The following is a 112,139-nucleotide window of genomic DNA, read 5'->3' as shown; positions in this document are numbered from 1 at the left end:
GGCAACAAGGACGGCAGCATCCCGGCCTGGACCGGTGGCTACACCACCGCCGTCCCCGGCTTCAAGAACGGTGGCCGCCGGGGCGACCCGTTCGCGAATGAGAAGCCGCTGTACAGCATCACCGCCGACAACCTGGCGCAGCACGCCGACAAGCTGAGCGACGGCACGCAGGCGATGTTCAAGAAGTACCCCAAGACCTTCCGCGTCGACGTCTACAAGACCCACCGCACCGCTGCGGCGCCGCAATGGGTCTACGACAACACGCTCAAGAACGCCACCAGCGCCAAGATCGAAGGCGGGGTCGTCACCGGCGCCTTCGGTGGCATTCCGTTCCCGATCCCCAAGACCGGTGAAGAGGTGATCGCGAACCACATGCTGCGCTGGCGCGGCGAGGCCTGGCAGGCCGACTTCGAGGGCTACCTGACCACCGCCAATGGGCAGAGGGTGCTGACGGTGAAAGCCACTGGCGACTTTCAGATGCCCTACTACGCCGAGAACGAGCGCGACAAGTTCCAGGGGGACTACTGGCTGACCCGCATTGTCAATTCGGGCCCTCCGGTGCGCGCGGGCGAGGCGATCACGGGGCGAGAGAACCTGGACCCGTCGCGGACGTCCGCCTGGGTGTACCTGACCGGCCAACGCCGCGTGCGCAAGCTGCCCAACGCCTGCTGCGACACCCCCACGCCAGCGACCAGTGGCGTGATGAGCTTTGACGAGATCGATGTCTTTGGCGGTCGCACAGACCGCTTTGACTGGAAGCTGGTGGGCAAGCAGGAGATGCTGATCCCCTACAACACCAACCGCCTGCACACCCCCAAGAATGTCGGCGACGTGTTGCTGGCCAACCACCTCAACCCCGATCACGTGCGCTGGGAATTGCACCGCGTCTACGTGGTCGAGGCCACGCTGAAAGCCGGGCAGCGCCACCAGGCGCCCAAGAGCCGCTACTACGTGGACGAGGACACCTGGGTGGCTGTGCTGGGCGACCGCTGGGACGCCAACGGGCAGCTCTGGAAGACGCTGTGGTCCCACCCTGTCGCCATGCCGGATCTGCCGGCCACCACGCCTCAGCAGCAGTTCGGCTTCAACGACCTGATCTCGGGCGCCTGGTATGCCAACGGCGTGGTCAACGAGCGCAACCAGCACTACAAGATCGTGCCGCGCCGCCCGGACAGCTTCTTCACCCCCGACGCCATGGCCGGCGACGGCGTGCGCTGAGCGGGTCGCACCATGCGTCTGTCACTTCTCCTGGCCGTGGTGTGCGCGGCAGCCGGCGCGGGCCCCGCGCTGGCCCGCTCGCCGGTGGTCGATGCGCTGCAACGTCCTGCCCTGGTGGTGAAGGCGCCGCAGCGGGCCGTGCTGCTCGCGGCGGCCCAGGCCGGTGCGCGCCTCGTGGCGGTGGGCGAGCGCGGCATCGTGGCCCTGAGCGACGACCGCAGCGCCACCTGGCGCCAGGCGCCCAGCCCGGTGAGCGTGACACTGACCATGGTGCGTTTCGCCGACGACCAACACGGCGTGGCCGTGGGGCACGGTGGCACGGTGCTGACCACCGAAGACGCGGGTGCCAGCTGGCGTCTGCGCCTCGATGGCCGGCGCCTGGCCGAACTGGCCAAGGCTGCCGCCACCACACCCGAGGCCCAGCGGGACGCCGAACGGCTGCTCGCCGACGGACCCGACAAGCCCTTCCTCGACGTGCTGCAGTGGGACGCCAAGCGCCTGCTCGCGGTGGGCGCCTATGGGCTCGCCTTCTACAGCGACGACGGCGGCGAGCGCTGGACGCCTTGGATGGACCGTCTGCCCAACCCCAGGGCTCTGCACTGGTACGTGGCGCGGCGCGCGGGCAACACCTTGCTGCTGGCCGGCGAGCAGGGCCTGCTGGCCCGTTCGCTCGACGGCGGCCAGAGCTTTCAAACGATGAACTCACCTTACAAAGGCAGCTGGTTCGCTGGTGAGATCCGCCCCGACGGGCAGACCGTGCTGGCCGGGCTGCGCGGCAACGTGTGGCGATCCACCGATGGCGGTGCTCAGTGGACACAGCTGGCCTCGCCGGTGCCGGCCACCATCACCGCCATGGCGGTCGACGCCGAGGGCGGGCTGCTGCTGGCCAGCCAGGCCGGCGTGGTGCTGCGCCTGCAGGGCGATGCCCTGGTGCCGCTGAAGGCGCCCCCGGCGCCCATGCCCTCGGCCCTGCTGCCGCTGCAGGGCGGCCCGCTGCTCACGCTCGGTGTGGCCGGTGTGGTTCCGGTCGACGCAGGAGCGCGCCAATGAACGCATCCGCATTCGATCCCCGCTCGGGTTCGCTGGTCGAGCGCGCGCTGTTCAACCACCGCGCCGTCGTGGTGCTGCTGTGCGCGCTGGTCACGCTGCTGCTGGGCTGGCAGGCCACGCGCCTGCAGCTCAACGCCAGCTTTGAAAAGACCATTCCGACCAGCCACCCCTACATCCAGAACTTCCTGGCGCACCAGAGCGAGCTGAGTGGCCTGGGCAACGCGGTGCGCATCGCCGTGGCGAAACCCGAAGGGAGCATCTACGACGCGAAATACCTCGACACCCTGCGGCGCCTGTCCGACGAAGTGTTCCTGCTGCCCGGTGTGGACCGGTCGCGCATGAAATCGCTGTGGACACCGAGCACGCGCTGGGTCGGCGTGACCGAAGACGGCCTGGAAGGCGGGCCGGTGATCCCCGATGGCTTCGACGACTCGCCAGCCAAGCTGCAGCAGCTCGCCGCCAACGTGGCGCGCTCGGGCGAGATCGGCCAGACCGTGGCGCGCGATGCGAAGTCTTCGGTGATCTTCTTGCCGCTGCTCGCCAAGGACGCCGAGGGCCAGGCCATCGACTACGCCCGGCTCTCCAACGAGCTCGACGCGCTGCGCACCAAGTACGAGGCCGAAGGCGTCACGGTGCACATCACCGGCTTCGCCAAGATCGTGGGCGACCTGATCGACGGCGTGAAGGCGGTGCTGGTGTTCTTCGCCATCGCCGTGGCCATCGCCACCGCCATGGTGTTCTGGTACACGCGCTGCGTGCGCTCCACGCTGCTGGTGGTGCTGGCCTCGCTGATCGCGGTGGTCTGGCAGCTGGGCCTGCTGCCGCTGCTGGGTTACGCGCTGGACCCGTACTCCATCCTCGTGCCCTTCCTGGTGTTCGCCATCGGCATGAGCCACGGCGCACAGAAGATGAACGGCATCATGCAGGACGTGGGCCGCGGCGTGGACCAGCTGGTGGCCGCGCGCTTCACCTTCCGCCGCCTGTTCCTGGCCGGGCTCACGGCCCTCCTGGCCGACGCGGTGGGTTTTGCGGTGCTGCTGGTGATCGACATCCAGGTCATCCGCGAGCTGGCCATTGCAGCGTCCATCGGCGTGGCGGTGCTGATCTTCACCAACCTGATCCTGCTGCCGATTCTGCTGAGCTACACCGGCGTGAGCGCGAGTGCCGCGGCGCGCAGCCTGCGGTCGGAACAGGCCGACGCGGCGGGCGCGGACAAGCACCCGATGTGGGCCTTTCTCGACCGCTTCACCCGGCGCCCCTGGGCCACGGGGGCCGTGGTGGCCGGGCTGTTGATGGGGCTGGGCGGCTTCGCGGCCAGCACGCAGCTCCAGATCGGCGACCTGGACCCGGGCGCGCCCGAGCTGCGCGCCGACAGCCGCTACAACCGCGACGTGGCCTTCATGAACGCGGCCTACGGCGCCGGCAGCGACGTGCTGGCCGTGATGGTCAAGACGCCCGAAGGCCAGTGCTCGGCCTACGACACGCTCAACAAGGTCGACACGCTGGAATGGGAGCTGCGCCAGATCGACGGCGTGGAAAGCACCAACACGCTGGCGCTGCTGAACCGCCGCGTGCTCTCCGGCCTGAACGAAGGCAACCCGCGCTGGTACGAGTTCCTGCCCAACCAGGACATGCTCAACACCGTGACCGCCAGCGCGCCGCGCGGCCTCTACAACGACGCCTGCGGCCTGCTGACCATCTACGTCTTCTTGCGCGACCACAAGGCCGACACGCTCTCCCGCGTGGTGGACCACGTCGAGGCCTTCGCCCGGATCAACAACACCGCCGACACACAGTTCCTGCTGGCCGCCGGTTCGGCCGGCATCGAGGCCGCGACCAACATCGTGGTGAAGGACGCCTGGCGCACCATGCTGCTCATGGTCTACGGCGCCGTGGTGCTGCTGTGCTTCGTCACCTTCCGCTCCTGGCGCGCGGTGGTCGTGGCGGTGCTGCCGCTGGTGGTGACCTCGTTCCTGGCCGAGGCGCTGATGGTGGCGCTGGGCATGGGCGTGAAGGTGGCCACGCTGCCGGTGATCGCGCTGGGTGTGGGCATCGGCGTGGACTACGCGCTCTACATCCTGTCCATCACCCTGGCCCAGCTGCGCGAAGGCAAGAGCCTGTCCGAGGCCTATTACCGCGCCCTGCTGTTCACCGGCAAGGTGGTGATGCTGACCGGCGTCACGCTGGCCGTGGGCGTGATCACCTGGGTCGCCAGCCCGATCAAGTTCCAGGCCGACATGGGCCTGCTGCTGGCCTTCATGTTCCTCTGGAACATGCTCGGCGCCCTCGTGCTGCTGCCCGCGCTCGCGCACTTCCTGCTGCCGGCATCGTTGTTCCGCGTCGCCGCATCGTCGGTCCAGCCCCCAGCCAGCGCGGGTGCGGCAGCGCCGGTCGGCTTGCGGGCAGGGGCGCGTTGAACCCCAAAAGCAATCATGGAGAACCTCTTGAACAACCCCTCCGCACATACAAGCCCTGCGCCCCGACGCCGCGTGGCCGTCATTGGCGCGGGCCCGGGCGGCCTGTCGACTGCGCTGGCGTTTCACCGCGCCGGCCATGACGTCCGGCTGTTCGAGCGCCAGGACGCCGTGCGTCCCATCGGCGGTGCGGTGCTGCTGTCCCTGCCGGTGCTGTCCATCCTGCGCGACATGGGGGTGGACATCCATCGGCTGGGCGCCTACGCGGTCACCGAGTTTCGCAACCACCGGGGCAGGCTGCGCACGCGCCTGCCGTTCAACAAGAAGGCCGAAGCACGCGCCGGTATTCCGGGATGGCACTACGGCATGCTGCGTTCTGCAGCGCTGGAGCGCATGCTGGACGTGATCCCTCCCGAGCTGATCCAGCCCAACAAGCGGTTCCTGCGTTACGAGGAGTCGGCCCAGGCGGTCACGGTTCACTTCGAGGACGGCAGCCAATGGGAGGCCGATCTGCTGGTCGGCGCCGACGGCATCCGTTCGCAGGTCGCACAGCAGACGTTTGGAGACCTTGGCCTGTTCCACTGCGGCATCCAGGTCTGGCTGGCCTGGTGCCATTGCGAGAACATGCCCCCCGACGTTGGGTGGATCTCGCATTCGCGCACCGTGCAGGCCAGCTTTTTCCCGATCCTGCACGAGGGAAAGCCCGCAGTCGAATGGTGGGTTGTGGAGCCCTGGAACGAGGGCCAGACACCGCCCAGCGACACCAAGGCCCATCTGCTCAAGCACCTGGACGGCTGGGCCGATCCGCTGCCACGGCTGGCGGCCGCCACCGATTTCGAGCGCAACTGCTTTCGCTGGGAGATCTACAACCGCCCGGCCCTGAAAAGCTGGTCGCGTGGTCGCGTGTCCTTCGTTGGGGATGCTGTGCATCCGGTGTCGCCGTATGCCGCCTATGGCATGGGCATGGCCATCGAGGATGGCTGGTGGCTCGCCAAGTGCCTCGAAGGGGTGGATCTGGCCGAGCCCGCGGCGCTCGCCAAGGGTCTGGCGAGCTACGACCGCCAGCGCGTGGCCTTCACCAACAAGAACGCTGCGATGGCGCGCTACATGGGCTACCTGTTTCACCGCACGCCCTGGCCGTTGACGGTGCTGCGCGACGTGGTGTTCGACCACACGGGATTTCTGGAAAAGGCCCTGACCGAGCAGTACCTCAAGGACGCGGAGCTGCAGATGGAATCCCTTCCCATTCAAACACCGTCCCTCCTGAGGGCCTCGATATGAACCACGCCTGGTTGTACCGTTTCCTGTTGTCCCCCTCCCTGGTCATGTGCGTGGTGTCCACCGCCCTCGCCGCAGAGTCGCCCGACGCCGTGTTCGACCGCTACGTCGCCGCCGTGCACGCGGGCGACATGGCAACGGTGCGCGCCCTGATCGCGCCCGACGTCGAGCGCTCCGACTACGTCGGGTGCCGCCCGGAGATGGACAACCCGGCGTGCCTGGCGCACTACGTCGAGACCACCGTCGTGCAGCCGAAGGCGCGGTTCACCGTCCTGCGCCGCCAGCTCGATGGCGACACCGTCAGCGCCAGGCTGGAGGTGCGCAGCCCCTGGCATTCCAAGGCCGGCATCGAGCGCATCGTGGGCACCGACATCGTGCGCGTGCGCAACGGCCTGATCCACGGCTTCCGCTTTGTGCCCGACTTCGGCGACGAGTCCACCGCCATCTTCTTCGGCTCGCTGGGCATCGGCCCGCGCGCCGCCAAAACCCCTTCCAAGTGAGCACCATGTTCAAGTACTTTCCCACCAACTACGTCTGGAACCTCTCGGTCGATCTCGCGATCGAGATGGGCGCGCGCATCGGCGAGATCGAGCAGATGTGTGCCCCCTTGCAGGAGGCCGCCAAGGCGCCCGACGCTGCGGGCACCGCGGCCTTCCGCGAGACCTGGGTGAGCATGGCCGACCGGCTCTGCGGCCTGGCCGAAGAGGACGAGGCCAAGGGCCGTTTGTTGTCCGCTGGCGAAAAATACCGCCGCGCGGCCAGCTACCTGATCACCGCCGAGCGCCTGCAGGCGCACAACGCACCCGGCCGCATGGCGATCTACCGCCGCGAACTCGACCTGTTCCTCAAAGGTTCCCAGCTGATGGGCGACCCGGTCCAGCGGGTCGAGATCCCGTATGAGGGTCAGCACCTCTCGGCCCTCTACACCCCCGCTGACAACCTCCAGCCCGGCGAACGCGCTCCGGTCCTGGTGCAGCTCAACGGCCTCGATTCGACCAAGGAGATGAAGCACCTGGTCGGCCTGCCGCTGTGGCTGGCCAAGCGCGGCATCTCGTCGCTGGTGGTGGACCAGCCCGGCACCGGCGAGGCGCTGCGCCTGCAGGGACTGACCGCGCGCTTCGACACCGAACACTGGGCCAGCCGCGTGGTCGACTGGCTGGAGCAGCACCCCGCCGTGGACCCCAAGCGCATCGGCTGCGAAGGCGTGTCGCTGGGCGGCTACTACTGCCCACGCGCCGTGGCCATGGAGCCGCGTTTTGCCTGCGGCGTGGCCTGGGGCGCCAACCACGACTGGCGCGACGTGCAGAAGCGCCGGCTGGAGAAAGAGGGCGACTTCCCGGTGCCGCATTACTGGGCCCACGTGTGCTGGGTCTGGGGCGCCAAGGACGTCGACGACTTCATGCGCATCGCCGAAGACGTGCACCTGGACGGCGTGGTCGAGAAGATCAAGGTGCCGTTCCTGGTGACGCACGGTGAGAAGGACTCGCAGATCCCGCTGAAGTGGGCGCACCGCACCTATGAGCAACTGGTCAACAGCCCCAGGCGCGAACTCAAGGTTTTCACCGAGCGCGAAGGTGGCGCGCAACACGCCAGTTTCGACAACAGCATCAACGCCGGCCACTACATCGCCGACTGGGTGGCCGAAGCCCTGGGTGGCCGCACGGCCTGCAACACGGTATGAACCATCACACAGCAAGAAGGGAAACCCACATGAACATCATCGGACTCGACGCCCTGGTCTTTGGCGTGGACGATCTCGCCGCCTGCCGCCAGTACCTCATCGACTACGGCCTGCGCGATGCTGGCCACGGCCGCTTCGAAGCCCTCGACGGCACAGCCGTGGTCATCCGCGCCAAGGACGACCCGACCCTGCCGCCCAGCCTGGGCACCGCCAGCCTGCTGCGCGAAACCGTCTACGGCGTGGCCGATGAGGCCACGCTGCAGGCGATCGCCACCGAGCTGTCGCGCGACCGCGCGGTGACGCACGAGGACGGTGTGGTGCGCTCGCACGACGACATGGGCTTTGCGCTGGCCTTTCAGGTCAGCGTGCGCCGCCCGCTGGACCTGCCCGCCGAAACCGTGAACGCGCCGGGGGCACCGGTGCAGCGGCCGGCCAACGCCGTCGGCGTGGACCCCAACGCGCCGGCCCTGCCGCGCACGCTGTCGCACGTGGTCTATTTCGTGCCGGACGTGGCCCAGGCGGAAGCGTTCTACGTCAAGCGCCTGGGCTTCGTCTGCACCGATCGCTTCACCGGCGTCGGCCCCTTCCTGCGCCCCGCCGGTACGCTGGAACACCACACCTTCTTCATGATCCAGACCCCGCCCTTCATGAAAGGCTGCGAACACTTCACCTTTCACATGGGCGGCCCCACCGAGCTGATGCTGGCCGGCGCGCGTTTCGTCGAGAAGGGTTACCAGAGCTTCTGGGGGCCGGGGCGCCACAAGTTCGGCAGCAACTGGTTCTGGTACTTCAACTCGCCGCTGGGCTGCCACATCGAGTACGACGCCGACATGGATCTGCACGACGACAGCTGGGCCGAACGCGAAGTGCCCATGAGCGCCGACGCCTCGCAGCTGTTCCTGTTCCAGCACCGCGAAAACTGGGCGCCGTCGGGCCCGCCGCCTGGTGTTGGCAAGCCCGCAGTCGGCGCGGAGCACTGAGGCGATGGCCACCATGCGGCTGTGCCACCTGAGCGAGCTGCCCGAGGGCGCGGCGCGGGGCTTTGACCCGCAGCGCAGCGGGCAGGACTCGCTGTTCATCGTGCGCCAGGGCGAACGGCTGTTCGCCTGGGCCGACCGCTGCCCGCACCACGGCACGCCCATGGCCTGGCGCAAGGACGCCTACCTCAACGCCACGGGCGACCGCATCGTCTGTGGCGCGCACGGTGCGCAATTTGCCATCGACACCGGACTGTGCACACTGGGTCCCTGTCTGGGGGATTCGCTCACGCCGGCCCCTTTGCTGATTCACAACAACGGCGAGGTGCACCTCGCCCACAACCCCCGTCAGGAGACAACAACATGAACCCCTCGCGCATCCTCATCATCGGCGGCGGCTTTTCCGGCATGTCGGCCGCCATCCAGTTGCGCCGGCAAGGCCATGAGGTCGACCTCGTCGAGATCGATCCTGGCTGGCGCAGCTACGGCGCCGGCATCAGCCTGGGCGGCGCGACCCTGCGCGCCTTTCGCACGCTCGGCATCCTGGAAGCCTTCCTGGAGCAGGGCAGCGCCACCGACGGCGTGCACCTGTGCCTGCCCCACGGCCCCAAGGTGGCCGAGCTGCCCACGCCGCGCATCGCCGGGGCCGATGTGCCCGGTGGCGGTGGCATCATGCGGCCGGTGCTGGCGCGCATCCTGGCTGAGGCCACGCGGGCCTCGGGCGCGAACGTGTTTCTGGGTTGCAGCTTCACCACCATCGATCAGGACGCCGACGGTGTGGACGTCGGCTTCACCGACGGCCAGCGGCGCCGCTACGACCTGGTGATCGGTGCCGATGGCCTGTATTCGAAAGTGCGCGAGACCCTGTTCCCGCAGGCGCCCCAGCCGCGGTACAGCGGGCAGGCCGTGTGGCGCGCCGTGCTGCCGCGCCCGCCCGAAATCGAAACCGCCACCATGTGGATGGGCCCGCGCATCAAACCCGGTGTGAACCCGGTGTCGAAGACGGAGATGTACCTCTTCGTCACCGAGCCGCGCCCCACCAACGACCACGTCGACCCCGCCAGCTTCGCCGAGCACCTGCGCGGCCTGCTGGCCGACTTCCCCGCGCCCGTGCTGCAGGCCATTCGCGAGCAGATCGGCCCCGACTCGCAGATCGTCTACCGCCCGCTCGAAGGCCTGCTGATGCCGCGCCCCTGGTTCAGCGGCCGCGTGGTGCTGATCGGCGACACGGTGCACGCCACCACGCCCCACCTGGCCTCGGGCGCCTGCATCGGCATCGAAGACGCGCTGGTGCTGGCCGAAGAGCTGGGCCGGGCAGCCGAGGTGGGCGAGGCCCTGGCCGCGTTCGAGGCCCGGCGCTGGGAGCGCTGCCGCATGGTGGTGCAGAACTCGGCCCGCCTGGGCGAGATCGAGGTCGCTGGCGGCGACAAGGAAGAACACGCCCGCATCATGCGCGAGTCGCTGATGGCGCTGGCGCAACCCATCTGACCAGGAGATGCCATGAACCCCCGTTCCACAAGCACGTTCGGCCATGTGGCCCTGATCGTGGCGCACTGTGCCGGCATGGTCGATCTGGTGGCGCTGCCGGTCTGGGTCGGCACACTCATCCAGCACTACCAGCTCGACCCGCAGCAGGCCGGCGGCCTGGCCACGCTGTTCCTGATCGGCGCGGTGGTCTCCAGCGTCTTCCTGGCCTCGCGTTTCCAGCGCGTGAAGGGGCGTTGGGTGGCGGCCGGCGGTTATGCGCTGGCGGCCGCCTGCTTCGGCACGCTGTCGCAGCCGCAGGACACCACCACCATGGCGGTATTGCACGCGGTCGGTGGCCTGGCCGCCGGGGCCGCGCTGAGCGTCACCCACGGCACCATCGCGCGCAGTGTCAACCCACACCTGAAGTTCGCCATCGTGGGCATCGGCCTGGGGGTGTTCGCGGTGCTGTTCCTCGGCGCCTCACCCAAGGTGATCGAGGCGGCCGGTGGCTTCGTGCTGTTCGCCATCTTTGGTGCGGTGATGCTGCTGGCTTCGTTGGTCTGCGCGGCAGGCTTTCCCGAGCCCGAGCGCGAGGCCACGGCGGTGGACGCACCGGTCGCGCACATTCCCCGCGCGGTCTGGTTCGGCATCGTGGGCATCAGCGCCATGGCCCTGGTGCAGTCGATGACCTTCAGTTTCCTGGAGCGTGTCGGGTCGGACCGTGGCTACAGCCTGACCCTGATCACGGGCGTGCTGGTGGTGTTGGGCATGGTGAACCTGCTGCCCGCGGCGCTGGCCGCGATGCTGGAAAAACGCTGGCATGCGCGCCGCGTGCTGCTGGCCGGCCCGGTGATCCAGGCGCTGCTGGCGGCGGTGATCATGAACGCGCCCAGCTTCTACGCCTACGCCGCATCGGCCTCGGTGTTCGCCGCCGTGATGATCTTCACCCACACCTTCGCCTTCGGCCTGATGGCGCGGCTCGAACCCAGTGGGCGCGCGATGGCCGCCACGCCCGCGATGTTGATGGTCGGCGCGGCCATCGGGCCGGTGCTGGGGGGCACGCTGGTGAAGTCGGCCGGCTACGGCAGCCTGGGTCTGGCGGCGGTGTTGATTGGTGGTCTGGCCGTCTATTGCATGTCCCGCCTGCCGGGGCAGGCACCTGCGGTCCTGACCCGGGCTCCCGCATGAAGCCGCAACGCCGTTTCGTCGACCTCTCCATCTACCTGGAGAACGACGTGCTGTCGGACCCGCCGCCGCTGGCGCCGAAGATCACCTACCAGAAGCACGCCGACACGTTGCCCGAGTTCATGGCCATGATCCCGGGCACCCAGCCCGAGGACTACCCCGATGGCGAGGCCGCGGCCGCCGAGTGGGTGACGCTCACCACACACAACGGCACCCACCTCGATGCGCCCTGGCACTTCCATTCCACGCAAGACGCGAAGAACGGCGGCAGCCGGCCTTCGATCACCATCGACCAAGTGCCGCTCGAATGGTGCTTCCAGCCGGGTGTGAAGCTGGACTTCCGGCACTTCCCGGACGGCTACGTGGCCACCGCCGCCGACGTCGAGGCCGAGTTGCAGCGCATCGGCCACACGCTGGAGCCGCTGGACATCGTGGTGGTCAACACCCGCGCCGGCAGCCGCTACGGCCACAGCGACTACCTGGGCGCCGGCTGCGGCATGGGCTACGAGGCCACCATGTACCTGCTGGAGCGCGGCGTGCGCCTGACCGGCACCGACGCCTGGAGCTGGGACGCGCCGTTCTCGTACACCGCCCAGCGCGTGGCCGAGACCGGCAACAAGGCCCTGATCTGGGAAGGCCACAAGGCGGGCCGCGACATCGGCTACTGCCACCTGGAGAAGCTGCACAACCTTGAAGCCTTGCCGGCCACGGGTTTCACCATCAGCTGTTTTCCACACAAGATCCGCGGCGCCTCGGCCGGCTGGACGCGTGCGGTCGCCATCTTTGAGGACGGAACCCCATGAGCTTTCCCCCGATCCACCGCGTCGTCACCGGCCACGATGCCGACGGCAAGGCCATCGTCGCGAGCAGCGGCCCGCTGCCCACCGTGGTCGAGATCGCCGCGATCCCGGGCACGGTGTTCCACGAGGTCTGGAGCACCGCCGCCACCCCGACCCCGGTGGACAACGGCGCCGACCCGACGTTGGGCCCGCTGATGCTGCCGCCGCCCCAGCAAGGCACCCGCATGCGCTTCGTCGACATCCCGCCCGACACGGCCGAGTTCCTGGCCCAGGGCGCCGGGAAGATGAAGGACGCCTTCAGCCAGATCGGCGACGAGAAAGCTTCGACCGTGAAGGCCCATTCGCCGCACCCGCTGATGCACCGCACCGAGAGCGTGGACTACGGCGTCGTGATCGAGGGCGAATTGACCCTGGTGCTCGACGACAGCGAAGTGCAGCTCAGGCCCGGCAGCGTGGTCGTGCAGCGCGGCAGCAACCACGCCTGGGCCAACCGCTCGGGCAAGCCCTGCCGCATGCTGTTCGTGTTGGTCGATGGCGCCTACGAGCCGTCGCTGGCCGCTGCGCTGGCCACGCGCTGACAGCCCCCTCCATTCCCGGAAACACCCCCCATGAAGTTCGCCACCCTCAAAGACGGCTCGCTGGACGGCCGCCTCGTCCTGGTCTCGCGCGACGGGCAGCGCGCCGTGCGCGCCGGTGCCGTCGCACCCAGCCTGATCGAAGCCCTGCGGCGCTGGGAACAAGTCCAGCTGCCGCTGTCCGATCTGTCCGAGTCGCTCAACGCCGGCAGCGCGCCCGGCGCTTTCGACTTCGACCCGACCGCCTGTGCGGCACCCTTGCCGCGTGGCCCGCAGTGGCTCGACGCCTCGGCCTTCCTGAACCACGGCCGCCTGATGGAGCAGGCCTTCAACACGCCGCCCATCCCGCTGTTCGACAGCGTGCCGGTGATGTACCAGGGCGCCAGCGACGACTTCCTCGGGCCGATCGACGACGTGCCTTTGCCCAGCGAGGCCGACGGCATCGACTTCGAGGGCGAGTTCGGCGTGGTCACCGGGCCGGTGCCCATGGGTGTGTCGCCCGAAGCGGCGCTGGCCTGTGTGCGCCTGGTGGTGCAGATCAACGACTGGAGCCTGCGCGCGCTGGGCCCGCACGAAATGAAAGCCGGCTTCGGCTTCCTGCAGGCCAAGCCCTCCACCGCCTTTGCGCCGGTGGCCGTCACGCCCGACGAACTGGGCGGCGCCTGGTGCGACGGCCGGGTGCAGATGCGGCTGCAGGTGCAATGGAACGGCGAGCGTTTTGGCGAGCCGCACGGCGGCGAGATGAATTTCCACTTCGGCCAGCTCATCGCCCACGCGGCGCGCACACGGCGGCTCACGGCCGGCAGCATCGTCGGCTCGGGCACGGTCTCCAACGTGTCGCGCGCGGCGGGTTCGGCCTGCATCGCCGAGCGGCGCGTGATCGAGAAGATCGACCAGGGCGAGATCCGCACCGGCTTCATGCGCTTCGGCGACCGCGTGCGCATGCAGGCCCGCTTCGACGGTGGTGGGGACGGACCGTTTGGCGTGATCGACCAGCGCGTGGTCGCGATGGTCGCCGCTGCCCACCCCGCCTGAGCGGATGGGGACGCCATGCACGTGCTGATCACCGGCGCGGCCGGTTTCCTGGGGCGCGCTCTGGCGCAGCGCCTGGTGCCGGGCAGCCCGTTGGGCGGGCGCACCGTCGGCCAGCTCACGCTGATGGACCAGGCCTTCGCGCGCGCGGCGGGCGAGGGCGTGCGCCAGCTGGCGCTCGACATGGGTGACGCGACGGCGTTGCGTGCGGCGCTGGCCGAGCGGCCGCCCATCGACCTGCTGTTCCACCTCGCCAGCATTCCCGGTGGCACGGCCGAACAGCACCACGAGCTGGCGCGCCGCGTCAACCTGGACGCCACCCAGACCCTGCTGGAACAGGGGCGGCAGCAGGTGGTGCGGGGCGGGGCGGCCCCGGTGTTCGTGTTCGCCAGCTCCATCGCCGTCTTCGGCACCCTGCCCGCCGAGGTGGACGACGACACGCCCGCGCGGCCACAGCTGAGCTACGGGGCGCACAAACTGGTGGGCGAGGTGCTGATCAACGACTTCAGCCGCCGCGGCTGGGTGGACGGGCGCGCCCTGCGCATCCCCGGCGTGCTGGCCCGCCCACCCGAACGCACCGGACAACTCTCGGCCTTCCTGAGCGACCTGATCCGCGAGCTGGCAGCGGACCGTCCCTTCGTCTGTCCCACCTCGCCCGGGGCCACCACCTGGGCCTCCTCGTTGCCTTGCGTGGTGGAACAGCTGCTGCACGCCGCCCGCTTCGACCCGGCCCTGACCGGCGGCGAGCGCGTGCTGACCCTGCCCACGCTGCGTTTTGCCATGGCCGAACTGGCGCAGGCGGTCGGCCGCGTGCACGGCACGCCCGCGGACGATCTCGTGCGCTGGGCGCCCGATGCCCGCATCGAGGCCCTGTTCGGCCGCTTTCCCCCGCTGCGCACGGCCCGCGCGGATGCCGCGGGCTTCCGCCGCGATGCCGACCTGGAGGCGCTGGTGCGTGGAGCGCTGGTTTCGGCCTGATCCTCAGTCCGGCAGCACGGCGGTGACCTCGATCTCCACCTGGGCCCGGGCCTCCACCAGGGCCGCGACCTGCACGCAGGTCATGGCCGGGAAGTGTTTGCCCATTACCTCGCGGTACACGCCGCCGAGTTCGCGCAGCCGTGCGTTGTATTCGACCCGGTCCACGATGTACCAGGTCATGCGCACCATGTGCTCGGGGCCGGCGCCGGCGCAGGCCAGCACCTCGCGGATGTTGAGCAGGGTCTGGCGGGTCTGTGCGATGAAGTCGTCGCTCTCGAACTGCTGGGCGCCGTTCCAGCCGATCTGGCCACCGACGAAGACCATCGTGCCGCGCGCGGCGACGCCGTTGGCGTAACCCTTGGGGGCGGCCCAGCCGGGAGGTTGCAGGTGTTTCATGTGAGAGCCGTCATTCAAAGATAAAAGCAAGGGTGATGGACGCTGCCAGCCAACTCGCGAGCGCCACAGCCCAACCCAGGGACACCGAGGGTCCGGCTCCGCCGGCCCCAGGTGTCGCCCCCCTCCAAGCCGAAGGCGCCAGAGAGGGGGGTGGCGCCGTGAGGCGACGCGGGGGGTGTCATGTACTGGCCTGCTGGCGCAGCGCGAAGCGCTGCAGCTTGCCGGTTTCGGTGCGCGGCAGCTTGTCCACGAAGACCACGTCGCGCGGGTACTTGTAGGGCGCCAGGGTGTGTTTCACGTGGTCCTGCAGGGCCTTGACCTGGGCGGCGTCGGCGGCCTCGCCGGGCTTGAGCACCACGTAGGCCACGATGACCATGCCGCGTTCGTCGTCCGGGCGGCCGACCACGCCGCATTCGGCCACCGCCGGGTGCAGCAGCAGCGAGGCTTCCACCTCCGGGCCGGCCACGTTGTAGCCGGCGGTGATGATCATGTCGTCGGTGCGCGCCTGGTAGAAGAAGTAGCCATCGGCGTCCTGGCTGAAGGCGTCGCCGGGGAAGTTCCAGCCGTCCTTCACGTACTGCGCCTGGCGCGCGTCGTCCAGGTATTTGCAGCCGGTGGGGCCGGCCACGGCGAGCCGCCCGACCTGGCCCGGCGGCAGTTCCTGCCCGTTCTCGTCCACGATCTTCGCCCGGTAGCCGGGTACCACCTGGCCGATCGCACCGCGGCGCACCGCCTCGGGCGGCGAGGAGATGAAGATGTGGAACATCTCGGTGGCGCCGATGCCGTCGAGCATCTCCAGCCCGCTGGCCTCTTTCCAGAGCTGGCGGGTGGCGTCGGGCAGGCCCTCGCCCGCGCTCACGCTGATGCGCAGTTTCCCGACGCCGTGCTGCTTGGCGAACGCGGCCATCTGGCGGTAGAAGGTGGGCGCGGTGTAGCAGATGGTGGCGCCCACCTGGCCAATGAGCTTGACCATGGCTTCGGGCGTGTAGGGAATGCTCGGGAAATACACCGAGGCCCCTGCCCACATGGGGAACACCAGCAGGCCGCCCAGGCCGAAAGTGAAGGCCAGCGGGGGCGAGCCCATCACGATGTCGTCCGGCGTGGCGCGCAGCACGTGGCGCGGCCAGGTCTCGCAGGCGGCGAGCACGTCGCGGTGGGTGTGCACGGCGGCCTTCGGGCGGCCGGTGGTGCCCGAGGTGAAGGCCAGCAGGGCGATGTCGTCGGCGCTGGTGGGGCAGGGCGTGGCCTGGTCGCTGGCGTGTTTGGCGAGTGCTTCGAGCGAGTCGGTGATCACCACAGCCGCGTCGCCGGTGTTGAACAGCCGCAGCGGCAGCCTTGCCGTTTCCGGACGCTGTGCCAGGGCCGCCTTGAGTTCGTCCTGCAGCTTCACGTCGCACAGCGCGGCGGAGGGGAGGGCTTTGTCGATGACGGCCTTGAGCTCGGTGGCGCGCAGCAACGGCATGGTGGCCACCGCGATCAGACCGCTTTGCACCACGGCCAGCCAGGCCAGCGCCATGGCGATGGAGTTGCCGCCGCGCAGCAGCACCCGGTTGCCGGGCACCAGACCCATGTCGCGCGTGAGCACGTTGGCGATACGGTTGACCTCGGCCCGGGCCTGCGCGTAGCTCAGCGTGCGCTCGTCGCTGCGCAGGAACGGCCGGTCGGCGTGGCCGCGGGTCACCGCGCGATCGAACAGCGCCTGCACCACGTTGAGCTGCGCGGGGATCTGTTGCAGCTCAGGCAGCTCGTGGCGCAGCTCGGGCCACTGTTCGGGTGGCGGCAAGCGGTCGTGGACGAACCGATCAAGTTGAGCGGATGGCATGGGGAACTCCTTCTCTCTCAGTCTGCATGGACGACCGGCGCGACATGCCCAAACCCGGGAATGCCACGGAACCGGCTTTGCCGGGCCGTAGGCATTGCCCCCTTGAGGGGGTCGCGCGCAGCGCGGCGGGGGTGTTTCATCTCAAAGCCTGTTTGCCAAGGATCAGCAGCTGCACCTCGCTCGCACCCTCGTAAATGCGCAGCGAGCGGATGTCGCGGTACAGGTGTTCGATGGGCTGGCCCACCTGCACGCCGCGCCCGCCGAACATCTGCAGCGCCATGTCGATCACGCGCTGCGCGTTTTCGGTGGCGGTGAGTTTGGCGCTGGCCGCGGCGGCCGTGTAGGCCGGTGTGCCCGCGCCGTGGGTGCTGCTGCGGTCGCGCATCCAGGCGGCGCGGTAGGTGAGCATGGCCGCGGCGTCGATCAGGGCGCTCATCTCGCCCAGCCGGGCCTGGGTGAGCTGGAAATCGGCCAGGGTCTGGCCGAACATCTTGCGCGTCTTGGCGTGGGCCACGGCCTCGGCGAAGGCGCGGCGCGCCATGCCCAGCGCGGCGGCGGCCACCGAGGCGCGGAAGATGTCCAGCGTCTGCATGGCCAGCTTGAAACCGCCGTTGACGCTGCCCACCAGGGCATCGCTGCCGATGTGGCAGTCGGTGAACGTGAGCGTGGCCAGCGGGTGCGGCGCCATCACCTGGATGTGCGCGCTGCTGTCCAGGCCCGGGGCGTCGGCGTTGACGACGAAGGCGCTGATGCCGCGTGCGCCGGCGTCCGGCTCGGTCTTGGCGAACACCACGTAGAAGTCGGCCATGCCGCCGTTGCTGATCCAGGTCTTCTGGCCGTTCAGCGTCCAGCCGGTGGGCGTTGGGGTGGCGCGCAGCGCCATCGCCGCCACGTCCGAGCCGGCCTCGGGCTCGCTCAGCGCAAAGGCCGCGATCTGGTCGCCGCGGGCCACGGCCGGCAGGCGGTGCGCCTGCTGTGCGGCTGTGCCCGCAAGCGTGATGGCGCCGCTGCCCAGGCCCTGCATGGCGAAGGCGAAGTCGGCCAGCGGGGAGTGGTAGGCCAGGGTCTCGCGCAGGATCACCAGCGCGCGCGAGTCCAGCCCGGGCAGGGCGCCGCCGTGGTCCTCGGGCACGCAGTAGCGCAGCCAGCCGGCGGCGCCCAGGCGTCGCACCCAGTCTTTGCAGGCGGCGCGGTCGTCGGACTCGTCCACCCGTTGTTCGCGCGCCCAGGCCACGAGGCCGTTGGCCAGCGCGCGGTGCGCGTCGTCGAAGAAGGGCAGTTCGAGGTGCGCGGTCGGCGCCAGCGCGCCGTGCGGGTGGGGGTGCTCGAAGGCGACCATTCAGGACTCCCGCCGGGCCGTCCCAAGGGAGGCCAGCGCCCCCTTGGGGGGCAGTGAATACACGAAGTGATGAGCGTGGGGGCACATGGTTCAATCCCCTTCAAAGGCTGGGCGCTGCTTGGCCGCAAACGCCTCGTACGCGCGCCGGAAGTCCTGCGTCTGCATGCAGATGGCCTGGGCCTGGGCTTCGGCTTCGATGGCCTGGTCCAGCGTCATGGCCCATTCCTGGTGCAGCATGGTCTTGGTCATGCCGTGCGCGAAGGTGGGGCCTTGCGCGAGCTGGGCCGCGAGCTTGTGGGCCGCGGGCAGCAGCGCGGCGCTCTCGTGTAGCGCGTTGAAGAAGCCCCAGGCCTGCCCTTCGGCGGCGCTCATGGCTCGGCCGGTGAACAGCAGTTCGCTCGCGCGGCCCTGGCCGATCATGCGCGGCAGCAGGGCGCAGGCGCCCATGTCGGCACCGGCCAGGCCGACGCGGGTGAACAGGAAGGCCACGGTGGCGGCGGGTGTGCCCAGGCGCAGGTCCGAGGCCAGCGCCATCATGGCGCCGGCCCCCGCGCACACGCCGTCCAGCGCGGCCACGATGGGCTGCGGGCAGGCGCGCATGGCGCTGACCAGCGCGCCCGTCATGCGGGTGAAGGCCAGCAGCTCGGGCATGCTCATCTTCGTGAGCGGGCCGATGATCTCGTGCACGTCGCCGCCGGAGCAGAAGTTGTCGCCCGCGCCGGTGAGCACCACGGCCTTGATGTCGGTGGCGCGCTGCAGGGCCAGGAACCAGTCGCGCAGCTCGGCGTAGGAATCAAACGTCAGCGGGTTCTTGCGCTCGGGCCGGTTGAGCGTGACGGTGGCCACGCCGTCGGAAACGCTGAGGGCAAAGTGCTTGGGCGGGTTGCCGGCCATGGCGGCGTACTGGCCGCGCATGGGGTTGTGGTCGGGGATGGGGTGTTTCATGGTCTTTACTCGCTGGTTTCATCCACGCGTTGATTGATGTCGAGCTGGTGTTGTTTGACCTTGCCCAGCAGCTTGTGCAACTGATCGAGATCGCGTGGGCTCAGGCCCTCGAAAGCCTCCACGATCCACTGCTCGTGCTGCGTGGCCATGTGCTCGAACGCACTGCGCCCCTCGGGCGTGAGCCGCACCAGGAAGGCGCGGCGGTCGCCTTCGACGCCGACGCGCTCCACCAGGCCCTCGGCCACCAGCTGGTCGGTGATGCCGGTGACGTTGCCGCCCGTGACCATGAGCCGGTGCGACAGCTCCTTCATCTTCAGGCCCTCGGGGTGGCGCTCCAGCTGGGCCATGAGGTCGAAGCGCGGCAGCGTGGTGTCGAACTGCTCACGCAGCCCGGCGCGCACGCGCTTTTCGATCAGTTGCGAACAGGTCAGCAGCCGCAACCACAGGCGCAGCGACTGCGCGTGTTCGCTGTGGGCGCGGGCTTCGAGGTCGAGCGGAATGTTCATGCGGTTTCCTCGGGGGCGGCCTGGGCCACGGGGTTGGCCGCCTGCAGGCTTTGCTGGCGCGCGATCTCACGGTAGAGCTGGTCGCGCCCGCTTTCGTAGGGGCGCGGCCATTCGATGGCGCGGGTCTGCAGCTTGGCCGCTTCGTGCAGCGTCCAGGCCGGGTCGGCCAGGTGGGCCCGGGCCACGGCGCAGAGGTCGGCGCGGCCGGCGCCGATGATGCTGTTGGCGTGGTCGGCCTCGGTGATGGCGCCCACGGCCATGGTCAGGATGCCGGCCTCGTTGCGCACGCGGTCGGCGAACGGCGTCTGGTACATGCGGCCGTAGACCGGCTTGGCCTGGCGCGTGGTCTGGCCCGAGGACACGTCGATCACGTCGCAGCCGGCGGCCTTGAACAGCCGCGCGATGGCCACGGCGTCGTCGGGCGTATTGCCTCCGGGCGCCCAGTCGTGTGCCGAGATGCGCACGCTCATGGGTTTGTCGGCGGGCCACGCGGCGCGCACGGCGCTGAACACTTCGAGTGGGTAGCGGCAGCGGTTGTCCAGCGAGCCGCCGTAGTCGTCGGTGCGCTGGTTGGTGAGCGGGCAGATGAAGGCCGAGAGCAGGTAGCCGTGCGCGCAGTGCAGCTCGAGCCAGTCGAAACCCACGGCGGCGGCGCGCCGGGTGGACTCGACGAAGGCCGCCGTCATGGCGTCCATGTCGGCGCGGGTCATGGCGCGCGGCACCTGGTTCTGTGGCCCGTAGGGCAGGGCGCTGGCCGAGAGCAGCGGCCAGTTGGGCGAGCTGTCGGGCCGCCCGCCGGGCGAGGGCAGCGGCTCGTCGATCTGATCCCAGCCGAGTTGCGTGGAGCCCTTGGGGCCGCTGTGGCCGAGCTGCAGGCCGATCCTGGCGCTGCTGCGGGTGTGCACGAAATCGACGATGCGGCGCAGCGCGGCCTCCTGCGCGTCGTTCCACAGGCCGGTGCAGCCCGGGGTGATGCGGCCTTCGGGCGTGGGGCTGGTCATCTCCACCATCACCAGCGCCGCACCGCCCAGGGCGCGCGCGCCCAGATGCACCAGGTGGTAGTCGCCCGCCACACCGTCGGTGGCGCTGTACTGCGCCATGGGCGAGACGACGATGCGGTTCTTCAGCGTGAGGCCGCGCACGGTCAGCGGCAGCAGCATGGGTGGTGTGGGGTGCCGTGCCGCGCGATCCGGCGCCGGGCCGCCCCAAGCCGGATCAGCCCCCGGGACCGGCAAGGACAGGGTCCCTTCCCCGTCCTGGGGCAGCGACCCGCGCAGCGGCGGAGCGTGGGGGTTATGAGCCTCCAGCCAGGCCTCGTAACCTTCGAGCCACTGCGGGTCGCGCAGGCGCAGGTTTTCGTGGCTGATGCGCTGGCTTCGGGTGAGCAGCGAGTAGGCGAACTGCTGAATGTCCATGCCGGTGTAGCGGTCCACGTTCTCGAACCACTCGGTGGAGTTGCGCGCCGCGTTCTGGATCTTCAGCACCTCCACGCTGCGGCGCGCTTCGTAGCCCCGCAGCACCTCGGCCATGTCGGCGTTGGCGTGGCGCGTGAATTCGTCGGCCAGGTCGATCGCGTCTTCCAGCGCGAGCTTGGTGCCGCTGCCGATGGAGAAGTGGGCCGTGTGGGCCGCGTCGCCCATCAGAACGATGGGCGTGAGCTTGCCTGAGATGTCTTGCCAATGCACCCATGTGTTGCAGATCACACGCGGGAAGCGGATCCAGTTGGCCGAGCCGCGCAGGTGTTTGGCGTTGCTGATGAGCGCGTTGCCATCGAGGTATTTCGCGAACAGCTTTTCGCAAAAGGCCACGCCGTCTTCCTGGCTCATCTGTTCGATGCCGTGGGCCTGCCACACGTCCTCCGGGGTCTCGACGATGAAGGTCGAGGTCTCGCCATCGAACTTGTAGGCGTGCGCCTGGAACCAGCCGTGTTCGGTCTGTTCGAAGGCGAAGGTGAAGGCGTCAAAGGTCTTCTGGGTGCCGAGCCAGACGAAGCGGCACTTGCGGGTGTCGATGTCGGGCTGGTAGGTGGCCTCGTAGCGCGTGCGAATGCGGCTGTTCAGGCCGTCGCTGGCGATCACCAGGTCGGCGTTGTACTGTGCGGCAAGCGCCTGGTCGTCGGTCACGTCGGTCTCGAACACCAGGTCCACGCCCAGCGCCAGGCAGCGCTCCTGCAGGATGTTGAGCAGGCGCTTGCGACCGATGCCGATGAAGCCGTGGCCGCTGGAGCGCACGCGCCCGCCCTTGTAGAAGACCTCGATGTCGTCCCAGTGGTTGAAGGCGTCGGCCATCTGCCGGGCCGATTCCGGGTCGGCCACTTTCAGGTTCTGCAGCGTCTGGTCGGAGAACACCACGCCCCAGCCGAAGGTGTCGAACGGTCGGTTGCGCTCGACCACCGTGACGGTGAGCGAAGGGTCGCGCCGCTTCATGAGCAGGGCGAAATACAGGCCCGCGGGGCCACCACCGATGCACAGGATGCGCCGCAGCGCGGGAATGGAGGTGTTCATGCCTAATTAGTTTAGACATGAAATATATCGCGCCAACCGGGAAAACCCGTAGTCCGTTGCCCGGCGGTTTCGCTACAACCGAGGTGTGAGCACCGGCACCGGGACCCCGCGCACGGGCTGGTGGTTCTACCGGATGCGGCGGCGGGGGTTTGGTGGAGAATGGGTTCACTGACACCAAGGAGAGCATCATGTCCCTGTACCGATTCAAATCCCGGGAAACCGGCGACCTGGTGATGCTGCAGCCGCACGGCAAGCGCATGCTCGAAATCCTGGGCAAGGACCCGGGCAATCCGGGCATCGTGTCGCCCGAGCAGATGTCGGGGGCCGTGCAGGCGCTGCGCGACGCCGTGGCGCACGAAGAGGCCGAACACAAACGCCTGATCGAAGAGGCCGCGGCCCGGGGCGAGCCGCCCCCCGAATTCGACCCGGTGAGCCTGCGCATGCGCAGCGCGCCTTTCATCGAGATGCTGCAGCGCTGCGAGAAGGCGGGTGTCGAGGTGGTGTGGGGCGTCTGAGCGCCGGCACACCGGCCGAGTTCAACCCCCGTGTGAACCGCTCAAAGCAATGCAGCCCGCGTCGGCGGGCTGCAATTCGGTGATGGAATCGACCACCCGGATCGGGATCATGTCGCCCCTCGCCTCACCGGCGCGCGGGCCTTGACCCAGTGGATGCCGTGGAACCGGCTCCGCCGGGCCACTGGCATCGTCCCCTTGAGGGGACGGCGCAGAGCGCCGCAGGGGTGGGTCGCGTTCAGTCCGCGAACTGGCCGGCCGCCTCGATGGCGGTCTTGAGCTTGGTGATCTCACCGGCCACGTAGGCCTTGTGACCGGCCGGGGTCACCCGGTTGTCGTTCACCACCATGGCGCCCAGCGCTTCCTGGCGCTTGATGAACTCGGGGTCCTTCAGCGCGACGATCAGGGCGTCGTTGAGCTTCTTGGTCACGTCGGCCGGCGTGCCCTTGGGGGCGTACATGGCGTGCCAGATGGTCAGGTTGAAGCCCTTCAGGCCCATTTCCTGCAGCGAGGGGTAGTCCTTGAGCAGCTTGTGGTTGGACAGCGGCTTGGCCGTGGTCACGGCGAAGGCCTTGACGCGGCCGGCTTCGATCTGGCTGGTGGTGTTGGTGGTCTGGTCGCACATCACGTCCACCTGGCCGCCGATCAGGTCGTTCATGGCCGGGCCCGTGCCACGGTAGGCGATGGTGGTCATGGACTTGTCCAGCTTCACGGCCGATTGCCACATCAGCCCGCACAGGTGCGAAGCGGAACCGAGGCCGGCGTGCGCCAGGTTGAGCTTGCCGCCGTTGGCGCGGATGTAGTTCTCGAAGTCGCGGTAGGTCTTGGCCGGCAGCTTGGGCGCGCCCAGCAGGGTCATGGGCACGTCGTTGATCATGCCCAGGTATTCGAAATCTTCCAGCGGCTTGAACTGCTGCTTGCGGTACAGGCTGGTGGTGGCGGCCATGCCGATGTGCCAAACGAGCAGGGTGTGGCCGTCGGGCGTGGCGCGCGCGACCTTGGTGGCGCCGATGGTGCCGCCGGCACCGGCGGCGTTTTCCACCACCACGGTGGCGCCGCCCAGGGGCTTGCGCATGGCTTCGGCGAGCTGGCGGGCGACCAGATCGGTGGGACCGCCGGCAGCGAAGGGCACCACCAGGGTGATGGGCTTGCTGGGGAAGTCCTGGGCGAAGGCGCCCGACGAGACGGCAGCGGTCAAGGCAAAGGCCAGGATCTTGTTCATGCAAATGCTCCTATGGGTTGAATATTCGACGCTGAATCGTAGTCCCTGGGCGCGGGGCAGAAATCGCGGGAAGTACGTATCCAGCACTCGGGGGAAACCCTGTGTTTGAGCGATGTCATGGCCGGTCAGGCGGACTACCGATAACTGCGCGCGTCCTCGATCACCTTGCCGTCGTTGGGCAGGCTGCCCGGGCTCACCAACTGGATCTCGCCGCGCAGCTTGGTGACGTCGCGCACCACCGCTTCCAGCTGCTCCCGCAGACCGTCGGTGCTGTCCGTGGTCTCGACCAGCAGGCTCATCCGGTCGTTGGCCATTTCGCCGCTGACCACCAGCCGGGCTTTGCCCACCTGGGGGAAACGACGCACGATCTCGGCCACCTGCGAAGGGTGCACGAACATGCCCTTGATCTTGGTGGTCTGGTCGGCGCGCCCCATCCAGCCCTTGATGCGCGGCGCGGTGCGCCCGGTGGGGCAGGTGCCGCTCAAGATGGCGGACAGGTCGCCGGTGCCGAAGCGGATCAGCGGGTAGGCCGGGTTCAGGCTGGTGACCACGAGCTCGCCCACCTCGCCCTCGGGCACCGGGTCGCCCGTGCCCGGGCGCACGATCTCGACGATCACACCCTCTTCGAGCACCAGGCCCTGGCGCGCGCTGGTCTCGTAGGCCACCAGGCCGAGGTCGGCGGTGGCGTAGGTCTGGTACACGTCCACACCCTGTTCCTTGAACCAGGCCGTCAGGCTCGGCGGGCAGGCCTCGCCACCGACCGAGGCCTTGTTCAGGCTGCGGATGTCGGCGCCGCTCTCGGCCGCTTTCTCCAGCAGGATGCGCAGGAAGCTGGGCGTGCCGGTGTAGCCGTCGGGCTTGAGCGCCAGCATGGCGTCGAGCTGCTGTTCGGTCTGGCCGGTGCCGGCCGGGAACACGGTGCAGCCCACCGCGTGCGCGCCCGACTCCAGGATGAAGGCGCCGGGCGTCATGTGGTAGCTGAAGCTGTTGTGCACCAGATCGCCCGCGCGAAAGCCGGCGGCAAACAGGGCGCGGCCGGCGCGCCAGTAGTCCTTGGTGGCGCCTTCGGGTTCGTAGATCGGGCCCGGCGAGGCGAACACCCGCGGCATCGCGGGGCCACGCAGCAGGGTCGAAAACCCCCCAAAGGCGTCGCCGCCCGCGGCGCGCGATGCCTTTTGCATGTCCAGCAGTTCGTGCTTGCGGGTCACCGGCAGGCGCGCAAGCGCTTCCCGGCTGTTCACGCCGGCCGCGTCCACCCCCTTCAGCAGCTCGGCAAACGCGGCGCTGTTCGCCTGCGCATGCGCGACCTGCACCGGCAGCGCCGCCATCTGCGCCGCCTCACGCTCGTCGGGGGAGCGGGTTTCCAGAGCATCGAAGAATTTGGACATGGCAGTAGCGACAAAAGTTGGAGGGAGGTGTCTTCAATCGAGAACGCGGTGGAACCGGCTTCGCCGGGCCACTCGCGTTGCCCCCTTGAGGGGGTGACGCCGAAGGCGGCGCGGGGGTGCTCGCTACGCGAGCCACCTTTTTCTGCGCTTGTAGCTCTTCACATCCTTGAACGACTTGCGCTCGCCGCCGCCCATACCGAGGTAGAACTCTTTCACGTCTTCGTTGTTGCGCAGATCCGAGGCCAGACCATCCATCACGATGCGGCCCGATTCCATGATGTAGCCGTAGTCGGCGTAGCGCAGCGCCATGTTGGTGTTCTGCTCGGCCAGCAGGAAGGTGACCTTCTCTTTGGTGTTGAGGTCCTTCACGATCTCGAACACCTCTTCCACGATCTGCGGCGCCAGGCCCATCGAGGGCTCGTCGAGCAGCATCACGCTGGGGTTGGTCATGAGCGCGCGGCCGATGGCGCACATCTGCTGCTCGCCGCCCGAGGTGTAGGCCGCCTGCGATGTGCGGCGCGTCTTCAGGCGCGGGAAGTAGTTGTAGACCTTCTCCAGGTTCGCAGCGATCTCGCCCTTGTCGGTGCGGGTGTAGGAGCCGATGAGCAGGTTTTCCTCGATGGTCAGGTGGGCAAAACAATGCCGCCCCTCCATCACCTGCACCACGCCGCGGTTCACCAGATCGGCCGGCGTGAGGTTTTCGATGCGGTCGCCGCGCAGCTCGATGCTGCCTTTGGTGACCTCGCCACGCTCGGCCTTGAGCAGGTTGGAGATGGCGCGCAGCGTGGTCGTCTTGCCCGCGCCGTTGCCACCCAGCACGGCGGCGATCTTGCCTTCGGGCACGTTGAGCGAAACGCCTTTCAACACCAGGATCACATGGTTGTAGATGACCTCGATGCCGTTGACGTTGAGAACGATGTTGGGAGTGGTGCTCATGGTGTGTTCCTCGTGAACCATTCACAAGACGCGGCGTGCCGGTCTTGTGGATGGCGGCTGGCGAACCAGCCGCGATCACTTTTCAACCTATCCGCCGCGAGTGAGGTGACCCATCCGAGGATGCCGCCGGGCCGGCTTTGCCGGACGGCTGGCATCGCCCCCTTGAGGGGGTCGCGCGAAGCGCGGCGGGGGTGGGTCAATTCATGCGGCGGGGGTGGGCTTAGCTCTGGCAGTCTTGACCAGTGCGTCGGGTCAGCTTCTTCTCGGCGGCGTACTTGTCGGCCGCGGCCTTGACCATGGGCTTGATGATCTGTTCATCGGCCTGGTACCAGTCGCTGCTGAACGCCCACTTGCTGCCGTCCCAGGTGTGGATGCGGGCCCAGGCCGCACCCATGTGGTCCTGGCAGCTGGTGGAGATCGGGCGCATCACGCCCTTGAAGCCCAGCGCGTCGAGCTTGGCCTGCGTGAGGTTGAGGTTTTCATAGCCCCAGCGCGCCTGTTCGCCCGTCATCACCTTGCCCTTGCCATACTTCTCCTGCGCAGCACGAACACCCTCCACCGCGAACATCGCGCTCATGAGACCACGCATGTAGAGCACCTGGCCCACTTCTTCCTTGGGCCCCGTGCCCTCGCCCTTGGCGTGCACCTTGTCCAGGATCTCCTTGACCACGGCCGAGCCGGTTTCGGTTCCGTGCTGCATGGTGATGGCGTTGTAGCCCTTGGCGCCCGCGCCCACGTCCTTCACGTCGGGCTCGGCGCCGGCCCACCACACGCCGTACATCTTCTCGCGCGGGTAGCCGGTGGCCTGCGCTTCCTTCAGCGCGGTGGAGTTCATCACACCCCAGCCCCAGTTGAGCACGTAGTCGGGGCGGTTCTGGCGGATCTGCAGCCAGGTGGCCTTCTGTTCCACACCGGGGTGGGTCACGGGCAGCAGGCTCAGCGAAAAGCCGTGCATGGCGGCGCGTTCCTGCAGCAATGGGATCGGCTCCTTGCCGTAGGGGCTGTCGTGGTAGACCAGCGCGATCTTCTTGCCCTTGAGCTTGTCGTAGCCGCCTTCCTTCTTGGCGATGTGCTGGATCAGCACATCGGCCGCCACCCAGTAGGTGCCGGCAATCGGGAAGTTCCACTTGAACACGCCGCCGTCGGCCGACTCGCTGCGGCCATAGCCGGCGGTGATCAGCGGGATCTTGTCGCTCGGGGCCTTTTCGGTCAGGGCAAAGGTGATGCCGGTGGACAGCGGCTGGAACACCGTGGCGCCGCCGTTCTTGCCCTTCAGGCGCTCGTAGCATTCCACGCCGCGGTCGGTGGCGTAGCCGGTTTCGCACTCCTCGAACGAGACCTTCACCCCGTTGACGCCGCCGCGCGCGTTGGTGAGCTTGAGGTAGTCGGCGTAGCCGTTGGCGAAGGGCACGCCGTTGGGCGCGTAGGCGCCGGTGCGGTACACCAGTGAGGGAAAGAACTGCTCCTTGGCCTGGGCCATGGCAGCCGTCGGGACCACGGCACCCGACAGGGCGGCACAGGCCAGTGACACGGAGAGAACCAGATTACGCATTTTCATCACTTGTCTCCTATAGGAACGTTCAAACACACACACGCAAGAAACCATTGAAACGCAGCAATACCGTCCGGTCGGCCCTGCCAGCAACTTGCCGGGTGAGGGGATGTCCTCCCAGCACACCGCAGAACCGGCTTTGCCGGGCTGCAGGTGTGGTCCCCCTTCCAGGGGGAAGACGCGAAGCGGCGCAGGGGGTCGTCATATTCAGTGCGGGAAGGGCCAGAGGCGAAGTTTCTGTTTGCCGATGCTCCAGAGCTTGGCCAGCCCGTGCGGCTCCACGATCAGGAACCACACGATCAGGGCGCCGAACACCATGAACTCCGTGTGGGACACGGCGGCGGTGGAAATCTCCACGCCGAGCAGCGCGCCCAGGGCGGGCAGGAACTGGTTCAAGAAAATGGGCAGCACCACGATGAAGGCCGCGCCGAAGAAGCTGCCCATGATGGAACCCATGCCGCCGATGATCACCATGAAGAGCAGCTGGAACGAGCGGTCGATGGAGAAGGCCGCAGGCTCCCACGAACCCAGGTGCACGAAGCCCCACAGGCCGCCGGCCACGCCCACGATGAACGAGCTGACCGCGAAGGCGCTGAGCTTGGCGTACATGGGGCGGATGCCGATCACCGCGGCGGCCACGTCCATGTCGCGGATCGCCATCCACTCGCGGCCGATGGCCGAGCGCACCAGGTTTTTCGCCAGCAGTGCGAACACCACCAGGAATGCCAGGCAGAACAGGTACTTCTGCAGCGGCGTTTCGATGGACAGGCCGAACACCTGCAGGTTGGACACCGAGACCGAGCCCGAGGCGTTGTTGTTGGTGAACCAGCCGATGCGCAGGAACGCCCAGTCGCAGAAGAACTGCGCCGCCAGCGTGGCCACCGCGAGGTACAGCCCCTTCACCCGCAGGCTGGGGATGCCGAAGAACATGCCCACCAGCGTGGCGAAGAAACCGCCCGAGAGCAGGGCGATGATCAGTGGCATGCCCTCGATGCGGATGTAGGTGTTGTAGGCCATGTAGGCGCCCACCGCCATGAAGGCACCCGAGCCCAGCGAGATCTGCCCGCAGTAGCCCACCAGGATGTTCACGCCCAGCGCGGCCAGCGCCAGGATCAGGAACGGGATCAGGATGGCGCGGAACAGGTACTCGTCGGCCAGCATCGGCACGCCGATGAAGGCGAAGGCGATCAGCACGAGGATGGCCCAGCGGTCCTGCGCGATCGGGAAGATCTGCTGGTCGGCGCGGTAGGAGGTCTTGAATTGACCGTTTTCACGATAGAACATGGTGCGAGCCCTTTCTTTGTTTTCGTTGTGCGGTCACACGCGGTCAATAATTTTTTCGCCGAACAAGCCTTGCGGCCGGAACAGCAGGAACACCAGCGCCAGCACGTACGCAAACCAGATCTCGATGCCGCCGCCCACGTAGGGGCCGAGGTAGACCTCGGAGAGCTTCTCGCCCACGCCGATGATCAGGCCGCCGATGATGGCGCCGGGTACCGAGGTGAGGCCGCCCAGGATGATCACGGGCAGGGCGCGCAGCGCCACCGTGGTCAGCGAAAACTGCACACCCAGCTTGGAGCCCCAGATGATCCCGGCCACCAGCGCGGTGATGCCGGCCACGAACCACACGATCACCCAGATGCGGTTGAGCGGGATGCCGATGGACTGCGCCGCCTGGTGGTCGTCGGCCACCGCGCGCAGGGCGCGGCCGGTGCCGGTCTTCTGGAAGAACAGCGAGAGCACGGCCACCAGCAGCGCGGCCACGCAGGCGGCGTACACGTCTTCCAGGTTGACCAGCACGCCGCCTTCGAAGGTGCCCTCGAACAGGAACACCGGGTCCTTGGGCATGCCCACGTCGATCTGGTAGATGTCCGAGCCGAAGAGCGTCTGGCCCAGGCCGTCGATGAAGTAGGTGATGCCCAGCGTGGCCATGAGCAGGGTCACGCCCTCCTGGTTCACCAGATGGCGCAACACCAGGCGCTCGATCAGCCAGGCCAGCGCGAACATGAGCACCGCCGCCAGCGCGAAGGCCAGCACGTTGCCGATCAACTTGCTCTCCAGGCCCAGCCATTGCGGGATCCAGGCGGAGAAGCGGGCCATGGCCAGCGCCGCGAACAGCACCATCGCGCCTTGGGCGAAGTTGAACACGCCCGAGGCCTTGAAGATCAGCACGAAGCCCAGCGCCACCAGCGAATACAGCATGCCGGCCATGAGGCCGCCGAGCAAAGTTTCAAGAAAAAAAGCCATGACTTATCTCTCCCCCGTTGCTTGCTCGCTGCGCGTAGCCGCATCCCCCCTCAAGGGGGCGGCGCTGGCAGCCCGGCAGAGCCGGTTCTGCGGCGCCCTGGGTTGGCGCTCCTTCACATGGACTGGTGTGTTGTTCTGATACATGGTCTGTCCCATCAATGTGATGTGCCGAGGTACGCGCTGATGACTTCTTCGTTGTTGCGCACCTCGTCGGGTGTGCCGTCACCGATCTTCTTGCCGTAGTCCAGCACCACCACACGGTCGGAGATGTCCATCACCACGCCCATGTCGTGCTCGATCAGCACGATGGTGGTGCCGAACTCGTCGTTCACGTCCAGGATGAAGCGGCTCATGTCCTGCTTCTCTTCCAGGTTCATGCCGGCCATGGGTTCGTCCAGCAGCAGCACCTGCGGCTCCATCGCCAGCGCGCGGCCCAGGTCCACGCGCTTTTGCAGGCCGTAGGGCAACTGGCCCACGGGTGTCTTGCGGTGTGCCTGGATTTCCAGGAAGTCGATGATGTGTTCGACGAACTCGCGGTGCTGCTCTTCTTCGCGCTGGGCCGGCCCCAGGCGCAGCGCCTGCAGGAAGAGGTTGCTCTTGATGCGCAGGTTGCGCCCGGTCATGATGTTGTCGATCACGCTCATGCCCTTGAACAGCGCCAGGTTCTGGAAGGTGCGGGCGATGCCCATCTCGGCGACCTGGCGGCTGTTCATGTGCTTGAAGGTCTGGCCGCGAAAGCTGATGCTGCCGTCCTGCGGCTGGTACACGCCGTTGATGCAGTTGAGCATGGAGCTCTTGCCCGCGCCGTTGGGGCCGATGATGGCGCGCACCTCGTGCTCCTTCACGTTGAAGGAGATGTCGGTGAGGGCCTTCACGCCGCCGAAGCGCAGGCTGATGTTTTGCACGTCGAGGATGACGTCGCCAATCTTTTTGGTCATGCCGCAGCTTTCACGGGTGCAAAGGTCCTGGCGTCGTCCACCTTCAGCGTGGCGCTCACGCTGCCGGTGCGGCCGTCTTCGAACTTCACCTGGGTTTCAATGAACTGCTCGGTCTTGCCGCTGTACAGGGCATCGACCAGCACGCTGTATTTGTCGGCGATGAAGCCGCGGCGGACCTTGTTGGTGCGCGTGAGTTCGCCGTCGTCGGCGTCCAGTTCCTTGTGCAGCACCAGGAAGCGGCTGATCTGGCTGCCGGCCAGCAGCTCGTCGCGGCTCAGGTCGGCGTTGACCTTCTCCACGCACTCGCGGATCAGCTCGTAGACCTCGGGCTTCTGCGCCAGGTCGGTGTAGCCGGCGTAGGGCAGGTTGCGGCGCTCGGCCCAGTTGCCCACGGCCTCGAAGTCGATGTTGATCATCGCGCAGACCTTCTCGCGCTGGTCGCCGTAGGCCACGGCTTCCTTGATGTGCGAGAAGAACTTGAGCTTGTTCTCCACGTACTTGGGCGCGAACATGGCGCCGTCGTTGGCACCGCCCTTGATGCGGCCCACGTCTTTCACGCGGTCGATGATCTTCAGGTGGCCCGAGGCGTCGATGAAGCCCGCGTCGCTGGTGTGGTACCAGCCGTCGGCCGTCAACACCTCGGCCGTGGCCTCGGGGTTCTTGTAGTAGCCCTTGAGCAGGCCGGGCGATTTCACCAGGATCTCGCCGGTCTCGCTCAGCTTGATCTCCACGCCCTCGCAGGGAACGCCCACGGTGTCGGCGCGCGCTTCGTTGTCGGGCTGCAGGCAGACGAACACGGCCGTCTCGGTCGAGCCGTAGAGCTGCTTGAGGTTGATGCCGATGGAGCGGTAGAAACTGAACAGATCGGGCCCGATGGCCTCGCCCGCGGTATAGGCCACACGCACGCGGGAGAGCCCCAGGCTGTTGCGCAGCGGGCCATAGACGAACACATTGCCCAGCGCGTACTTGATCGAGTCCAGCAGGCCCACCGGCTTGCCGTCAAGCTTGTCCGGGCCGACGCGTCGCGCCACGTCCATGAAGCCGTGGAACATCTTGCGCTTGATCGCGCCCGCGTCTTCCATGCGGATCATCACCGTGGTGAGCAGGCCCTCGAACACGCGCGGCGGCGCGAAGTAATAGGTGGGCCCGACTTCCTTCAGGTCGATGGTGACGGTGGCGCCCGACTCCGGGCAGTTCACCACGTAGCCGGCCACCAGCCACTGCGCGTAGCTGAAGATGTTCTGCCCGATCCAGGCGGGCGGCAGGTAGGCCAGCACCTCGTCGTTTTCGGTCAGCTTGTCAAAGCGCGCGCCCACGGCCGCGCGGTCGATCAGCGTGTTGTGCGTGTGCACCACGCCCTTGGGGTTGCCGGTGGTGCCGCTGGTGAAGAACATCGCGGCCACGTCGTCGGGCTGGGCCATGTCCACCTGCTGCTGGAACAGCTGGGTGTGGATCTTCGCGAAGGCCTGGCCAGCGCCGATCAGTTCTTCCAGCGCGCCCAGGCCGGGTTGGTCGTAGTTGCGCAGGCCGCGCGGGTCGTCGTAGTAGATGTGCAAGAGCTGCGGGCAGCGGTCGCGGATTTCGAGCATCTTGTCCACCTGCTCCTGGTCTTCCACCACCGCGAAACGCACCTCGGCGTTGTTGATCGGGAACACGCATTCGGCGCCCACCGCGTCCTGGTACAGCGGCACGGGAATGGCGCCCAGCGACTGCGCGGCCAGCATGGTGGCGTACAGGCGGGGCCGGTTGGCGCCGATCACCACCATGTGTTCACCGCGCTGCAGGCCGGCCTGGTGCAGGCCGCAGGCGATCGCCTCGACCAGCTGCGCCATGGCGGCCCAGGTGGTGGTCTGCCAGATGCCGTATTCCTTTTCACGCATCGCCGCCGCGCCCGGGCGGCGTTTCGCGTGGTCCAGCAAGAGCCGGGGGAAAGTGTTTTGCATTGCCGAAGTCTCCTGAGTCCGAGGGTCGTGGCAGACCGCTTCCGGGGTCTGTGGGCACCCCAGGTTTGAATCATTCTGGGCGCGATGTTAGGCAGATGTTTGACGTTGTGTTGTCGGTACGACGACAATTGAAGGGTCTGCCCTCCTAGGACTTTCCCTAGGGAAGTCCCACAAAAACCGCCTCCCGAAGGGCATGCATGCTGTTTTTCCTCTCTCTGCTGTTGACGGTCTGGGTCTCGCTGCGCTGGGCCTCGTGCTTCGCCCGTTCACCGGCCGACGGCTATTGGATCTTTGTCGCCAGCGTGATGCTGCAGGTCGGTGCGATCACCAGCCTGACTTCATTGGTTCACCAGTTGACCCCGTCGATGTGGGTGCTGGTTCAGGTGCTCGTTGGCGCCGTCACGGTGCTGTTGACGGGCGGTCCGCGCCGGCCAACGGGGATGGCGTGGAGCCGGTGGTATTCAAGACTCGCAGCGTTCGTGTCGGGGCTCTCGCTCTGGGGGGGCTTGGCGCTGAGTGCCATCTGCGGTATGTTGCTGGTGTCGATGGTGGTGCAGGTGGCGACCCCCCTTCAGGGTTACGACGAGAGGATGTACCACGCCTCACGGGTCATCTACTGGATTCAGCACCAGACGGTCTTTCCCTTTGACACGCACAACATCCGGCAAACGATCGTTCCTTTCGGAAGTGAACTGTTCTTCTTGTGGCCGGTGCTGCTGACGAAAACCGAGGCAGTGGGCCGTCTGGTCTTCTGGTTGGCGCTCCCGTTGGCATCGGTCGGCCAGTACGTTCTCTTGCGCGCGCTGAAGCTGAGCCAGACGGTGGCCCTGGTCGGTGTGCTGATCCTGATCTCGACCCCTCTCATTGCGTCCAGTACGGTGGGACTCAAGCCGGAAATCTGGTCCATCGTTGCCTTGCTGGGGCTTGCCTATTGGGCCGTTTCCATTGGCGCGGGAGCTGAGGAGGCAAAGGCGAAATTTTTCTTTCTGGGGGTGTTCGCGGTCCTGAGCATCAACGTCAGGTCCTTTCCCCTGTCGCTGCTTCCCAGCCTGTTGCTGATCGTGTGGTGGGCGCCCGGTCCGTTTTCTTTCGCCACGCGATTGAAATCCTTCGGGGCCGGTCTTGCGGGCGCGGGTCTTTTGAGTTCGCTGCTCATTCCACTGGCATTCAACACCGCTCTCTACCACCACCCGCTGGGGCCGGGGGAGGTTCGGCGCATCATCCAGGCCGATGTCTCGCCCAGGGTGATGTACACGCACGCCGTCCGCTTTGCATCCTTGCTGTGGGAGCTGCCCGACGTGCCTGCTTCGGCAGAGACGCGAAACCACTTCAGTGGCGCCGCCAACCGATTCATCTCGGCCATGGGCGCTGGCGCGCCCTTGGCCGACGAAAACGATCGCCCCTGGCCCGGCCGGTTCGCGTATTCATTGCCGGAGCATTCCACCCGGTTTTCGCTGTGGGGGCTGCTGTGGATTCCCGTGCTGTTGATGGCGATGTGGCTCGTGGTCCGCAATGTGGTGACCACCTGGCCCCGGGTGAGGCTGACGGCTGTTTCGGCACAAACGCTGTTGGCCATTCCATTGCTGGGAGCCATCCTCTTCGGCGCGCGGTGGATGGTTCAGTCCGAGGTGCCGGGGCGGTTTCTCGTGGGGCCCTATGCCTTGGCGTTGCCCATGGGCATCGCACTGATCGCTCCGTACCTCTCCAGCAGGAGAAAGCTCGCGCAGCTGCTCATCGCGGGGGTGGTCGCGTATGGCGTGTACCAGCCTATCCGGGGGCGGGCTGACGCTGCTGTGCAGGCCATCGCCGTGCCTGCTTCGGAACGGGTGGTCAACGAACCCTTTGACGAAGTGGTGGGTGCGCTCATGCCACCCGGCTCTCGTGTGCTTTTTGTCGGGCATCAGCACGCCCGCGACTATCCGCTCTTCCTGCCCGAAGCCCGCTATGCCAACGCCGTGATCCCCTGGGGCACAGGGTCTTTCGATCCGGCAAGAATGCGCCGGTTGATCGCATCGGAGAAGGTGAGCCACGTGCTGATCCAGGACGACAAGCGGGTGGTGTTCAAGTGGTTTCCCGCCCTCGATACCCGCGAAATGGTGACGTGGCTGACCGCGCAAGCAGGGCTGAAGGCCGTCCATCTCAAGACACCCCACATGCGACTGTTTGAGGTGAGTGGCGCCGCGGCAATGGATGAGCGGCCGTTCAGTACCACGGAAGCCCCGCCCGCTGCGCCCTTGATCAAAGTCGACGACACCCTCAAAACCCAGGTGGGCATCGATCCGACCCTGCTGGAGACAGCTTGGCCGGTCGAGAACCCAGGGGGCAGCGAGGGCGGATACCTGTGGATGGGGCAGGGGTCTGCCGAAGGCCTGGGGTTCGCGCTGTGGTCGCGGCAGGATCGCGACGTGGACTTCCGGTTCCAGGTGTCCCCCGGCCCCGGGCTGGACGCGCCCGGCAGGAGGGTCATGGTGCTCCACGACGGCATACCCGTTGGGGACGAGCACCGCTTCCAGGGCGAGGCGGCCATCGTGTTGCGCACCCGTCTCCATGCGGGGCGAAACCTCATCGACCTCTTTGCCGTGGATGCCGCCACGATCGGTCCGCTGCCCAATGGCGACCCCAGGGGCCTGGTGGTCGGTCTTCACGAGGTTCGCATCGAAGCGGTGCCCGTGGCCGCGGTGGACGACATTCGCCCCGATTCGCCGGGCCAGGTCGGCGAAAACGCCCGCAGCACTGGGAGCGATGACCTGGCCCGCAGCGCACGCCAGGCGGTGGGCCTGATCAACCGCCGGCAGCAGGCCGATGGCTATTGGCTCACCTCGCACACCAGCGAGGCGCAGTTTGACGAGCCGACGGAGGAAATGAACACCTACGTCACGTCGATGATGGTCGACCTGCTGGGATCCAGGCGTGACCCCGTGGGGCTTGGCGGAGGCCTGGAGCGGGCCCGCACCCATCTGCGCAGCCAGATCGAAGCCGGCGGACTCGTTCGATACCACGGCCGGCCAGGCACCCGTGCCATGGCCGCGCACGGGCTGTGCACGATCACGCCCGATGCCGACGACACCGCACTGGTCTGGCGGATCGCCCCCGGTGCCGATGCGTTGCGATCGCCGGCCTTGGAGACGCTGCGGCGGTACCGCACGGCCGAAGGCCTGTACAAGACCTGGCTGGGGCAGCGGCGTGAGTACCAATGCATCGACCCCGGTGCCAACCCGAATCCCACCGACGTGGGCATCCAGATGCATGTGCTCATGTGGCTGGCCCAGGCCGACCCACCGGCGGCCCGTGCGCTCTGCACGGCGCTTCGCCAAACCATCGACCAGGACCGCCTCTGGGTCTACTACGACAGGGCGCCGCTGGTGCCCGTCATGCGCCAGGCCGACCTGAAAGCCGCGGGCTGCGAGGTGCCACTGCCGCCATCGCGTTCACAAACGACCGTGGAAGGACAGGCGATCTGGTTGGCTGCGAGCCAGATGCTGCAGCAGCTGGAGGGCGGCCGGGACCACGCGCCCACCTCGGCGCAGGTGGTCCATCTGCTGCAAGCACTGTCGAGGGATGGCTTTGCGCCGGTGAGGCAGAACCCGCCCTTGCTGTACCACAACGATCTCACGGCCTCGGTGCGAAGGTTCTATTGGTCGGAAGACGTGGGCCATGCCCTCTGGTTGAGGCTGTATCTGGACAGCGTGCGTCTCGGCCTTCTGGCGGCCCCCGACAACGACAGCGACAAAGACCGTGTCGCCGACGGTGGTCGAATCCTTCGGAAATCACCATGACGGATCGTCCCAAAGGCGCCCGGTGGCTGCTGCGTCTGTTGTCGTGCATCCGGTTCGACGAGGTCCTGGTTCTTCAGGGCACGCCCCTGCTGGGCGCGGTGTTTGCGATGAACCACCTCACGATGCAGAGCGCCGCGGCGCTGTTGCTGCTGGCGGTGGGAAACGCCTTTCTGGTGGCCCACGTCTTTTTGCTCAACGATTGGGCCGGCATCCACCAGGATCTCCGTGATCCCGCCCGATCGGCCGGCGTGTTCCTGAACCGCGGCGTTCGGCGCCAAGAGATCGCGGCTTTGCTGCTGATCCTGCTGCTGCTGAGCCTGGTGGCTTTCGGCCAGCTGGGTCCGGCGACGCTGGGCATCGGTCTGATGATCGCCGTCGCGAGTGCCCTCTACTCCGTCCCGCATGTGTACATGAAGGGTGTCCCGCTGGCCAGCTCACTGCTGCATCTGGTCAGTGGGGTGCTGCACTTCTTGCTGGGCTATTCGGTGTTTCAAAGTCCCGACGTCCATGGCTTGCAGATTGGGCTGTTCTTTGCCGTGATCTTCGGCGCGGGGCACCTGACACAGGAGGTTCGCGATTGCGAGGCCGACCAGGCCAACGGCATTCAAACCAATGCAGTGACATTCGGCAAGAGGCGGAGCTTCATCGCCGGTTTCGTGCTCTTCACGTTCGCCGACGCCCTGTTGATCGTGCTGGCCATGGGCGGAGCCGTGCCGCAAGAGCTGGCCTTTTTCGTCGCCGCGCTCTACCCGTTGCATTTCCATTGGACGCTGCGGGCGATGCGTGAGGGCCTGCCGTTCGAGAGCGTGCGCCGGCTGCAGATACGGTACCGCGCCTTGTATGCGGGCATTGGCGCCGTCATGATCGTTTCCGTGCTTTTGACGTGAAACCGCCGACATTGAAACCACGAGTGACAGGATCCCTGCCATGGCTCCACTGACCCCCCTGCGCCCCGGCTCCGCGTTGCGCGAACGCGCCCGCCCACCCACCGCCCAGGAGCTGGCGGAAATCCCCTGGCTGCACAGCCTCACCGCGAGCGAGAGCGAGCGCGCGCGTGCTGCGCTGGTGGTCAGCGAAGTGCTGGCCGGCGAATACATCTGCCGCATCGGGCGGCCCGTCACCTACTGGTTTGGTCTGGTCGATGGCCTGCTCAAGATGAGCAACGACGACTCCATGGGGCCGGTCATCACCTTCACCGGCGTGGCGCCCGGCGGCTGGTTCGGCGAAGGCACCGTGCTCAAGCACGAGCACTACCGCTACAACATCCAGGCGCTGCGCAAGAGCCGTGTGGCCGGCCTGCCGGTGGACACCTTCGACTGGCTGCTCGACCACTCGCTCGGCTTCAACCGCTTCGTCATGCACCAGCTCAACGAACGGCTGGGTCAGTTCATCGCCGCGCGCGAGATCGACCGCATCAACAACCCCGACCTGCGCGTGGCGCGCAACCTCGCCGCCCTGTTCCACCCGCTGCTTTCGCCCAACGTGGGCGACATCCTGCGCATCACCCAGCAGGAGCTGGCCTACCTGGTGGGGCTGTCGCGCCAGCGGGTGAACGAGGCGCTGTCCACGCTGTCGGACAAAGGCTGGATACGGGTGGAATACGGCGGCCTGCGCGTGCTCGATCTGCCAGCGCTGCGCAGCGGCGAGTTATGAGGCTCTGTGCCTCGGTTCTCCGTGGCGCCGCGGGCCACCCGCATCGGGGTGTTTCCTCATCAGCGGATGAAGCGCCCGTTGCGCCCCACCAGTGTCAGTTCCACGAAACGCGAGGCGTTGCGTTCGGGCGTGCTGGCGTTGATCTCGAAGCCACCCAGGTCCCACTTCTTGAGGTTCCAGGTCGCGTCGATGAAGGCCGCGCGCGTGGGGTTGCGCCCGGCGCGCGCCAGGGCCTCGGCGAACACGCGGGCGTTGATGTAGCCCTCCAGCGCCAGGTGCGAGGGCTCCGCCGAAGCGCCCGATGCTTTCCAGTCGGCCTGGAAGTCGCGCACCACCGGCATGACCGCATTGGTGGGCAGGGGCACCACCTGCGAGATCGCCATGCCCGTGGCGTCGGCGCCCAGCGCCTTCACGGTGGCGGATGAGCCCATCACCGACAGCGCATACAGCGTCACGCCGCGCTGGAGCGCTCGGAAGGCCTTGACGAACTCCAGCGTGGGCTTGCCCGCCAGGCCGATCACGATGGCATCCAGGTTGCCCTGCGCGAGCTTGTCGGCGGCGGCGCCCGCGTCCGAGGCGTTGTTCTCCACCGTGACGGAAATGGCCTCGGGCAACTGGAGCTGGCCCATGGACTGCCTGGCGGCGTTGAACACCTCTTTGCCGAACGCATTGTTCTGGTAGACGACACCCAGGCGCCGGATGCCGATGGTGGACAGGTGCTGCACCAGCTTCTCGGTCTCGTCGGCATAGCTGGCGCGGATGTTGAACACGTTGCGGGCGGTTTTCACGCGGCTGAGCTGCGCGCCCGTGAACGGTGCGAAGAAGGGAATGCCGCTGTCGATCACCTTGGGCAGCATGGCCTCGATCATGGGCGTGCCCATGCAGTTGAACAGGGCGAAGGTGTCGCGCTCGGCCAGGAAACGATCCACGTTGGCCAGGGCCTTGGGCGTGTCGTAGGCGTCGTCCTGCGTGACCAGTTCGATGGCGCGGCCGTGCACGCCGCCGCGCGCATTGAGGGCCCCGAACGCGGCCTTGGCGCCCAAGTGCATGGCCGAGCCCAGATCGCCCAGCGGACCGGTGAGCGCGATGGACTGCGCGATCCTGAGCGCGCCTTCCTGTGCCTGGGCGTGGCCGATGCCCAACCAGGGCAGGCCGACGGCGGCGGCCAGGAGCTGGCGCCGGGCGATGCGGGATGGGGGGTGTTGCATGTTGTCTCCTCGATGGCTGGAGGCCGTGGGGCCCAGGGAGGCCGCATCATCCCGTATTAATTGGCGTTATTTTGTCGTTCTGACGACAATTTGAGTCGTGGTATTCCCGCATTCGCGCTCGGCTCGCCGCCTGGCGCCGAGCCTGCGGACACCGGAGTCAATCTGGGATGATCCCCCCATGACCACCGACAAAAAGCCCAGCACGCTCAAGCTCAACCCGGGCGCTGCGAAGAAGACCCCGGCCGACCCCTTCGCGCCGCGCCGCGCGCCCGTGCGCCCGCCCGGCCCGGCCCGTGCCAAATCGGTTTCCGCCTCCGCGCCCAAGCCGCCGCGTGAGCCCTCGCCGGGCTTCGGCGCCAAGCGCGCCGGCACCGAAAGCGAGCGCAACGAGCGCCCGCGCTATGGCGCAGACCGCCCGGGCAGCGACCGGCCCGCTGGCCCGCGCCCCACCGGCGACCGCCCGCGTTCCGGCCCAGCCGCCGGCCCGCGCGGCGACGACCGCGGCTGGAGCGAGCGCCCGGCCCCGCGCCGCACCGACCCGCGCGACCCACAACCCCATGGGGCGGGAGACCGTCCGCAGCGCGGCCCGTCCGCTGCACCGCGCTTGCCGCAGCCCCACCGGCCCGATCTCGCCCGCGTCGGCAACGTGCGCGGCGAGATCCGCCTCAACAAGCGCATGGCCGACCTCGGCCTGTGTTCGCGCCGCGAGGCCGACGAATGGATCGCGCGCGGCTGGGTGCTGGTCAACGGCGAACCCGCCGTCATGGGCATGCCCGTGGCGCCCGACGCCCAGGTGGAGGTGCTGCCCCAGGCGCGCCACCAGCAGGCCGGGCAGGTCACCATCCTGCTGCACAAGCCCATGGGTTACGTGAGCGGCCAGCCCGAAGACGGCCACGAAGCCGCCGCCACGCTGATCGGCGCGCCCAGCCAGTGGCGGGGCGACGCCCGCCACCCGGCCGATGGCCGCCGCTTCGCCCCCGAACACACGCGCGGCCTCGCGCCCTGCGGCCGGCTCGACATCGACTCGGTCGGCCTGCTCGTGCTCACGCAAGACGGCCGCATCGCGCGCCAGCTCATCGGCGAGAGCAGCGGCATCGAAAAGGAATACCTCGTGCGCGTGCACTACGCACCCAACGGCCCGCAAGGCGCAGGCGTGGTCACGCAGAACGTGCAGGCCGTCTTCCCGGCCGACAAGCTGGCCCTGCTGCGCCACGGCCTGAGCCTGGACGAGCAGCCATTGAAGCCTGCGCAGGTCGACTGGATGAACCCCGAGCAATTGCGGTTCATATTGAAGGAAGGCAAGAAGCGCCAGATCCGCCGCATGTGCGAACAGGTGGGTCTGCACGTGGTGGGATTGAAGCGCATCCGCATCGGCAACGTGGTGCTGGGCAATCTGCCGGTGGGGCAGTGGCGGTATCTGGGGGCGGGGGAGGGTTTTTGAGCGCTTTCAAACAATGGCTCCGATTCGATCAAGGTACTTGACTCATCTGACGACCACCGGCGACTTCATCGTTCATCCAAAGAATGCCACCACGCCACCGCATCTTTGTCCGCTCCCACGCCATCCAGCAAGCCCAACGCAAACTGGAGGCTGAGTCCTACCCTCGTTTGCAGATGACCTTGATCGCGACATTGACAGGTGCTTTCGGGTTGCTCTCGTCTTTCCTGCTGTTGCGTCAAGGCGTGGAGAGCATGGCCATTCGATATCCGACGGCGGTACTGTCGGCCTACGTCATGTTTCTGTTCCTGATCTGGTTGTGGCTCAGGACCAATCGTGATGACTACGTCGATGTCCCGGACTTTTCGTCTCCGTCTGGTTCGGGCTCGGGATGCGGCAGTGGTGCGGAGTCCGCCGCACCGATCCGAAGTGGAAGCGGTGGCGATTTTGGCGGTGGCGGTGCGAATGCCAGCTTTGATGGAGCCGGCTCCTCGGTGGACGACGGCCCAGGTCTGGGGTCGGAGATGGGCGATGCGGCCGGGGCCATCGCGGAAGCCGACGAGCTGGCGATTCCGCTGCTGGCGGTTGTGATGGCGGTGGGGCTGGCCTTCGCCTCGCTGTACGTGATCTACATTGCGCCGACGCTGCTGGCCGAGGTACTGGTGGACGGTGCGCTGTCGTATGCCTTGTACCGCTACGTTCGTGGGGACGATTCAGAACACTGGTTGCCCACAGCTGTGCGGCGCACGGTGCTTCCATTCCTCGCCACCGCGATTTTCCTGGCAGCTGCGGGAGCGGGCATGGCAGCTTACGCGCCGGGCGCGCGTTCTATTGGCGAGGTGGCGCGAAGCGGGGCTTCCGCGCCATAGGCTTGCAGGCGACGCTAGGCGTGCTCAACGTCATCGATAGCGTGGACCAGTCGGTGCGGCGGCCTGGGTTCACACATGCGCAGAAGCCATAAGTTGTAGTTTCGGCATTGTGTAACAAGGCCGGCAGGAGGATACTGCGACTGTAAAAAAATGAAACGGTGTGCGTCAGCGCCGCCCAGGTGAGGACCCGAGCTTTTTCCAGGTGGATGCCGACCCAACCGTACCGAGGAGACCGATCGTGCTTGAGATGAAGGCACTCCTGCTCGTGAAGGGCCTCGCCAAGAATGACAAACGAATGATCGAACGCCTGGCGCGTGGTACCGACGGTTTGTCCGGCCCGGGGGTGTCCAGACGTGGTGCGCGCGCGGCGGTTGCGGTCGTTTTGACGCCGGGCTTGTGGTTGTGGCCGCTGCCGGATGCCATGGCGAACAGTGCTGTCGGGCTTGCATCGGCGGGGAACCCGGCGATGGACGTGGCCGGCATGGACATCGGGGACCTGGTCAACGTCAGGGTTTCCCCCTTCGAGGTTTCCACGCATCTGGACCAGGGCTACCGGGCCTCGAATTCGGTGTCCGGTTCGCGTTTCGACGCGCCGATCCGGGACCTGCCGTTCGCCATCCAGGCGTTCACCGAGTCCTTCATCCAGGACCAGAATCCGCAAAACCTCTTCGACATCGCGCGCTATTCGCCGGGCGTGACGTACCGCAGCAACGACTTCAACGAGGGCAACGCCAACCTCGCCATCCGCGGCTTCGCCGTCAGTGCCACGCCCGGCAATGTTCAGGTGTTGCGCGACGGCTTCCACGGTCCTTCGATCTTCGACTTCACCAACATCTCGCGCGTGGAAGTGGTCAAGGGCCCATCCTCGTTTCTCTACGGGCAAGTGGCTCCCGGCGGCATCGTCAACGTCATCACCAAGACCCCGCAGCCGACGTTCGCCGCCACCGCCGATGCGCGCTACGGCTCCTATGGCCAGTACCGATTCGATGCCGACGTGACCGGGCCGGCGTCGAAAACGCTTTTCTACCGGATTGCGGCTTCCCACGACCAGGACATGCACTACTGGAAGCCCTACGACGCCCATTCCCGGAACATCTCGCCCTCCCTGCTCTGGCAGCCCAACGACCGCGTCAGCGTATCGGTCAAGTACGAGCACTTCCTCAAGGTCGAGAGCCCGCAGGTCATGCAGAAGCCCGGCTACAACACCCAGGCCGGCATCGTGCCGACCGCCGCCGACCCCAACCGTTCCGGCGTCGACGTGCCCGGCCTGCCGGACAACTGGAACAGCATGTCCAACGCGGACCAGCGCCGCAGCGAAACCAACGGCCTGAGCACATGGATCGATGTCAAGGCCAACGATCACTGGAACCTGCGCGCGGGCTACGCCCGCCAGTCCTACGAGGTTGATGCGCTGTTCTCCGGCAACCTCGGCATGGCCAACAACGCCACCCTCATGCAGGGTCGCCGCGTCAGGTTCCAGACGTACACCAACCTTGACGACACCTACGAGGCCCAGGCCGTCGGCAAATACACCTTCGGCGACACCAGCCTGCGCCTGCTGGTCGGCACGCAGTACAGCCGCCGCCGTTTCGACAACCGGGCCGCGCAGGCGCCCAACGACCCGGCGCTCGGCAGCGATCCCACCGCGTCGCCGCTGCCGCTCTGGGACTTGAGCAATCCCGCCACCTGGAACCGCGATGGCGCGATTCCACTCTCCGCGCTGACGGCAAACGCGACCGACACGACCACCGACTATGTCGACAAGTCGGTCCATGGCGGTTCGACCTTCGGTTTCTTCGGCGACCGTCTGCTCGTGCTCGCGGGCTGGCGCAAGACCGCCACGGAAAGCCAACTGGTCAACCACCTGACGGGTCTGTCCCAGGCCAAGATCACCGCCAGCGCGGTCACGCCCCAGTACGGCGTGCTGTACAAGTTCACCCCCGGGCTCTCCGCATTCGCCTCCTACGCCGAATCCTTCGTTCCCGGCACGCAAATCCTGCGCAACCCCGACGGAACGAGTCGAGCGGCCGAACCCACCCGGGGGCGCGGCCACGACATCGGTCTCAAGGCCGACCTGTTGGACGGCCGACTCTCCGGCACGCTGACGTTCTTCGACATCCGCAACAAGAACATCGTCAACGATCTGGCCGTCACGGATGCACAAGGCAACGTGGCCATCTACAACGTGCAAAGCGGCGAACAGCGTTCGCGCGGTTTCGAGCTGGACACGACGGCGGCACTGACCGACAACTGGCAGCTGTATGTCTCCTACAGCCGCATGAACGCCCGCATCACCGAATTCAGCGGCCACGACGCCGCCATCCTCGCCCAGGACCCGGCGACGCTCGACGCCTCCGGGCTGGCGAACTACAAGAACGTGCTGCGCTTCCACAACGCGCCCTTGCAGATGAGCGCGCCCCACCTCGCCAACCTCTGGACGCGCTACAACTTCACACAGAGCGGACTGCAGGGGCTCTACGTCGTCGGCGGCGCCAACTTCGTGCGCGACCAGACCCTCCTGCCCGACGGGCCGGCGTCGGCACGCCAGACCTACACGCTCATCAACGCCGGCATCGGTTATGGGTGGCAATCCAACGGCCGGCGGATGAGCATTGATCTCATGGGCAAAAACCTCACCAACGAGAAGTACCGGCCTTCGCAGAGCACGCGCGGACGCCCTCGGGAGTTCCAGCTCACCTACGTGGCCAGGTTCTGATGCCGACCAAATCCATGAGAACCGTTCTCAAACTGTGGGTCATCGCACTGCTGTGGATGCTGCATCTGCCGGGCCTGGTCGCCAGCCAGGAACTGGCGCTGGCCAACCCGAACCGGGTCAAGGCCGCGTTCCTGCGCAATTTCGCCCATTACGTCGGTTGGCCGGCCGATGCGTTTCCCAACAGCAGCACGCCCTGGCACATCTGCGTTCTGGGGCCGGACCCTTTTGGCGACATTCTGGAAACGAGCTTGAAGGGGCGCACGGAGCAGGGGCGCTCATTCGAGGTCTTCCGCGCCGAGACGCTGGACCAATTGCCGTCGTGCCAGATGGTTTTTCTCGCCTACAAAGACGATGCCCGGCGCCGTGCCGTGCTCGACAAGTTGAAGAACAAGCCGGTGCTGACCGTCGGCGACGCGCCGGAATTCCTGCGCGAAGGGGGAACCATCCGTTTTGAGGTCGATGACCGGGTGCGCCTGAGCATCAACCTGGACCAGGCCCGGATCGCGGCGCTGACCATCCAGACCCGCATGCTGGAGGTCTCCAGCGAGGTGCTCGACAACGGCGTGGTCCGGCGGATGAGGTAGCCCATGTTCGGCCACCTGAGCATCCACAAGCGACTTACGCTGGTCCTCTGGGGAACGGCCCTGTTGGCGTTCGTCGCGGCGGGCGCCGGGTTGCTGCTCTACCAGGCCCTGACCCTGGAGTCTCGCGCCCGGCAGATCATGGAGCCCTATGCGCAAATGGTCGCTGTCGGCACCGACGCGGCCGTGGCCTTCGCCGACCCCGTTCGGGCGCAGGAGATTCTCGACACCCTGCGAACGAACCCACAGATCCGGGAGGCGGAAATCGTCCTGGACGACGGGCGCCGCCTGGCCGGCTTCAGCAGCGCGCCGGACGCCATGCTGCGGTCGCTGCCAGACAAGCCGGACGGCATCTACCTCGGCTCCGATGCCGCGCAACTGCTGCAAGGTCTGCCGAAAGGAGGGCGCCTGCGCATCAGCATGGGGCTGGAGCAACTCAGCGAGCAGACGCATCAGGCCATGTGGATCTTTGGCGCCGGCATGCTCGTGCTGCTGGCCGCCACGCTGGTCCAGATGGCGGTGCTGCGCCGAACGATTGTGCGGCCCATCGCTTCGCTGACCGAAGCGACCGAACGGGTTCGCGCCGGGGCGGACTACACGCACCGCATCCCGGTCTCCGGTGCCGACGAGCTGGCCCGGCTTGGCCAGAGCTTCAACGCCATGCTCGATGGCATCCAGCAGCGGGAAGACGACCTGCGCCGGCTGGCGGCCTTCCAGCGCGCGATTCTGGCCAACGCGGCCTACGGCATCATCTCGGTCACGCCCGAGGGAACCGTCACCAGCTTCAACCCGGCCGCCGAGCGCCTGCTGGGTTACACCGCCGACGAGGTCGCTGGAAAACACACGCCCGCGCTCTGGCACGACCCCCAAGAGGTGGCGCAGCATGCCCGGTACCTGTCCTCGGAACTGGGCGAGACGATCGCGCCGGGATTCGAGGCGTTCGCGGCCCGCCCGCGCCACGGCCTGCCCGAGGAAAGGGAATGGACCGTCACCCGCAAGGACGGGGCCCGCGTACCGGCGAATCTGTCCGTCACCGCCTTGCGGGACGATGGCGGCGGCATCACTGGATTCGTGGGTTTGATCTACGACCTCACCGAGCGCAAACAGGTGGAAGCAGAAATCCACCAGCTCAACCTGGAACTTGAACAGCGCGTCGCCGAACGCACCGCCCAGCTGACCGAGGCCAACAAGGAGCTGGAAGCCTTCGCCTACTCCGTTTCGCACGATCTGCGTTCGCCGCTGCGGCACATCGACGGATTTCTCGGCCTGCTCAAGGAGGAACTGGCCGCCACACTCGATGCGCAGAGCCAGCACTACATGGACACCATCTCCCGGGCGGTCAAACGCATGGGGACGTTGATCGACGACCTGCTGTCCTTCTCGCGCATGGGCCGCCAGGAAATGACCAAGGGGCCGGTCGATCTGGGCGCCCTCGTGAAGGACGTCATCCACGAGTTCGAGCCGGAGGCCAAGGACCGGACCATCCACTGGCGCATCGGGGAGCTGCCGGTGGTCGTCGGCGACCGCGCCATGCTGCGGGTCGTGCTGGCCAATCTGATTTCAAACGCCCTGAAATTCACCCAGACGCGCGAGCAGACGGCCATCGAGATCGGTTGTCTGCCCGACCAGTCCGGTCACGAGAACGAAACGGTCGTCTTTGTGCGCGACAACGGCGTCGGCTTCGACATGCGGTACGCCAACAAACTGTTCGGCGTCTTCGAACGCCTGCACAGCTTCAAGGAATTCGAAGGCACGGGGATCGGCCTGGCCAACGTGCACCGCGTCGTTTCCCGAAACGGCGGCACGACCTGGGCCGAAGGCAAGGTGGACGTCGGCGCGACCTTCTTCTTCTCGCTCCCGCGGGAAAAACCGGCGGCGGCACCGATCGCGCCGAGCAAGGCGGCCGTGTCACAACCCTGTCCCACGCGCGAGGGCCTGATGGCACCCGTCGAAAGCGAGACCAGATGACCGCTCTCACCCCACCCGACACCCCCAAACGCGCCGTGCTGCGCCACATCCGCCCGTCCGACCTGAAGGCCGCGGTGCAGCTGGCCGCGCAGGCGGCGCAGGGCGTGATCAACATGGCCGAGGGGGTGCACCAGTCGGTGCGCCATCGCCTGGGCTTGGCCAGCGGGGCGGAGCCAGAGCAGACCGGGGGGGTGACCGGGCGCGTGTACCAGGGCGTGCGCGGTGCGACGCGGTTGGTGGGCCACGCCACCGACGCGTTGTTGGGCGCGCTGCTGCCGCTGCTGGACGACCCGGCCACGCACCCCGAGGCCTCGCCCCAGCGCGAGGCGGTGCTGGCGGCGTTGAATGGGGTGCTGGGCGACAGGTTGCAGGCCGCGCACAACCCGCTGGCCTGGCTCATGGCGCTGCGCCGGGGCGGCGAGACGCTGGCGCTGGACCCGCCAGCGGCGCTGGCGGCGCAGCTCGGCACCCACGCGAACCCGCACCTCGTGCTGCTGATCCACGGCCTGTGCATGAACGACACGCAGTGGCGCCGCGCCGGGCACGACCACGGTGAACATCTGGCTCAGGCGCTGGGCTGCACCCCGGTTTACCTGCGCTACAACAGCGGTCTGCACACCTCGGTCAACGGGCGCGAACTGGCGCTGATGCTGGAGCAACTGGTGGCGGCCTGGCCGGTGCCGCTGCAGCGCATCACCCTCCTGGGCCACAGCATGGGGGGGCTGGTGGCGCGGTCCGCGGTGCAGGTGGCGCGCAGGGCGGGCCTGCACTGGCCGGGGCTGTTGCGTGAGCTGGTGTTCCTGGGCACGCCGCACCACGGCGCGCCGCTGGAGCGCGCGGGCCATGGGGTGGACCTGCTGCTGGCCGCCACGCCGTTCACCGCGCCCTTTGCCCGGCTGGGCAAATTGCGCAGCGCCGGCATTACCGATCTGCGGCACGGCCACGTGCAGGACGCCGACTGGCAGGGGCGCGACCGCTTTGCTTCGCCGGAGGACCACCGCCTTGTGTTGCCACTGCCCGAAGGCGTGGCCTGCTTCGCCGTGGCGGCGACCCTGGCCGGCCAGCGTGGGCTGCTCGCGGACCGGCTGACCGGCGACGGGCTGGTGCCCTTGCGCAGCGCGCTGGGCCAGCACGACGATCCGGCGCGCCGGCTGGTGTTTGCGAAGGACAGCCAGCGCATCGTCTACCGCACCGGCCACCTGGATCTGCTTTCCAGCCCAGTGGTGGCGCAGCAGCTCCTGCACTGGCTGGTACCCACGGTCTGAGAGGCTGAGTTTTTCCGGCGAAGTTGGCACGGGACTGGCTTTGGTGTGTGCATGGACCAGAGTCATCAAACGTCAGTGCAACGGGATCAGCAACTGTTCGAGGATTTGGTGCAGCCCTGCACCGAGATCGATGCGGCAACGGCAGGCCGTGCAGCAGACCTGAGCGCGCCGGCCCGCGTGCAGCAGGCCAGTCGATTGCAGGTGGGTTTGTCACGTGTTGAAAGATCGGCCGCTGGGCTCGTCCTCGTCGGGGCGTGACAACATTTCCCACTCGCGTGCCCAGGTGCCGTATGAACGCCTGGAGTTGGCCAAGTTTCTGAACTATCCTCCCCAGACATGATCAAGGTCGCCCTGCTGTTGATGTCTGCCTGCCTGTTGGTCGGCTGTGCGTCTTACGACCCCCTCGTCGCGCGTGACCTGGAACCGGGTCGCCTACCGCCGCCCGACGTCACGCTCAGCATTGCCGGCCTGGGCCCCTGCACCGACAACCCGGACCGCCGCCTGCACCTGAAAGCGGGCGAGCCGGTCACCGTGCTGGTCCACGGCTGTTTCGGATCTTCGGGCCAGTTCCGCGCGCTGGCACAGGTGCTGGCCTTCCAGGGCCAGCAATCGGCCTGCTTCACCTACGACGACCGCGCGGCGCTCGACGACAGCGCGGGTGCCCTGCTCAGCGCCGCCACGCAACTCGGCGCGCTGTCAGGCGGCCCACCCGTCACCATCGTCGGTCACAGCCAGGGCGCACTGATCGCGCGCAGAGCGCTGACCGATGCACTGGAGCCGGCACCGTCATTGCCAGCCCCCCAGGCTGTGAACTGGCGGCTGGTGACCATCTCCGGTCCGTTCTCCGGCATCGACGCGGCCAGCACCTGTGGCAAGAACTGGCTCTACCCTCTGACGCTGGGCCTGTTGCCGCTAAGCTGCCACATCTTCACCGGCCCAAAGTGGAAAGACATCACGTTTTCGTCAGACTTCATCACCGAGCCCGGCCAGCTGCTGGCGGGGGTCAACTACCTGAAGATAGACACCGATGAAGAGGGCACTTGCCGCCGAGAAGCCGATGGCCGTTGCCTGGAAAGCGATGATATTTTTTCGTTGACCGAGCAACGCAATGCACGGGTCGAAACCGGCGCCGCAGTGGACCGCGTGCAGGTGCAGGCCGGCCATGTGGAGATCGTGGGCGACAAGCTGCAGGCGCCGACCAAGCTGATCACGGTGCTGCAAGACAAGGGGGTGCTACGCCCCCTGGCCGCCAGCCGCCGGGCTGCGTTTGAGCGGATGTTGGCGGTGGCGTATGGCCTGCAGTCGGACGCCTTGCGCAGGCCGGCGGTCTCCCGTTGACACTCTGTGGGCAAAGCATGGGCTGCCGCGCCGCACCGATCCATTCGTTGTTGACCTGAACCACGGGCTTGCTGCGCATCGGAATTTCAATCCCCTTGGACCCGGCCAGGCACGGCCGGGGAACAATCTGCCGTAGGCTGAGAGTTTTTCCCGGCGAAGTTGGCACGGGACTGGCTTTGGTGTGTGCATGGACCAGAGTCGTCAAACGTCAGTGCAACGGGATCAGCAACTGTTAGGCGCGCGGCTCGGCCCCCGGGCGCCGGCAGATCGACGCAGTGGCGGACAAGACCTGTATGCGCTGGCGCTAGAAAAGCGAAAACTCCTCAGCCTCTGAGCGCTGGCCGGGTGGGGGCGGGCTGAAAAGCCCGGCGCCCGAGCCCGCCGCCTCAGAACGTGACCACCACCTTGCCGAAGGCGCCACGGGCCAGGTGGTCCAGCGCGGCGGGCAGATCGCTGGCCACGTAGCTGGCGGCGATGGTGGGCGTGAGCCTGTTCACGTCGATGGCGCGCACCAGGTCTTCCAGGGCCCGGCGGTGCCCCACGCCGATGCCCTGCAGCACGGCCTTCTGGCGGATGACGGGGTAGGCCGATGTGGAGATCCGGTCGCCGTCGAGCACGCCGATGACCGACAGCCGCCCGCCCGGCGCCAGGGCCTGCAGCGAGCGTTCCATGTTGGCACCGCCCACCAGCTCCAGCACGTGGTCGGCGCCGTGGCCCTGGGTCAGCGCGTGCAGCTCGGCCACCCAGTCGGCATCGCGCGCCAGCGCGTGCGTGGCGCCCATCGCCAGCACCTGCGCGCGCTTGGCCGGGTCGCCCGAGACCACCACCGTGCGCGCCCCGTGCAGTCGCGCCAGTTGCAGGCCGAACAGCGCGACACCGCCGGTGCCGTGGATCAGCACGGTCTGGCCAGCGCGCAGTGCGCCCTGTTCGATCAGCGCAAACCAGGCCGTCAGCGCCGCGCAGGGCAGGGTGCTGGCCTGGGCGGGGCTCAGGGTGGCGGGCGCGGCCGCGACCCATTGGGCGTCGAGCAGCACGTGCGTGGCCAGCATGCCCGGGCCGGGGCCGCCCAGCGGGAAGACCTCGGGCGTGGGCCTGCCGTCGAGCCAGCCCGCATAAAAAGTGCTGATCACTTCGTCGCCCGCTTGCCAGCGCGTGACGCCGTCGCCCACGGCCAGCACGCGGCCGGCCATGTCGGAGCCCGGTGTCCAGGGGGCGGTGAAGGGCGTGCCCATGCCGTTGTCGATCATCAGCAGATCGCGGTAGTTGAGCGACGCGGCGGCCACCCGCACCAGGATCTGGCCCGGCCCGGGGGTGGGCATGGGCGCTTCGACGCAGCTGAGGTGCTGGCGGCCGTAGGCGCCGAGTTGCCAGCGGGAAAGGGTGGGGGGTGCATCGGTCATGGCTGTGATTTCGGAGGGAGGGTTGGAGAGAGCGACCGATGCTATTGGTTCCTTGGTTGATCGTGTGGTGGATAATTTTCAACATACTGGTGATCTGGAGTCGTCAATGAGCGAGCGTTTTCGGGGGGTGGAGGAGTTCGTTGCGGCGGTGGAGGGCGGCAGCTTTGCCCAGGCGGCGCAGCGCCTGCACATCACCCGTTCGGCGGTGGCCAAGAGCATTGCGTTGATGGAATCGCGCCTGGGCGTGCGGCTGTTCCACCGCACCACGCGCAGCCAGAGCCTGACCGACGAAGGCGCCGCCTGCTACGAACGCTGCCGCCGCGCGCTGCAGGAACTGGAGGCCGCGCGGCAGGAGATCGACGCGGGCCGGCTGGTGCCCACCGGGCGGGTGCGCGTGTCCCTGCCCGACGTGGTGGGGCGCCGCTGCGTGGTGCCTTTGCTGCTGGAGCTGGCGCAGCAGCACCCCGAGCTGGTGCTGGAGGTGTCGCTGAACGACCGGCGCGTCGATCTGGTGGAAGACGGGGTGGACGTGGCGCTGCGCAGCGGCGCGCTGCCCGACAGCGCGGTGCTGTCGGCGCGCCCGGTGGGCCACCAGTGGATGGGGCTGTACGCCGCGCCGGCCTACCTGACGGCCCGGGGCCGGCCCGTAGGCCTGGCCGACCTGCGCGCCCACCAGGCGGCGCACCGCTTCATCGTCTATGGCCGTGCCGGGGCCTCCGGCCTGTGGCGGTTCGGCCAGGGCGAGCGGCCCGAAGACACCCTGCCCATTCCCGCGCCGGCGCTGGTGTTTGACAGCATCGAAGCCATGAGCGCCGCGGCCGTGGCCGGGCTGGGCCTGGTGCGGCTGCCGAAGTGGCTGGTGGCGCCGGCCGTGGCCGCCGGGGAGTTGGTGCCGGTGTTCGACGAGCCGGTGCCGTTCGGCTTCCCCATGCACCTGCTGTGGCCGCACAGCCGGCGCCTGCCCCTGAAGACCCGGGTGGTGCTGGACCTGCTCGGGCAACGGCTGCCCGGTCTGTTGGCGGCCTCTTGAAACCGCGCCGGCCACCCCGGAGATTTCAGAATGTCCGGGTCAGTACACCAGCGAGCACTTCCAGAAGCTGCTGGACGAACAAGGCATCACATGCAGCATGAGCAGGACTGGCGAGGGTTGGGACAACTCGGCAATGGGGAGCTTCTTCAGTTCGCTCAAGACCGAACACACGGCCAGGAAGGTGTACCGACTCAGACGTGTTCGACGACATCGAGTGCTTCTACAACCCAATGCGCCGGCATTCGACGCTCAGCTATCTCAGTCCCGTGCAGTTCGAGCAAGCTCAAGAAGCTTAGGTCGGTGTCAACGGAACCGGCAGCAGCCCATTCCAGGCAAAGCCCGCGAGGCTACCCACATCGGGTGGATGAATTTGCGCAACACCGCCAAGGTGGCACACGACATCGTTCCGGCATCGTGAGCGCTCATTCCGGTCACCCCGCAAATCGGTCACGTTGCTCCGGAATACCCTGCTGTTTTCCCGGCTTAGCCAAAGAAGTCTTGACCGAGTGTTCCTTCGAGTCGCTCCTTGAGGCCAGATGAGAATTCACGAACGACGGGAAACGGGCTCTGGAAGAGCTTGATGTTGTCGATGAGGCCAGACCCGTTCCGAGTGAGGATGGTGACGCCGGCGATCGGCTTGCCACCGTGGACGCCACCCCACTCAAGGTACGTCTTCGCACCGTCAACCGTCTCTGCAGTGAACACGAAGTGTTCGTACATCGTGCTTGTCGCGGCAAAGAACGCCCCAATGAATGTCGGGCCGACTACTGCCTTGCTGAGGGCTGAGGTCTGAAGGCAGGCGTCAGCGGTGAACGACTTCGCGAAGTCGCTCGTTCCTTTCTTCTTGACGATTTGCATCCATGCCGCTCCCGGTGGATTGATGTCAGTAGTCATTACGATCTCCTATCGAGTGTCTGCGTCTTCGCAGAGGGCGCGCCCGATGGCGCGGACTGGAAAGCGCCGCTGCGCTTTGTCGGATGTACGCGGTAGTCGCTACCGCGCAAGTGATGCTTCAGCTCACTTCAGGTTGACGAAGGTCGCCGGTACCCAGTCGTAGCCAGCGCCGGTGTCGGCCTTGCGAACACGGCCCAGGCCAGGGAACGGCATGTGGGCGGCGGCGATCATCGTCTTGTCCGCGGCGAGTTTCACCAGAAGGTCTTCACGGGTTTTGATGGCCATCGGGCCGTCGGAGTCGAAGGCGATGCCGATTTCCGGGTGCGGCATCTGGACGGCGATGACGTGAGTAACGTCGCCCCAGACCAGCAGCGACTGACCCTTGGAGGAAATCATGTAGCCGGTGTGACCGGGCGTATGGCCGGGAATGGCATAGGGAGCGATGCCGGGGACGATTTCGTTCATGCCTTCGAAGGGCTTCCATTTGCCTGCAGCGATGTAAGGCGCGGCGCCATCCTGTGCCATCGTGAAGAAGACTTTTGCTTCTTCCGGGGCCTGGGCGGCAATTTCCTTCGACAGCCAGAAGTCGGCGTCGGCCTTCTTCATCACCACGGTCGCGTTCGGGAAGACGCGTTTCCCGTTCTTGTAGATCCCACCAACATGGTCAGAGTGAAGATGTGTCAGCAACACCTGATCAACCTGCTCCGGCTTGTAGCCGGAGGCCTTCAAGTTCTGCACGAGCTTGCCCAGCGTGGGGCCACCCCAGTGGCCGCCTGCACCCGTATCGATGAGAACGAGCTTGGAGCCAGTGTTGACAAGATAGCCTTGGACGGTAGCCGGGACATTCTTGGGATCGTTCTGGAAGGAGCGCGCCAGAAGGGATTGGATAAGCGCTGGATCGCCGTGCAGGAGGCTGGAGTCGATGGCGCCACTGCCGTCAAGGAGCGCGGTGACCTCATAGTCGCCAATCATCGTGCGATAAAAGCCCGCAACCTGCTTGTGCTGCATCGGCGCTTCGGCTTGGGCCGGTGCGACAGCAACGAAGGTGCTGGCGAATGCCAACGATACCGCGAGCACGGTGCGCGAAGTGAAATTGGAGAGTTTCATAGTGTTTCCTATCCGTTGGATGTGGTGGGGTACGTACGCAGTGATCTTCAGCGGACCGCCAGCGCGTCGTGCCATGTCGTTGTTGCCATCTCTTTGGTCACCCGCACGACCGAGTCGCCGCTGTAACCAGAGATGAAAGCCGCGCGCATGTTCGATTCCTCTGTCGATTTGCCAAGACCTCTTCTGTACTTGCATTATGCAAGTGGTCGAATGATATTCGAACATCTTGCATAATGCAAGTAGAGATTCAAGGAGAGTGGCTGTGCCGCAAACAAGACGATCGGGCTGCCCGATCAACCTCACGCTTGAGCAGATCGGCGACCGTTGGAGCCTGATCGTTATCCGCGATGTCATGTTCGAGAACAGGCGCAGCTATGGCGCCCTGCTGGAGCAAAACGAGGAAGGCATCGCCTCGAACATCCTCGCAAGCCGGCTCAAGCACTTGATCGCCTCTGGCCTGCTGACACGAAGTCCGGATCCGAATCATCAGCAGAAGGGGATCTACAGCCTCACGGAAGCGGCCATACAGCTTGTACCTCTGCTGGCCCATGTGGCTGCGTGGGGCATTCGGCATACGCATCCGAGCAAGGAGGCGTCTTTGCGCTCGCAGCGGCTGGAAAAGGGCGGCCCATCGCTATGGAGCGCCCTTATGGATGAACTGCGTTACCTGCATCTCGGTGCACCGCGTCCGGCGCGCTCAGTATTGGGCGAGCTCGGGGCCGACAGCGAGAAGGAAATGGCTAACTAGCTGCATGCAGGGTTAAACAAGGGCGAGGCCCGCAATGCGCGGGCCAGTGTGAACCTATACCCGATTCAGTACCGCCCTGAAGTAGAAACTGCCGGCTCCTCTGATATCGCTGTTGCTGCCTGCAGGCAGCAACAGCGCGCGAATTCGGCAGGTGTTGCCCACTCCAGCGCCGACAAGTTCTGGAAGCAGCTCAACCGCGAAGGCCTTGCCATTGCCCGCTGCACGGTCGAGCGGCCAATGTGGCGCCTGGGTTTGCAGGGCCTGCGCCGTGGCACTCCCGAACGAAGAACGGTCCTGCCCTGGCGGGTTACGGAGCCATCACCATGGCCAACGCCCTCAAGAAAACAGCGATGAAGCTACCTACCCAGCTATGGCAGTCATTGACTTGGGGTCGTGGCAAGGAGCTGTTCGGCCATGCACGGTTCACCATCGAGTCCGGGGTCAAGGTCCTCTTTGCCGATCCTCGCAGTCCATGGCAGCGCTGTACGAGCGAGAACACGAATGGGCTGCTGCGCCAATACTTCCCCAACGGCACCGACCTTGAATAACAGGGGGCGCAAGACGTTGGGTTGGAAGACACCGGCTGAAGCGCGGAATGACTATCTAAAATCCGCTGAACACCCCGGTGTTGCGACGGCCGGTTGAATCCACCCTGCGTGCCAGTGCCAGAATGCCGGTCCGCGCGATGCGCTATTCGATCCGGTGTCCCCCGGTCGGTCGTTTTCCAGCCAATTCACATCATGAGCAAACAAACCCTGTCTTTCCAGGCCGAGGTGGCGCAGTTGCTGCACCTCGTCACCCATTCGCTGTATTCCAACCCCGAGATCTTCCTGCGCGAGCTGGTGTCCAACGCGTCGGACGCCTGCGACAAGCTGCGTTTTGAAGGCCTGAACAATGCCGCGCTTTTTGAGGATGCGCCCAACCTCGACGTGCGCGTGGCCTTCGACAAGGACGCCAAGACCATCACCATCACCGACAACGGCATCGGCATGAGCCAGGCCGAAGCGGTGGAGCACCTGGGCACCATCGCCAAGAGCGGCACCAAGGACTTCATGAGCCACCTGAGCGGTGATCAGAAGAAAGACGCGCAGCTGATCGGCCAGTTCGGCGTGGGCTTTTATTCGGGCTTCATCGTGGCGGACAAGATCACCGTCGAATCGCGTCGCGCTGGCCTGCCGGCGGCCGAGGGCGTGCGCTGGACCAGCGGTGGAACCGGCGACTTCGAGGTGGAGGCCATCGAACGCGCCGCGCGCGGCACCACCATCACCCTGCATGTGCGCGAGGACAAGACCGAGTTCCTGAGCCACTGGAAGCTCAAGTCGCTGATCACCAAGTACTCCGACCACATCAGCCTGCCGATCCTGATGCAGAAGGAAGAGTGGGACGCTGAGAAGAGCGAGTACGTGCAGCAGGACGCGTGGGAGGCGGTGAACTCCGCCAACGCACTGTGGGCCCGCAGCAAGAAGGAGATCTCCGACGAGCAGTACGCCGAGTTCTACAAGAACCTCAGCTACGACCAGGAGGCGCCGCTGGCCTGGAGCCACAACCGGGTGGAAGGCAGCACCGAATACACGCAGCTGCTCTACATCCCGGCCAAGGCGCCGATGGACCTGTGGAACCGCGACCGCAAGGCCGGCATCAAGCTCTACGTCAAACGCGTCTTCATCATGGACGAGGCCGAGAGCCTCATGCCCTCGTACCTGCGCTGGGTCAAGGGCGTGGTCGATTCGGCCGACCTGCCGCTCAACGTGAGCCGCGAACTGCTGCAGGAAAGCCGCGACGTCAAGGCGATCCGCGAAGGCAACACCCGCCGCGTGCTGGCCATGCTGGAAGACCTGGCGAAGAAGAACGTGGCGCCGAAGGCCGAAGAGGGCGCAGACGGCGTGACCGACGTGCTGAGCGAAGACGACAAGGCCGCGGCCGAAAAGGACGCCGGCAAGTACTCGGCCTTCTACGCCGAGTTCGGCGCGGTGCTGAAAGAGGGGCTGGGCGAAGACTTCGCCAACCGCGAGAAGATCGCCAAGCTGCTGCGCTTTGCCTCGACCACCACCGACGTGGTGAGCGTGAGCCTGGCGGAGTACAAGGCGCGCATGAAAGAAGGCCAGGCCGCCATCTACTACATCACCGCCGACAGCATCGCCGCCGCCAAGAGCAGCCCGCAGCTCGAAGTGTTCAAGAAGAAGGGCATCGAGGTGCTGCTGATGGCCGACCGCGTGGACGAGTGGGCCGTGTCGCACCTGCACGACTTCGACGGCACGCCGCTGCAGAGCGTGGCCAAGGGCGCGGTCGATCTGGGCACTTTGCAGGACGAAGAAGAAAAGAAAGCCGCCGAGGCCGCGGCCGAGAGCTTCAAGCCGGTGCTGGACAAGCTCAAGGAGGCGCTCAAGGACAAGGCGCAGGACGTGCGCGTGACCACCCGTCTGGTGGATTCGGCGGCCTGTCTGGTGGTGGGCGAGGGCGACCTCTCCAACCAGCTCGCCCGCATGCTCAAGGCCGCCGGCCAGCAGGCGCCCGCCAGCAAGCCCATCCTGGAGGTGAACGCCGAGCACCCGCTGGTGAAGAAGCTGGACGGCAGCGCGCATTTCGACGACCTGGCGCACATCCTGTTTGACCAGGCGCTGCTGGCCGAAGGCGGCCTGCCGGACGACCCGGCCGCCTACGTCAAGCGCGTCAACGCCCTGCTGGTGTGACGCTGGTCGGCAACGGATGATCCAGAGGCACTTCGGTGCCTCTTGTCTTTTGGGGCCATGGCGGATCGGGCGTGCCAGGCGGCGGTGACCGGTCGCTTACCATCGGCAGGCCGGCGGCGCAGAGGCCCTCGCGTCTGGCTGGCGCCCGGCACCCCGGCACGCGATCCGCGCCCGGTGGGCTCCCGTTTCCCGATCATCAGACCGAAACCCCGCGAATGAAGCACGCAAAAACCCTGTTCAAGGCACTCATGTACGCGGCCGTGCTGGCCTCGTGCGTGTATTTCGTGCTGGCCATCAAGACCCATGTCGCGAACCTGCCGCCCATCGCGTTCAACGTCCAGACCCTGGCCGTGACCGTGCTGAGCACGGTGGCGGTGGTGGTGACGCATTTTCTGGGCACCCACGTCTGGCGCCTGCTGATGTCCGACCAGGGCTACCGGGTTCCCATGCGGCTGGCGGTGCAGGTGTTCTTCATTTCGCAGCTGGGCAAGTACCTGCCGGGCAACGTCGGCCAGTTTCTGGGGCGCGGCGTGCTGGCCAAGTCCACCGGGATTCCGGTCGGGGTGGCGGTGGGCACGGCGGTGTTCGAAGGCATCTGGAACCTGGTGATCAGCCTGTCGCTGGCCTTGCTGTCGACCTGGGTGCTGTGGGACCTGGTCACCGTGCATTCGGTGAACCCCCGGTTTGGCCAGCAGGCCGGCTGGCTGCTCCTGCTGGCGCTGGTGCTGCCCTGGCTGAGCATCAAGGTCCTGAACGCCGTGTTGCCGCAGTTGAGCCGCAAGGTCGGCGGCGGGCAACTGCTGCGGCCGCCCCGCCTGAAAACCTCCCTCCTGGTGTCCTTGCTGATCCTGGTCAACTTCATGCTGCTCGGGTACGTGCTGAAACTGCAGTCGGAAGTGTTCTTTTCCACGCCGCCGGTGGAGTGGCTCAGCATCACCTTGCTGTTCAGCAGCGCCTGGGTGGCCGGGTACGTCGTGCCCGGCGCGCCCGGTGGCCTGGGGGTGCGCGAGGCCATGATGGTGGTCCTGCTCACCCCGCTCACGGGCGCCCCCGTGGCGACGGGGCTGGCGGTCAGCATGCGGCTTACCTCGCTGCTGGGCGATGGCCTGACCGTGCTGGTCGGGGTCCTGGGGCGTTACATGCGGGGCCAGGCCGAAGTCAGCCGGCTGCCCTGACCTGATAGGTCGAGCGCCGGCTGACAGCGGCGCGGCTCCATGCCCATGCATGCCCCAGGCGGGCTGCATGGGTTTTTTCATGGGATCGAAGGGGTTGGCGCGGTGGCGCGCGGCATGTCCGGGCCCAAGGCCCGAGCCACCGGTGGCCATTGGAGGGGGGTAACACATGGCGTCGTGTGAGATGACTACACTGGGCATCGGGGAGTCCTTTCAGGGACGGGGTTCCGGCGCCGTCTCTCCACCTGATCAAACGGTCTCAACGTGTACCTACAGCGCCCCTTCGATAACGTCGTCACCTTCCGCAACAGCCAGGGCGAGAGCGCGCGCGGTTCCCTGACCAGCCTGCAGCGGCGTTCGCTGGTGATGGAGATCTACAACCCTTACTCCATCGTGCAGGTCAGTGAGGTGTTGTCGGCACTGACCATCCGGTCGGGTGAACGCATCATTTACGACGGCAAGGCGGTCGTGGTCAGCCTGCTCAACACCGGTCTGATGGCGGTGGTGTCGGTGGCGTTGATCGATGAATGGTCCGACCTCAACGCCATTCGCGGCGACATTCACCAAGTGCGCGGCGAGGCGGAGCGTTTCGTGTCCGACTGGGAGGGACGCTTCAGGATCAGGCAGAGCTACCAGGTCATGATCAGCGAATTTCGTGCCTTTCTGGCTGACACCGCACGCTGGGCGGATCAGGCCGACTTGTCATCCTTCCTGCCCCGCGAGGCCGATGGCCGTATCCGCGCGGATGTGTTCGACGAGCTGTCCGCGCCCATCATGGAGAAGAGCGCGGAGTACCTGGTCTGGCTCGAAGACGAAGGCCCGCGCGTGCCACTGGAGGACTCCGTGGCACACCGCAACTTCGCACAGACCTCGCTGCACCCCTTGATGCTGCGTGCGCCCTTCGTCTACCGCACCTTCACCAAGCCGCTGGGTTATGCGGGCGACTACGAAATGGTCAATCAGATCCTGGGTGACCCGCGCCAGGGCCCCAACACCTACTTCCAGATCGTCAACGCCGCATTTCTGAAGGCAGGTGTCGCCCAGGCACATCGCAACCGCATCGATATTCTGGTCGAGTCGCTGTTGCGAGTCGCCCAGCAAGCGCGGCGCGAAGGCCGCCAGGCACGCGTGCTGAATGTGGGTTGCGGCCCGGCCGTGGAGATTCGACGCTTCATCGCCCAGGACGAAAATCCGGACAGCATTGCCTTCACGCTGATGGACTTCAGCGAACCGACGATCGAGTACACGCGGAGCAAGATCGCCGAGGCTGCTCGCGAGACTGGCCGACGGGTGCAGGTCGAGTTCGTCAAAGAGTCCGTGCACGACCTGCTGAAGCGCACCAGCCGGCAGGCGCCTGTTCCCGAAAGCGAATCCCTCGATTTCGTGTACTGCGCGGGCCTGTTTGACTATCTTTCGGACAAGGTCTGCTCTCGACTGCTGCGGTATTTCGTTTCGCGCGCGCAAGCCGGAGGGCGGGTTCTCGTGACCAACGTGCATTCGAACAATTTGCAGAAGACTCTCATGGAGCATCTGCTGGAATGGCACTTGATCTACCGCGACGAGGTGGGGCTGGAGTCTGTCCTGCCGCCGGAGCGGCAGGACACTTCGATCTACACAGACGCCACGGGTCTCAACGTCTTCGCCGAGTTCCGCGTCCCAACGATATGAGGGCCCGATGATGCTCAGCTTTTCGCAGTTCCAGGTACCTGGATTGTCGCCCTACCACGCGGAGCAAAACGAGTATCGTCGGGCGTATTCCAAGGGCACCGCGCTGGTGGCCTCGCTGCTGATCGTGCTCGGCTTGGGACTCGATTTCTCGCTATACAACGAGTTATTTGTGGTGCTGGCGCCGGTGCGTATCGGGACTGCGCTGGCAATCCTTCTGGTCTACTTGGTATTGCGGTCGCGCGTAGGCGCTGCCTGGGTCAGTCCGCTCACAATGCTCTGGCTTTCGATGCCGCAGTTGATGATCAGCTGGATGATCTGGCGCACGGAAGGTGATCGGTCGATCTACTTCGTGGGTCTGCACCTGGCGCTCTATGCCACAGGCATCATCCTGCCGGTGCGTTTTTTCGAAAGCCTGGCGTTCGGACTTGGCACGCTGGCGATATACGTTGCCGCCTGCGTGTTGCATCCGGGCGGCATCCAGGACGCGTACCGATTTATCGGTTACTCGTTGTTTCTCCTCACAGCGGCTGTCCTGAGTTCCTTCTGCACGTATTTCAACGAGCGCGGTCGATTCAGCCTGTTCGCGCTGCGCCGCGAGGTCGCCGACCAGAACAAGGTCTTGATGGAGACCAATCGCACCTTGGCCGAACTCAAGGGCCAGTTGATCCAGCGCGAAAAAATGGCCGCCATCGGCACGCTCTCGGCCGGTCTGCTGCACGAGCTGAACAACCCGGTGAACTACAGCCTCATGGCGATCAACATGGGGCTGGCCATGCCGGTCGCCGCCGCCGATGCCATGCTCAAGGAAAGCTTGCAGGACGCCCGCGAGGGCATGCAGCGCATCCAGAACATCGTCTCCGACTTGAAGACCTTCGCCTACCAGAAACCCGGTGAAAACAGCCAGCGCCCCTTCCTGCTGGAAAACGCCATCCGCTCGGCGCTGCGGCTGGCCGGCTACGAGCTCAAGGGCATCGACGTGTCGGTCGAGATGCCGCAGGACACGCACGTGCTGGGGGACGAGCCGGCCATCATCGGCGTGCTGATCAACCTGCTGAGCAACGCCGCGCACGCGGTGCAGAAGGCCCAGCGCGAGCAACCGCAGATCGCGCTGCGCGTGCAGGCGCGCGAGGGGCGCCTGTGGGTGTCGGTGCGCGACAACGGCCTGGGCATCGAACCGGCCAACATCGGACGCGTGTTCGAGCCCTTCTTCACCACCCGCGACGTGGGCGCCGGCCTGGGGTTGGGCCTGAGCATGAGCTACGGCATCGTGCAGCGCCATGGAGGCACCCTGATGGTCGAGAGCGAGCCGGGTGCCTGGACCGAATTTGTCTTTGATTTACCGAGGCCACCCGCATGAACTCCAACCCCGCAGGCAGTTCGCCCGCACAGATGGGCACGCACGCCATCCTGATGGTGGACGACGAGCCGCAGGCCTGCAAATGGTTTGCGCGCATGTACGGCGACGAGTTCACCGTCCTCACGGCCGGCAGCGTGGACGAAGCGCTGGCCCTGCTGGAGCAGCGCGGGCACGAGGTGGCCGTGCTGCTCACCGACTACGCCATGCCGGTGCGCGACGGCGTGACCCTGCTCAGCGAGGTTCGGCAGCGCTTTCCCCACGTGGCGCGGCTGCTGGTGTCGGCCTACGCGGACAAGGACGTTGCCATGTCCGCGGTCAACCAGGGGCATGTGGAGGCGATCCTGGAAAAGCCGCTGGACGAGGCCCTGACGCGCCAGGTGCTGCGCGAGGCGCTGGCCTCCAGCGTGCGGCGCGCGCGCGAGCACGCGCTGATCGAGCGCCGCGCGGCCACCCTGCGCGAGACCCTGGGCTTCCTGGCGCACGAAGTCACCACGCCGCTGGCGACGGTGCGCGGCTACCTCGCGGCGATGCGCGAGCGCCACCGCGACCTGCCCGAGGGCGAGGCCGGCATGGCGCACATCGCGCAGCAAAAGCCCGGTGAAGTGCTCAAGATGATCGAGGCGGCGCAGCGCCGTGCCGATTACGCGCAGTCCCTGGTGTCCACCTTTGTGCTGACCGCGCGCGACGCCTACCGCCGAGAGGCCTCCGAGAGCCTGCTTGCCAGCGATCTGGTGGGGGCCGTGCGCGACGAATACCCGTTCGACGGCGACGAGGCGCAGTGGCTGACCTGCGACCTGGCGGCCGATTTCCGCCTGCCGGGCCGTCGTGACCTGCTCTACCTGGTGCTGTGCACCCTGGTGAAGAACGCGCTGCTGGCGCTGCGCTCGGACTTGCCCGCGCAGCCCGGGGTGCTCATCGCGCTGCTGCGGGCGGTGCCCGCGCCGGGCCTGCCCGAGCAGGCCGCCATCTGCGTGAGCGACAACGGCCCGGGCGTGCCGCCCGATGTGTTGCAGCGCCTGACCCGGGAGCCCGTGACCACGCGGGCCGATGCGGGCGGCAGCGGCATGGGCCTGCTGTTCTGCCGGCGTGTGATGACCACCCTGGGTGGCTCCATCGACGTGCGGTCCGAACCGGGTCAGGGCACGGCGGTGACGCTGTATTTCCCATCCACCGACGACTTCAAACCCGAGGAGGCTCCATGAAGCCCACCAAGATCCTGTATGTCGACGACGAGGCGATGGCCTTGAAGTATTTCGAGCGCCTGGTCGGCCCGCTCGCACCGGTGCTCACCGCCGGCTCGGTGGAAGAGGGGCGCGCGATGTTGCGCGACCACGGCGACGAGATCGCCGTGCTGGTGTGCGACCAACGCATGCCGGGCGAGCGAGGCAACGAACTGCTGCGCCACGCCCGCGAGTACTACCCCGGCATCGTGCGCATGTTGACCACCGCGTACTCCGAGCTGGGCGAGGCCATCGAGGCGATCAACACCGGCGAGATCTACCGCTACATCAGCAAACCCTGGGAACTGGACAGTCTGCGGGCCGACCTGCGCAACGCGCTGGAGCTGGCGGACTTGCGCGGCGAGCGCGACGGCCTGCTGCGCGACAAGCTGCTCGCGCAGCAAGGCCAGCTGCTGGGCAACCGCCTGGCCGCGCTGCTGATGGTGGGCGCGGCCGTGCACGGCGAGGGGGCCGAGCCGGCCCTGTACCGCTTTGCCCAGACCGCGCTGGCCGCGGGCTGCACAGCACCCGCACTCGACTGGAACCACTGGGACCACGCCGACCTGTTGCAGGCCGAGGCGCGGCGCGGCGCGTCGATCGCCGCGCAGCTGCGGCTGTGGCAGGAGCGTTTCGGTCCACGGAGCGACGGCGCCACGGCGCTGTCCGCGCTGGCGCAGGCGGTGGGGGGGGAGGTGCAGGACGACAGCGTGCGGCTGAACGACGCGGTGCCCTTGACGGCACTGCTGTCGGCACCGGCCGGCGCTGCCGCCAGCGAGGCGCAATGTGCCTGGCTGGCTTGGTTGCTCTGGCAGGGCGGGGGCGCGCAGATCGAAGCGGTGGACGGCGCCTGGCGCGTGAAACCCGCGAGCGCCGAGACGCCGCCTGTTGACTGGCTGGCCGACGCGATGGAGCGCGTGGGCGGTCACGCCTGAGTTCCGGGCCGCAGCGGGCGGGTGACCCCCAAAGGGCGCCACCCGCTGCCATGACCCGGGGAGGCGATCAGGCGGCCAGAGCGATCGTCACGTCAATGTTGCCGCGCGTGGCGTTGGAGTACGGGCACACCTGGTGCGCGGTGTCCAGCAGGTCTTGCGCCACGGCGCGGTCCATGCCGGGCAGGCTCACGGTCAGGCGCGCGGCGATGCCGAAGCCGGCCGGGATCGGGCCAATGTCCACTTCGGCGTCGATCGACGCGTCGGCCGGAACGGCCACTTTCTTCATGCCCGCCACGTGCTTGAGCGCGCCCATGAAGCAGGCCGAATAACCCGCGGCGAACAGCTGTTCGGGGTTGGTCGCATTGCCGGCTCCACCCATGGCCTTGGGCGGGGACAGCTTGATGTCGAGCAGGCCGTCGTCGGTGCGCGAGCTGCCTTCGCGGCCGCCGGTGGTGTGGGCGCGGGCGGTGTAGATCACTTTGTCGAGGGAGGTTGCCATGGTGGTTCCTTTGAGGGTGGTTGCTTCAGCGAAGCGGGGTGAAAAAGAGGTGTTTAGGCGACGAGCCGGTTGCGCAGCGCCTGGATCTGGTGGGTCAATGCCATGGCGTCGGCCACTTCGCATTGCGTGGCCTGCAGCACGCAGCCCGGCAGGCGGGCGGCGCGGGCCTTGAGCTTGCGGCCGGCGGCGGTGAGGCGGATCAGCACCCGGCGCTCGTCCTGCGCATCGCGCAGCCGGGAGACCAGACCGGCCGACTCCATGCGCTTGAGCAGCGGGGTGAGGGTGCCCGAGTCGAGGTAGAGCCGCTCGCCGAGCTCGGAGACGGTCGGACCATCCTGTTCCCACAGCGCCAGCAGGGCGAGGTACTGCGGGTAGGTCAGGCCCAGCTCGTCGAGCAGGGGCTTGTACAGCTTGGTCATGGCCAGCGACGCGGAGTACAGCGCAAAGCAGAGCTGGTTGTCCAGCCGCAAGGCCTGATCGGTGTTGAGAGCGGGTGTTGCCATGGGGTGAACTGTAGATGGCAATTAAATTGTGTGCAATTGAATTGCTAAAAACCTTTTTAAATACAGGGTCATCGCGGAGCGCGACACGTGACGCGCGAAGTGGTCCAGCCGGGGCCAGCGCGGAACCGACTTTGCCGGGCCGCTGCTGGCGCCCCTTGAGGGGGGGCGCGAAGCGCCGCGGGGGTGGGCACTCCTCTACACCATCAAGGGAGCGCCCTGCATTTCCTCGATCTGCTCGACCAGCATGTCGACCTGGCTTTGCCAGTAGTCGCGGCTGCCGAACCAGGGGAAGTTGACCGGGAAGGCCGGGTCCTGCCAGCGGCGCGCCAGCCAGGCGCTGTAGTGGATCAGGCGCAGGGTGCGCAGCGGTTCGATCAGCGCGAGTTCGCGCCGGTCGAAAGGGCGGAACTGTTCGTAGCCGTCGATCAGCGCGCCGAGTTGCTGCGTTTGCTGGCGCCGGTCGCCGCTGAGCAGCATCCACAGGTCCTGCACCGCCGGGCCGGTGCGCGCGTCGTCCAGGTCCACGAAATGCGGGCCGGCGCCGGGCTGGCCTTCGGGGGTCCAGAGGATGTTGCCGGGGTGGCAGTCGCCGTGCAGCCGGATGCGGGCGATGCCGCCGTCGTTTGCTTCCTCCGTGGCCGCGCCGGGCGCCTGCGGAAGCAGCGCCGGGTGCGCCTCGATCAGCGCCAAGGCTTCTTGCAGGGCCTCGGTCCAGGCGGTGCGCACCTCGGGCGCGATGGCGTCGTGTTGCAGCAGCCAGTCGCGCGGCTCGTGCGCGAAGGTGGTGGCGTCGAGCGCCGGGCGGCAGACGAACGGGCGCGATGCGCCCACCGTGTGGATGCGCGCCAGAAAGCGGCCGATCCATTCGAGCACCTCGAAGTCGTCCAGCTCGGGCCGGCGCCCGCCGCGGCGCGGGCTCACGGCAAAGGCGAAGCCGCCGAAGTGGTGCAGCGTGGCCCCCTGGACCACCAGCGGCGGCACCACGGGGATTTCGGCCGCCACCAGTTCGGCCGCGAAGGCGTGCTCTTCGGCGATCTGTTCGTCGCTCCAGCGCTCGGGGCGGTAGAACTTGGCGACCACCTGCTCGTGCCCCTCGTGCGGCGTTTCCAGATGGATCTGGTAGACCCGGTTCTCGAAGCTGTTGAGCGCGGCCATGCGCCCGTCGCCCCACAGGCCGATCTGGCCCAGCGCGTCCTGCACCACGTCGGGGGTGAGGGCGGTGTAGGGGTGGAGGTGGGGGGCATCGGAGGTCATGGGCGATTGTCGCCGCGCCGGGTGGGCGCCGCCATAGCCCTCGCCTATGATCGGCGCATGTCCAAAGCCGCCCTGAAAAAACGCCCGCCCCAGACCCTGGAGGAGCAGCTGCCCGAGCTGCGGCCGGGCCAGTCGGTGGAGCTGCTCAAGGAGCTGCACATCCTCACCCGCGAGGGCAAGCTCAACCAGGACACCCGGCGCAAGCTCAAGCAGGTCTACCACCTGGTGCAGTTCATCGAACCGCTGCTGGCCGAGGTGCTGAAGGAGCGCGGCGACGTGACCCTGGCCGACCACGGCGCGGGTAAGTCCTACCTGGGCTTCATCCTCTACGACCTGTTCTTCAAGGACAAGCCGGTGGGCCACGTGTATGGCGTGGAATCGCGCGCCGAGCTGGTGGAAAAGTCGCAGGCGCTCGCGACCCGGCTGGGTTTCGAGCGCATGGCCTTCCTGGCCACCACGGTGCAGCAGGCGCTGAGCCACCCCGAGCTGCCGCCGCGCATCGACGTGGTGACCGCGCTGCACGCCTGCGACACCGCCACCGACGATGCCATCGCCTTTGGTCTGGCCAAGCAGGCGCGCTTCATGGTGCTGGTGCCGTGTTGCCAGGCCGAGGTGGCGGGCGTGATGCGCAGCAACAAGGCGCTGAACCTGGCACGCACGCCGCTGGCCGAACTGTGGCGCCACCCGCTGCACACGCGCGAGTTCGGCAGCCAGATCACCAACGTGCTGCGCTGCCTGCAGCTCGAAGCCCATGGCTACGGCGTCACCGTGACCGAGCTGGTGGGCTGGGAACACTCCATGAAGAACGAACTGATCCTGGCCCGCAAGGCCGGGCCGGACCACGCCGCGCAACAGGCCCGGGCCCGCGAGCGCCTGCAGCAGGTGCTCGAAGAACTCGGCCTGCAGGCCCTGAGCGAACGGTTCCTGGGTGGCTTGCAGGCTTGACTATTTGCCGGCGGGCTTGGCCGGCGCGGTGGCGGGTGTGGCGGGGCCACCCAGGCGCTTGCTGATCGATTGTTCGAGCTGCTTGAGCTTGGGTTCGACGGTACCGCGCGTGTCGGCCAGCAGCTTTTCCTGCAGGGCCTTCTGCATGCTGCCCGTGAGCTGCATGTATTTGGCGTAGACCGGCGACTCCAGCAGGGTCACGATCTGGAGCAGTTCGGCTTCGCTGAACTTCTCTTCCAGCAGGCTGCCGACCGTGGTGGGCGCGAGCTTGACGGCGCGGGTGGTCACCAGCGGCACGGTCTCGTTCAGGTATTTGGCGGTGTCGGCCTGGATCTCCTTGGCCACGGTCTCGCGCCGGTCGGCGCTCACCGCGTTGGGCAGGATGACGTCGGCGCGGTCGAGCAACTGGGCCGCGGGCTGTTCGGCCATGGCGCGCGCCAGGGCTTCGATACCCGGTTGTTGCAGCTTGAGCAGGCGGGCCACCAGCTCTTTCTTGGCGGCCGGGGCCGGGGTCTGGGCGCTGGCGCCGGTGGCGGCGATCAACAGGGCCAGGGTGAGGGTCAGGGTGTGCAAGGGTTTTTTCAGCATGGCGGATGGTACCCACATCGCCGAGGCGCGGATGTAACCAGCCATGTGCACCGCCGCTGGCCCCCGGGCTACCATGGCGCCATGCTTGCTCTGCCTGTCTTGTGGTTGCCCGCCCGCCTGAGCCGCTTCGCCGTGGGGCTGGCGATGTCGTTGGGGCTGGGTGGCTGTGCGGTGATGGACGGCGCCGGGCCACCGGTGTTGTTGCCCTCGGACCCTGCCGCGCAGCAGTGTCTGCAATGGTTCGAGCGCCTGGACGCGGTGACCGATGCCCACCATGTGCGCGACGGTGGCGCGGCGCGCATCGCGGGCTTCCCGTTTCTGCGCACCGACCGCCTGCTCGCCTCGTTTGGTGACGAAGCCACGCGCAGCGACGCGGCTTTCCAGGCCTGGGGCGTGCGCCTGCGGGCGCTGGACGCGCAGGCGCGGGCGTTCGAGAGCGCCCACCTGCGCGCCGCGGCGCTGGCCGAATTGGGCGTGCCGGACGTGGCCAGCGCCGGCGCGCGCACGCAGCGTTGCGCCGACACGCTGTGGGCCGAGGTGGTGGCCCACCCGGCGCTCAGGAGCACCCTGGCGCAGCGTGCGCAGGTGCCCGACGACTACAGCGATTGGCGGCGGGCACTGGGGCTGTACCCGCTGACCCGGGGGCCGTTTTTTGCCGGCGTCGAGCGCTGGCAGCAGCGTTGGAGCGCTACCTTTGCTCACACACCCGCGCGAATCGATACCACTGCGGGCTGGCAGCGCCATGTGCCGGCCACCGCATCGGGGTCGCCCGGTGGCGCCGAAGTCGCGGCCCTGCTCAGTGCCGTGCCCCACGATGCGCTGGGCATCCCGACGCCCGATGCGGCCACCGCGCAGCAGCTGCTGCAGGCCCATGCCCCGGTGCTGGTGATCCAGAACCGGGGCGCGCACGACCGGTTGGGCCGCCTGCACTGGGGCGATGGCCCGGCGCCCCAGGTGGACGCCAGCCAGCCCGTGGTGTACCAGCGCCTGGCCCACACGCGGTTCGGCGAGCAGACCCTGCTGCAGCTGGTCTACAGCGTGTGGTTTCCGCAGCGCCCGCCTGAGGGCGCGCTGGACCTGCTCGCCGGCGCCGTGGACGCGGTGGTGATGCGCCTGACCCTGGCACCGGACGGCCGCGTGTGGCTGTTCGACAGCATCCACGCCTGCGGTTGTTACCACCTGTTCGTGCCCACGCCCGCGCTCGTGCCCCGGCCGGCGCCCGATGCGGGCAGCGAGTGGGCCTTCGTGCCCACCACGCTGCCGGCGATGCGCGTGGGCGAACGGCTGCGGGTGGTGATTGAGTCGGGCAGCCACATGGTGGTGGGCGTCGCGCCCGAACCCGCGGCCAACGCAGCGGCCGATGGCACGGCCCCGGCCCAGACCTACACCTTGTCCGATGAAGATGGCCTGCGCAGCCTGCCCGGCGCCGACGGCCGGCGCCGCAGCGCGTTCTGGCCGCATGGCATCATGCCCGGCACCGAGCGCGGCGAACGCCTCCTGTTCTGGCCCATGGGTATCGAGAGTCCGGGTGCGATGCGACAATGGGGCCGCCAGCCGACGGCCTTTGTCGGACGGCGGCATTTTGACGATGCACGGCTGCTGCAAGAGCGGTTCCGGTTGCAGCCGTCACTCGGCGCTCCCTGAGGCCCGGTTCCCGGGCGTTCTTTCAGGCGGCGAACTGTTTCAACCGTCGCACGCTGCTGCGACCCACTCGCCCGATGGCCGACGGGGTGTGTTACACCCGCCATCCGGAACGTTGTCCCCATCCAGGAGAACCTGCCCATGGTCACCGATTTCCCATTTCTGTTGCAGTCCATGGCCTGGCCGCTGGTGCTGCTGATCGCCTGGTTTCTGGGGGAGCGGCTGCACGAAACCTGGCAGGTGCCGCGCGTGTCGAGCTACGTGGCGGTGGGCCTGCTGGGCAGCCTGATCAATCTGCCCGGCCTGACCGACGCCGTGCCCGGCCTGCCGTTCCTGGCCAACGTGGCGCTGTCGCTGGTGCTGTTCGAACTCGGCTATCGCATCAACCTGCGCTGGTTCCGCCACAACCCCTGGGTGATGGCGCTCGGCCTGGTGGAATCGGCCCTGACCTTCGCCGCGGTCTACCTGGCCAGCGGTTGGTTCGACATGGGCACCGACACCCGCCTCATCTTCGCCTCGCTGTCCATCTCGGCCTCGCCGGCGGGCATCGTGCGCGTGGCCAACGACCTGCGCAGCGCCGGCCAGGTGACCGAGCGTGTGCTGCACCTGTGCGCCATCAACTGCCTGGTGTCGGTGCTGGCCTTCAATCTGGTGGTGGGCTACTGGCACCTGAGCACCTCGGGCGACCTGGTGCTGGCGGCGTTCGGCAGCGTGCACGTGCTGGTCACCTCGGTGGCGGTGGGCGCGCTGCTCGGTGTGGCCGCTCCGTGGCTGCTGCGCGCCCAGCGCGTGCAGGCGCGCGACGTGACCGTGGTGTTCGCGCTGGCGGTGGTGCTGCTCACCACCATGGCCTATGGCCTGAAGCTCTCACCCCTGCTGGCCGCGCTCACCTTCGGCATCGTGGCGCGCGAGCGCCGCGTGCACCTGACCAACGCGCAGCGCGGTTTCGGCACCGCCGGCGACCTGCTCACCGTGTTCCTGTTCGTCTACATCGCCTCGCTGCTGAACTGGGCCGACGTCGGGACCGGCATGCTGTTCGGGCTGGTGCTGATCGTGGTGCGCACCGCCACCAAGGTGGGCTGCAGCGTGGCGGCGGCGCGCCTGTCGGGCAGCACCGAGCGCAAGGGCCTGCTCACGGGCCTGGCGCTCACCCCCATGTCGGCCTTCGCCATCCTGTTGCTCGAACAGAGCCGCCTCTACGGCTTCGAGCCCGCCGCGCACGTGCTCTCGTCCATGGCCGGGATGATGCTGGTGCTGGAACTGTTCGGCCCCGTGGTCACCCAGCGCGCGCTGCTGGCCGCCCACGAAACCCACGTGACCAAGGAATAGGAGCTCTCTCATGCCACTGGAAACCTTCAAGGCCTCCGACTCGCTGACCATGGGCGTGGAGCTGGAACTGCAGCTCGTCAACACCTACGACATGGACCTCTCCAGCAGCGCCAACGACCTGCTCGAACTGCTGCGCCGCAAGCCCTTCCCGGGCGTGGTCACGCCCGAGATGACGCAGAGCATGATCGAGATCGCCACCGACGTGCAGCGCGAACACGGCCCGCTGCTGGCGCAGTTGCAGCAGATCCGCGACACGCTGGTGCACGCCGGCGACCGGCTCAACATCGAGATCGCCGGCGGCGGCACGCACCCGTTCCAGCGCTGGTTCGAGCAGCGCATTTTTTCCAAGCCCCGCTTCCAGCAGCTCTCGGGCCTGTACGGCTACCTCGCCAAGCAGTTCACCGTGTTCGGCCAGCACGTGCACATCGGCTGCGCGTCGCCCGACGAGGCGCTGTTCCTGCTGCATTCGCTCAACCGCTACGTGCCGCACTTCATCGCGCTGTCGGCCTCGTCGCCGTTCTCGCAGGGGGTGGACACGCTGTTCGATTCGGCGCGCCTGAACTCGGTGTTCGCCTTCCCTTTGAGTGGCCGCGCCCCGTTCACGCTGAGCTGGGACGAGTTCGCCAACGTGTACTTCACCAAGATGGAGAGCACCGGCGTGGTCAAGTCCATGAAGGACTTCTATTGGGACATCCGGCCCAAGCCCGAGTACGGCACCATCGAGCTGCGCGTGTGCGACACGCCGCTCACCGTGGAGCGTGCCGCCGGTCTGGCCTGCTACCTGCAGGCGCTGTGCCGCCATCTGCTGGAGCGCAGCGAGCCGCCGCCCGAAGAGGACGACTACCTCGTCTACACCTACAACCGCTTCCAGGCCTGCCGCTTCGGGCTGGACGGCATGATGGTCAACCCCAAGACGCGCGAGCAGATCAGCATCCGCGAGGACATCCTGGCCACGCTGCGCCACCTGGGGCCGCATGCCGATGCGCTGAACTCGCAGGCCGCGCTCGACGAGATCGAACGCACCGCCGCGCGCGACGGCAACCACGCCATCTACCTGCGCAAGCAGTACGCCGAGAGCGGCAGCGTGCAGGGCGTGGTACGCGCCAGCGTGGACGCGCTGCGCTTCGGTCCGAAGGCCTGAGCGGCTGAGGGTTTTGAGGCCGGGTGGCGGTTGCCCGGCTGAGAACTGGGGGGTGAAACCCGGCCAGTTCCGGGCTTGTCAGGCAACTTCCTACAGCCCGAATGGTGGTGCGCCGACTTAACCAATTGACACAGGCTGAATACAGTTTGTCACACCGACAAACGTTTCATCACCAGCCCCTTTTCAGCCCAGGACACCGCCATGAACTCCATCCACCGCCGCCTCAATCCCTTTGTCCTCATGCTCGATCCGGAAGCCGTGATCACCGCCATGGAGAGCAGCATGAACCTGCGCGGCTTGCGCCAGCGCGTCTGCCGCCCGCTGGACAAACCACTGATTCCCAAGACCCACGGCCAGACGTTCGAGTACGACAGCGTGATCGACACCGAGGATTTCATGGACAGCGGCATCGACAGCTACGTCGAAGCCCAGCCTGCGCTGCAGGCGGTGCATTGACCCACCCCCGCCGCGCTGCGCGCGACCCCCTCAAGGGGGCAACGCGAGCGGCCTGGCAAAGCCAGTTCCGCCGCGTTCTTGGTTGGGACACGTGCTCCGGAGAGGGGCGTCAGCCCAGGACATCCTGAGCCGGCTTGTATGGTTGAGGTGTTGCCCCTTGAGCCGGTTCCGCCGCGTTCTGAGGGGGAGCCCGCCCAGAACACCGCAGAACCGGCTTCGCCGGGCCGCAGGTGTTGCCCCCTTGAGGGGGTGACGGGCGAAGCCCGGCGCGGGGGGGGGCCTATTTCGCGAACCGTTTTCGCGTGAGCGCCAGCGCCAGCCAGAAGGCGGCCACGGTGTAGACCAGCAGCACGGTGGCGTGCAGCCAGGCTTGTTCGGGCCATTGGTCCATGAACAGGGGGCGCACCAGCTCCACCGCGTTGGTCAGCGGCAGCCAGTCGGAAATGGCGCGCACCACCCCGGGCAGTTGTTCCCGCGGAAAGAACACCCCGGAGAGAAACATCATCGGGGTCAGGAACAGGGTGAAGTAGTAGGTGAAGAAGTCGTAGCCCTGGGCCAGGGCGTTGAACACCAGGGCGATGCACGAAAACGTGATGCCCACACCCAGCAGCACCGGCCAGGCCAGCAGCAGTTTCGGCGAATGGCTGATGCCCAGGCCCAGCATGACGGCCATGATGGCCGTGACCGAAAACAGCGCCTTGAAACCGGCCCACAACATCTCGGCCAGCACCACGTCGTCCAGGCTCACCGGCGCGTTCATGATGCCGTCCCAGGTCTTTTGCACGTGCATGCGCGAGAACGCCGAATACAGCGCCTCGAAGCTGGCCGCGTTCATCGCGCTCATGCAGATGCTGCCGCTGGCCAGGAACAGGATGTAGGGCACCGCCGTGTCGCCCTGCGGCGTGCTGATGGTCACCTGGCCCACCAGCGCGCCCATGCCGTAGCCGAACGCCACCAGCCACATCAGCGGCTCGGCGATGTTGCCCACCAGGCTCGGAATCGCGAGCTTCTTCCAGACCAGCAGGTTGCGCAGAAACACCGGCCACCAGCGGCCCGAAAGCCTGGGGACGGCAAAGTGAGCACCCCCCGCCGCGCTGCGCGCGACCCCCCTGGAGGGGGGCGCACCCTGCGGCCCGGCCAAGCCGGTTCCGTGGGTGCTCTGGGTTCGCTCCTCTCGTCCTCCTGCAGGTGTTTTGGGGTTGTTTTTCATGTCATCCATCTTCTCGGATCTGGCGCCCCGTCAGCTTCAAGAACAGATCTTCCAGATTCGCCGGCCGGTGCAAGGTGCGCAGCTGGTGGTGTTGGCCCAGCGCGGCCAGCAGCGGCAGGGCCTGCGCGGTGTAGAAAAACACCGTCTCGCCGCTCACTTCCACGCGCGCGGCCAGTGCCCGCAAGGCAGCGTGCTCCTCGGCCTGGGCCAGCGCCAGCGCGCCGTTGCCGTAGACCTCCACCACGTCGGGCTCCAGGTGCTGCGCGATCAGTTCGCGCGGGCGGCCCTCGGCGATCTTGCGGCCGTGGTCCAGCACCAGCAGGCGCGAGCACAGGCGCTCGGCCTCGTCCATGAAGTGCGTGGTCAGCAGGATGCTCTTGCCCTGTTGCAGCAGCTGCTGCAGGCGCTCCCACATCAGGTGGCGCGCCTGGGGGTCCAGCCCGGTGGTGGGTTCGTCCAGCATCAGCAACTGCGGGTCGTTCACCAGGGCGCGCGCCAGCGACAGGCGCCGCTTCATGCCGCCCGAGAGTTCACCGGGTTTGGCATCGGCCTTGTGCGAGAGGGCGGCGAACTCCAGCAGTTGCGGAATGCGGGGGCGGATCTGCGCGGCGCTCATGCCGAAGTAGCGGCCATAGACCAGCAGGTTCTCGGCGCAATTGAAGTCCGGGTCCAGCGTGTCGATCTGGCTCACCACACCCAGCTGCGCCTTGATGGCCAGGGCGTCGCGCGGCATGTCCAGGCCGAAGGCGGTGATGCTGCCCGCGTCCGGGGCGGTCAGGCCCAGGCACATGCGGATGGTGGTGGTTTTGCCCGCGCCGTTGGGGCCGATCACGCCCAGGCATTCGCCCGGCGCGATGCGGAACGACAGGTCGTCCACCACGGTGTTCTCGCCATAGCGCTTGGCGAGGTGCTGGCATTCGAAGAGGGGTGTGTTCACGGAAGTACCTTCGCCCTGCGGGCTGCGGTGCGCACTGGCTGGGGAACGGCCCGGCGCTGCGCTCATGGATTGGCATTGTGCCCGCTTGCCCCCACCTACAATGTCGGCCAGCCTGACCAGCGGTCACCCAGCAGCCCTCGCGAGCCACCAGACGTGTCCTTATCCCCAGCCGTTGTTCTGCAATACCTGTTGCCCAAGCGGGCGATCACCGAGTTCGCCGGCTGGTGCGCCGGTTCCCGCGCCACCTGGTGGACCCACAACGTGATCCCCTGGTTCATCCGCCGCTACGGGGTCAACATGGACGAGGCCGCCAACCCCGATCCGCGCAGCTACGAGACCTTCAACGCCTTCTTTACCCGCGCGCTCAGGCCCGGCGCGCGGCCGCTGGCGCGCTCGGCCTTCGTCTGCCCGGTGGACGGCGCGATCAGCCAGCACGGCGCCATCGAACGCGACCAGATCTTCCAGGCCAAGGGCCACCACTACAGCACGCGCGCCCTGGTGGGCGGCGACGCCGCACTGGCCGCGCAGTTCGACGACGGCGCCTTCGCCACCATCTACCTCAGCCCCAAGGACTACCACCGCATCCACATGCCCAGCGCCGCGCGCCTGCGCCGCATGATCCACGTGCCGGGCGAGCTGTTCTCGGTCAACCCGACCACGGCGCGCGGTGTGCCCGGTCTGTTCGCGCGCAACGAGCGCGTGGTCTGCGTGTTCGACGTGCCGCACGGCGACAGCGGTGAGACGCGCCCTTTCGTACAGGTGCTGGTGGGCGCCACCATCGTCGGCAGCATGGCCACCGCGTGGCACGGCGTGGTGAACCCGCCGCGCCCGGGCCAGGTGCGCGAGTGGCGCTACGACGACCAGCCGGTCGTGCTGCGCCAAGGCGAAGAAATGGGCCGCTTTCTGCTCGGCTCCACCGTGGTGCTGCTCTGGCCCAAGGACACCATTCACTTCAACCCGCAGTGGCTGGCCGGGCAGGGTGTGCGCATGGGCGAAGCCATGGGCGAAGCCGTGTGAACGAGCGCCGCGCCCGCCCCTGAACCCCTTGAACCGACCACCCCTCCAGGACACACCATGACCACCCTCGGCACCCCCCTGTCTCCCTCGGCCACCAAAGTGATGCTGCTCGGCTCCGGTGAGCTCGGCAAGGAGGTGCTGATCGCGCTGCAGCGCCTGGGCGTGGAAACCATCGCGGTGGACCGTTACGACAACGCGCCGGGCCAGCAGGTGGCGCACCACGCCCGCACCATCACCATGAGCGACCCGGCGCAGCTCAAGGCGCTGATCGAGGCCGAACGCCCGCACCTGGTGGTGCCCGAGATCGAAGCCATTGCCACCCCCATGCTGGAGCAGCTGGAGGCCGCGGGCGTGGTGCGCGTGATCCCCACCGCGCGCGCCGCGCGCCTGACCATGGACCGCGAAGGCATCCGCCGCCTGGCCGCCGAGACCCTGGGCCTGCCGACCAGCCCGTATCAGTTCTGCGACTCGCTCGACGAGCTGCAGGCCGCCATCGACGCCGGTATCGGCTATCCCTGCATCGTCAAGCCGGTGATGAGCAGCTCGGGCAAGGGCCAGAGCAAGATCGACGGCCCGGCCGATGTGCAGAAGGCCTGGGACTACGCGATGGCCGGTGGCCGGGTTGGCCCGGGCCGCGTGATCGTGGAAGGCTTCATCGCCTTCGACTACGAGATCACCCAGCTCACCGTGCGCGCGCTGAATGCCCAGGGCCAGGTGCAGACCCATTTCTGCGACCCCATCGGCCATGTGCAGGTGAGCGGCGACTACGTGGAGAGCTGGCAGCCGCACCCGATGACGCCCGCCGCGCTGGCCGAATCGCGCCGCATCGCGAAGACCGTGACCGACAACCTCGGCGGCCAGGGCCTGTTCGGCGTGGAGCTGTTCGTCAAGGGCGACCAGGTCTGGTTCAGCGAAGTCAGCCCACGCCCGCACGACACCGGCATGGTGACCATGATCACGCAGTGGCAGAACGAGTTCGAACTGCACGCCCGCGCCATCCTGGGCCTGCCGGTGGACACCACGCTCAAGAGCCCGGGCGCCAGCGCCGTGATCTACGGCGGCGTGGAGGCCCAGGGCATCGTGTTCGACGGCGTGGACGAGGCCCTGCGCGTGCCCCACAGCGAAATCCGCCTGTTCGGCAAACCCGAGAGCTTCGTGAAGCGCCGCATGGGCGTGGCGCTGGTGTTTGATGCCGACGTGGAAGTGGCCCGCACGCAGGCCAAGCTGGCCGCGTCCAGGGTCAAGCCCCGGGTGGCTTGAGCGCCAGGCGCGCGAGCTGCGCGTCGTGCCAGCGCGCCAGCAGCCACTGCGCCGCCATGGCGCCGATGAAGGCCAGCGCCATGTCTTTCTGCGTGTCCCAGGGGTCGCCCTGCGTGCCCAGGAAGGCCTCGGCCCCGGCGCCGATCGCGACGGCCGCGCCCCATTCGATGAGTTCGTAGAGTGCGCTGATGGCGCCACAGACCGCCACCACCAGGGTGAACAGCCAGACGCCCGGGCGCAGCGGGGTGTGGCGCAGCAGCAGTTCGCGCGCCACCATGGCGGGCACGAAGCCCTGGGCCAGATGGCCGATGCCGTCGTAGGGGTTGCGCGTCAGACCCATCAGCTCCTGCATCCAGAAGCCCAGCGGCACCTGGGCATAGGTGTAGTGGCCGCCCAGCATCAGGACCAGGGCGTGCACGAAGATCAGCGCGTAGACCAGCGGCGTGAGGGGAAAGCGCCGCCAGCTGAGCCAGAGCAGGGGCAGGGCGATGAACACCGGCGCCACCTCCATGGCCCAGGTGTCCAGCTCCAGCGGCCGGACGCCCGAGAGGGCCAGCAAGGCCAGCAGGGCCACGGAATACACGGCCAGGCCGCGCGCGCTCAGGGATGGGGATGTGGTCGGCATGCGCGCATGTTAGCGGGGCGATGGCCCACGCATCCCGGCCTCACTCGTGCCGCAGCGCGTCGATCGGGTTCAGCCGCGCCGCGCGCCGCGCCGGGAAGTAGCCGAACAGCACGCCGATCGCCGCTGAAAACACGAAGCTCAGCACGTTCACGCTCAGGTTGAACTGGTAGGGCACGTTCATCAGCGCCGACAGGCCGAGCGAGGCGCCGGTGGCCAGCACGATGCCGATGAGTCCGCCGAGGGCGGCCAGCACCACGGCCTCGATCAGGAACTGCAGCAGCACCTCGCGCTCCAGCGCGCCGATGGCCAGGCGCAGACCGATCTCGCGGGTGCGCTCGGTCACGCTCACCAGCATGATGTTCATGATGCCGATGCCGCCCACCAGCAGGCTCACCGCGGCCACCGCGCCGAGCAGCATGGTCATGATCTTGGTGGTGCCCGAGAGCGTTTCGGCCAGCTGTTTGGTGTCGAGCACGTTGAAGTTGTCTTCGTCGGTCTCGGCCAGCTTGCGGCGTTCGCGCAGCAGCTGGGTGATGGTCGCGGTCACGCGCGAGGCGTCCGCGCCGTCGCTCATGGACACCAGCAGGGTGTTCACCCGGGTGTGGCCGACGATGCGGCGTTGCAGGGTCTGGATCGGCATGAGCACCAGGTCGTCCTGGTCGTTGCCGAAAGCGCCCTGGCCCTTGGAGGCCAGCGTGCCGATGACCTCGCAGCTCATCGCCTTGACGCGCAGTTGCGCGCCCACCGCGCTGGTGCTGCCGAAGAGCTCGCGCTGCACCGTCTGACCGATCAGGCAGACCGCGCCGCCCGCGCGCAATTCGTCGTTGCTGAACGCGCGGCCGTCGGCCAGTTTCCAGTTGCCGGTGGTGAGCCAGTCGTTGGTGCTGCCGATCACGCTGCTGCTCCAGTTGCGGCCGTTGGCCACGAGCACGGAGCCGGTGCGCGCTTCGGGCGCCACCGCGGCGATGCCGCCGATCTGCGCGGCGATGGCCTCGCCGTCGCTTTCCTTGAAGGCGGGCGCACCACCACCGCCACCGCCCGGCCCCATGCGCTGGCCGGGGCGCACCTGCAGCAGGTTGGTGCCCAGGCCCGAAATCTGGTTCTGCACCGCGGCCGTGGCACCGTTGCCGACCGTGACCATGGTGATCACCGCGCTCACGCCGATCACGATGCCGAGGATGGTGAGGAAGGAGCGCAGCAGGTTGCGCCGGATGGAGCGCAGCGCGAGCAGCAGGGTGTTAAGCCACATGGGGGGCCTCCTCGCCGGAGATGCCCGAGACTTCCGCGTCGCTCACGGTCGCGTGCGCGGCGCCCGCCTGCAGCGCCACCGGGTGCGGGTTGCGCTCATCGCTCTCGACCACGCCGTCCACGAAGTGCACGATGCGTTTCGCATACGCCGCCATGTCGGGCTCGTGCGTGACCATCAGCACGGTGATGCCCTGTTCGGCGTTCAGGCGCCAGAGCAGTTCCATGATCTCCTGGCTGCGGTGGGTGTCGAGGTTGCCGGTGGGCTCGTCGGCCAGCAGCACCTGCGGCTCGGTGACGATGGCGCGCGCGATCGCCACGCGCTGTTGTTGCCCGCCCGAGAGTTCGCCCGGCGTGTGGTGCTCCCAACCCTTGAGGCCGACTTTTTCCAGCGCGCGCCGGGCCAGGCTGTGCCGCGAAGCCGCGGGCTCGCCGCGGTAGATCAGGGGCAGCTCCACGTTCTCCTGCGCCGAGGTGCGCGCCAGCAGGTGGAAGCCCTGGAACACGAAGCCGAAATAGCGCCGCCGCAGGCGCGCACGCTCGTCGCGCGCAAGCGCCTCCACGTGCACGCCGCGAAACAGGTAGTCGCCGGTGGTGGGCACGTCCAGGCAGCCCAGTGTGTTCATCGCCGTGGACTTGCCCGAGCCGCTGGGCCCCATGATGGCGACGAATTCACCCTGGTGGATGTCCAGGTCCACGCCCTTCAAGGCCTGGAAGGCGGTGTTGCCTTCGCCGTAGGTCTTGGTGATGCCGCGCAGGCGGATGAGCGGTGTCTCGCTCACGGCGCCGTCCCTGAGCGCTGTTCGGTGATCACGGCCATGCCTTCGCTCAGGGCTTCGCCGATGACTTCGGTGTTGCGGCCATCGCTGATGCCGGTCTTGACCGACACGGCTACCGGCTGGCCGTCCTGCAACACCCAGATCTGGCGCGGGCCGCTGCCACGGCGGTCGGTGCCGGCGGTTTTGGTGCCCGAGCGCGGCGGGCGCGGCATCAGCTTGGACAGGATGCTGGTGTCGGTCGCAGCCGCCGCACCGTTGCTGCTGGCGGGAGAAAAGCGCAGCGCGGTGTTGGGCACCAGCAGCACGCCCTTCGCTTCCTTGGCCACGATGGTGGCGGCCGCCGTCATGCCCGGGCGCAGACTCAGGTCGCTGTTGTCCACGTTGAGCGTGGTGGTGTAGGTGACCACGTTGTCGGTCTTGGTGGAGCCAAAGGCCACGCGGTGGATGGTGGCCGGGTAGCGGCGCGCCGGGAAGGCGCTCACGGTGAAGGTGGCCTTCTGGTCCACCTTGACGGCGCCCACGTCGGCCTCGTCCACCGCCACGTCGAGCTTGAGCTGTGCAAGGTCTTCGGCCACGGAAAACAGCGTCACAGCCTGCAGCGAGGCGGCCACGGCGTTGCCCGGGTCCACCGAGCGGCTGAGCACCACGCCGTTGATGGGCGAGCGGATCGAGGCCTTGGACAGATTGGTTTCGGTGGTGGCGAGGGCCGCGCGCGATTCGGTGACCGAGGCCCGTGCGGCGGCCTCGCTGGCCACGGCGCGCTCCACGGCCGCCCTCGCGCTGTCCAGTTCGGTGGCCGAGGGCACCTTGCCGCCCGAGAGACGCGCCACTTCCTCAAAACGCGCCAGCGTGGCCCGCGCTTCCTTGGTCGTGGCGACGGCCTGAGCCAGCTGCGCCTGGGCCGAGGCCAGACCGGCGCGCGACTGCGTCACCTGGTCCACCAGCTTGGCGGTGTCCAGTTCCACCAGCACCTGGCCGGTCTTGATGCGGTCGTTCACGTCCACGTGCACCCGCTTGACGGTGCCCGAAAGCTCGCTGCCGATGTTGACCGAGCGCGTGGGCTGCAGCGTGCCGTTGGCGGCCACTGTGAGCGTGATGTCGCCCTTCTTCAGGGGTTCGGTCACATAGACCGGCGCGGCCTTGGCTTTCTGCTGCGCCTGCCAGTAGGTGATGCCGCCGGCCACGACGATGATCGCTGCGATGCCGATCCACAGCGAGCTGCGCTGCCACCAGCGCGGGGGGTGGTCGCTGCCCAGAAGGTCTTGCAGATCGGCGGGGGTGGCGTCTTTTTTGGGGCTCATGGCGGTTCGGTTTTTTTGGTCGGGGTTCAGCGGGTGGTGGTTTCAACCGGCCGCGCATCGGGCGACCAGCCGCCGCCCAGGGATTTGTACAGACGCACCAGGTCGGCGCTCAGGCTGGCCTGGGTGCTGGCCACGCTGTCCTGGGTGGAGAGCAGGGTGCGCTGGGTGTCGAGCACCGAGCGGAAATCGATCAGGCCGCTCTCGTAGCGCTGGCGCGCCAGCAGCTCGGCGTTGGCCGCGGCGCTGCTGGCGGCCTGCAGCCGCACCAGGCGTTCGCGGTTGCCCTGCAGCGACACCAGCGCGTCTTCCACGTCTTTCAAGGCGGCGAGCACGGTGGACTCGTAACCCACGCGCGTCGATTCCAATGCGGCTTCCTGGGCCCGCACCTGGGCGCGCGCGGCGCCGCCGTCGAACAGGGGCACCGAGACACCGGCCAGGATCGAGTTGGCCACGGACGCGCCGTTGCTCAGCGCTCCCAGCGTCAGCGCGGAGAGGCCCAGCGAGCCGCTGAGGCGAAAGCTTGGGTAACGCGCGGCCTCGGCCTGCGAGACCCGGGCCAGCGCGGCGCTGATGCGCAGCTCGGCGGTGCGCACGTCGGGGCGCTGGCGCAGCGTCTCGGCGGGAAAGGCCAGCGCGAGATCGGCCGGCCCTTGCGGGATCGCCGCGGCCTGGCCGAGCGGGGCCTGGAGCGCCCCGGGGGCCTGGCCGGTCAACACCGCCAGGCTGCTGATGGCCTGGGCGATGCTGGTCTGCAGCGCCGGGATCTGGGCCGCGGTCTGTTCGCTGGAGGCCGTGGCCTGCTCCAGATCGAGCGACGAGGCCAGGCCGGCCTGGACGCGCCAGCGGGTGATCTGCAGGGTCTCGGTCTGCGCGGCCAGGTTGCTGCGCGCGATCGCCAGCCGCGCTTGCAGGCCACGCAGTTCGACATAGGTCACCGCGACTTCGGCCGCCAGCGACACCCGCACGTCCGCCAGGCTGGTTTCGGATGCCTGGGCGTCGGCCTCGCTGGCGTTGAGCGCGCTGCGGTTGCCGCCGAACACGTCGGGCTCCCAGCTGGCGTCAAAGCCGGCCTGGAAACGGTTGTTGCTGCCGCTGCTGCCCGACTTGCTGCGCTGGGCCGAACCCGAGGCGTCCACCGAAGGCCCGAGGCCGGCCTGTTGCACGTCGCGCTGCGCGCGTGCCTGCAGCAGCGCGGCCTGGGCGCTGCGCACGCTGGTGTTGACCTGCAGGGCCTGCGCGACCAGGGCGGTGAGGGTGGGGTCGTTGAACCGCTGCCACCAGTCGGCCAGCGCGGTGGCCGACTGGCCCGACGCCGCCTGGCCACCGGGGCCGGACCAGGCGGCGGGCACCGGGGTGTCGGGCAACGCGGTGCCGGTGGGCGTCAGGCTGGCGCAGGCGCTGAGCAGCAGCGCGGCGGCGAGGGCGGTCAGGGCAGCCGGGTGGCGGGCCGGGCGGGCGAGCGGTGGGGATGGGTTCATGGTCTTCATTCAGCATACTGTGTATGCCGGTGTGCCATTGTGCGCAAGCCCATGCGGCCGAACCAGCGCGCGGAGGTGAAGTTTCCGTAAAGAAATTTGTCAGGCCGCGTTCAGCCGTTGTTCGGCCTCGGCCAGCTGCGCCATCAGATTGGCAAACGGCGGCGGCTCGCTCATGAACATGGGACGCATCGTCGCGTAGTCCCGTGCCAGATCGGCCTGCCGTTGCGGGGCTGGTGTCAGGCGGAACGTCCCGTGGCTCGCCAGGTCGTAGCGCGCCCAGCTGCGGGAAAACACCCGGCTTTTCCAGTCCACCACGCGCTGGCACTGCGCCTGGTCGGCCAGGAACTGTTCCGCCAGTGGGTGCGCCAGCAGCTTGGCCATGTCGAAGTAGTGCCGGGCATATCGCGTGGGCGTGGGCGAACCCTCCGGACGGTGAAACTCCGCGTGCAAGATCGTCGCTTTCTCCCAGAACGTGCGTTTCAGCTCCAGCGCCGTCACTTTGCAGGCCCATCCGTTGAACAACTCGGGAAAGGCATTGGCCAGCAAAGGCCTCACCTCGTAGCGGCCCGTGGGCTGCTGGTCCGTCAGCGTGCCCAACTCCAGCTTCACCTCGCGCCGCAGGTAGTCAAAACCACTGACCTGGCTGCTGGGGTAGGCGAAGTACACGTTGGGTGACTTCGCGTCCGCATCCACCTCGAAGCGCAGCCAGCCACCTGCGGTGGATGTGCCCAAGGCGCTCGCAATGGCGGCCTCCAGTGCAGGCATCAACATCGTCTGGGCCCTGGCGCTGCACAGCGCCTGCATCTCCATCACTGCGGCATCCCGTTTGCCTCGGCTGGTGAGTGCATCAAAAGCCGCCGCGTCGGCCCCCACAAATTCCGGGACCAGGCACAGGTCGATGTCTTCCGAGAACCGGTCGATCACCCCGAACACCTTGGACAAGGATGTGCCGCCCTTGAACACCAGATGCGGCGCCACCTCGGGCAGCGTGAACAACACACCCAATAGCCAGCTCACCCAAAAGTCCTTTTCCAGGATCACGGCTTCGGTGCGCAGCGTCAGCGCGGCATCCGAGAATGCGGTCTTCCGGTCTGCGGACGAGAGGGTCAGCAAGGGGTTGTTCATGGTCGCGCCAGCTCCTTCAAATGGGCATGCATCCACGCGGGGGCCAGGGCCAGATCGGCCAGCACCCGGGCCCGCTCTTCGGCTGGGATGTGGCTGCGCAAACGCTCGATGTGCCGGGGCGTGACGTGCTTTGCCCCCATGCTGCGAAACGCCTGAATCACCAGCCCGCTCAGCCGCCCCGCCGCCGCCATCTGGCGCGGCGTGGTGCGTTTGAACACGATCTCGGTTGGCCCCACCTTTACCGTGCGCGAGGCGCCATCGGTCAGGTACACCACCTGCGCCGGCACCTGCTCCGAGAGGCCCAGCAGATTGGCCGCATGCACGCCAACCGGCTGCAGGCGCAAACCGTCTTTTCGCGCCACGGCCTCGGCCACCTGCTCGATCGGCGGCCAGAGCGTGCCCAGCAGAGCGTGCTGGCGCGGCACGTCGTACAGTCCCCGTCCCAGCGGCCGGATCGTGCCCGCCGCCTTGTGCCGCTTGAGCGCTGTGGCCACCGCGTCGCGGCTGCCCAGGTCCACAAAGTCGGCCGGCGTGAACACCCAGCCCGCCCCGTGTGACTGGATGCGCTGCAGAACCTGCGTGTCGGTAGATTCGGTGTGTTTGCCCATTTATGCCACGAAAAATAACATTTATTTGTGGCAAAAACAAGTGAATTGGGGCCGAGATCGAAATCTCGCCACAAAAAGATTGTATTTTTCGTGGCAGACAGGCGCTTTTGCTTTGTAGCATGCCGGCAAAGGCATGCTGCTGAGGCGAGGCGAAAAGCGTGTCCGTGTCCGGCTCGGCGCGCCCGCAGGCTCAGGCCTGAGTCGGGTCAGGCACGGGTGGCGTCGACTCGGTGGCCGATTCGAGGCGCAGCGTCTGCGTGGGAAAGATGATCCCGGCGCCGTGGCTGGCCACGATGCGACTGATGGCCAGCAGCAGCTCCTGCTTGAGCGCCAGGTAGTCCACCCAGGCGCGGGTGAGGGTGTGGCGCCAACTGATGTACTCGACCGTGCCCTCGATGCTCTTGTCGGGCGAGCGGATCCAGTCGCCGACGCTGAACGGGCGGTCGAGGTAGATGGTGAGGCCGCCGAAGAAGTTGGCCAGCAGGTCTTTGGCGGCCAGGCCGACCGCGATGCCGCCCACGCCGCCGAGCGCGAGCAGGCCGCCGATCTGGAAGCCCAGGGTGTGGGCCACGGTGATGACGGTGACCACGATCACCAGCAGGCGCAGCAGCTTGCCCAGGGCGAGCGCGGTGGTGAGGTCGAAGGGTTCACCGCTGTCGGTGCGGCGCCGGATGCTGGTCTGGGTGACGAGCCCGATGAGCTTCCACAGGAACCAGGCCGCGCTGATCACGAGGCCGACGTCGTGCCATTGCAGCGCGCCCATCAGCAGGGTGGGCTCGGGCCAATGTGCATTCAGCGCGTGCGCCACCCAGCCCAGGCCGATGAGCCAGATCAGCAGTTGCGCGGGTCTGCGTGCAGCGCCCAGCAGGGCTTCGTCCCAGGGATTGGCCGTGCGCTCTGTCCAGCGATTGGCCTGCAGGAACGCCACCCGAACGGCCTGCCCGACGAGCAGGGTGAGCAGGAGGAGCGCCAGCGCGGAGGCCAGCCAGAGTTCGACGCCGATGGATTGTTGAAGGGTCTCGGAGAGTCGGTTCATGGTTGACGGTTACTGGAACGCCACCTCGGCAAAGCTGCGCAGCTTGCGGCTGTGCAGCTGGTCGGGGCCGCCCTCGCGCAGGCGGTCGATGGCGCGGATGCCGATGCGCAGGTGCTGGTCCACGCGCTCGCGGTAGAAGTGGTTGGCCATGCCGGGCAGCTTGATCTCGCCGTGCAGCGGCTTGTCGCTCACGCACAGCAGGGTGCCGTAGGGCACGCGGAAGCGGAAGCCGTTGGCGGCGATGGTGGCGCTTTCCATGTCCAGCGCGACCGCGCGCGATTGCGAGAAGCGGCGCTGGGGCTTGTTGTCGGGCAGCAGTTCCCAGTTGCGGTTGTCGGTGCTGGCCACGGTGCCGGTGCGCATGATGCGCTTGACTTCGGCCGGCGGCACGCCGGTCACGTCGGCCACGGCGGCTTCGAGCGCGAGCTGGATCTCGGCCAGCGCGGGGATCGGCACCCACAGCGGCAGTTCTTCGTCCAGCACATGGTCTTCGCGCACGTAGGCGTGGGCCAGCACGTAGTCGCCGAGCTGCTGGGAACTGCGCAGGCCGGCGCAGTGGCCGATCATGAGCCAGGCGTGCGGGCGCAGCACGGCGATGTGGTCGGTGATGGTCTTGGCGTTGGCCGGGCCGACACCGATGTTGACCATGGTGATGCCGCTGCGGTCGGCGCGGATCAGGTGGTAGCCCGGCATCTGCGGCAGCCGCGGCGGGGCGGTGCCCAGTTCGTCGTTGGGCTCGGCCGGCAGGCCGGCGCGGCGCATCACCACGTTGCCCGGCTCCACGAAGGCGATGTACTCGCTGTCGGGCCGGGCCATCTCGGCGTGGCCCAGGCGGATGAACTCGTCGATGTAGAACTGGTAGTTGGTGAACAGCACGAAGTTCTGGAACCACTCGGGCGCGGTGCCGGTGTAGTGGCGCAGGCGCTGCAGCGAGTAGTCCACACGCGGCGCGGTGAACAGCGAGAGCGGGTGCGCTTCACCGGGGCGCGGCTCGTGCGTGCCGTTGGCGATGCCGTCGTCCATCACGGTCAGGTCGGGCAGGTCGAACACGTCGCGCATGAGCGCGCGGCGCTCCGGGCCCATGCTGCCTTCCACGTGGTCGTGCTCGGCGAAGGAGAAGTGGATCGGGATGGGCTGCGCGCTGGTGCCCACCTCCAGCTCGCCGCCGTGGTTGGCCAGCAGCAGGCGGAACTGCTCCAGGTAGTAGTCGCCGTACAGGTCGGGTCGGGTGAGCGTGGTCTCGAAGCGGCCGGGGCCGGCCACGAAGCCGTAGCTCAGCCGGTTCACCGGCGGGCTGTGGGGGGCGCTGTTCTTGCGCGAGACGCTGTGGGTGTGCAGCCGGACGTAGGGGTAGCAGGCCCGCACGTGGGCGTGCGCGAAGTCGCCCCCGGAGACGAAATCGCGCATGGTCTGGCGCAGAAAGTCCACGCTGTCCTGGTAGATGCGCTGCACCTGGGCCAGCGCCTGGGCCGGGTCGCGGTAGAACATCGGGGCGGTAAAGTCGGGTGTCTTGTGCATGGCGCTATTGTGGCGCCGCACCGTGTCGGTCCGCCGGGCCGGCACCATGCCCCTACCGATCCGGAGCCTTGATGACCGATACCGCCGCAACGGCGCTGCTGAATGGCAACGGGTGGTCCAGCGCCGCGGCCACACTGGCCGCGGCGCTGGGCTGCGGGCTCTGATCGGCATCGAGCGCGAGCGCAGAAAAGGCGAGGGACCGGGTCGTGCGCTGGCCGGGCTGCGCACCTTCGCGCTGGTCTGCGTCACCGGTGCGGCGGCGGCGCTCACGCAGACCAGCGGTCTGGTGGTGGCGGGCGCGGTTTTCGTGGCGGCGCTGGGGGTGGTGGCCTACTGGCGCGACCGCCGCGACGACCCGGGCGTGACCACCGAGGTGGCGCTGCTGCTGACCTACCTGATCGGCGTGCTGTGTGTCTGGAGCCTGCCACTGGCGGCCGCGCTGGCCACCGGGTTGACCGCGTTGCTGGCCGGACGCGAGCGTCTGCACCGCTTCGCGCGCCACTGGCTGCGCCCGGCCGAGGTGCGCGACGGCATCGTGCTGGCCGCGCTGGTGCTGATGGCGCTGCCCTGGATGCCCGACCGGCCGCTGTGGGGCCCGGTGCTCAACCCACACACCCTGGTCCAGCTGCTGGCGGTGCAGGCACTGGCCCACCTGAGCCGCCGGCTGTTGCAGGCCCGTGACGCGGTGACGCTGTCGGCGCTGGCCTCGGGCTTTGTATCGAGCACGGCCACCATCGCCACACCGCGGTGCGCCGGAGGCGGCCGGCGCCGCCGAACCCGCGGCGCCGGCCGACGGCGCGCCGCGACCCGACGATGAAGAGCGAATGTTCAGCCTGAAGGGGGCGGCCGCGGTGGCCGCGCTGCTCTCGGGTGTTCAGGCGATGGTGCACGGGCTCAGCCTCTGGCTGGGTCCTGCCGGGCTGCTGGCCGGTACCGTGTTGGGCGCGCTGGTCGAGCTGCATTCGACGCTGGCGGCGGTGTTCGCCACCACCCTGCCCACGTCCGACGGCGCCGCGATACGGGCCGTGATGCTGGCGCTGGCGGTGCATGCGCTGAGCAAGAGCGTCTCCGCGGGCCTGGTGGGCGGTGTGCGCTACCTGGCCTGGCTGGCACCGGGGCTGTGGGCGCACACCGCGCTGGGCATCGCCTTTCTGTACGGGATGTGAGCGATTCGAAGGCTACGCGGCCCCCTCGGGGGTCAGCGACCCGCGCAGCGGTGGAGCGTGGGGGTCAGCAGATTCGCCGCCGGGCCGCCCCAAGGCGAAGCGGCCCCCTCGGGGGCAGCGACCCGCGCAGCGGTGGAGCGTGGGGGTCAGTTCTTCACGGGCTCGCGCATGGTCACGAACTCTTCTGCCGCCGTGGGGTGGATGCCGATGGTGCTGTCGAACACGGCCTTGGTGGCACCGGCCTTCATGGCCACGGCAAAGCCTTGCACGATCTCGCCGGCCTCCGCGCCCACCATGTGCAGACCCACCACGCGGTCGTTCGCACTGTCCACCACCAGCTTCATGAGCGTGCGCTCGGTACTGCCGGAGAGCGTGTGCCTGAGCGCCTTGAACTCGCTGCGGAACACCGTGATCTGGCCGAATGTCTCGCGCGCGGCGGCCTCGGTGTAGCCCACGGTGCCGATGTTGGGGTGGGTGAAGACGGCGGTGGGGACGAACTCGTAGCTCATCTCGCGCGCGGGCTTGCCGGCCACCGGGCCGAGCACCTGGTCCACCACCACCATGGCCTCGCCCAGCGCCACCGGCGTAAGCTGCATCCGGTTGGTCACGTCGCCCACGGCGTAGATCGAGGGCACGTTGGTCCGGTAGTGCGCATCGACCACGATCTCGCCTTGCGCGCCCTGGGCCAGACCCACAGTCTCCAGCCCCAGCCCTGCCACGTTGGGCACGCGGCCGGTGGCGTAGAGCACGGCGTCGGCCAGCACCTCGCCGCCACCCTCGAGTTCCACGCGCAGGCCGTCGGCCGTGCGGTGGATGTCCACCACACCGGCGTTCAGGCGCAGGTCCACGCCGGATTTGAGCATTTCGGCCGCGACGAAATGGCGGATCTCGTCGTCAAAACCGCGCAGCACCTGCTCGCCCCGGTAGAGCTGGGTCACGTGCGAGCCCAGGCCGTTGAAGATGGAGGCGAACTCGCAGGCGATGTAGCCCCCGCCCACCACCAGCAGGCGCTGCGGGAACGGCTCCAGGTCGAAGATGTCGTTGGAGGTGATGACGTGTTCGCGACCCACGAAGTGCGGCACGTGGGGCGTGCCGCCGGTGGCGATCAGGATGTTCTTGGCGGTGAAATTCTGGTGGCCGGGGCTGCCGTCGGCGTTGATCGTGGCCAGGCCCACGCCGTGTTCGCCCTGCACGCGCGCAAAGCCGTCGAACACCGTGACGCCCGCGCCGCGCAGCAGATTGCTGTAGACGCCGTTGAGGCGGCCGATTTCCTGCGCTCGGTTGGCCTTGAGCGTGGCCCAGTTCAGCGTCGGCAGGGCGGGCTTGCCGCTCGGGTCGAGGGCGCCGAATTCCCAGCCGAAGCCCAGGGACTCGTGGAAAGCGTCGGCGTAGTGCGCGGCGTAGCTGTAGAGCTTCTTCGGGATGCAGCCCACGTTCACGCAGGTGCCGCCCAGGCCGTCGGTGCCCAGGGTCTCGGCCAGGGCCACACGGGCACCGCGCTGCGCGGCCATACGCGCGGCGCGCACGCCACCACTGCCACCGCCGATCACGAAAAGGTCAAAGTCGAACGCGCTCATGGGTCAAACATCCCGTCTCAACACGGCCCGGGCGCCCCGGGCCTGGGGCCATCTTACGCGGCGAATGGTGGCCGTGGAGCCCCGGGGACATGCCGGTGGCCCGCCGGTGCCAAGGGGCGGTTGCTGAGCCGGCTGCTTCGGAACGGACGGGCGGGGCCTCATGCCCTGGCCAGCACCTCGGGGCGCAGCAGCGTGCGGCGACGCGCCATTTCGCGGCCCATGCCCGCGGTGTCGTAAGCGGCCAGCCGTTTTTTGGCTTCCGGGTAGGCGATGGCCTCCTCCAGCACGATGTGGTCGAGGTACAGGGCCTCGAACACGTCGAGCGCATGGCGCAGCTCCTGGGTGTCGAACCAGAGGTTGCCGTTGGCGGCGGCCTCCAGCGAGGGCGCGATCTGCAGCCAGTTTTCCTCCAGCCAGCCGTGGTCCTGCGTCAGGTGCTCGGCGGCTTGCACCACCTCGGGGTTCGGGCTGGTCCGCAGCGAGGGAAAGATGTGCTTTTCCTCGTCCAGGTGGTGCTGCCGGGCCTCGCCGTTGAAGTAGGTCAGCACCCGGCGCGCCTTCTCGCGGGTGGCCTGGTTCAGGCCCCCGCTCTCGATCGCGTCCACCAGCTGGTGCAACTGCCGCAGCTGCTGCTGGATTTCCCGGTGTGTGCTGTCGAGGAACTCGAAGACGGCGGTGGCGGCGAAGACGGCGGACGTGGAGGCGGCGCACATGTGGAACTCCCCAAAAAAGGTGGTTCCATTATGAAAACGCCACGCTGCCGCCACTTGATTTGGCGCAAACAAAAAGCCCGCCGAAGCGGGCTTCCGATGAGCTGCAAAACGCAAACCAGGCCTCCGGCGCACCTGCCCGACAGCCGAACCTACGGAGCCCCTGCCTGACAACCAAGCCTCTGGCGCACGTGCCCGAACCCAGGATGCCGCGGAACCAGCTTCGCCGGGCCGCAGGCATCGCCCCCTGGGGGGTGACGCCGCAGGCGGCGCGGGGGGTCAATACGTGTACACGCCCCGCCCGGTCTTGCGGCCCAGCCAGCCCGCGGCCACCATTTCCTTCAGCAGCGGCGCCGGGCGGTACTTGCTGTCGTTGAACTCGGCCATGTAGACGTTCATCACCGCCAGGCACACGTCCAGCCCGATCATGTCGGCCAGGGCCAGCGGGCCGATGGGCTGGTTGCAGCCCAGCTTCATGCCGGCGTCGATGTCTTCCGGCGTGGCCAGGCCTTCGGCGAGCACGAAGAAGGCCTCGTTGATCATGGGCACCAGGATGCGGTTGACCACGAAACCGGGCGCGTTCTTCACCGTGATGGGCGACTTGCCCAGCGCCTCGGCCAGCGCCTTGACGGCGTCGTGCGTGGCGTCGCTGGTCTGCAGGCCGCGGATGATTTCCACCAGCGCCATCATGGGCACGGGGTTGAAGAAGTGCATGCCGATGAAGCGGTCGGGGCGCTGCGTGGCGGCGGCCAGCTTGGTGATACTGATCGAGCTGGTGTTGGTGGCCACGATCACCTCGGGTGCCAGCAGGCCGTCGAGCTGCTGCAGGATCTTGACCTTGAGGCCTTCGTTTTCGGTCGCGGCCTCGATCACCAGTTGCGCGCCCTTGAGGTCGTCGTAGTTCGTCGAGCCCTGGATGAGCGCGAGCGCCGCGTCCTTGTCGGCGGCGGTCATCTTGTCCTTCTTGATCAGGCGGTCCAGGCTGCCGGCGATGGTGGCCAGGCCCTTGTCGACCGCGGCCTGCGCGATGTCGACCATGACCACGCGGATGCCGCTGACGGCGCAAGCCTGGGCGATGCCGTTGCCCATGGTGCCCGAGCCGATGATGCCCACGGTTTGAATGCTGCTCATGTGGTGTTCACTCCTGAAATGGCGAAAAAAGCCATTGTCGGTCCTTCGCCGCCCGGTTCCTGGGGCGCGTCGGTCCCGCAGGCGTCATGAACGCCATCATCTCTAGGCTGGCACGCCTACCCGCGTGCCCGGGCCCTGTGCTACCTTGCCGCCAGTCGCTGGGCGCGGCGGTCCGTGTGACCCGCCGTTTCCGCACCAGCCCCAGGAGACCCAACAACATGTACGACTACCTCATCGTGGGCGGCGGTTCCGCCGGCTGTGTGCTGGCCTCGCGCCTGAGCGAAGACCCACAGGTCCGCGTGGCCCTGCTCGAAGCCGGCCCCGCCGACAAGAGCGTGCTCATCCACTGCCCGGCCGGGCTGGCCGTGATGGCCAAGTACGAACTCAACGGCTGGGGCTATGCCTCCGTGCCACAACCGGGCCTCAACGGCCGGCGCGGTTACCAGCCCCGAGGCAAGGTGCTGGGCGGCTCCAGCTCCATCAACGCCATGATCTACGCGCGCGGCCACGCGCAGGACTACGACGCCTGGGCCGCCGAAGGCAACCCGGGCTGGTCTTTCGCCGATGTGCTGCCGTACTTCAAGCGCGCCGAGCACAACGAGCGCGGCGCCGACGCCTGGCATGGCCAGGGCGGGCCGCTCAACGTGATGGACCTGCGTTCGCCCAATCCGTTTCTGCCCGCCTTCATCGAAGCCGGCCAGCAGGCGGGCCACCGGCTCAACACCGATTTCAACGGCCCCGAGCAGGAGGGCATCGGCCCCTACCAGGTGACGCACAAGAACGGCGAACGTTTCAGCGCCGCCAAGGCCTACCTGACGCCGCACCGGAACCGCCCGAACCTGAACGTGATCACCGACGCGCTGACCACGCGGGTGCTCACCGAGGTGGTGGACGGCCGGCCCTGTGCCGTGGGTATCGAGTACCGGCCCGATGCCGGGCGCGGCGCCTTGCAGAGCCTGCGCCTGAAACCCGGCGGCGAAGTGGTGCTGAGCGCCGGCGCTTTCGGTTCCCCCCAGCTGCTCATGCTCTCGGGCATCGGCCCGGCGGATCACCTGCGTGAACACGGCATCGGCGTGGTGCACGACCTGCCGGGCGTGGGTGCCAACCTGCACGACCACGTGGACGTGGTGATGGTGGTCAACGCGCCCAAGGTCACCGACCTGTTCGGTCTGTCCTGGCCGGGCGTGGTGAAGATGGTCAAGGGCCTCTTTGAGTGGCGGCGCCAGCGCAGTGGCCCACTCACCACCAACTTCGCCGAAGCCGGCGGTTTCATCAAGAGCCGTCCCGAGGAGGCGATCCCCGACCTGCAGCTGCACTTCGTGGTGGGCAAGCTGGTGGACCATGGCCGCAAGACGGTGCTGGGCCACGGGTATTCCTGCCACGTCTGCCTGCTGCGCCCCAGGAGCCGCGGCACGCTGCGCCTGGCCAGCGCCGACCCGCAGGTGGCGCCGCTGATCGACCCGGCCTTTCTGCAGGACGCGGACGACACGGCGCGCCTGGTGCGCGGCTTCAAGCGCATGCGCGAGTTGCTGCAGCAACCCGCGCTCGCGCGCCACGGCGGCGTCGAGTCTCGCGCTTCCGCCCAGGCCCAGAGCGATGCGCAGATTGAGCAGTTCATCCGCAACCACGCCGACACCATCTACCACCCGGTGGGCACCTGCCGCATGGGCCCGGACGCCGGGGCGGTGGTGGACGCGCGCCTGCGGGTGCACGGCGTGGCGGGACTGCGGGTGGTGGACGCCTCTGTCATGCCCAGCGTGGTGGGCGGCAACACGAACGCGCCGGTGATCATGATGGCCGAGAAGGCGGTGGACATGATCAGAGAGGAGCACCCTCAGCGCAGCTTCGCGTCACCTCCCTGAGGGGGCAACACCTGCAGTCCGGCAAAGCCGGCCCTGCGGTGTTCTGGGTTACGCTCACCCTCCCATGTTTTCAAACCTCTTTCCCGGCGCGCGTGCCTGAACCGAGGATGCCGTGGACCGGCTTTGCCGGGCCACAGGCATCGCCCCCTGGGGGGTGACGCGAAGCGGCGCAGGGGGAGCCTCCAGATGATTCTTGAACACGCCGACATCCGCATCGACCCTGCCCGGGCCACCGACTTTGAAGCCGCCATCACCCGCGCCGCCAGCACCGTGATTGCCCTGGCCAAGGGCTTCCAGGGTTACAAGGTCAACCGCAGCATCGAGAGCCCGGGGCGCTACATCCTCACCATCTACTGGGACACGCTGGAAGACCACATGGTGGGCTTCCGCCAGTCGCCTGCGTTCGCCGAATGGCGCGCCATCGTCGGCCCATTTTTCGTCCAGTCGCCCGTGGTCGAGCACCTGGAGCTGGTCAGCAAAAGCTAGGGCGGCGGGGCATTTCCGGCGAGCGTGTCTGAGCCCGGAATGCCGCGGAGCTGGCTTTGCCAGGCCGCAGGCGTCACCCCCCAGGGGGGATTACCTTCGCAATCCGGCCAGCACGACGCCGAAACCGATGAACACGCTGCCGGCCACGCGGTTGATCCACCGCGCGGCGCGCGGCCGTTGCAGCCAGCGCCGGGCATGGCTGGCCAGCCACACGTAGGTGAGCAGGCACGACACCGAGGCGCACATGCTGAGCGACACCAGCGTGGCGAACTGGGGCAGCAGGGGCTGTTCGGGCTGCACGAACTGTGGGAACAGTGCGCCAAAGAACAGGATGGCCTTGGGGTTGGTGAGCGAGACCCACAGGCCCAGGCGGAACATCTGCGCGTCGCCCGCCGGCGGCGCGTCGCCCTGGGCCGCGCTGCCCAGATCCAGCCCGTCGCGCGAGCGCAGCATGCGCACGCCCAGGTACACGAGGTAGGCCGCGCCCACCCACTTCACCAGCGTGAACAGCCAGGCCGAGGTGTGCAGGATCACGCCCAGGCCGAGGATGGAGGCGCCGGCCAGCAGCAAAAGCCCGATCTGGTTGCCCAAAGTGGAGTACAGCCCGGCGCGAAAGCCGCGCGTGGCACCGTTGCGCAGCGCCAGCAGCACGGCCGGCCCCGGGGTGGCGGCGGTGAGCCAGGTGATGAGGCTGTAGGCCAGCAGCAGTTGCAGGGTCATGGTGGTCGCCGCTGCGCCGTCAGGCGCGGGGAGCGGTCTTGCGCATCAGCGTCGATTTGCCGAACAGGCTTTCGATCAGATCGACCGCGAGCTCGGCGGTGCGGTTGCGCACGTCCAGCGCCGGGTTGAGCTCCATCACGTCCAGCGAAGCCAGGCGCCCGGTGTCGGCGATCATCTCCATGCACAGCTGCGCTTCGCGGTAGGTCGGGCCGCCGGGCACGGTGGTGCCCACGCCGGGCGCGATCTCGGGGTCGAGGAAGTCCACGTCGAAACTCACGTGCAGGTGGGTGTTGTCGTCCACACCCATGAGCGCCTGCTCCATGGTGTGGCGCATGCCCATCTCGTCGATGTAGCGCATGTCGAACACCTCCAGGCCGGCTTCGTGGACCAGGCGTTTCTCGCCCGCGTCCACGCTGCGGATGCCGATCTGGCGCACCGCGCTCGCGCCGATGGCCGGGGTGGTGCCGCCGATGCCGGTGAGCGGCGCCGGGCCATGCCCGCACAGCAGCGCCACCGGCATGCCGTGGATGTTGCCGCTGGGGGTGAGCGCGGCGGTGTTGAAGTCGGCGTGCGCGTCGAGCCAGAGCACACGCAGTTGGCGGCCGGTTTCGCGGCAATGCCGCGCCACCGCACTGATCGAGCCCAGACCCAGGCAGTGGTCGCCACCGAGCACGATGGGCATGCGGGCCTGTGCCAGTTCCGCCCGCACGGCCTCGTGCAGGGTCTGGTTCCACTCGACCACCTCGGCCAGGTGCCGGTAGCCCTCGGTGGGGGCCAGCCAGGGGTTGGGTGGGCCGCTCAGGTTGCCCCGGTCGAGCACGTCCAGGCCGTGGCTCTCCAGCACGCTGCGGATGCCCGCCACCCGCAGGGCTTCGGGCCCCATGGAGGCGCCGCGCGCTCCCGCACCGATGTCGGTGGGCACGCCGATGAGGCTGATGTGGTGTTGCATGGCGCTATTCTGCCGCCAACAGGCCAGTCCCCGCACGCGCGGGGGCGCCCGAGCCGAGGTGCGCGTCAGCGCATCGAGGACACGTAGGCCACGATCGCGCGCAGGTCGGCGTCCGTCATCTGCCGGGTGTTGGCCGCCATAAGCGGGTTGACGCGCGATCCGGTGCCGCTGCGGTAGTGCTGCAGGGTCTGGGTCAGGTAGGCCGTCTGTTGTCCGGCCACGCGGGCGAAGGACTCGCTGCCCCGGCCCTGTTCACCGTGGCAGCGCCAGCAGACCTTGTCGTAGTACTTCTTGCCCTCAGCCACCAGCGCCGCATCGCGCACCGGCTGGGGGTTGACGGGCTGGCGCGCGTAGTACACCGCCACGCCCAGCCGCTCGTCCACCGACATCGCCTTGATCAGCCGTTCCATGAATTCGAAACGGCGGCTGCCATCGGCGAACTGGCGCACCTGGGTCAGCAGGTAGGTCGGGTTCTGGCCGGCCAGGTTGGGCACATCGCTCTTGACGCTGTTGCCCCCATCGCCGTGGCAGTTGGCGCAGAACAGCGACACCTTCTGTCCGATGCGGGCGTAGGTTTCCAGCTGCTGGGGGTCTTGCAGGATGACGTTCAGGCGCTCTTCGATCGTGCCGGCGGGCTGGGCACCAGGGCTGGCCTGGGCGGCCGCCGCGCCGCAGACCACAGCGAGCAGCATGCCGAGCGCGGCGTGGAGGGATGGATGGATGTTCATGTATTGATAATGCTATCCACCCGGCTGGCGGGCCACTTGATACCGATCAAGCAAGCCGCTGAAAGCGGCGCGGCTTCACATATTGCGCCGGTACTGCCCGCCCACGGCGAACAGCGCGCGGGTTATCTGGCCGAGCGAGCAGCAGCGCACCGCGTCCATCAACACCTCGAACACGTTCCGGTTTTCGATCACCGCCTGCTGCAGGCGCTGCAGCATGGCCGGTGCTTCGGCCGCGTGGCGGGCGTGGAAGTCGGCCAGGCGCTGGAGCTGGCTCTGCTTTTCTTCGTCGGTGGAGCGCGCGAGTTCCAGCTTGTCCATCACCGCGTCGCCGTGCGGGTTGCGGAAGGTGTTGACGCCGATGATGGGGTATTCGCCGGTGTGCTTGAGCATCTCGTAGTGCATGCTCTCGTCCTGGATCTTGCCGCGCTGGTAACCGGTTTCCATCGCCCCCAGCACGCCGCCGCGCTCGGCGATCTTTTCGAACTCGGCCAGCACGGCTTCCTCCACCAGCTCGGTGAGCTGCTCGATGATGAAGCTGCCCTGGTTCGGGTTCTCGTTCTTCGCCAGACCCCATTCGCGGTTGATGATCAGCTGGATCGCCATCGCGCGGCGTACCGAGTCTTCGGTGGGCGTGGTGATGGCTTCGTCGAACGCGTTGGTGTGCAGCGAGTTGCAGTTGTCGTAGATCGCGATCAGCGCCTGCAGCGTGGTGCGGATGTCGTTGAACTGGATCTCCTGCGCGTGCAGCGATCTGCCCGAGGTCTGCACGTGGTACTTGAGCTTCTGGCTGCGCTCGTTGGCGCCGTACTTCTCTTTCATGGCCACGGCCCAGATGCGGCGCGCCACGCGGCCCAGCACGGTGTACTCCGGGTCCATGCCGTTGCTGAAGAAGAAGCTCAGGTTGGGCGCGAAGTCGTCGATGTGCATGCCCCTCGCGAGATAGGCTTCGACGAAGGTGAAGCCGTTGCTCAGCGTGAAAGCCAACTGGCTGATCGGGTTCGCTCCAGCTTCGGCGATGTGATAGCCCGAGATCGACACCGAGTAGAAGTTGCGCACGTCGTGGTGCACGAAGTACTCGGCGATGTCGCCCATGACCTTCAATGAGAACTCGGTCGAGAAGATGCAGGTGTTCTGCCCCTGGTCTTCTTTCAATATGTCGGCCTGCACCGTGCCGCGCACGTTGGCCAGCACCCACTCGCGGATCTTCTGCGCTTCGGTGTCGGTCGGCTCGCGGCCGTTGTCGGCCTTGAACTTCTCGATGTTCTGGTCGATCGCGGTGTTCATGAACATCGCCAGGATGCTCGGCGCCGGGCCGTTGATGGTCATGGAGACCGAGGTGGCCGGGTGGCACAGGTCGAAGCCGCCGTAGAGCACCTTCATGTCGTCCAGCGTGGCGATGGATACGCCCGAATTGCCCACCTTGCCGTAGATGTCGGGCCGCGGGGCCGGGTCGGCGCCGTAGAGCGTGACCGAGTCGAAGGCGGTGGACAGGCGCTTGGCCGGCGTGCCCTCGGAGAGCAGCTTGAAGCGGCGGTTGGTGCGGAAGGCGTCGCCTTCGCCCGCGAACATGCGGGTCGGGTCCTCGCCCTCGCGCTTGAAGGCGAAGGTGCCCGCGGTGTAGGGGTAGCTGCCGGGCACGTTGTCCAGCATCAGCCATTGGAGGATCTCGCCGTGGTCCTCGTACCGCGGCAGGGCCACCTTGCGGATGGTGGTGCCCGAGAGGCTTTTGGTGGTGAGCGCGGTGCGGATTTCCTTGTCGCGGATCTTCACCACGTATTCGTCACCCGCGTAAGCCTTCTGCATGTCGGGCCACTGGGCCAGCAGCTTGCGCGCGGCCGGGTCCTGCAGCAGCTCGCGTTCCTGGGCCAGGTCGATCGCGGCCTCGGCGGCCTTGGGCCGGTGGGGCTTGGCCACGCTGAGCATGCGCGCGGCCTCGCGCAGCTGCTGGATCTCGCGCGCGAGCCTGGCCTGTTCGCGCGCCTTCTTCTTGTAGCCCCGCAGCGTGTCGCTGATCTCGGCCAGGTAACGCGTGCGCGCGGCCGGCACGATGGGGCTCTGGTTGGTGCTGTGGCGCACCGCCACCTGCGGCAATCGGCCTTCGTGCAGCGGCAGGCCCAGCGCCGTCAGGCGGGTCTTGAGCGCCTGGTAGAGCGCGGTCACGCCGTCGTCGTTGAAGCGCGCGGCCATGGTGCCGAACACCGGCATCTGCTCGGCCGGGGTGGTCCAGGCCTCGCGGTTGCGTTGCACTTGCTTGGCCACGTCGCGCAGCGCGTCGCTGGCGCCCTTGCGGTCGAACTTGTTGATGGCCACGAACTCGGCGAAGTCGAGCATGTCGATCTTTTCGAGCTGGCTGGCGGCGCCGAACTCGGGGGTCATCACGTACATCGGAATGTCCACGTGCGGCACGATGGCCGCGTCGCCCTGGCCGATGCCGGAGGTCTCGACGATGATCAGGTCGAAGCCGGCCACCTTGCAGGCGGCCACCGCGTCGGGCAGGGCCGCGCTGATCTCGCTGCCGAAATCGCGCGTGGCCAGCGAACGCATGAACACGCGCTGGCCGTTGTCCGGGCTGCCATCGGGCAGCGCGGCGCGCGAAGCGCCCGGCGTGGTGGCCCAGGGAGAGATCGCGTTCATGCGGATGCGGTCGCCCAGCAGAGCGCCACCGCTCTTGCGGCGCGAGGGGTCGATGCTGATGAGGGCCACGCGCAGGCGGTCTTCCTGGTCCAGCCGCAGGCGGCGGATCAGTTCGTCGGTCAGGCTGGACTTGCCCGCGCCGCCGGTGCCGGTGATGCCGAGCACCGGCACCTTTTTGCGGGTAGCCTCGGTGCGGATGGCCTCGACCAGCGCCGGGTCGAGGGGGCCGTTGGCCTGCGGTGCCGGCTTGCCTTTGTCCGCCGCTGGCCGGTTCTCCAGCGCCGTGATCAGCTGTGCCAGCGCGCGCCAGTGCATTTCGCCGTGACCCTGGATGGCGCCGAGCGTGGTGGGCGCGTAGGGCGTGAGGTCCCGGTCGCAGCGCATCACCATCTCGCCGATCATGCCGGCCAGGCCCATGCGCTGGCCATCCTCGGGGCTGTAGATGCGCGCCACGCCATAGTCCTGCAGCTCCCGGATTTCGCTCGGCACGATCACGCCGCCGCCGCCGCCGAACACCTGGATGTGTTCGCCGCCGCGGCTCTTGAGCAGGTCCACCATGTACTTGAAGTACTCCACGTGGCCGCCCTGGTAGGAGCTGATGGCGATGCCCTGGGCGTCTTCCTGCAGCGCGGCGGTGACCACCTCGTCCACCGAGCGGTTGTGCCCCAGGTGGATCACTTCGGCGCCCATGCCCTGCAGGATGCGGCGCATGATGTTGATGGCCGCGTCGTGCCCGTCGAACAGGCTCGCGGCGGTGACGAAGCGCACCTTGTTCGTGGGGCGGTAGTTGGCCAGGGCCTGGTAGTCGGCGCTGAGTTGGGTCATGGCTTGTCTCTTGTATTTGGGGGGAATGAAGGCCTACTGGATGCGCAGTCCGGCCAGGGCCGGATCTTCGGGGGGGTAGCGCAGGTCCAGCGCTTTGAGGGTGTCGCGCACCAGGGTCGCGATCATCAGGTTGCGGTGGGTCTTGGAGTCGGCCGGCACCACCGTCCAGGGCGCCCAGGGTGTGCTGGTCTCGTGCAGCAGCGATTCGTAGGCCTGCTGGTAGTCGCCCCACTGCTTGCGCACCTCCAGGTCGCCCAGGCTGAATTTCCAGTGTTTGGTGGGGTCGTCCACCCGGTCCTGCAGGCGCTGGCGCTGCTCTTCAAAACCGATGTGCAGCATGCACTTGAGGATCACGGTGCCGGTCTCGGCCAGCAGGCGCTCGAAATCGTTGATCTGGCGGTAGCGCTGGCGGGTCTGTTCGGGCGTGATCCATCCGTTGACCACCGGCACCAGCACGTCTTCGTAGTGGCTGCGGTTGAACACCATGATCTCGCCCGCGCCGGGCACCTTCTGGTGGATGCGCCAGAGGTAGTCGTGATCGCGTTCGGCTTCGGTGGGCGCTTTCCAGCCCACGGTGTGCACGCCCAGCGGGCTGGTGCGTTCGAACACGCCGCGCACGGTGCCGTCCTTGCCGGAGGTGTCCGTGCCCTGCAGGACCAGCAGCAGCTTGTAGCGGCCGTCGGCGAAAAACAGGTTCTGCAGCACGTCGAGTTCCTGCGTGAGCACATCGAGCGCGGCCCGGTCGGTGGCCTTGTTGCCCCCCGAGTAGGGCTTGGCGCCCGTGTCCAGGGCGTCGAGCGCCTTGGGCCGGCCGTTCTTGCCGTTTTTGCCTGGGGTCTGGGGCTCGATCTGCCAGTCTTGCCAGCGGCTGCCCCGGGTGGCCCGGATCGCGGCGGCTGGAAAGGGCAACGGGGCATCGCTCGGGCTGGGCATGGCGTCTCCGGTGGGTGGGCAGGCAGGGTGCAACAGGCGCGACCCCACGTCAACCGTTTTGATTGACGTTTACGTAAACGTCATATTAACCCGATTTGCCGGAGAGAGGACGAAGCGGGCAGGGGTATCACCCGCCGGGAGCTGGCTTACTACAATACTTGTTGGGGTATGTCAGCGACCGTTTCGCCCGTGCGGCCGGTCGTGTAGCAGGAGCCCTGTTTCATTCACAGGAAGACCCGATGTCCACCGTCCACGATCCCGAACGCAAGCGAGCCCTGGTCCTGCGCCTCAAGCGCGTGGAAGGTCAGTTGCGGGGTATTCAAAAGTTGATCGAAACCGACGCCGACTGCGAAAAAGTGGCGCAGCAACTCGCCGCCGCCCGCAAGGCGCTGGACAAGACCTTCTTCACCATGGTGGGCTGCGTCATCGCCCAGGGCGATGTCCCCGCGGACGACGTGGCCGACATGCTGGCCCGTTTTTCGTGAGCGGCGCTTGCCCGGACATCCAGAGGGGAAAACCATGAAACCGATACAGCTGTTCGATCCCGATTCCAGCACCTACACCTATGTGCTGTTTGACCAGGTCACGCGCGACGCGATCATCATCGATCCGGTGGACGAGCAGATCGAGCGCGATCTGGCGATCCTGCGCGAGTACGGCCTGAAACTGGTCTGGGCGGTGGAAACCCATGCCCACGCCGACCACATCACCAGCGCGGGCAAGCTCGCCGAGCTGGCCGGAGCCCGAACCGCCGCACCGCAGGGCTGTGGGATCGGCACCGCCGCGGTGCAGCTGCGGCACGGCGACACGCTGCCGTTCGGGCAGGAAGTGCTGCAGGTCCTGCACACCCCGGGCCACACCGCCGGCGGCATGAGCTATGTGTGGCGCAACCACGTCTTCACGGGCGACACCCTGCTCATCAACGGCTGCGGCCGCACCGACTTCCAGTCCGGCAGTGCCGTCGATCTGTACCGCAGCCTGACCCAGGTGCTGTTTGCCCTGCCCGATGACACCATCGTGTGGCCCGGGCACGATTACCAGGGGCGCAAGCATTCCAGCATTGGCCACGAGAAGAAGGGCAATGCCCGCGTGGCGGGCAAGACCGAGGCCGAGTTCGTGGCCCTCATGGACGCGCTCCATCTGCCCAAGCCACGTCGCATCGACGAAGCCGTGCCGGCCAACCTCAGTTCCGGCATTCGCCACGACGCGGACGGCGCGTTGCTCATGCGCCCGCGCCCGGCGCAGGCGGGCTATGCCGGTGACGTGTCGCCTCAGCTGGCCTGGCAGTGGGTGCAGGCGGGCGAGGCGGTGCTGGTGGACGTGCGAACCGATGCCGAGCGCGAATGGGTCGGGTTCGTGCCCGGTGCGGTGGCCGCGGCCTGGAAGCAGTGGCCGGGCATGGCGATGAACCCGGCATTTGACCAACTGGTGAGCCAGGCGGCCAACGGCAGGAAGCTGGTGTTTTTGTGCCGCAGCGGGGTGCGCTCCATTGCCGCGGCCAAGCGCGCCACCGAACTGGGGCTGGAGTCCTACAACGTGCTGGAGGGGTTTGAGGGCGACCCCGACGAGAACGCGCACCGGGGCCGCAAGGGCGGTTGGCGCTACCACGGCCTGCCTTGGCGCCAGAATTGACGACGTCGTGAGTTGACGACGGGGTGAGCACCCCGCCGGGGCGCCGGAGGTTCGTCTTTGCCAACTGTCGGCAGAACGTCACGAAACGCGAGGATAAAGCGTAACAAGACCTGTCAGGGTTAGCAGGTATGTTGTGAATTCCTAACAGATTTCTTTTTTCAATGAGATTTCCCACTCTCAAAGGAGATCTCGATGGAAACGCTTCAACCCGTCCGCGAAAAGTCCCCGGTCGACCCGCCGCTGTCCACTGCGTTGCAGGCCCGCATCGGGCGCGAATTCGCCCCCCGATGGCGAGACACCTGGGGTGGACGTTTCGTTCTCCATGGACGCCCGCCCGGGCCCAACGCCGTGCGTCTGGATGGCAACGACTACCTGAACGTCACCGGGCATCCGGCCATCGTCGCGGCGCAGGTCGAGGCGGTGACGCGCAGCACGGAGTTCGTGGTCCAGTCGGGGGTCTTCCTGCTCCAGCAGCACCCGACGCGCGCGCTGGAAATGGCGCTGGCCGACTGGGTCGGGAAAGAGGACGGCTTCGTCTGCCAGTCGGGCTACGCCGCCAATGTGGGTCTGCTGCAGTCCATCGCGGACGCCAGCACGCCGGTCTACCTTGACACCCTGGCCCACACCTCGCTCTGGGAGGGCGCGCATGCGGCCCGCGCGCCCGCGCACGCGTTCCGGCACAACGATCCGGATCACCTGGACCGGATGCTGGAGAAGAAGGGCGCGGGCATCGTGGTGGTGGACTCGGTCTACAGCACGACGGGCGCGCTCTGCCCTTTGAAGGACATGGTGGAGGTTGCGGAAAAACACGGCAGCATGATCCTGGTGGACGAGTCGCATTCGCTGGGAACCCATGGGCCGGGAGGCGCGGGCCTGTGCGCCGAGCTGGGGCTGACGGACCGGGTGCATTTCATCACCGCCAGCCTGGCCAAGGCGGTCGCGGGCCGGGCCGGTTTCTTCAGCGCGCCCGCCAGCATGCGCTACTACATCCTGAGCTCCAGCTACCCCAACATCTTCAGCTCCTGCCTGCTGCCGCCCGAGGTGGCCGGGCTGCAGGCCACGGTGGCGGTGCTGCGCGCGGCCGACGCCGAGCGCGGCCGGCTGCGCTCGGTGACCCGCCGGCTGAGGGACGCGTTCACCCGTCTGGGGTATCCCATTCACCAGGGCACGGAGCAGATCATTTCCCTGGAGGCGGGCACCGAACCCGAGACCATGAAGCTGCGCGACGCCCTGGAGGAACGCGGGGTGTTCGGCGCCATCTTCTGTGCGCCCGCGACGAGCCGCAACCGCGCCATGGTCAGGCTCACGCTCAACGCGTCCCTGACCGACGCCGAGCTGGATCATGTGGTCGATGTGGCGCGGGAAATCGCGCCGCTGGTCAAGCCCTGGGACTGGCCGATCGCGCGCCGCGCCCGAGCCGTCGCCGCGGGCGCTCAGGCGTCCTGAATCACCCGGGCCCCCTGGGCCTCCAGGAAGTTGCGGTAGGGGTAGATGGGCTGCGGCAGGTCGGCCTCGGTCAAGGGGAAGAGGGCAGCGGTCAGCACCGCGTCGTCTCCCATCGACAAGGTCCGCGCCGTGCGAATGGGGCCGGGCAGGTTCAGCTGTTGGTGCAGTTCCACCGCGGGCAGCAGCTGTCCAGCCTGCACCGCGCGCACCAGGTCAAAACCCAGACCGGCGGAGTTCGCCAGTTCCGCCAGGTCCGTCAGGCCGGTGGTGGGCTCCAGCTGCAACCATTCGCAACCCCCCGTGGCGTTCAGCCCCAACAGGCCGAAGGGTTCACCCAGCACCACGTATTCCACCCAGCGCTTCTGGGTGTGCGCCTGCAGCGCGTGCGCCACCGAAGGCATCTGCAGTATGGATTGCTGGGTGGGCCGCAGGGCCGCGCGCCAGAGGGTGTTCAGGCGGGGGTGTGGCGCATGGGCGAGCTTGGCCAGGGCCGTCAGCAGACGACCTGAAATGTCCGCGGTCTGCTTGGGGATGAACTGGTCGATCAGTCCGTGGTTGAACGCCTGGATGGCGATCTGTTCGTCGGCGGCGCCCGTCAGCAGCACCCGCGAGCCCGGCCAGTCCAGCAGGGTGTTGAGCACCTTCAGACCGTCGGTGCCGGGCATGGCGTAGTCCACCACGCAGATCTGCGCCAACCGGTAGCGCGACGGGTTGTTGGCCCAGTACCGCAGGACCTGGGGCATCAATGGCTGCCCCTGCCGCCAGCGCTCGATCATCTGGATGTGCAGTCCGGCGTCGGCCTCCCAGCGCGCGGGCTCCTCCCGCATGCGTTCGACAAACCCGGCTGGCCGCGAGTACAGCTCCATCTGCAGGTGGGCGGGAACGACCATGCCGAGCATTTCGAGATAGTCGATGTCGTCGTCGAGAAACAGGATGTTGCCCGGACGCTGAAAGAGGGGAATTTTGATGGCCATATGGGGTTGCTGGTGTGAGCCGATTCAGGCGTCTTTGGGTGTGTCGAGCGGGAGGTCGATCATGAAAACCGCTCCCTCGTTGGGTTCGGAGTGCACGCTGATCTGGCCGTGGGCGGCCTCGACCACGTTCTTGCAGAACGTGAGGCCCAGCCCACTGCCCGCGCCCACCTGGGTGGAGAAAAAGGGTTCAAAAATGCGGTGCAGCTTCTCGTAGGGAATGCCCACGCCGGTATCGGAGACGGCGATGCGCCCCTTGCCATGGTGCAGGCCCACCTGGATGCGCAGGTCGCCGGGTTGGGGGGCTGCGCCCGCCGACGCCAGGGAATGCAGGGCGTTCTTCAGCAGATTGGTGAGCACCTGGGCAAACAGGGGGCGTGAACCCTGAAAGCAGAAATCCTGCTGAATGTGCACCTGCACGCAATCGCGCTCGCGGAATGAGCGGAACGGGTAGTGGCTGACCAGCTCGTTCACCAGCTCGGCGGCCATGATGGCGGACTGCTCGCGCGGCAGGCGCAGCAGCTGGGCGTTGGAGATCTGGGTGTCGATCTGGCGGTTCATGCTGCGCACCAGGTTCTGCAGCCGCCCGGAGAGTTCTTCGATCTTCTTGCGCTTGCTCTCGGGGACGTCGTGCTGCACCAGATTGCGCAACACGTCGCCCATCAGATTGACGGTGGCCAGCGGCGTGCGCAGTTCGTGCGCCATCACGCCCATGGTGCTCAGCGTGTTGAACAGGCGCGCGCGGCGCAGGTTGGCGCTGGAAAAACCCAGCATCACACCCATCACACTGCCAAAGGCGATCACGACGATGTTCGCGAGGGGCTCGCGCCAGGGGGCGCTGTTCACATGCATGAGACCCGCTGTGGCCCAGCCCGCCAGTCCGCCCGTGATCAGGCCCAGCGAAGCCAGGCGCCAGTCGGTTGCGTGGTAGTAGATCAGGATCATGGCGGTCAGGCTGGCCAGCCAGACCTGATTGCCGTCGTTCATGCAGTACATCCAGGTGAAGAACCAGGGCAGCTGGACCCAGGTCGCCACAGTGAACAGCCAACCGCTTTGCTGCGAGGCCGGCTCTTTGTAGACGGCCGGCAACAGGTACAGCAGCGCCAGCAGGGCCATGGCGGCGCGCACGCCAGGGTTTTCGTACGGCTGGGGCAGCCACCGCCCCCACACCCAGGCAAAAATGATGTGCCCGAAAAAGGTAAACGCGCCAATCCAGATCAGCCGATTGCTGGATGGGTGCAAAATAGGCTCCAGCGGGGCGCGGATGATCTCGTCCAGCACCCAATGCCAGAGTCGGGCTCCGGCACTTTGAACCCACAAACGGTCCATCGGCAACATGTACTCCTTCAACAAAGACAGCCAACGGGCCGTGACATCCCCCCCACTGTCACTGTTGCAATGCATTGTCCGTGCAACAGTGTGCAACGCAACATGACTTTGCCTGTCAACTTTGACAGTGTGGGCGTAGACGCCATTCTGGCCGATTGGGTCTGCGCGCTGCAGGAGCAGGGCGTGGAAGCCGTGGTGGTGCTGGGCCCCAATCCGATGGCGGGGAGCGACGAACGCGATGTGCTGGCGGTGCACCCCCCGCGGCTGCTCGGGCCGGCCTCGGCGCTGGCCGAGAGCCGGGACTTTGGCGCCAGCTGGCGCGAAAGCGACGCACCACTGGTGGCCTGGCAGGACATCTCCAAATCGGCCTTTGAACAAAGTGGTCGCTGGCGCCGCCTCTGGCTGGCCCACGGATACCAGACCCTGGTGCGGGTGGCCTTCACCTTGCCAGCCGGGCGGGCCTTCGAGTGCTTCATGTTCAGCCCACGCGCTTTTGCCGATCGCTCGGAGGCCGCGGTGCTGGCCTGGTCGGCCTACAACGTCTGGCCCATGCTCAGGCGCGCCATCGCCGAGCAGCGGGTCAACCTGAGTCCGCGTGAGCAGGAAAGCCTCAACCTGGCGTTCGAGGGGCTCACCGCGCGCGAAACCGCGCAGCGGATGGATTGTTCCGAACGCACCGTGAACTACCACCTGGCCAACGCCATGGCCAAGTTGCAGACCGACAACAAGCTCGCGGCCGTGCAGCGCGCCTGCTGGATCGGCCTGATCTGAGCGCCTGGCACCGGCCGGGTCAGACGATGCTGCACCGCCGCAACTTCACGGTGGTCGCGTGGTGATAATGCGCCCATGACTTTTCTGGCCCTGGACGTTGGAAACACCCGCCTGAAGTGGGCCCTCTACGATGCGCCCCGTGTGGGCGCGAGGCTGTTGGCCCATGGCGCGCAGTTCCTGGAAAACATCGAGAAGCTGGCCGAAGGCGACTGGAACGCCCTTCCCGCCCCGCAATGGGTGGTGGGCTGCATCGTGGCGGGAGACGCGGTGAAAGGCCGGGTGCAGGAGCAGCTGGAACTGTGGGACGTGACGCCGCAGTGGGTGGTCTCCAGCCTCAGCGAAGCGGGCGTGATCAACGGATACGACCATCCTGCGCGTCTGGGATCGGACCGCTGGGTCGCCATGATCGGCGCGCGCCAGCGGCTGCTGGCCCGGGGGCCGGCGCGTCCCTGTGTGGTGGTGATGGTGGGCACGGCGGTCACGGTCGAGGCCATCGACGCCGAGGGCCGCTTCCTGGGCGGCATCATCCTGCCGGGCCACGGCATCATGCTGCGCGCGCTGGAGTCGGGCACGGCCGGTCTGCATGTGCCCACCGGCGACGTGCGCGACTTCCCCACCAACACCAGCGACGCGCTCACCAGTGGCGGCACCTTCGCCATCGCGGGCGCCGTGCAGCGCATGGTGGAGAACCTGCAGCGCCACTGCGGCGAACCGCCGGTGGTGTTCATGACCGGTGGTGCGGGTTGGAAAATGGCACCCAGCATGTCCACCCCCTGCGAACTGGTGGACAGCCTGATCTTTGACGGCCTGCTGGAAATCGCCAGTAGAAGAGTGGGGTAGTCACGCTCCCCCCGCGCCGCGCCTAAGGGCGCGTCACCCCCCAGGGGGCGGCACTGGCGGCCCGGCAAAGCCGGTTCCGCGGTGCCCTGGCACCAACTCCCCCTCCGGCGCGGCATGTCTTCCACCCAGGATGCGGTGGAACCGGCTTCGCCGGGCCACTCGCATCGCCCCCTGGGGGGTGACGCGCCCTTAGGCGCGGCGCGGGGGGGTCAATCCCGTCCCCAGGGCAACATCAGCGTCAGGGTGAGCAGCCGGGCGAACTCCGGTGTGAACTGGTCGATGATGCGCTGTGGGTCGGGGCACAGGGTGGTGTCGGCGATCACGCCGAATTGCACGCCGCCGCCATAGCTGAGGATCGACACGCCCAGACCCACCGTGCCGGATTGCGGTACCCAGAACATGGTCTGCTCCAGCGTGGCACCGCACAGTTTCATCTTGTGGGCCGGGCCGGGCACGTTGGTCATGACGGCCGTGGTCTTGCGACCAAACAGGCTGAGCATCGCGTCCTGCGCGGGCTTGACCAGCAGCCCGGCCACCGACAGCAGGCCAAAGGTCAGCAAGGGCTGCAGACTGCCCTTGAGGTCGTTCATGCGCGCCCGCACCGCGAACACACGTTCGATCGGGTTGTCGATGCCGATGGGCAGCACCAGCGGCACCAGTCCAAAACGGTTGCCCAGCTTCCAGGCGTCCGCCATCGGGCGCAGATTGATCGGCACCATGGCGCGGATTTCCTGGCCCTGGGGGTTGTCGCCGTGGGCGCGCAGATAGGCGCCAATGGCGCCGGCCACGCAGCTGAGCAGCACGTCGTTGACCGAGCAGTTCAAGGCCTTGCCGATGGCTTTGACCTCGTCCAGCGGGATGGGCTCGCACCAGGCGACGCGCTTGGCGCGTCCGGGCTGACCCTTGAGCCGGGTCGGTGAGTCGTCGGGCATGAGCGCCAGAGCGGCCAGATCGCTGGCGAGCTGGCCGCCCATGCGGGCCACTTCCATCGCCTGCCCCAGGGTATCGTTCAGGCCCTGCTGGGGCGCCGCCAGCAGGGCCAATGATTTGGCCGCGCCGCCGCCCGCGACTTCCAGCGCCCGCGCGGTCAGGTCGCCCAAGGGGCGGATCAGCGTGTCGGCCACCCAGTCCTCGGCCGCGTCCAGACCGGTCTTGGCCGGTTTGGCCGCCTTGCGCTGTGGCGGCAGCGCGCCGCCATCGACCAGGCTCATCATCACGCTGATCAGGGCAATGCCGTCGGCGATGCAGTGGTGGATGCGCGCGATCAGCGCCGAGCCACCGTCGTACCGCTCGATCAGATCAAACCGCCACAGCGGGTGCCGGTGGTCCAGCGGCTGCATCGCGAGTTCGGCCACACGGTCCTGCAGCGCGTCCTGTTCGCTCTGGCCGCGCTGGCGCGTGAGGGTGTGGGTGACCACGTGGCGTTCCAGGCGAAAGTCGCGGTCGTCCATCCAGTGCGCGCCGGCGGCGTCTTCGCGGGCCGCCTGCACAAAACGGCGGTAGGGCAGCAGGCGCTCGCGCACGCGCTCGGCCAGCGCCGCGTGGGTGATGCCGGGACGCAGGATCCAGACCCCGACGATCATCATCAGGTTCGACGGCGAGTCCATGCGCAGCCAGGCGGTGTCGACCTTGCTCATGCGTTCGCCCTCCAGTCCCAGCGTGCTGGCCAGCGTCTGCACGGCGCCGCGGGCGGTGGTCGGAGCTGTTTTCTTTCGGGGGCTCTTCCGTGCCGCGGACGGCGGGACCGCCGCCGAGGCAGTGGCGGATTGGGCAACGCGCTGGACCATGTCATCTCCGGTGGCCTGGGGCCTCACGGCACCACCCGAGGGGCGGCGTGTGGGCTCGGCATGTTGTGGGTGTTTGCGTCTATTTTGCCGTCAGGGCAGCCCGTAAGATACCGGGCCAGCCCTGATGCCGTGCGGTATGTGCAACGCATCGGGCGCCTTCAGCCCCTCCAGGAGACCCTGCATGTCCGACCTCAAGACCCGTTTCGATGCCGCCGTGGCCAACTCCAAGAACCTCAGCGAGCGTCCCGACAACGCCACGCTGCTGAAGATCTACGCGCTGTACAAGCAGGCCACCGCGGGTGACAACGCCGAGAAGAAGCCGGGCTTCGGCGACATGGTGGGCCGTGCCAAATGGGACGCTTGGAACGGCCTCAAGGGCACGTCGGGCGACGACGCGATGCAGCAGTACGTCGACCTGATCGAATCACTGAGCTGAAAAACCACCCCCGCCGGGCAGCGCGCGACGCCTTCAAGGGGGCAACGTGATGCGGTCCGGCAAAGCCGGGATCAACGCGTTCTGGGTCATGCACTGCACTCCGGCGGAGTGGGTGTTTGACCGCTGGACGGTGAACGCTTGAAGAAGGCCTGCGCGCGCTCAGGCCTTTTTCTTTTTGGCCGCTGATTTGCTGGCGGGTTTTTGGGTCGTCAGCAACTCGTCGAGGTTCTTCACGATCTCGCCTTCAATGCGGTCCTTGAACGCGCCGAGCAGAAACCCCAGCTTGGCGTCGAGTTCGAAGTGATCGTCCGACACCCGAAGCGTGCCGTTCACGCCGGTGCGGCTGAATTGCACTTCGTCGCAGTCGCCGCCTTCTTCGTAGGTGCAGCTCATGTCGAAGTCGGCTTCGGCCTGTTCGGCCCATTTCCAGGCCACTTTGCGCGCGCCGGCCAGGCCCAGGTGGTGATTGCGTCGGATGTGGATGTCGGCCATGGGATGTTTCGTGGAGGTGAATCGTCAAGGGTGAGCCGTCGGGGTGGGGGCCGGTTGTCCGGCCGCCACCATCGCCTCGCTCGGGAGGGACAGTCGCCGCAGCGCCGCGTGCCGCTCTTCCTGCGGTTGTTGCGCCAGCGCGCGCACCGCATCATAAAACCGGCGGAAATCCCGGCCCTCGCGTTCGAACAGGGCTTCAAAGCCCGGCACCAGGGTGTCGTAGGCGGCCTGGGCACCGAAGCTGGCGTTGTTGGCGCGAGCGACCCAGGCGTCGTAGCCGGCGTAACCGTTCCAGCGCTGCCTGAGCGTGCGGTAGGTCTGGTGGAAGTCGGCCATCGTTTCGGACTTGCGGCGGACTTTTTCGGCGTCGTCGATGGCGGTGTCGGCGTAGATGCCTTCCAGCCGCTGTCGCACCGCGTAGGTGAGGGCGCGGAACTCGTGCCGGCGCGCATCGAAAGCCGCGTATTCGCGGCGCGCCGTATCGCTGGCGTGGTGCGCCAACCAGCGCTCGCCGCCCAGGCGTTCGACCGCGGTGGCGAACGACTCGTTGAACACCATGTCGCCTTTGGCGTAGAGCACCTGGTGGGCCAGCTCGTGGAACACGATACGCGCCAGTTCGCCCTCGGGGTAGCCAATGAAGGTGTTGAGCAGCGGATCGCCGCCGGCCCAGTTCATCCAGCCCAGCGTGGAGTAGGCCGGCACCGGGTACACCACGGACTCCAGCTCCTCGGGCAGGCTTCGGGCGAAGGCCTGGGCCTGGGTTTCGTCAAAATAGCCGCGATAGCCCACACAGCCCACCACGGGGAAGCACCAGCTCTGCAGCGTGAGCGACAGCGCGGGGGCGGCCACGACGTTGTAGACCGCGGCCTTGCGGTGCAGATCGGCGTAGCGGTGGTAGCTGGCGTTGTCGGGCAGGGCCAGTTCGGCCGCGGCGAAGCGCCGGATGCGCTGGGCCAGGGCCAGCCGCTGCCGCAGCGCGGGCGGGGTCTGTGCGTCGTCAAGCCAGTCCTGCAGCGGGCGGGCGGCCTGCATGATCCGCAGATGGCCGGAGACCGATTGCCAGTAATAGCCCACCCCGGTGCCGGGGCTCGCGCAGCCCGACAGGCCCGGCGCCAGCACGACCAGCAGGCCGGTGAGGCTGAACAAGGTGCGCACGGACGACATGGGCGCCGCCTTCAGGTGCCGGTTGCGACGCCGGCCACTTCCACCAGGCAGTCGTAGAACACCGGGCCGCGTCCCAGGTCGGTCAGCCGCTGGCTGGTCACCTGGTTGACGTTGGTGCCGGACGGGCCGAGCTTGCGCCACCAGATGCCCAGGCCATTGACCACGCCGGGGCGCGCGCGCGGCGACACCTTGGCCTTGCAGCGGTATTCGCCCCGGTCGTTGAAGATGCGCACCATCTGGCCGCTGGCGATGCCGCGCGCCTGGGCGTCGTCGGCGTGGATCTCCAGCACCGGTTCGCCCTCGATGTCGCGCAGGCTTTTCACGTTGACAAAACTGGAGTTGAGGAAATTGCGCGCGGGCGGCGAGATCATGGCCAGCGGGTAGTGCGCGCTGCTGCCGGCGGGTTCGTGGTTGGGCAGGTGGTCGGGCAGACCGTCCAGGCCCTGAGCCGCCAGCCGCGCGCTGAAAAACTCGCAGCGACCCGACGGCGTGGGAAAGCCGCCGTGGGCAAACGGTGCCTCGGGCAAGGGCAGGGTGGCGAAGCCGTGTTCCAGCAATTGATCGAAGTCCACCGCGTCGCCGAACACGGTGCGGCACAGGGTTTCATCGCTGTCTTGAAAGCAGGGTTCGTCAAAACCCAGGCGCGCGGCCAGGGCGCGAAAGACGTCGGTGTTGCTGCGCGCCTGCCCCAGCGGCGCGATGGCGGGCCGGTTGAGCAGCACGTCGGTGTGGCCGTAGCTGGTGTGGATGTCCCAGTGTTCCAGCTGGGTGGTGGCGGGCAGGATGTAGTCCGCCAGGTCGGCGGTGTCGGTCTGGAAATGCTCCAGCACCACGGTGAAGAGGTCTTCGCGCGCGAACCCCTGCACCACCTTGCCCGACTCGGGCGCCACCGCCACCGGGTTGCTGTTGTAGACGATCAGCGCGTCGATCTTCGGGCCAAAGGCCGACGACGTCCCGCGCAGCAGGTCGTCACCGATGGTGACCATGTTGATGGTGCGCGGGGTGCGCCCGGCCAGCAGGTCGGGCCGGTGCAGCGCCGCGCGGTTCACCGGGAACTGGCCCGAGGACGACAGCAGCAGGCCGCCCGCGCGGTGGCGCCATGCGCCGACCAGCGCCGGTA

Annotated in this window: 98 protein-coding genes and 4 pseudogenes (2 of these 102 running past the window's edge); 55 read left to right on the top strand and 47 right to left on the bottom strand. The window is 67.5% G+C overall.

Annotated elements, in window-relative coordinates; all coding sequences use genetic code 11:
- The 14 genes in view from AC07YZ_RS11280 to AC07YZ_RS11215 are tightly spaced (at most 30 nt apart) and all read left to right on the top strand, a layout consistent with a single transcriptional unit that may run on beyond the window.
- Window positions 1–1,218: the 3' portion of a DUF1329 domain-containing protein gene (locus tag AC07YZ_RS11280; protein WP_494794795.1), read on the top strand. 135 nt of this gene lie to the left of the window's left edge; 1,218 of the gene's 1,353 nt are visible here — the last part of the coding sequence; its start codon lies beyond the left edge, outside the window; its stop codon occupies window positions 1,216–1,218.
- Window positions 1,219–1,230: 12 nt separating this feature from the next.
- The gene (locus AC07YZ_RS11275; protein ID WP_494794794.1) at window positions 1,231–2,268 is read left to right on the top strand and encodes a WD40/YVTN/BNR-like repeat-containing protein; all 1,038 of its coding nucleotides are present in this window, start codon (window positions 1,231–1,233) and stop codon (window positions 2,266–2,268) included.
- The gene (locus AC07YZ_RS11270; protein WP_494794793.1) at window positions 2,265–4,685 is read left to right on the top strand and encodes an efflux RND transporter permease subunit; all 2,421 of its coding nucleotides are present in this window, start codon (window positions 2,265–2,267) and stop codon (window positions 4,683–4,685) included. The genes AC07YZ_RS11275 and AC07YZ_RS11270 overlap by 4 nt, the downstream gene beginning before the upstream one ends.
- Window positions 4,686–4,712: 27 nt before the next feature.
- Window positions 4,713–5,963: an FAD-dependent oxidoreductase gene (locus AC07YZ_RS11265; protein WP_226491322.1), complete on the top strand. Its 1,251-nt coding sequence runs from the start codon at window positions 4,713–4,715 to the stop codon at window positions 5,961–5,963.
- Window positions 5,960–6,460 (top strand): nuclear transport factor 2 family protein, encoded by a 501-nt coding sequence (locus tag AC07YZ_RS11260; RefSeq protein WP_226491323.1) that lies wholly within the window; start codon window positions 5,960–5,962, stop codon window positions 6,458–6,460. Before AC07YZ_RS11265 ends, AC07YZ_RS11260 begins: the two co-directional genes overlap by 4 nt.
- A gap of 5 nt (window positions 6,461–6,465) precedes the next feature.
- The gene (locus AC07YZ_RS11255; protein WP_494794792.1) at window positions 6,466–7,641 is read left to right on the top strand and encodes an alpha/beta hydrolase family protein; all 1,176 of its coding nucleotides are present in this window, start codon (window positions 6,466–6,468) and stop codon (window positions 7,639–7,641) included.
- Between the two features lie 29 nt (window positions 7,642–7,670).
- A complete protein-coding gene (locus tag AC07YZ_RS11250) occupies window positions 7,671–8,621 on the top strand; it encodes a VOC family protein (RefSeq protein WP_494794791.1) in 951 nt (316 codons plus the stop codon).
- Window positions 8,622–8,634: 13 nt separating this feature from the next.
- Window positions 8,635–8,985, top strand: a complete 351-nt coding sequence (locus AC07YZ_RS11245) for a Rieske (2Fe-2S) protein (protein ID WP_494794899.1) — start codon at window positions 8,635–8,637, stop codon at window positions 8,983–8,985.
- On the top strand, window positions 8,982–10,106 hold the full coding sequence (locus tag AC07YZ_RS11240) for an FAD-dependent oxidoreductase (RefSeq protein ID WP_226491326.1): 1,125 nt from the start codon (window positions 8,982–8,984) through the stop codon (window positions 10,104–10,106). The genes AC07YZ_RS11245 and AC07YZ_RS11240 overlap by 4 nt, the downstream gene beginning before the upstream one ends.
- A 12-nt stretch (window positions 10,107–10,118) precedes the next feature.
- Complete coding sequence (locus AC07YZ_RS11235; protein WP_494794790.1) at window positions 10,119–11,273, top strand: MFS transporter; 1,155 nt, start codon at window positions 10,119–10,121, stop codon at window positions 11,271–11,273.
- The gene (locus AC07YZ_RS11230; protein ID WP_494794789.1) at window positions 11,270–12,073 is read left to right on the top strand and encodes a cyclase family protein; all 804 of its coding nucleotides are present in this window, start codon (window positions 11,270–11,272) and stop codon (window positions 12,071–12,073) included. Before AC07YZ_RS11235 ends, AC07YZ_RS11230 begins: the two co-directional genes overlap by 4 nt.
- Window positions 12,070–12,648, top strand: a complete 579-nt coding sequence (locus AC07YZ_RS11225) for a cupin domain-containing protein (protein WP_494794788.1) — start codon at window positions 12,070–12,072, stop codon at window positions 12,646–12,648. The genes AC07YZ_RS11230 and AC07YZ_RS11225 overlap by 4 nt, the downstream gene beginning before the upstream one ends.
- Window positions 12,649–12,678: 30 nt before the next feature.
- A complete protein-coding gene (locus tag AC07YZ_RS11220) occupies window positions 12,679–13,680 on the top strand; it encodes a fumarylacetoacetate hydrolase family protein (protein ID WP_494794787.1) in 1,002 nt (333 codons plus the stop codon).
- Between the two features lie 15 nt (window positions 13,681–13,695).
- Window positions 13,696–14,655: an NAD-dependent epimerase/dehydratase family protein gene (locus AC07YZ_RS11215; protein WP_494794786.1), complete on the top strand. Its 960-nt coding sequence runs from the start codon at window positions 13,696–13,698 to the stop codon at window positions 14,653–14,655.
- A 3-nt stretch (window positions 14,656–14,658) separates the two neighbouring features.
- Here the strand turns inward: AC07YZ_RS11215 and AC07YZ_RS11210 are convergent, their stop codons facing one another.
- The 6 genes from AC07YZ_RS11210 to AC07YZ_RS11185 form a co-directional block, all read right to left on the bottom strand.
- Window positions 14,659–15,051 (bottom strand): RidA family protein, encoded by a 393-nt coding sequence (locus AC07YZ_RS11210; protein ID WP_494794785.1) that lies wholly within the window; start codon window positions 15,049–15,051, stop codon window positions 14,659–14,661.
- A gap of 178 nt (window positions 15,052–15,229) precedes the next feature.
- Complete coding sequence (locus AC07YZ_RS11205) at window positions 15,230–16,873, bottom strand: AMP-binding protein (protein ID WP_494794784.1); 1,644 nt, start codon at window positions 16,871–16,873, stop codon at window positions 15,230–15,232.
- Between the two features lie 136 nt (window positions 16,874–17,009).
- A complete protein-coding gene (locus AC07YZ_RS11200; RefSeq protein ID WP_494794783.1) occupies window positions 17,010–18,212 on the bottom strand; it encodes an acyl-CoA dehydrogenase family protein in 1,203 nt (400 codons plus the stop codon).
- Between the two features lie 90 nt (window positions 18,213–18,302).
- A complete protein-coding gene (locus AC07YZ_RS11195; protein ID WP_494794782.1) occupies window positions 18,303–19,157 on the bottom strand; it encodes an enoyl-CoA hydratase family protein in 855 nt (284 codons plus the stop codon).
- A 5-nt stretch (window positions 19,158–19,162) separates the two neighbouring features.
- A complete protein-coding gene (locus AC07YZ_RS11190; protein WP_226491336.1) occupies window positions 19,163–19,663 on the bottom strand; it encodes a MarR family winged helix-turn-helix transcriptional regulator in 501 nt (166 codons plus the stop codon).
- Complete coding sequence (locus tag AC07YZ_RS11185) at window positions 19,660–22,167, bottom strand: bifunctional salicylyl-CoA 5-hydroxylase/oxidoreductase (RefSeq protein ID WP_494794781.1); 2,508 nt, start codon at window positions 22,165–22,167, stop codon at window positions 19,660–19,662. Before AC07YZ_RS11185 ends, AC07YZ_RS11190 begins: the two co-directional genes overlap by 4 nt.
- 188 nt (window positions 22,168–22,355) lie before the next feature.
- On the opposite strand from AC07YZ_RS11185, the gene AC07YZ_RS11180 reads away from it, so the two are divergent.
- Window positions 22,356–22,682, top strand: coding sequence for a DUF1840 domain-containing protein (locus tag AC07YZ_RS11180; protein ID WP_494794780.1), 327 nt, complete (start codon window positions 22,356–22,358; stop codon window positions 22,680–22,682).
- A gap of 235 nt (window positions 22,683–22,917) precedes the next feature.
- Here AC07YZ_RS11180 and AC07YZ_RS11175 read toward each other — a convergent pair whose 3' ends face one another.
- The 8 genes from AC07YZ_RS11175 to AC07YZ_RS11140 form a co-directional block, all read right to left on the bottom strand.
- Window positions 22,918–23,901: a tripartite tricarboxylate transporter substrate-binding protein gene (locus AC07YZ_RS11175; protein ID WP_226491339.1), complete on the bottom strand. Its 984-nt coding sequence runs from the start codon at window positions 23,899–23,901 to the stop codon at window positions 22,918–22,920.
- Window positions 23,902–24,035: 134 nt separating this feature from the next.
- Window positions 24,036–25,289: a phenylacetate--CoA ligase family protein gene (locus AC07YZ_RS11170; protein WP_494794779.1), complete on the bottom strand. Its 1,254-nt coding sequence runs from the start codon at window positions 25,287–25,289 to the stop codon at window positions 24,036–24,038.
- A gap of 123 nt (window positions 25,290–25,412) precedes the next feature.
- Window positions 25,413–26,225 (bottom strand): ABC transporter ATP-binding protein, encoded by an 813-nt coding sequence (locus tag AC07YZ_RS11165; protein WP_494794778.1) that lies wholly within the window; start codon window positions 26,223–26,225, stop codon window positions 25,413–25,415.
- 220 nt (window positions 26,226–26,445) lie between these two features.
- Window positions 26,446–27,783 carry an ABC transporter substrate-binding protein gene (locus AC07YZ_RS11160; protein ID WP_494794777.1) on the bottom strand — a complete coding sequence of 446 codons (1,338 nt, stop codon included), beginning with the start codon at window positions 27,781–27,783 and terminating at the stop codon, window positions 26,446–26,448.
- Window positions 27,784–27,984: 201 nt separating this feature from the next.
- Entirely contained in the window at window positions 27,985–29,061 is a 1,077-nt protein-coding gene (locus AC07YZ_RS11155; RefSeq protein ID WP_226491342.1) for a branched-chain amino acid ABC transporter permease, read from the bottom strand.
- 33 nt (window positions 29,062–29,094) lie between these two features.
- The gene (locus AC07YZ_RS11150; protein WP_226491343.1) at window positions 29,095–30,024 is read right to left on the bottom strand and encodes a branched-chain amino acid ABC transporter permease; all 930 of its coding nucleotides are present in this window, start codon (window positions 30,022–30,024) and stop codon (window positions 29,095–29,097) included.
- Window positions 30,025–30,179: 155 nt separating this feature from the next.
- Window positions 30,180–30,962: an ABC transporter ATP-binding protein gene (locus tag AC07YZ_RS11145; protein ID WP_226491344.1), complete on the bottom strand. Its 783-nt coding sequence runs from the start codon at window positions 30,960–30,962 to the stop codon at window positions 30,180–30,182.
- Window positions 30,959–32,905: an AMP-dependent synthetase/ligase gene (locus AC07YZ_RS11140; RefSeq protein WP_226491345.1), complete on the bottom strand. Its 1,947-nt coding sequence runs from the start codon at window positions 32,903–32,905 to the stop codon at window positions 30,959–30,961. The genes AC07YZ_RS11145 and AC07YZ_RS11140 overlap by 4 nt, the downstream gene beginning before the upstream one ends.
- Before the next feature lie 197 nt (window positions 32,906–33,102).
- Here AC07YZ_RS11140 and AC07YZ_RS11135 point away from each other — a divergent pair, with 197 nt between their 5' ends.
- The 3 genes from AC07YZ_RS11135 to AC07YZ_RS11125 are packed head-to-tail and all read left to right on the top strand — an operon-like array spanning window position 33,103 to window position 38,334.
- Complete coding sequence (locus tag AC07YZ_RS11135; protein ID WP_494794776.1) at window positions 33,103–36,681, top strand: hypothetical protein; 3,579 nt, start codon at window positions 33,103–33,105, stop codon at window positions 36,679–36,681.
- Window positions 36,678–37,568 carry a UbiA family prenyltransferase gene (locus AC07YZ_RS11130; protein WP_494794775.1) on the top strand — a complete coding sequence of 297 codons (891 nt, stop codon included), beginning with the start codon at window positions 36,678–36,680 and terminating at the stop codon, window positions 37,566–37,568. The genes AC07YZ_RS11135 and AC07YZ_RS11130 overlap by 4 nt, the downstream gene beginning before the upstream one ends.
- Before the next feature lie 40 nt (window positions 37,569–37,608).
- On the top strand, window positions 37,609–38,334 hold the full coding sequence (locus AC07YZ_RS11125; protein ID WP_226491348.1) for a Crp/Fnr family transcriptional regulator: 726 nt from the start codon (window positions 37,609–37,611) through the stop codon (window positions 38,332–38,334).
- 59 nt (window positions 38,335–38,393) lie between these two features.
- On the opposite strand, the gene AC07YZ_RS11120 is transcribed toward AC07YZ_RS11125, so the two are convergent.
- Entirely contained in the window at window positions 38,394–39,542 is a 1,149-nt protein-coding gene (locus AC07YZ_RS11120) for an ABC transporter substrate-binding protein (protein WP_226491349.1), read from the bottom strand.
- A gap of 178 nt (window positions 39,543–39,720) precedes the next feature.
- Here AC07YZ_RS11120 and AC07YZ_RS11115 point away from each other — a divergent pair, with 178 nt between their 5' ends.
- The 8 genes from AC07YZ_RS11115 to AC07YZ_RS11080 all read left to right on the top strand — a co-directional run bounded on the left by AC07YZ_RS11115 (window position 39,721) and on the right by AC07YZ_RS11080 (window position 49,717).
- A complete protein-coding gene (locus AC07YZ_RS11115) occupies window positions 39,721–40,983 on the top strand; it encodes a pseudouridine synthase (RefSeq protein WP_494794774.1) in 1,263 nt (420 codons plus the stop codon).
- 83 nt (window positions 40,984–41,066) lie between these two features.
- A complete protein-coding gene (locus AC07YZ_RS11110; protein WP_494794773.1) occupies window positions 41,067–41,849 on the top strand; it encodes a hypothetical protein in 783 nt (260 codons plus the stop codon).
- Window positions 41,850–42,009: 160 nt separating this feature from the next.
- Entirely contained in the window at window positions 42,010–44,565 is a 2,556-nt protein-coding gene (locus AC07YZ_RS11105; protein WP_494794772.1) for a TonB-dependent siderophore receptor, read from the top strand.
- A complete protein-coding gene (locus AC07YZ_RS11100; RefSeq protein WP_494794771.1) occupies window positions 44,565–45,149 on the top strand; it encodes a TOL_0243 family YfiR-like periplasmic protein in 585 nt (194 codons plus the stop codon). Before AC07YZ_RS11105 ends, AC07YZ_RS11100 begins: the two co-directional genes overlap by 1 nt.
- Window positions 45,150–45,152: 3 nt before the next feature.
- Window positions 45,153–47,114, top strand: a complete 1,962-nt coding sequence (locus tag AC07YZ_RS11095) for a PAS domain S-box protein (protein ID WP_494794770.1) — start codon at window positions 45,153–45,155, stop codon at window positions 47,112–47,114.
- Window positions 47,111–48,379, top strand: a complete 1,269-nt coding sequence (locus AC07YZ_RS11090; RefSeq protein WP_494794769.1) for an esterase/lipase family protein — start codon at window positions 47,111–47,113, stop codon at window positions 48,377–48,379. The genes AC07YZ_RS11095 and AC07YZ_RS11090 overlap by 4 nt, the downstream gene beginning before the upstream one ends.
- Window positions 48,380–48,430: 51 nt before the next feature.
- Window positions 48,431–48,637, top strand: coding sequence for a hypothetical protein (locus AC07YZ_RS11085; RefSeq protein WP_494794768.1), 207 nt, complete (start codon window positions 48,431–48,433; stop codon window positions 48,635–48,637).
- A gap of 78 nt (window positions 48,638–48,715) precedes the next feature.
- Window positions 48,716–49,717, top strand: coding sequence for an esterase/lipase family protein (locus tag AC07YZ_RS11080; protein WP_494794767.1), 1,002 nt, complete (start codon window positions 48,716–48,718; stop codon window positions 49,715–49,717).
- A gap of 386 nt (window positions 49,718–50,103) precedes the next feature.
- On the opposite strand, the gene AC07YZ_RS11075 is transcribed toward AC07YZ_RS11080, so the two are convergent.
- Entirely contained in the window at window positions 50,104–51,117 is a 1,014-nt protein-coding gene (locus AC07YZ_RS11075; protein ID WP_226491355.1) for a zinc-dependent alcohol dehydrogenase family protein, read from the bottom strand.
- Window positions 51,118–51,223: 106 nt separating this feature from the next.
- On the opposite strand from AC07YZ_RS11075, the gene AC07YZ_RS11070 reads away from it, so the two are divergent.
- The gene (locus tag AC07YZ_RS11070) at window positions 51,224–52,147 is read left to right on the top strand and encodes a LysR family transcriptional regulator (RefSeq protein ID WP_494794766.1); all 924 of its coding nucleotides are present in this window, start codon (window positions 51,224–51,226) and stop codon (window positions 52,145–52,147) included.
- A gap of 25 nt (window positions 52,148–52,172) precedes the next feature.
- Window positions 52,173–52,443 (top strand): annotated as a pseudogene (locus AC07YZ_RS11065) (integrase core domain-containing protein); the annotation flags it as partial.
- 187 nt (window positions 52,444–52,630) lie between these two features.
- Here the strand turns inward: AC07YZ_RS11065 and AC07YZ_RS11060 are convergent.
- The gene (locus tag AC07YZ_RS11060) at window positions 52,631–53,041 is read right to left on the bottom strand and encodes a hypothetical protein (RefSeq protein WP_494794765.1); all 411 of its coding nucleotides are present in this window, start codon (window positions 53,039–53,041) and stop codon (window positions 52,631–52,633) included.
- A 123-nt stretch (window positions 53,042–53,164) separates the two neighbouring features.
- On the bottom strand, window positions 53,165–54,148 hold the full coding sequence (locus AC07YZ_RS11055) for an MBL fold metallo-hydrolase (RefSeq protein WP_494794764.1): 984 nt from the start codon (window positions 54,146–54,148) through the stop codon (window positions 53,165–53,167).
- A gap of 262 nt (window positions 54,149–54,410) precedes the next feature.
- Between AC07YZ_RS11055 and AC07YZ_RS11050 the strand changes: the two genes are divergently transcribed.
- The 9 genes and pseudogenes from AC07YZ_RS11050 to AC07YZ_RS11010 all read left to right on the top strand — a co-directional run bounded on the left by AC07YZ_RS11050 (window position 54,411) and on the right by AC07YZ_RS11010 (window position 63,935).
- Window positions 54,411–54,896 (top strand): winged helix-turn-helix transcriptional regulator, encoded by a 486-nt coding sequence (locus AC07YZ_RS11050; RefSeq protein WP_226491359.1) that lies wholly within the window; start codon window positions 54,411–54,413, stop codon window positions 54,894–54,896.
- Between the two features lie 168 nt (window positions 54,897–55,064).
- Window positions 55,065–55,187: pseudogene (locus tag AC07YZ_RS11045) on the top strand (IS3 family transposase); the annotation flags it as partial.
- Window positions 55,175–55,541: pseudogene (locus tag AC07YZ_RS11040) on the top strand (IS30 family transposase); the annotation flags it as partial. The pseudogenes AC07YZ_RS11045 and AC07YZ_RS11040, both read left to right, overlap by 13 nt.
- Before the next feature lie 95 nt (window positions 55,542–55,636).
- A complete protein-coding gene (htpG, locus tag AC07YZ_RS11035) occupies window positions 55,637–57,586 on the top strand; it encodes a molecular chaperone HtpG (RefSeq protein WP_494794763.1) in 1,950 nt (649 codons plus the stop codon).
- A gap of 215 nt (window positions 57,587–57,801) precedes the next feature.
- A complete protein-coding gene (locus AC07YZ_RS11030; RefSeq protein WP_494794762.1) occupies window positions 57,802–58,761 on the top strand; it encodes a lysylphosphatidylglycerol synthase domain-containing protein in 960 nt (319 codons plus the stop codon).
- A 261-nt stretch (window positions 58,762–59,022) separates the two neighbouring features.
- Window positions 59,023–60,426, top strand: coding sequence for a methyltransferase domain-containing protein (locus AC07YZ_RS11025; RefSeq protein WP_226491362.1), 1,404 nt, complete (start codon window positions 59,023–59,025; stop codon window positions 60,424–60,426).
- A gap of 7 nt (window positions 60,427–60,433) precedes the next feature.
- Window positions 60,434–61,783 carry a sensor histidine kinase gene (locus tag AC07YZ_RS11020; RefSeq protein WP_413465715.1) on the top strand — a complete coding sequence of 450 codons (1,350 nt, stop codon included), beginning with the start codon at window positions 60,434–60,436 and terminating at the stop codon, window positions 61,781–61,783.
- The gene (locus AC07YZ_RS11015) at window positions 61,780–62,985 is read left to right on the top strand and encodes a hybrid sensor histidine kinase/response regulator (protein ID WP_494794761.1); all 1,206 of its coding nucleotides are present in this window, start codon (window positions 61,780–61,782) and stop codon (window positions 62,983–62,985) included. The genes AC07YZ_RS11020 and AC07YZ_RS11015 overlap by 4 nt, the downstream gene beginning before the upstream one ends.
- Window positions 62,982–63,935 (top strand): response regulator, encoded by a 954-nt coding sequence (locus AC07YZ_RS11010; RefSeq protein WP_494794760.1) that lies wholly within the window; start codon window positions 62,982–62,984, stop codon window positions 63,933–63,935. Before AC07YZ_RS11015 ends, AC07YZ_RS11010 begins: the two co-directional genes overlap by 4 nt.
- 67 nt (window positions 63,936–64,002) lie before the next feature.
- Here the strand turns inward: AC07YZ_RS11010 and AC07YZ_RS11005 are convergent, their stop codons facing one another.
- The 3 genes from AC07YZ_RS11005 to AC07YZ_RS10995 form a co-directional block, all read right to left on the bottom strand.
- Window positions 64,003–64,434, bottom strand: coding sequence for an organic hydroperoxide resistance protein (locus AC07YZ_RS11005; RefSeq protein ID WP_226491365.1), 432 nt, complete (start codon window positions 64,432–64,434; stop codon window positions 64,003–64,005).
- Between the two features lie 53 nt (window positions 64,435–64,487).
- The gene (locus tag AC07YZ_RS11000) at window positions 64,488–64,937 is read right to left on the bottom strand and encodes a MarR family winged helix-turn-helix transcriptional regulator (protein WP_494794759.1); all 450 of its coding nucleotides are present in this window, start codon (window positions 64,935–64,937) and stop codon (window positions 64,488–64,490) included.
- A gap of 195 nt (window positions 64,938–65,132) precedes the next feature.
- A complete protein-coding gene (locus AC07YZ_RS10995; protein WP_226491367.1) occupies window positions 65,133–66,191 on the bottom strand; it encodes a serine/threonine protein kinase in 1,059 nt (352 codons plus the stop codon).
- Window positions 66,192–66,248: 57 nt separating this feature from the next.
- On the opposite strand from AC07YZ_RS10995, the gene AC07YZ_RS10990 reads away from it, so the two are divergent.
- Window positions 66,249–67,136 (top strand): class I SAM-dependent methyltransferase, encoded by an 888-nt coding sequence (locus AC07YZ_RS10990; RefSeq protein ID WP_494794758.1) that lies wholly within the window; start codon window positions 66,249–66,251, stop codon window positions 67,134–67,136.
- Here AC07YZ_RS10990 and AC07YZ_RS10985 read toward each other — a convergent pair whose 3' ends face one another.
- Entirely contained in the window at window positions 67,137–67,769 is a 633-nt protein-coding gene (locus tag AC07YZ_RS10985; protein WP_494794757.1) for a hypothetical protein, read from the bottom strand.
- Between the two features lie 36 nt (window positions 67,770–67,805).
- Here AC07YZ_RS10985 and AC07YZ_RS10980 point away from each other — a divergent pair, with 36 nt between their 5' ends.
- From AC07YZ_RS10980 to AC07YZ_RS10965, 4 genes are all read left to right on the top strand, one after another.
- Complete coding sequence (locus AC07YZ_RS10980; RefSeq protein ID WP_494794756.1) at window positions 67,806–69,368, top strand: hypothetical protein; 1,563 nt, start codon at window positions 67,806–67,808, stop codon at window positions 69,366–69,368.
- A 138-nt stretch (window positions 69,369–69,506) separates the two neighbouring features.
- Window positions 69,507–70,694: a cation:proton antiporter gene (locus tag AC07YZ_RS10975; RefSeq protein WP_226491371.1), complete on the top strand. Its 1,188-nt coding sequence runs from the start codon at window positions 69,507–69,509 to the stop codon at window positions 70,692–70,694.
- 10 nt (window positions 70,695–70,704) lie between these two features.
- Window positions 70,705–71,835 (top strand): YbdK family carboxylate-amine ligase, encoded by a 1,131-nt coding sequence (locus tag AC07YZ_RS10970; RefSeq protein WP_226491372.1) that lies wholly within the window; start codon window positions 70,705–70,707, stop codon window positions 71,833–71,835.
- 201 nt (window positions 71,836–72,036) lie between these two features.
- Window positions 72,037–72,291 carry a hypothetical protein gene (locus AC07YZ_RS10965; RefSeq protein WP_226491373.1) on the top strand — a complete coding sequence of 85 codons (255 nt, stop codon included), beginning with the start codon at window positions 72,037–72,039 and terminating at the stop codon, window positions 72,289–72,291.
- A gap of 280 nt (window positions 72,292–72,571) precedes the next feature.
- Here the strand turns inward: AC07YZ_RS10965 and AC07YZ_RS10960 are convergent, their stop codons facing one another.
- Together AC07YZ_RS10960 and AC07YZ_RS10955 are read right to left on the bottom strand one after the other, a co-directional pair.
- Window positions 72,572–73,432, bottom strand: a complete 861-nt coding sequence (locus tag AC07YZ_RS10960; protein WP_494794898.1) for an ABC transporter permease — start codon at window positions 73,430–73,432, stop codon at window positions 72,572–72,574.
- Window positions 73,433–73,502: 70 nt separating this feature from the next.
- Entirely contained in the window at window positions 73,503–74,438 is a 936-nt protein-coding gene (locus AC07YZ_RS10955) for an ATP-binding cassette domain-containing protein (RefSeq protein WP_226491374.1), read from the bottom strand.
- Window positions 74,439–74,591: 153 nt separating this feature from the next.
- On the opposite strand from AC07YZ_RS10955, the gene asd reads away from it, so the two are divergent.
- Both asd and purT read left to right on the top strand, forming a co-directional pair.
- Complete coding sequence (gene asd / locus AC07YZ_RS10950; protein WP_494794755.1) at window positions 74,592–75,455, top strand: archaetidylserine decarboxylase; 864 nt, start codon at window positions 74,592–74,594, stop codon at window positions 75,453–75,455.
- A gap of 57 nt (window positions 75,456–75,512) precedes the next feature.
- On the top strand, window positions 75,513–76,715 hold the full coding sequence (gene purT, locus AC07YZ_RS10945) for a formate-dependent phosphoribosylglycinamide formyltransferase (RefSeq protein ID WP_226491376.1): 1,203 nt from the start codon (window positions 75,513–75,515) through the stop codon (window positions 76,713–76,715).
- On the opposite strand, the gene AC07YZ_RS10940 is transcribed toward purT, so the two are convergent.
- The 9 genes from AC07YZ_RS10940 to AC07YZ_RS10900 all read right to left on the bottom strand — a co-directional run bounded on the left by AC07YZ_RS10940 (window position 76,696) and on the right by AC07YZ_RS10900 (window position 86,430).
- Window positions 76,696–77,340: a DUF2238 domain-containing protein gene (locus AC07YZ_RS10940; protein WP_494794754.1), complete on the bottom strand. Its 645-nt coding sequence runs from the start codon at window positions 77,338–77,340 to the stop codon at window positions 76,696–76,698. The two genes, purT and AC07YZ_RS10940, sit on opposite strands and share 20 nt — an antisense overlap.
- Window positions 77,341–77,380: 40 nt before the next feature.
- On the bottom strand, window positions 77,381–78,589 hold the full coding sequence (locus tag AC07YZ_RS10935) for an ABC transporter permease (protein WP_494794753.1): 1,209 nt from the start codon (window positions 78,587–78,589) through the stop codon (window positions 77,381–77,383).
- Complete coding sequence (locus tag AC07YZ_RS10930) at window positions 78,579–79,367, bottom strand: ABC transporter ATP-binding protein (RefSeq protein ID WP_226491379.1); 789 nt, start codon at window positions 79,365–79,367, stop codon at window positions 78,579–78,581. The genes AC07YZ_RS10935 and AC07YZ_RS10930 overlap by 11 nt, the downstream gene beginning before the upstream one ends.
- Window positions 79,364–80,665, bottom strand: a complete 1,302-nt coding sequence (locus AC07YZ_RS10925; RefSeq protein WP_494794752.1) for an efflux RND transporter periplasmic adaptor subunit — start codon at window positions 80,663–80,665, stop codon at window positions 79,364–79,366. Before AC07YZ_RS10925 ends, AC07YZ_RS10930 begins: the two co-directional genes overlap by 4 nt.
- A gap of 26 nt (window positions 80,666–80,691) precedes the next feature.
- Window positions 80,692–82,143, bottom strand: coding sequence for an efflux transporter outer membrane subunit (locus AC07YZ_RS10920; protein WP_494794751.1), 1,452 nt, complete (start codon window positions 82,141–82,143; stop codon window positions 80,692–80,694).
- A 99-nt stretch (window positions 82,144–82,242) separates the two neighbouring features.
- Entirely contained in the window at window positions 82,243–83,268 is a 1,026-nt protein-coding gene (locus tag AC07YZ_RS10915) for a nucleotidyl transferase AbiEii/AbiGii toxin family protein (protein ID WP_226491382.1), read from the bottom strand.
- Entirely contained in the window at window positions 83,265–83,876 is a 612-nt protein-coding gene (locus AC07YZ_RS10910; protein ID WP_226491383.1) for a DUF6088 family protein, read from the bottom strand. Before AC07YZ_RS10910 ends, AC07YZ_RS10915 begins: the two co-directional genes overlap by 4 nt.
- A gap of 190 nt (window positions 83,877–84,066) precedes the next feature.
- On the bottom strand, window positions 84,067–84,912 hold the full coding sequence (locus AC07YZ_RS10905; RefSeq protein ID WP_494794750.1) for a mechanosensitive ion channel domain-containing protein: 846 nt from the start codon (window positions 84,910–84,912) through the stop codon (window positions 84,067–84,069).
- Window positions 84,913–84,921: 9 nt separating this feature from the next.
- Window positions 84,922–86,430, bottom strand: a complete 1,509-nt coding sequence (locus AC07YZ_RS10900) for an AMP nucleosidase (RefSeq protein WP_226491385.1) — start codon at window positions 86,428–86,430, stop codon at window positions 84,922–84,924.
- Between AC07YZ_RS10900 and AC07YZ_RS10895 the strand changes: the two genes are divergently transcribed.
- Both AC07YZ_RS10895 and AC07YZ_RS10890 read left to right on the top strand, forming a co-directional pair.
- The gene (locus tag AC07YZ_RS10895; RefSeq protein WP_494794749.1) at window positions 86,429–87,247 is read left to right on the top strand and encodes an MgtC/SapB family protein; all 819 of its coding nucleotides are present in this window, start codon (window positions 86,429–86,431) and stop codon (window positions 87,245–87,247) included. The genes AC07YZ_RS10900 and AC07YZ_RS10895 overlap by 2 nt on opposite strands.
- Before the next feature lie 7 nt (window positions 87,248–87,254).
- Window positions 87,255–87,596, top strand: a complete 342-nt coding sequence (locus tag AC07YZ_RS10890) for a hypothetical protein (RefSeq protein ID WP_494794748.1) — start codon at window positions 87,255–87,257, stop codon at window positions 87,594–87,596.
- Between the two features lie 146 nt (window positions 87,597–87,742).
- On the opposite strand, the gene gorA is transcribed toward AC07YZ_RS10890, so the two are convergent.
- The 3 genes from gorA to AC07YZ_RS10875 all read right to left on the bottom strand — a co-directional run bounded on the left by gorA (window position 87,743) and on the right by AC07YZ_RS10875 (window position 91,014).
- A complete protein-coding gene (gorA, locus tag AC07YZ_RS10885) occupies window positions 87,743–89,173 on the bottom strand; it encodes a glutathione-disulfide reductase (RefSeq protein WP_494794747.1) in 1,431 nt (476 codons plus the stop codon).
- A gap of 158 nt (window positions 89,174–89,331) precedes the next feature.
- Complete coding sequence (locus tag AC07YZ_RS10880) at window positions 89,332–89,886, bottom strand: hemerythrin domain-containing protein (protein ID WP_494794746.1); 555 nt, start codon at window positions 89,884–89,886, stop codon at window positions 89,332–89,334.
- 276 nt (window positions 89,887–90,162) lie between these two features.
- Window positions 90,163–91,014 carry a 3-hydroxybutyryl-CoA dehydrogenase gene (locus tag AC07YZ_RS10875; RefSeq protein ID WP_226491391.1) on the bottom strand — a complete coding sequence of 284 codons (852 nt, stop codon included), beginning with the start codon at window positions 91,012–91,014 and terminating at the stop codon, window positions 90,163–90,165.
- 218 nt (window positions 91,015–91,232) lie between these two features.
- Between AC07YZ_RS10875 and AC07YZ_RS10870 the strand changes: the two genes are divergently transcribed.
- Both AC07YZ_RS10870 and AC07YZ_RS10865 read left to right on the top strand, forming a co-directional pair.
- Window positions 91,233–92,876, top strand: coding sequence for a GMC family oxidoreductase (locus AC07YZ_RS10870; protein WP_494794745.1), 1,644 nt, complete (start codon window positions 91,233–91,235; stop codon window positions 92,874–92,876).
- Between the two features lie 186 nt (window positions 92,877–93,062).
- The gene (locus tag AC07YZ_RS10865) at window positions 93,063–93,362 is read left to right on the top strand and encodes an antibiotic biosynthesis monooxygenase family protein (RefSeq protein ID WP_226491393.1); all 300 of its coding nucleotides are present in this window, start codon (window positions 93,063–93,065) and stop codon (window positions 93,360–93,362) included.
- A 90-nt stretch (window positions 93,363–93,452) separates the two neighbouring features.
- Here AC07YZ_RS10865 and AC07YZ_RS10860 read toward each other — a convergent pair whose 3' ends face one another.
- The 5 genes from AC07YZ_RS10860 to AC07YZ_RS10840 form a co-directional block, all read right to left on the bottom strand.
- Window positions 93,453–94,082 (bottom strand): LysE family translocator, encoded by a 630-nt coding sequence (locus AC07YZ_RS10860; protein ID WP_494794744.1) that lies wholly within the window; start codon window positions 94,080–94,082, stop codon window positions 93,453–93,455.
- Window positions 94,083–94,101: 19 nt separating this feature from the next.
- Window positions 94,102–95,031 carry an arginase gene (rocF, locus tag AC07YZ_RS10855; RefSeq protein ID WP_226491395.1) on the bottom strand — a complete coding sequence of 310 codons (930 nt, stop codon included), beginning with the start codon at window positions 95,029–95,031 and terminating at the stop codon, window positions 94,102–94,104.
- Window positions 95,032–95,096: 65 nt separating this feature from the next.
- A complete protein-coding gene (locus AC07YZ_RS10850) occupies window positions 95,097–95,759 on the bottom strand; it encodes a c-type cytochrome (RefSeq protein ID WP_494794743.1) in 663 nt (220 codons plus the stop codon).
- Window positions 95,760–95,834: 75 nt separating this feature from the next.
- Window positions 95,835–99,218 (bottom strand): fused isobutyryl-CoA mutase/GTPase IcmF, encoded by a 3,384-nt coding sequence (gene icmF / locus AC07YZ_RS10845; protein WP_494794742.1) that lies wholly within the window; start codon window positions 99,216–99,218, stop codon window positions 95,835–95,837.
- 33 nt (window positions 99,219–99,251) lie between these two features.
- Window positions 99,252–100,151, bottom strand: a complete 900-nt coding sequence (locus tag AC07YZ_RS10840; RefSeq protein ID WP_226491398.1) for a PPK2 family polyphosphate kinase — start codon at window positions 100,149–100,151, stop codon at window positions 99,252–99,254.
- A gap of 239 nt (window positions 100,152–100,390) precedes the next feature.
- On the opposite strand from AC07YZ_RS10840, the gene AC07YZ_RS10835 reads away from it, so the two are divergent.
- The 4 genes and pseudogenes from AC07YZ_RS10835 (at window position 100,391) to cqsA (ending at window position 103,229) form a co-directional block, all read left to right on the top strand.
- The gene (locus tag AC07YZ_RS10835; RefSeq protein WP_068167453.1) at window positions 100,391–100,636 is read left to right on the top strand and encodes a metal-sensitive transcriptional regulator; all 246 of its coding nucleotides are present in this window, start codon (window positions 100,391–100,393) and stop codon (window positions 100,634–100,636) included.
- Window positions 100,590–101,171 (top strand): annotated as a pseudogene (locus tag AC07YZ_RS10830) (MBL fold metallo-hydrolase); the annotation flags it as partial. The gene AC07YZ_RS10835 and the pseudogene AC07YZ_RS10830, both read left to right, overlap by 47 nt.
- Before the next feature lie 204 nt (window positions 101,172–101,375).
- Window positions 101,376–101,783, top strand: coding sequence for a rhodanese-like domain-containing protein (locus tag AC07YZ_RS10825; RefSeq protein WP_226494643.1), 408 nt, complete (start codon window positions 101,376–101,378; stop codon window positions 101,781–101,783).
- Between the two features lie 192 nt (window positions 101,784–101,975).
- Window positions 101,976–103,229, top strand: coding sequence for an alpha-hydroxyketone-type quorum-sensing autoinducer synthase (gene cqsA / locus AC07YZ_RS10820; RefSeq protein WP_226491399.1), 1,254 nt, complete (start codon window positions 101,976–101,978; stop codon window positions 103,227–103,229).
- Here cqsA and AC07YZ_RS10815 read toward each other — a convergent pair.
- Together AC07YZ_RS10815 and AC07YZ_RS10810 are read right to left on the bottom strand one after the other, a co-directional pair.
- Window positions 103,217–104,203: a response regulator gene (locus AC07YZ_RS10815; protein WP_226491400.1), complete on the bottom strand. Its 987-nt coding sequence runs from the start codon at window positions 104,201–104,203 to the stop codon at window positions 103,217–103,219. The genes cqsA and AC07YZ_RS10815 overlap by 13 nt on opposite strands.
- Window positions 104,204–104,227: 24 nt before the next feature.
- Complete coding sequence (locus AC07YZ_RS10810) at window positions 104,228–105,538, bottom strand: sensor histidine kinase (protein ID WP_494794741.1); 1,311 nt, start codon at window positions 105,536–105,538, stop codon at window positions 104,228–104,230.
- A 93-nt stretch (window positions 105,539–105,631) separates the two neighbouring features.
- Between AC07YZ_RS10810 and AC07YZ_RS10805 the strand changes: the two genes are divergently transcribed.
- Together AC07YZ_RS10805 and AC07YZ_RS10800 are read left to right on the top strand one after the other, a co-directional pair.
- Window positions 105,632–106,300, top strand: coding sequence for a helix-turn-helix transcriptional regulator (locus AC07YZ_RS10805; protein ID WP_226491402.1), 669 nt, complete (start codon window positions 105,632–105,634; stop codon window positions 106,298–106,300).
- A gap of 75 nt (window positions 106,301–106,375) precedes the next feature.
- The gene (locus AC07YZ_RS10800; RefSeq protein ID WP_226491403.1) at window positions 106,376–107,140 is read left to right on the top strand and encodes a type III pantothenate kinase; all 765 of its coding nucleotides are present in this window, start codon (window positions 106,376–106,378) and stop codon (window positions 107,138–107,140) included.
- 209 nt (window positions 107,141–107,349) lie between these two features.
- Here AC07YZ_RS10800 and AC07YZ_RS10795 read toward each other — a convergent pair whose 3' ends face one another.
- On the bottom strand, window positions 107,350–108,777 hold the full coding sequence (locus AC07YZ_RS10795) for a wax ester/triacylglycerol synthase family O-acyltransferase (protein WP_494794740.1): 1,428 nt from the start codon (window positions 108,775–108,777) through the stop codon (window positions 107,350–107,352).
- A gap of 331 nt (window positions 108,778–109,108) precedes the next feature.
- Here AC07YZ_RS10795 and AC07YZ_RS10790 point away from each other — a divergent pair, with 331 nt between their 5' ends.
- A complete protein-coding gene (locus AC07YZ_RS10790; protein WP_068167447.1) occupies window positions 109,109–109,363 on the top strand; it encodes an acyl-CoA-binding protein in 255 nt (84 codons plus the stop codon).
- Between the two features lie 159 nt (window positions 109,364–109,522).
- Here the strand turns inward: AC07YZ_RS10790 and AC07YZ_RS10785 are convergent, their stop codons facing one another.
- The 3 genes in view from AC07YZ_RS10785 to AC07YZ_RS10775 are tightly spaced (at most 24 nt apart) and all read right to left on the bottom strand, a layout consistent with a single transcriptional unit that may run on beyond the window.
- Window positions 109,523–109,855 carry a polyhydroxyalkanoic acid system family protein gene (locus AC07YZ_RS10785; RefSeq protein ID WP_226491405.1) on the bottom strand — a complete coding sequence of 111 codons (333 nt, stop codon included), beginning with the start codon at window positions 109,853–109,855 and terminating at the stop codon, window positions 109,523–109,525.
- A gap of 24 nt (window positions 109,856–109,879) precedes the next feature.
- Window positions 109,880–111,019 (bottom strand): aminopeptidase, encoded by a 1,140-nt coding sequence (locus tag AC07YZ_RS10780; protein WP_494794739.1) that lies wholly within the window; start codon window positions 111,017–111,019, stop codon window positions 109,880–109,882.
- An 11-nt stretch (window positions 111,020–111,030) separates the two neighbouring features.
- Window positions 111,031–112,139 carry the 3' portion of a molybdopterin-containing oxidoreductase family protein gene (locus AC07YZ_RS10775; RefSeq protein ID WP_494794738.1) on the bottom strand. Its footprint extends 970 nt past the window's final position, so 1,109 of the gene's 2,079 nt are visible here — the last part of the coding sequence; its start codon lies off the right edge, out of view — the gene reads right to left on this strand; it ends in the stop codon at window positions 111,031–111,033.

The sequence above is a fragment of the Hydrogenophaga sp. GW101-3F08 genome (assembly GCF_059424585.1).
This window is presented reverse-complemented; position numbering and strand designations above follow the sequence as displayed.

What these genes read in the sequence shown, in the direction of transcription:
- AC07YZ_RS11275 (WP_494794794.1), top strand. Translation starts at nt 1,231, where the DNA reads ATGCGTCTGTCACTTCTCCTGGCCGTGGTGTGCGCGGCAGCCGGCGCG.
- AC07YZ_RS11270 (WP_494794793.1), top strand. Translation starts at nt 2,265, where the DNA reads ATGAACGCATCCGCATTCGATCCCCGCTCGGGTTCGCTGGTCGAGCGC.
- AC07YZ_RS11260 (WP_226491323.1), top strand. Translation starts at nt 5,960, where the DNA reads ATGAACCACGCCTGGTTGTACCGTTTCCTGTTGTCCCCCTCCCTGGTC.
- AC07YZ_RS11255 (WP_494794792.1), top strand. Translation starts at nt 6,466, where the DNA reads ATGTTCAAGTACTTTCCCACCAACTACGTCTGGAACCTCTCGGTCGAT.
- AC07YZ_RS11250 (WP_494794791.1), top strand. Translation starts at nt 7,671, where the DNA reads ATGAACATCATCGGACTCGACGCCCTGGTCTTTGGCGTGGACGATCTC.
- AC07YZ_RS11245 (WP_494794899.1), top strand. Translation starts at nt 8,635, where the DNA reads ATGCGGCTGTGCCACCTGAGCGAGCTGCCCGAGGGCGCGGCGCGGGGC.
- AC07YZ_RS11240 (WP_226491326.1), top strand. Translation starts at nt 8,982, where the DNA reads ATGAACCCCTCGCGCATCCTCATCATCGGCGGCGGCTTTTCCGGCATG.
- AC07YZ_RS11235 (WP_494794790.1), top strand. Translation starts at nt 10,119, where the DNA reads ATGAACCCCCGTTCCACAAGCACGTTCGGCCATGTGGCCCTGATCGTG.
- AC07YZ_RS11230 (WP_494794789.1), top strand. Translation starts at nt 11,270, where the DNA reads ATGAAGCCGCAACGCCGTTTCGTCGACCTCTCCATCTACCTGGAGAAC.
- AC07YZ_RS11225 (WP_494794788.1), top strand. Translation starts at nt 12,070, where the DNA reads ATGAGCTTTCCCCCGATCCACCGCGTCGTCACCGGCCACGATGCCGAC.
- AC07YZ_RS11220 (WP_494794787.1), top strand. Translation starts at nt 12,679, where the DNA reads ATGAAGTTCGCCACCCTCAAAGACGGCTCGCTGGACGGCCGCCTCGTC.
- AC07YZ_RS11215 (WP_494794786.1), top strand. Translation starts at nt 13,696, where the DNA reads ATGCACGTGCTGATCACCGGCGCGGCCGGTTTCCTGGGGCGCGCTCTG.
- AC07YZ_RS11210 (WP_494794785.1), bottom strand. Translation starts at nt 15,051, where the DNA reads ATGAAACACCTGCAACCTCCCGGCTGGGCCGCCCCCAAGGGTTACGCC.
- AC07YZ_RS11205 (WP_494794784.1), bottom strand. Translation starts at nt 16,873, where the DNA reads ATGCCATCCGCTCAACTTGATCGGTTCGTCCACGACCGCTTGCCGCCA.
- AC07YZ_RS11200 (WP_494794783.1), bottom strand. Translation starts at nt 18,212, where the DNA reads ATGGTCGCCTTCGAGCACCCCCACCCGCACGGCGCGCTGGCGCCGACC.
- AC07YZ_RS11195 (WP_494794782.1), bottom strand. Translation starts at nt 19,157, where the DNA reads ATGAAACACCCCATCCCCGACCACAACCCCATGCGCGGCCAGTACGCC.
- AC07YZ_RS11190 (WP_226491336.1), bottom strand. Translation starts at nt 19,663, where the DNA reads ATGAACATTCCGCTCGACCTCGAAGCCCGCGCCCACAGCGAACACGCG.
- AC07YZ_RS11185 (WP_494794781.1), bottom strand. Translation starts at nt 22,167, where the DNA reads ATGAACACCTCCATTCCCGCGCTGCGGCGCATCCTGTGCATCGGTGGT.
- AC07YZ_RS11180 (WP_494794780.1), top strand. Translation starts at nt 22,356, where the DNA reads ATGTCCCTGTACCGATTCAAATCCCGGGAAACCGGCGACCTGGTGATG.
- AC07YZ_RS11175 (WP_226491339.1), bottom strand. Translation starts at nt 23,901, where the DNA reads ATGAACAAGATCCTGGCCTTTGCCTTGACCGCTGCCGTCTCGTCGGGC.
- AC07YZ_RS11170 (WP_494794779.1), bottom strand. Translation starts at nt 25,289, where the DNA reads ATGTCCAAATTCTTCGATGCTCTGGAAACCCGCTCCCCCGACGAGCGT.
- AC07YZ_RS11165 (WP_494794778.1), bottom strand. Translation starts at nt 26,225, where the DNA reads ATGAGCACCACTCCCAACATCGTTCTCAACGTCAACGGCATCGAGGTC.
- AC07YZ_RS11160 (WP_494794777.1), bottom strand. Translation starts at nt 27,783, where the DNA reads ATGAAAATGCGTAATCTGGTTCTCTCCGTGTCACTGGCCTGTGCCGCC.
- AC07YZ_RS11155 (WP_226491342.1), bottom strand. Translation starts at nt 29,061, where the DNA reads ATGTTCTATCGTGAAAACGGTCAATTCAAGACCTCCTACCGCGCCGAC.
- AC07YZ_RS11150 (WP_226491343.1), bottom strand. Translation starts at nt 30,024, where the DNA reads ATGGCTTTTTTTCTTGAAACTTTGCTCGGCGGCCTCATGGCCGGCATG.
- AC07YZ_RS11145 (WP_226491344.1), bottom strand. Translation starts at nt 30,962, where the DNA reads ATGACCAAAAAGATTGGCGACGTCATCCTCGACGTGCAAAACATCAGC.
- AC07YZ_RS11140 (WP_226491345.1), bottom strand. Translation starts at nt 32,905, where the DNA reads ATGCAAAACACTTTCCCCCGGCTCTTGCTGGACCACGCGAAACGCCGC.
- AC07YZ_RS11135 (WP_494794776.1), top strand. Translation starts at nt 33,103, where the DNA reads ATGCTGTTTTTCCTCTCTCTGCTGTTGACGGTCTGGGTCTCGCTGCGC.
- AC07YZ_RS11130 (WP_494794775.1), top strand. Translation starts at nt 36,678, where the DNA reads ATGACGGATCGTCCCAAAGGCGCCCGGTGGCTGCTGCGTCTGTTGTCG.
- AC07YZ_RS11125 (WP_226491348.1), top strand. Translation starts at nt 37,609, where the DNA reads ATGGCTCCACTGACCCCCCTGCGCCCCGGCTCCGCGTTGCGCGAACGC.
- AC07YZ_RS11120 (WP_226491349.1), bottom strand. Translation starts at nt 39,542, where the DNA reads ATGCAACACCCCCCATCCCGCATCGCCCGGCGCCAGCTCCTGGCCGCC.
- AC07YZ_RS11115 (WP_494794774.1), top strand. Translation starts at nt 39,721, where the DNA reads ATGACCACCGACAAAAAGCCCAGCACGCTCAAGCTCAACCCGGGCGCT.
- AC07YZ_RS11110 (WP_494794773.1), top strand. Translation starts at nt 41,067, where the DNA reads ATGCCACCACGCCACCGCATCTTTGTCCGCTCCCACGCCATCCAGCAA.
- AC07YZ_RS11100 (WP_494794771.1), top strand. Translation starts at nt 44,565, where the DNA reads ATGCCGACCAAATCCATGAGAACCGTTCTCAAACTGTGGGTCATCGCA.
- AC07YZ_RS11095 (WP_494794770.1), top strand. Translation starts at nt 45,153, where the DNA reads ATGTTCGGCCACCTGAGCATCCACAAGCGACTTACGCTGGTCCTCTGG.
- AC07YZ_RS11090 (WP_494794769.1), top strand. Translation starts at nt 47,111, where the DNA reads ATGACCGCTCTCACCCCACCCGACACCCCCAAACGCGCCGTGCTGCGC.
- AC07YZ_RS11085 (WP_494794768.1), top strand. Translation starts at nt 48,431, where the DNA reads ATGGACCAGAGTCATCAAACGTCAGTGCAACGGGATCAGCAACTGTTC.
- AC07YZ_RS11080 (WP_494794767.1), top strand. Translation starts at nt 48,716, where the DNA reads ATGATCAAGGTCGCCCTGCTGTTGATGTCTGCCTGCCTGTTGGTCGGC.
- AC07YZ_RS11075 (WP_226491355.1), bottom strand. Translation starts at nt 51,117, where the DNA reads ATGACCGATGCACCCCCCACCCTTTCCCGCTGGCAACTCGGCGCCTAC.
- AC07YZ_RS11070 (WP_494794766.1), top strand. Translation starts at nt 51,224, where the DNA reads ATGAGCGAGCGTTTTCGGGGGGTGGAGGAGTTCGTTGCGGCGGTGGAG.
- AC07YZ_RS11060 (WP_494794765.1), bottom strand. Translation starts at nt 53,041, where the DNA reads ATGACTACTGACATCAATCCACCGGGAGCGGCATGGATGCAAATCGTC.
- AC07YZ_RS11055 (WP_494794764.1), bottom strand. Translation starts at nt 54,148, where the DNA reads ATGAAACTCTCCAATTTCACTTCGCGCACCGTGCTCGCGGTATCGTTG.
- htpG (WP_494794763.1), top strand. Translation starts at nt 55,637, where the DNA reads ATGAGCAAACAAACCCTGTCTTTCCAGGCCGAGGTGGCGCAGTTGCTG.
- AC07YZ_RS11030 (WP_494794762.1), top strand. Translation starts at nt 57,802, where the DNA reads ATGAAGCACGCAAAAACCCTGTTCAAGGCACTCATGTACGCGGCCGTG.
- AC07YZ_RS11020 (WP_413465715.1), top strand. Translation starts at nt 60,434, where the DNA reads ATGATGCTCAGCTTTTCGCAGTTCCAGGTACCTGGATTGTCGCCCTAC.
- AC07YZ_RS11015 (WP_494794761.1), top strand. Translation starts at nt 61,780, where the DNA reads ATGAACTCCAACCCCGCAGGCAGTTCGCCCGCACAGATGGGCACGCAC.
- AC07YZ_RS11010 (WP_494794760.1), top strand. Translation starts at nt 62,982, where the DNA reads ATGAAGCCCACCAAGATCCTGTATGTCGACGACGAGGCGATGGCCTTG.
- AC07YZ_RS11005 (WP_226491365.1), bottom strand. Translation starts at nt 64,434, where the DNA reads ATGGCAACCTCCCTCGACAAAGTGATCTACACCGCCCGCGCCCACACC.
- AC07YZ_RS11000 (WP_494794759.1), bottom strand. Translation starts at nt 64,937, where the DNA reads ATGGCAACACCCGCTCTCAACACCGATCAGGCCTTGCGGCTGGACAAC.
- AC07YZ_RS10995 (WP_226491367.1), bottom strand. Translation starts at nt 66,191, where the DNA reads ATGACCTCCGATGCCCCCCACCTCCACCCCTACACCGCCCTCACCCCC.
- AC07YZ_RS10990 (WP_494794758.1), top strand. Translation starts at nt 66,249, where the DNA reads ATGTCCAAAGCCGCCCTGAAAAAACGCCCGCCCCAGACCCTGGAGGAG.
- AC07YZ_RS10985 (WP_494794757.1), bottom strand. Translation starts at nt 67,769, where the DNA reads ATGGCTGGTTACATCCGCGCCTCGGCGATGTGGGTACCATCCGCCATG.
- AC07YZ_RS10980 (WP_494794756.1), top strand. Translation starts at nt 67,806, where the DNA reads ATGCTTGCTCTGCCTGTCTTGTGGTTGCCCGCCCGCCTGAGCCGCTTC.
- AC07YZ_RS10975 (WP_226491371.1), top strand. Translation starts at nt 69,507, where the DNA reads ATGGTCACCGATTTCCCATTTCTGTTGCAGTCCATGGCCTGGCCGCTG.
- AC07YZ_RS10970 (WP_226491372.1), top strand. Translation starts at nt 70,705, where the DNA reads ATGCCACTGGAAACCTTCAAGGCCTCCGACTCGCTGACCATGGGCGTG.
- AC07YZ_RS10965 (WP_226491373.1), top strand. Translation starts at nt 72,037, where the DNA reads ATGAACTCCATCCACCGCCGCCTCAATCCCTTTGTCCTCATGCTCGAT.
- purT (WP_226491376.1), top strand. Translation starts at nt 75,513, where the DNA reads ATGACCACCCTCGGCACCCCCCTGTCTCCCTCGGCCACCAAAGTGATG.
- AC07YZ_RS10940 (WP_494794754.1), bottom strand. Translation starts at nt 77,340, where the DNA reads ATGCCGACCACATCCCCATCCCTGAGCGCGCGCGGCCTGGCCGTGTAT.
- AC07YZ_RS10935 (WP_494794753.1), bottom strand. Translation starts at nt 78,589, where the DNA reads ATGTGGCTTAACACCCTGCTGCTCGCGCTGCGCTCCATCCGGCGCAAC.
- AC07YZ_RS10925 (WP_494794752.1), bottom strand. Translation starts at nt 80,665, where the DNA reads ATGAGCCCCAAAAAAGACGCCACCCCCGCCGATCTGCAAGACCTTCTG.
- AC07YZ_RS10920 (WP_494794751.1), bottom strand. Translation starts at nt 82,143, where the DNA reads ATGAACCCATCCCCACCGCTCGCCCGCCCGGCCCGCCACCCGGCTGCC.
- AC07YZ_RS10915 (WP_226491382.1), bottom strand. Translation starts at nt 83,268, where the DNA reads ATGAACAACCCCTTGCTGACCCTCTCGTCCGCAGACCGGAAGACCGCA.
- AC07YZ_RS10910 (WP_226491383.1), bottom strand. Translation starts at nt 83,876, where the DNA reads ATGGGCAAACACACCGAATCTACCGACACGCAGGTTCTGCAGCGCATC.
- AC07YZ_RS10905 (WP_494794750.1), bottom strand. Translation starts at nt 84,912, where the DNA reads ATGAACCGACTCTCCGAGACCCTTCAACAATCCATCGGCGTCGAACTC.
- AC07YZ_RS10895 (WP_494794749.1), top strand. Translation starts at nt 86,429, where the DNA reads ATGGCGCTATTGTGGCGCCGCACCGTGTCGGTCCGCCGGGCCGGCACC.
- AC07YZ_RS10900 (WP_226491385.1), bottom strand. Translation starts at nt 86,430, where the DNA reads ATGCACAAGACACCCGACTTTACCGCCCCGATGTTCTACCGCGACCCG.
- AC07YZ_RS10890 (WP_494794748.1), top strand. Translation starts at nt 87,255, where the DNA reads ATGTTCAGCCTGAAGGGGGCGGCCGCGGTGGCCGCGCTGCTCTCGGGT.
- gorA (WP_494794747.1), bottom strand. Translation starts at nt 89,173, where the DNA reads ATGAGCGCGTTCGACTTTGACCTTTTCGTGATCGGCGGTGGCAGTGGT.
- AC07YZ_RS10880 (WP_494794746.1), bottom strand. Translation starts at nt 89,886, where the DNA reads ATGTGCGCCGCCTCCACGTCCGCCGTCTTCGCCGCCACCGCCGTCTTC.
- AC07YZ_RS10875 (WP_226491391.1), bottom strand. Translation starts at nt 91,014, where the DNA reads ATGAGCAGCATTCAAACCGTGGGCATCATCGGCTCGGGCACCATGGGC.
- AC07YZ_RS10870 (WP_494794745.1), top strand. Translation starts at nt 91,233, where the DNA reads ATGTACGACTACCTCATCGTGGGCGGCGGTTCCGCCGGCTGTGTGCTG.
- AC07YZ_RS10865 (WP_226491393.1), top strand. Translation starts at nt 93,063, where the DNA reads ATGATTCTTGAACACGCCGACATCCGCATCGACCCTGCCCGGGCCACC.
- AC07YZ_RS10860 (WP_494794744.1), bottom strand. Translation starts at nt 94,082, where the DNA reads ATGACCCTGCAACTGCTGCTGGCCTACAGCCTCATCACCTGGCTCACC.
- rocF (WP_226491395.1), bottom strand. Translation starts at nt 95,031, where the DNA reads ATGCAACACCACATCAGCCTCATCGGCGTGCCCACCGACATCGGTGCG.
- AC07YZ_RS10850 (WP_494794743.1), bottom strand. Translation starts at nt 95,759, where the DNA reads ATGAACATCCATCCATCCCTCCACGCCGCGCTCGGCATGCTGCTCGCT.
- icmF (WP_494794742.1), bottom strand. Translation starts at nt 99,218, where the DNA reads ATGACCCAACTCAGCGCCGACTACCAGGCCCTGGCCAACTACCGCCCC.
- AC07YZ_RS10840 (WP_226491398.1), bottom strand. Translation starts at nt 100,151, where the DNA reads ATGCCCAGCCCGAGCGATGCCCCGTTGCCCTTTCCAGCCGCCGCGATC.
- AC07YZ_RS10835 (WP_068167453.1), top strand. Translation starts at nt 100,391, where the DNA reads ATGTCCACCGTCCACGATCCCGAACGCAAGCGAGCCCTGGTCCTGCGC.
- AC07YZ_RS10825 (WP_226494643.1), top strand. Translation starts at nt 101,376, where the DNA reads ATGCGCCCGCGCCCGGCGCAGGCGGGCTATGCCGGTGACGTGTCGCCT.
- cqsA (WP_226491399.1), top strand. Translation starts at nt 101,976, where the DNA reads ATGGAAACGCTTCAACCCGTCCGCGAAAAGTCCCCGGTCGACCCGCCG.
- AC07YZ_RS10815 (WP_226491400.1), bottom strand. Translation starts at nt 104,203, where the DNA reads ATGGCCATCAAAATTCCCCTCTTTCAGCGTCCGGGCAACATCCTGTTT.
- AC07YZ_RS10810 (WP_494794741.1), bottom strand. Translation starts at nt 105,538, where the DNA reads ATGTTGCCGATGGACCGTTTGTGGGTTCAAAGTGCCGGAGCCCGACTC.
- AC07YZ_RS10805 (WP_226491402.1), top strand. Translation starts at nt 105,632, where the DNA reads ATGACTTTGCCTGTCAACTTTGACAGTGTGGGCGTAGACGCCATTCTG.
- AC07YZ_RS10800 (WP_226491403.1), top strand. Translation starts at nt 106,376, where the DNA reads ATGACTTTTCTGGCCCTGGACGTTGGAAACACCCGCCTGAAGTGGGCC.
- AC07YZ_RS10795 (WP_494794740.1), bottom strand. Translation starts at nt 108,777, where the DNA reads ATGAGCAAGGTCGACACCGCCTGGCTGCGCATGGACTCGCCGTCGAAC.
- AC07YZ_RS10790 (WP_068167447.1), top strand. Translation starts at nt 109,109, where the DNA reads ATGTCCGACCTCAAGACCCGTTTCGATGCCGCCGTGGCCAACTCCAAG.
- AC07YZ_RS10785 (WP_226491405.1), bottom strand. Translation starts at nt 109,855, where the DNA reads ATGGCCGACATCCACATCCGACGCAATCACCACCTGGGCCTGGCCGGC.
- AC07YZ_RS10780 (WP_494794739.1), bottom strand. Translation starts at nt 111,019, where the DNA reads ATGTCGTCCGTGCGCACCTTGTTCAGCCTCACCGGCCTGCTGGTCGTG.